Origin of the sequence: Herbaspirillum sp. C7C2 (genome assembly GCF_022627865.1) — a bacterium.
GTDB classification, from domain to species: Bacteria; Pseudomonadota; Gammaproteobacteria; order Burkholderiales; family Burkholderiaceae_D; genus Herbaspirillum; species Herbaspirillum frisingense.
This window is the reverse complement of the sequence record NZ_JABXGI010000010.1, coordinates 55071-143409: the sequence shown is the minus strand read 5'-3', so window position 1 is coordinate 143409 and position 88339 is coordinate 55071. Positions and strand designations below refer to the sequence as shown.

90 protein-coding genes (1 of these 90 running past the window's edge) are annotated in these 88339 nt (G+C 64.3%); 54 read left to right on the top strand and 36 right to left on the bottom strand.

Going from position 1 to position 88339, the window contains the following annotated elements; all coding sequences use genetic code 11:
- Positions 1 to 72: 72 nt before the first annotated feature.
- The 4 genes from HWE04_RS15105 to HWE04_RS15090 form a co-directional block, all read right to left on the bottom strand.
- Positions 73 to 1788 carry a chloride channel protein gene (locus tag HWE04_RS15105; protein WP_241812894.1) on the bottom strand — a complete coding sequence of 572 codons (1716 nt, stop codon included), beginning with the start codon at positions 1786 to 1788 and terminating at the stop codon, positions 73 to 75.
- A 255-nt stretch (positions 1789 to 2043) separates the two neighbouring features.
- Positions 2044 to 3762: an acid phosphatase gene (locus HWE04_RS15100; protein ID WP_241812893.1), complete on the bottom strand. Its 1719-nt coding sequence runs from the start codon at positions 3760 to 3762 to the stop codon at positions 2044 to 2046.
- Positions 3763 to 4199: 437 nt separating this feature from the next.
- Positions 4200 to 4916 (bottom strand): Pr6Pr family membrane protein, encoded by a 717-nt coding sequence (locus HWE04_RS15095; protein WP_241812892.1) that lies wholly within the window; start codon positions 4914 to 4916, stop codon positions 4200 to 4202.
- A gap of 291 nt (positions 4917 to 5207) precedes the next feature.
- Positions 5208 to 5519: a hypothetical protein gene (locus tag HWE04_RS15090; protein WP_241812891.1), complete on the bottom strand. Its 312-nt coding sequence runs from the start codon at positions 5517 to 5519 to the stop codon at positions 5208 to 5210.
- A 221-nt stretch (positions 5520 to 5740) separates the two neighbouring features.
- Here HWE04_RS15090 and HWE04_RS15085 point away from each other — a divergent pair, with 221 nt between their 5' ends.
- Positions 5741 to 6274: a bactofilin family protein gene (locus HWE04_RS15085; protein WP_182994438.1), complete on the top strand. Its 534-nt coding sequence runs from the start codon at positions 5741 to 5743 to the stop codon at positions 6272 to 6274.
- 332 nt (positions 6275 to 6606) lie between these two features.
- Positions 6607 to 7476 carry a formyltetrahydrofolate deformylase gene (gene purU, locus HWE04_RS15080; protein WP_077235047.1) on the top strand — a complete coding sequence of 290 codons (870 nt, stop codon included), beginning with the start codon at positions 6607 to 6609 and terminating at the stop codon, positions 7474 to 7476.
- 493 nt (positions 7477 to 7969) lie between these two features.
- Here purU and HWE04_RS15075 read toward each other — a convergent pair whose 3' ends face one another.
- The 6 genes from HWE04_RS15075 to HWE04_RS15050 all read right to left on the bottom strand — a co-directional run bounded on the left by HWE04_RS15075 (position 7970) and on the right by HWE04_RS15050 (position 15825).
- Positions 7970 to 9613, bottom strand: a complete 1644-nt coding sequence (locus HWE04_RS15075) for a fatty acid--CoA ligase (protein ID WP_241812889.1) — start codon at positions 9611 to 9613, stop codon at positions 7970 to 7972.
- Between the two features lie 151 nt (positions 9614 to 9764).
- Positions 9765 to 10055 carry a copper-binding protein gene (locus HWE04_RS15070; RefSeq protein WP_077235049.1) on the bottom strand — a complete coding sequence of 97 codons (291 nt, stop codon included), beginning with the start codon at positions 10053 to 10055 and terminating at the stop codon, positions 9765 to 9767.
- 62 nt (positions 10056 to 10117) lie between these two features.
- Positions 10118 to 11503 (bottom strand): multicopper oxidase family protein, encoded by a 1386-nt coding sequence (locus HWE04_RS15065; RefSeq protein WP_241812888.1) that lies wholly within the window; start codon positions 11501 to 11503, stop codon positions 10118 to 10120.
- The gene (locus HWE04_RS15060) at positions 11500 to 12894 is read right to left on the bottom strand and encodes a TolC family protein (RefSeq protein ID WP_241812886.1); all 1395 of its coding nucleotides are present in this window, start codon (positions 12892 to 12894) and stop codon (positions 11500 to 11502) included. The genes HWE04_RS15065 and HWE04_RS15060 overlap by 4 nt, the downstream gene beginning before the upstream one ends.
- Before the next feature lie 102 nt (positions 12895 to 12996).
- Positions 12997 to 13449, bottom strand: a complete 453-nt coding sequence (locus HWE04_RS15055; protein ID WP_241812885.1) for a hypothetical protein — start codon at positions 13447 to 13449, stop codon at positions 12997 to 12999.
- Positions 13450 to 13482: 33 nt separating this feature from the next.
- Complete coding sequence (locus HWE04_RS15050; protein WP_241812883.1) at positions 13483 to 15825, bottom strand: heavy metal translocating P-type ATPase; 2343 nt, start codon at positions 15823 to 15825, stop codon at positions 13483 to 13485.
- Between the two features lie 80 nt (positions 15826 to 15905).
- Between HWE04_RS15050 and cadR the strand changes: the two genes are divergently transcribed.
- On the top strand, positions 15906 to 16358 hold the full coding sequence (gene cadR, locus HWE04_RS15045) for a Cd(II)/Pb(II)-responsive transcriptional regulator (protein WP_077235054.1): 453 nt from the start codon (positions 15906 to 15908) through the stop codon (positions 16356 to 16358).
- A gap of 9 nt (positions 16359 to 16367) precedes the next feature.
- Here the strand turns inward: cadR and HWE04_RS15040 are convergent, their stop codons facing one another.
- The 4 genes from HWE04_RS15040 to HWE04_RS15025 form a co-directional block, all read right to left on the bottom strand.
- Positions 16368 to 17270, bottom strand: a complete 903-nt coding sequence (locus tag HWE04_RS15040) for an alpha/beta fold hydrolase (RefSeq protein ID WP_241812882.1) — start codon at positions 17268 to 17270, stop codon at positions 16368 to 16370.
- 138 nt (positions 17271 to 17408) lie between these two features.
- The gene (locus HWE04_RS15035) at positions 17409 to 18380 is read right to left on the bottom strand and encodes a Gfo/Idh/MocA family protein (RefSeq protein ID WP_241812880.1); all 972 of its coding nucleotides are present in this window, start codon (positions 18378 to 18380) and stop codon (positions 17409 to 17411) included.
- Complete coding sequence (cueR, locus tag HWE04_RS15030; protein ID WP_241812879.1) at positions 18377 to 18799, bottom strand: Cu(I)-responsive transcriptional regulator; 423 nt, start codon at positions 18797 to 18799, stop codon at positions 18377 to 18379. The genes HWE04_RS15035 and cueR overlap by 4 nt, the downstream gene beginning before the upstream one ends.
- Complete coding sequence (locus tag HWE04_RS15025; protein WP_241812878.1) at positions 18796 to 21069, bottom strand: heavy metal translocating P-type ATPase; 2274 nt, start codon at positions 21067 to 21069, stop codon at positions 18796 to 18798. Before HWE04_RS15025 ends, cueR begins: the two co-directional genes overlap by 4 nt.
- Before the next feature lie 164 nt (positions 21070 to 21233).
- On the opposite strand from HWE04_RS15025, the gene HWE04_RS15020 reads away from it, so the two are divergent.
- On the top strand, positions 21234 to 21440 hold the full coding sequence (locus HWE04_RS15020) for a heavy-metal-associated domain-containing protein (protein ID WP_241812877.1): 207 nt from the start codon (positions 21234 to 21236) through the stop codon (positions 21438 to 21440).
- Positions 21441 to 21471: 31 nt separating this feature from the next.
- Here the strand turns inward: HWE04_RS15020 and HWE04_RS15015 are convergent, their stop codons facing one another.
- The 3 genes from HWE04_RS15015 to HWE04_RS15005 are packed head-to-tail and all read right to left on the bottom strand — an operon-like array spanning position 21472 to position 24181.
- Positions 21472 to 22641, bottom strand: a complete 1170-nt coding sequence (locus HWE04_RS15015) for a vWA domain-containing protein (protein WP_241812876.1) — start codon at positions 22639 to 22641, stop codon at positions 21472 to 21474.
- A 12-nt stretch (positions 22642 to 22653) separates the two neighbouring features.
- On the bottom strand, positions 22654 to 23241 hold the full coding sequence (locus HWE04_RS15010; protein WP_102661470.1) for a GNAT family N-acetyltransferase: 588 nt from the start codon (positions 23239 to 23241) through the stop codon (positions 22654 to 22656).
- A 58-nt stretch (positions 23242 to 23299) separates the two neighbouring features.
- Positions 23300 to 24181, bottom strand: a complete 882-nt coding sequence (locus HWE04_RS15005) for an AAA family ATPase (RefSeq protein ID WP_182994448.1) — start codon at positions 24179 to 24181, stop codon at positions 23300 to 23302.
- 237 nt (positions 24182 to 24418) lie between these two features.
- Between HWE04_RS15005 and HWE04_RS15000 the strand changes: the two genes are divergently transcribed.
- The 5 genes from HWE04_RS15000 (at position 24419) to HWE04_RS14980 (ending at position 28714) form a co-directional block, all read left to right on the top strand.
- Entirely contained in the window at positions 24419 to 26656 is a 2238-nt protein-coding gene (locus tag HWE04_RS15000; RefSeq protein ID WP_241812875.1) for a site-specific recombinase, read from the top strand.
- Between the two features lie 366 nt (positions 26657 to 27022).
- Positions 27023 to 27343: a c-type cytochrome gene (locus tag HWE04_RS14995; protein ID WP_039877055.1), complete on the top strand. Its 321-nt coding sequence runs from the start codon at positions 27023 to 27025 to the stop codon at positions 27341 to 27343.
- A 14-nt stretch (positions 27344 to 27357) separates the two neighbouring features.
- On the top strand, positions 27358 to 27711 hold the full coding sequence (locus HWE04_RS14990) for a c-type cytochrome (protein WP_102661472.1): 354 nt from the start codon (positions 27358 to 27360) through the stop codon (positions 27709 to 27711).
- A gap of 81 nt (positions 27712 to 27792) precedes the next feature.
- Entirely contained in the window at positions 27793 to 28029 is a 237-nt protein-coding gene (locus HWE04_RS14985; protein WP_006465378.1) for a hypothetical protein, read from the top strand.
- Positions 28022 to 28714, top strand: a complete 693-nt coding sequence (locus tag HWE04_RS14980; protein ID WP_241812874.1) for a nucleotidyl transferase AbiEii/AbiGii toxin family protein — start codon at positions 28022 to 28024, stop codon at positions 28712 to 28714. The genes HWE04_RS14985 and HWE04_RS14980 overlap by 8 nt, the downstream gene beginning before the upstream one ends.
- 16 nt (positions 28715 to 28730) lie before the next feature.
- On the opposite strand, the gene HWE04_RS14975 is transcribed toward HWE04_RS14980, so the two are convergent.
- Positions 28731 to 29162: a DUF1841 family protein gene (locus HWE04_RS14975; protein ID WP_241812873.1), complete on the bottom strand. Its 432-nt coding sequence runs from the start codon at positions 29160 to 29162 to the stop codon at positions 28731 to 28733.
- A gap of 313 nt (positions 29163 to 29475) precedes the next feature.
- On the opposite strand from HWE04_RS14975, the gene HWE04_RS14970 reads away from it, so the two are divergent.
- The gene (locus HWE04_RS14970; protein ID WP_446719233.1) at positions 29476 to 30645 is read left to right on the top strand and encodes a branched-chain amino acid ABC transporter substrate-binding protein; all 1170 of its coding nucleotides are present in this window, start codon (positions 29476 to 29478) and stop codon (positions 30643 to 30645) included.
- Positions 30646 to 30692: 47 nt separating this feature from the next.
- Here the strand turns inward: HWE04_RS14970 and nth are convergent, their stop codons facing one another.
- From nth to HWE04_RS14940, 6 genes are all read right to left on the bottom strand, one after another.
- The gene (gene nth / locus HWE04_RS14965; RefSeq protein WP_006465382.1) at positions 30693 to 31343 is read right to left on the bottom strand and encodes an endonuclease III; all 651 of its coding nucleotides are present in this window, start codon (positions 31341 to 31343) and stop codon (positions 30693 to 30695) included.
- A complete protein-coding gene (gene rsxB, locus HWE04_RS14960) occupies positions 31340 to 32092 on the bottom strand; it encodes an electron transport complex subunit RsxB (protein WP_241812871.1) in 753 nt (250 codons plus the stop codon). The genes nth and rsxB overlap by 4 nt, the downstream gene beginning before the upstream one ends.
- Positions 32093 to 32267: 175 nt before the next feature.
- Positions 32268 to 33503, bottom strand: a complete 1236-nt coding sequence (locus tag HWE04_RS14955) for a polyhydroxyalkanoate depolymerase (RefSeq protein ID WP_006465384.1) — start codon at positions 33501 to 33503, stop codon at positions 32268 to 32270.
- 312 nt (positions 33504 to 33815) lie between these two features.
- Complete coding sequence (locus tag HWE04_RS14950; protein WP_006465385.1) at positions 33816 to 34889, bottom strand: NAD(P)/FAD-dependent oxidoreductase; 1074 nt, start codon at positions 34887 to 34889, stop codon at positions 33816 to 33818.
- Positions 34890 to 35192: 303 nt separating this feature from the next.
- Positions 35193 to 35516 carry a ferredoxin FdxA gene (gene fdxA, locus HWE04_RS14945; RefSeq protein WP_006465386.1) on the bottom strand — a complete coding sequence of 108 codons (324 nt, stop codon included), beginning with the start codon at positions 35514 to 35516 and terminating at the stop codon, positions 35193 to 35195.
- Positions 35517 to 35523: 7 nt separating this feature from the next.
- Positions 35524 to 35907 (bottom strand): hypothetical protein, encoded by a 384-nt coding sequence (locus HWE04_RS14940; protein WP_152486741.1) that lies wholly within the window; start codon positions 35905 to 35907, stop codon positions 35524 to 35526.
- Here HWE04_RS14940 and HWE04_RS14935 point away from each other — a divergent pair.
- The 4 genes from HWE04_RS14935 (at position 35891) to HWE04_RS14920 (ending at position 41121) form a co-directional block, all read left to right on the top strand.
- On the top strand, positions 35891 to 37144 hold the full coding sequence (locus HWE04_RS14935) for an ABC transporter substrate-binding protein (RefSeq protein ID WP_241812870.1): 1254 nt from the start codon (positions 35891 to 35893) through the stop codon (positions 37142 to 37144). The two genes, HWE04_RS14940 and HWE04_RS14935, sit on opposite strands and share 17 nt — an antisense overlap.
- A 185-nt stretch (positions 37145 to 37329) precedes the next feature.
- Entirely contained in the window at positions 37330 to 38505 is a 1176-nt protein-coding gene (gene pncB, locus HWE04_RS14930) for a nicotinate phosphoribosyltransferase (protein WP_006465388.1), read from the top strand.
- A 160-nt stretch (positions 38506 to 38665) separates the two neighbouring features.
- Complete coding sequence (locus HWE04_RS14925; protein WP_241812869.1) at positions 38666 to 40069, top strand: sodium:proton antiporter; 1404 nt, start codon at positions 38666 to 38668, stop codon at positions 40067 to 40069.
- A gap of 71 nt (positions 40070 to 40140) precedes the next feature.
- A complete protein-coding gene (locus HWE04_RS14920) occupies positions 40141 to 41121 on the top strand; it encodes a 2-hydroxyacid dehydrogenase (protein ID WP_241812868.1) in 981 nt (326 codons plus the stop codon).
- Between the two features lie 124 nt (positions 41122 to 41245).
- On the opposite strand, the gene HWE04_RS14915 is transcribed toward HWE04_RS14920, so the two are convergent.
- Both HWE04_RS14915 and HWE04_RS14910 read right to left on the bottom strand, forming a co-directional pair.
- Complete coding sequence (locus HWE04_RS14915; RefSeq protein WP_034340818.1) at positions 41246 to 41503, bottom strand: acyl-CoA-binding protein; 258 nt, start codon at positions 41501 to 41503, stop codon at positions 41246 to 41248.
- Positions 41504 to 41523: 20 nt separating this feature from the next.
- Positions 41524 to 41880: an FKBP-type peptidyl-prolyl cis-trans isomerase gene (locus HWE04_RS14910; RefSeq protein WP_102661480.1), complete on the bottom strand. Its 357-nt coding sequence runs from the start codon at positions 41878 to 41880 to the stop codon at positions 41524 to 41526.
- A 312-nt stretch (positions 41881 to 42192) separates the two neighbouring features.
- Between HWE04_RS14910 and HWE04_RS14905 the strand changes: the two genes are divergently transcribed.
- The 5 genes from HWE04_RS14905 to HWE04_RS14885 all read left to right on the top strand — a co-directional run bounded on the left by HWE04_RS14905 (position 42193) and on the right by HWE04_RS14885 (position 46920).
- Entirely contained in the window at positions 42193 to 43176 is a 984-nt protein-coding gene (locus HWE04_RS14905; RefSeq protein ID WP_077235080.1) for a YVTN family beta-propeller repeat protein, read from the top strand.
- Positions 43177 to 43198: 22 nt separating this feature from the next.
- Complete coding sequence (locus HWE04_RS14900) at positions 43199 to 44020, top strand: polysaccharide deacetylase family protein (RefSeq protein ID WP_241812867.1); 822 nt, start codon at positions 43199 to 43201, stop codon at positions 44018 to 44020.
- Positions 44021 to 44127: 107 nt separating this feature from the next.
- Complete coding sequence (locus tag HWE04_RS14895) at positions 44128 to 45114, top strand: sterol desaturase family protein (RefSeq protein WP_039877229.1); 987 nt, start codon at positions 44128 to 44130, stop codon at positions 45112 to 45114.
- Complete coding sequence (locus HWE04_RS14890; RefSeq protein WP_241812866.1) at positions 45114 to 45959, top strand: EI24 domain-containing protein; 846 nt, start codon at positions 45114 to 45116, stop codon at positions 45957 to 45959. Before HWE04_RS14895 ends, HWE04_RS14890 begins: the two co-directional genes overlap by 1 nt.
- 154 nt (positions 45960 to 46113) lie before the next feature.
- A complete protein-coding gene (locus HWE04_RS14885) occupies positions 46114 to 46920 on the top strand; it encodes a competence/damage-inducible protein A (protein WP_102661484.1) in 807 nt (268 codons plus the stop codon).
- An 88-nt stretch (positions 46921 to 47008) separates the two neighbouring features.
- On the opposite strand, the gene HWE04_RS14880 is transcribed toward HWE04_RS14885, so the two are convergent.
- Positions 47009 to 47572, bottom strand: a complete 564-nt coding sequence (locus HWE04_RS14880) for a phasin family protein (protein ID WP_234296028.1) — start codon at positions 47570 to 47572, stop codon at positions 47009 to 47011.
- 435 nt (positions 47573 to 48007) lie between these two features.
- On the opposite strand from HWE04_RS14880, the gene HWE04_RS14875 reads away from it, so the two are divergent.
- Both HWE04_RS14875 and HWE04_RS14870 read left to right on the top strand, forming a co-directional pair.
- The gene (locus HWE04_RS14875) at positions 48008 to 48856 is read left to right on the top strand and encodes a histone deacetylase family protein (protein ID WP_446719232.1); all 849 of its coding nucleotides are present in this window, start codon (positions 48008 to 48010) and stop codon (positions 48854 to 48856) included.
- Between the two features lie 59 nt (positions 48857 to 48915).
- The gene (locus HWE04_RS14870; protein WP_241812865.1) at positions 48916 to 49815 is read left to right on the top strand and encodes a DMT family transporter; all 900 of its coding nucleotides are present in this window, start codon (positions 48916 to 48918) and stop codon (positions 49813 to 49815) included.
- Between the two features lie 3 nt (positions 49816 to 49818).
- Here HWE04_RS14870 and HWE04_RS14865 read toward each other — a convergent pair whose 3' ends face one another.
- The gene (locus HWE04_RS14865) at positions 49819 to 50625 is read right to left on the bottom strand and encodes a helix-turn-helix transcriptional regulator (RefSeq protein WP_241812864.1); all 807 of its coding nucleotides are present in this window, start codon (positions 50623 to 50625) and stop codon (positions 49819 to 49821) included.
- A gap of 156 nt (positions 50626 to 50781) precedes the next feature.
- Between HWE04_RS14865 and HWE04_RS14860 the strand changes: the two genes are divergently transcribed.
- Together HWE04_RS14860 and pbpG are read left to right on the top strand one after the other, a co-directional pair.
- On the top strand, positions 50782 to 51543 hold the full coding sequence (locus HWE04_RS14860; protein WP_241812863.1) for a class I SAM-dependent methyltransferase: 762 nt from the start codon (positions 50782 to 50784) through the stop codon (positions 51541 to 51543).
- A 426-nt stretch (positions 51544 to 51969) separates the two neighbouring features.
- Complete coding sequence (gene pbpG, locus HWE04_RS14855) at positions 51970 to 53073, top strand: D-alanyl-D-alanine endopeptidase (RefSeq protein WP_241812862.1); 1104 nt, start codon at positions 51970 to 51972, stop codon at positions 53071 to 53073.
- 99 nt (positions 53074 to 53172) lie between these two features.
- Here the strand turns inward: pbpG and HWE04_RS14850 are convergent, their stop codons facing one another.
- On the bottom strand, positions 53173 to 53958 hold the full coding sequence (locus HWE04_RS14850) for an IclR family transcriptional regulator (protein ID WP_006464484.1): 786 nt from the start codon (positions 53956 to 53958) through the stop codon (positions 53173 to 53175).
- Positions 53959 to 54302: 344 nt separating this feature from the next.
- On the opposite strand from HWE04_RS14850, the gene HWE04_RS14845 reads away from it, so the two are divergent.
- From HWE04_RS14845 to HWE04_RS14785, 13 genes are all read left to right on the top strand, one after another.
- Positions 54303 to 55316, top strand: a complete 1014-nt coding sequence (locus HWE04_RS14845; protein WP_241812861.1) for a sulfate ABC transporter substrate-binding protein — start codon at positions 54303 to 54305, stop codon at positions 55314 to 55316.
- Positions 55317 to 55389: 73 nt separating this feature from the next.
- The gene (gene ssuE, locus HWE04_RS14840) at positions 55390 to 55986 is read left to right on the top strand and encodes an NADPH-dependent FMN reductase (RefSeq protein ID WP_241812860.1); all 597 of its coding nucleotides are present in this window, start codon (positions 55390 to 55392) and stop codon (positions 55984 to 55986) included.
- A 143-nt stretch (positions 55987 to 56129) separates the two neighbouring features.
- Positions 56130 to 57116 carry a sulfonate ABC transporter substrate-binding protein gene (locus HWE04_RS14835; protein ID WP_241812859.1) on the top strand — a complete coding sequence of 329 codons (987 nt, stop codon included), beginning with the start codon at positions 56130 to 56132 and terminating at the stop codon, positions 57114 to 57116.
- A gap of 34 nt (positions 57117 to 57150) precedes the next feature.
- Positions 57151 to 58317, top strand: a complete 1167-nt coding sequence (gene ssuD / locus HWE04_RS14830) for an FMNH2-dependent alkanesulfonate monooxygenase (RefSeq protein ID WP_241812858.1) — start codon at positions 57151 to 57153, stop codon at positions 58315 to 58317.
- 7 nt (positions 58318 to 58324) lie between these two features.
- Positions 58325 to 59188, top strand: a complete 864-nt coding sequence (gene ssuC / locus HWE04_RS14825) for an aliphatic sulfonate ABC transporter permease SsuC (RefSeq protein WP_241812857.1) — start codon at positions 58325 to 58327, stop codon at positions 59186 to 59188.
- Between the two features lie 20 nt (positions 59189 to 59208).
- The gene (locus HWE04_RS14820; RefSeq protein WP_241812856.1) at positions 59209 to 60060 is read left to right on the top strand and encodes an ATP-binding cassette domain-containing protein; all 852 of its coding nucleotides are present in this window, start codon (positions 59209 to 59211) and stop codon (positions 60058 to 60060) included.
- A 92-nt stretch (positions 60061 to 60152) separates the two neighbouring features.
- Positions 60153 to 60368 (top strand): TOBE domain-containing protein, encoded by a 216-nt coding sequence (locus HWE04_RS14815; protein ID WP_006464491.1) that lies wholly within the window; start codon positions 60153 to 60155, stop codon positions 60366 to 60368.
- 63 nt (positions 60369 to 60431) lie between these two features.
- Entirely contained in the window at positions 60432 to 61277 is an 846-nt protein-coding gene (locus HWE04_RS14810; RefSeq protein WP_006464492.1) for an EAL domain-containing protein, read from the top strand.
- A 40-nt stretch (positions 61278 to 61317) separates the two neighbouring features.
- Positions 61318 to 61896 carry an RBBP9/YdeN family alpha/beta hydrolase gene (locus tag HWE04_RS14805; protein WP_241812855.1) on the top strand — a complete coding sequence of 193 codons (579 nt, stop codon included), beginning with the start codon at positions 61318 to 61320 and terminating at the stop codon, positions 61894 to 61896.
- A gap of 159 nt (positions 61897 to 62055) precedes the next feature.
- A complete protein-coding gene (cysT, locus tag HWE04_RS14800; RefSeq protein ID WP_241812854.1) occupies positions 62056 to 62946 on the top strand; it encodes a sulfate ABC transporter permease subunit CysT in 891 nt (296 codons plus the stop codon).
- Position 62947: 1 nt separating this feature from the next.
- Positions 62948 to 63847: a sulfate ABC transporter permease subunit CysW gene (gene cysW / locus HWE04_RS14795; protein ID WP_006464495.1), complete on the top strand. Its 900-nt coding sequence runs from the start codon at positions 62948 to 62950 to the stop codon at positions 63845 to 63847.
- Between the two features lie 9 nt (positions 63848 to 63856).
- Positions 63857 to 64936: a sulfate/molybdate ABC transporter ATP-binding protein gene (locus HWE04_RS14790; RefSeq protein WP_006464496.1), complete on the top strand. Its 1080-nt coding sequence runs from the start codon at positions 63857 to 63859 to the stop codon at positions 64934 to 64936.
- A complete protein-coding gene (locus HWE04_RS14785; protein ID WP_077235104.1) occupies positions 64933 to 65862 on the top strand; it encodes a CysB family HTH-type transcriptional regulator in 930 nt (309 codons plus the stop codon). The genes HWE04_RS14790 and HWE04_RS14785 overlap by 4 nt, the downstream gene beginning before the upstream one ends.
- A 31-nt stretch (positions 65863 to 65893) precedes the next feature.
- On the opposite strand, the gene HWE04_RS14780 is transcribed toward HWE04_RS14785, so the two are convergent.
- The 3 genes from HWE04_RS14780 to HWE04_RS14770 form a co-directional block, all read right to left on the bottom strand.
- Positions 65894 to 66370, bottom strand: coding sequence for a GNAT family N-acetyltransferase (locus HWE04_RS14780; protein ID WP_241812853.1), 477 nt, complete (start codon positions 66368 to 66370; stop codon positions 65894 to 65896).
- Positions 66371 to 66520: 150 nt separating this feature from the next.
- Positions 66521 to 66715, bottom strand: coding sequence for a hypothetical protein (locus HWE04_RS14775; RefSeq protein WP_241812852.1), 195 nt, complete (start codon positions 66713 to 66715; stop codon positions 66521 to 66523).
- 148 nt (positions 66716 to 66863) lie between these two features.
- Positions 66864 to 67751, bottom strand: a complete 888-nt coding sequence (locus HWE04_RS14770) for a M15 family metallopeptidase (RefSeq protein WP_241812851.1) — start codon at positions 67749 to 67751, stop codon at positions 66864 to 66866.
- A gap of 207 nt (positions 67752 to 67958) precedes the next feature.
- Here HWE04_RS14770 and HWE04_RS14765 point away from each other — a divergent pair, with 207 nt between their 5' ends.
- Positions 67959 to 68240, top strand: a complete 282-nt coding sequence (locus HWE04_RS14765) for a hypothetical protein (protein ID WP_039876100.1) — start codon at positions 67959 to 67961, stop codon at positions 68238 to 68240.
- Between the two features lie 360 nt (positions 68241 to 68600).
- Here HWE04_RS14765 and HWE04_RS14760 read toward each other — a convergent pair whose 3' ends face one another.
- A complete protein-coding gene (locus HWE04_RS14760; protein WP_241812850.1) occupies positions 68601 to 69386 on the bottom strand; it encodes a phosphodiester glycosidase family protein in 786 nt (261 codons plus the stop codon).
- 413 nt (positions 69387 to 69799) lie between these two features.
- Between HWE04_RS14760 and HWE04_RS14755 the strand changes: the two genes are divergently transcribed.
- From HWE04_RS14755 to HWE04_RS14730, 6 genes are all read left to right on the top strand, one after another.
- Positions 69800 to 70921: a branched-chain amino acid ABC transporter substrate-binding protein gene (locus tag HWE04_RS14755; protein ID WP_077235111.1), complete on the top strand. Its 1122-nt coding sequence runs from the start codon at positions 69800 to 69802 to the stop codon at positions 70919 to 70921.
- Between the two features lie 103 nt (positions 70922 to 71024).
- Entirely contained in the window at positions 71025 to 71951 is a 927-nt protein-coding gene (gene livH / locus HWE04_RS14750; protein WP_006464506.1) for a high-affinity branched-chain amino acid ABC transporter permease LivH, read from the top strand.
- A 43-nt stretch (positions 71952 to 71994) separates the two neighbouring features.
- Positions 71995 to 73221, top strand: a complete 1227-nt coding sequence (locus HWE04_RS14745) for a high-affinity branched-chain amino acid ABC transporter permease LivM (protein WP_006464507.1) — start codon at positions 71995 to 71997, stop codon at positions 73219 to 73221.
- Positions 73218 to 73994 (top strand): high-affinity branched-chain amino acid ABC transporter ATP-binding protein LivG, encoded by a 777-nt coding sequence (gene livG, locus HWE04_RS14740; protein ID WP_241812849.1) that lies wholly within the window; start codon positions 73218 to 73220, stop codon positions 73992 to 73994. Before HWE04_RS14745 ends, livG begins: the two co-directional genes overlap by 4 nt.
- Positions 73994 to 74698 (top strand): ABC transporter ATP-binding protein, encoded by a 705-nt coding sequence (locus HWE04_RS14735; protein WP_241812900.1) that lies wholly within the window; start codon positions 73994 to 73996, stop codon positions 74696 to 74698. Before livG ends, HWE04_RS14735 begins: the two co-directional genes overlap by 1 nt.
- A gap of 227 nt (positions 74699 to 74925) precedes the next feature.
- Positions 74926 to 75765 carry an ABC transporter substrate-binding protein gene (locus HWE04_RS14730; RefSeq protein ID WP_241812848.1) on the top strand — a complete coding sequence of 280 codons (840 nt, stop codon included), beginning with the start codon at positions 74926 to 74928 and terminating at the stop codon, positions 75763 to 75765.
- A 40-nt stretch (positions 75766 to 75805) separates the two neighbouring features.
- Here HWE04_RS14730 and HWE04_RS14725 read toward each other — a convergent pair whose 3' ends face one another.
- Positions 75806 to 76627: an IclR family transcriptional regulator gene (locus HWE04_RS14725; RefSeq protein WP_077235114.1), complete on the bottom strand. Its 822-nt coding sequence runs from the start codon at positions 76625 to 76627 to the stop codon at positions 75806 to 75808.
- Between the two features lie 287 nt (positions 76628 to 76914).
- Between HWE04_RS14725 and HWE04_RS14720 the strand changes: the two genes are divergently transcribed.
- The 8 genes from HWE04_RS14720 to HWE04_RS14685 all read left to right on the top strand — a co-directional run bounded on the left by HWE04_RS14720 (position 76915) and on the right by HWE04_RS14685 (position 84452).
- Positions 76915 to 77718 (top strand): ABC transporter substrate-binding protein, encoded by an 804-nt coding sequence (locus tag HWE04_RS14720; protein ID WP_051110930.1) that lies wholly within the window; start codon positions 76915 to 76917, stop codon positions 77716 to 77718.
- 133 nt (positions 77719 to 77851) lie between these two features.
- Positions 77852 to 78550, top strand: coding sequence for an amino acid ABC transporter permease (locus HWE04_RS14715; protein WP_077235115.1), 699 nt, complete (start codon positions 77852 to 77854; stop codon positions 78548 to 78550).
- A 1-nt stretch (position 78551) separates the two neighbouring features.
- Entirely contained in the window at positions 78552 to 79265 is a 714-nt protein-coding gene (locus tag HWE04_RS14710) for an amino acid ABC transporter permease (RefSeq protein WP_006464514.1), read from the top strand.
- The gene (locus tag HWE04_RS14705) at positions 79265 to 79993 is read left to right on the top strand and encodes an amino acid ABC transporter ATP-binding protein (protein ID WP_006464515.1); all 729 of its coding nucleotides are present in this window, start codon (positions 79265 to 79267) and stop codon (positions 79991 to 79993) included. The genes HWE04_RS14710 and HWE04_RS14705 overlap by 1 nt, the downstream gene beginning before the upstream one ends.
- Positions 79994 to 80047: 54 nt before the next feature.
- Complete coding sequence (locus HWE04_RS14700) at positions 80048 to 81250, top strand: pyridoxal phosphate-dependent aminotransferase (RefSeq protein WP_241812847.1); 1203 nt, start codon at positions 80048 to 80050, stop codon at positions 81248 to 81250.
- 34 nt (positions 81251 to 81284) lie between these two features.
- Positions 81285 to 81983, top strand: a complete 699-nt coding sequence (locus HWE04_RS14695; protein WP_241812846.1) for an RraA family protein — start codon at positions 81285 to 81287, stop codon at positions 81981 to 81983.
- Positions 81976 to 83019, top strand: coding sequence for an amidohydrolase family protein (locus tag HWE04_RS14690; RefSeq protein ID WP_241812845.1), 1044 nt, complete (start codon positions 81976 to 81978; stop codon positions 83017 to 83019). The genes HWE04_RS14695 and HWE04_RS14690 overlap by 8 nt, the downstream gene beginning before the upstream one ends.
- A gap of 65 nt (positions 83020 to 83084) precedes the next feature.
- Positions 83085 to 84452, top strand: coding sequence for an MFS transporter (locus HWE04_RS14685; protein ID WP_234296050.1), 1368 nt, complete (start codon positions 83085 to 83087; stop codon positions 84450 to 84452).
- A gap of 44 nt (positions 84453 to 84496) precedes the next feature.
- On the opposite strand, the gene HWE04_RS14680 is transcribed toward HWE04_RS14685, so the two are convergent.
- Together HWE04_RS14680 and hppD are read right to left on the bottom strand one after the other, a co-directional pair.
- Positions 84497 to 84847, bottom strand: a complete 351-nt coding sequence (locus tag HWE04_RS14680) for a hypothetical protein (protein WP_241812844.1) — start codon at positions 84845 to 84847, stop codon at positions 84497 to 84499.
- Between the two features lie 185 nt (positions 84848 to 85032).
- On the bottom strand, positions 85033 to 86133 hold the full coding sequence (gene hppD / locus HWE04_RS14675; RefSeq protein ID WP_241812843.1) for a 4-hydroxyphenylpyruvate dioxygenase: 1101 nt from the start codon (positions 86131 to 86133) through the stop codon (positions 85033 to 85035).
- Between the two features lie 146 nt (positions 86134 to 86279).
- Between hppD and HWE04_RS14670 the strand changes: the two genes are divergently transcribed.
- The 3 genes from HWE04_RS14670 to HWE04_RS14660 form a co-directional block, all read left to right on the top strand.
- Positions 86280 to 86798, top strand: a complete 519-nt coding sequence (locus HWE04_RS14670; protein ID WP_006464522.1) for an Lrp/AsnC family transcriptional regulator — start codon at positions 86280 to 86282, stop codon at positions 86796 to 86798.
- 108 nt (positions 86799 to 86906) lie between these two features.
- Positions 86907 to 88088: a bifunctional DNA-binding transcriptional regulator/O6-methylguanine-DNA methyltransferase Ada gene (gene ada, locus HWE04_RS14665; RefSeq protein ID WP_241812842.1), complete on the top strand. Its 1182-nt coding sequence runs from the start codon at positions 86907 to 86909 to the stop codon at positions 88086 to 88088.
- An 85-nt stretch (positions 88089 to 88173) separates the two neighbouring features.
- Positions 88174 to 88339: the beginning of an alpha/beta hydrolase gene (locus HWE04_RS14660; protein WP_241812841.1), read on the top strand. It continues 746 nt past the right edge of the window; 166 of the gene's 912 nt are visible here — the first part of the coding sequence; the start codon lies at positions 88174 to 88176; its stop codon lies off the right edge, out of view.

The following is an 88339-nucleotide window of genomic DNA, read 5'->3' as shown; positions in this document are numbered from 1 at the left end:
CAGCCCTGACGCGCGCCTTGCCACCACGCCTTCTGGCGCCAACGCATCTCGCAGATTAAATGTGAACAGGCCCTAGTTGCCCAGCAGTTTTTCCCGCACCGATTCTTCCTCCGCATGGGCGGCGCTGGCGCGCGCCAGATCGGACAGGGAAAGCATCCCCACCAGTTGCCGGCGTTCCGGGCCGGCCACTACCGGCAGGCGCGCCACGCCCAGCCGCGCCATCATGCCGGCGGCAGTGCGGGCGCTCAGGTGCGGCAGCAGATAGCCGCGATCCGGTTCCAGCAGCAGGCCGCAGACCTGGGCCGGGTCGGCCGCCTCCAGCGTGCGCAGGGCCAGCATGCCCAGCAGTTGACGTCCATGGGTCACCGGATAGTAGCGATGTACGTGGGTGCCAGCACGGCATTGCGCCAGCGCGGCGCCGGCCGGCAGGCACGCATCCAGCGTCTGCGGGGCGGACATCAGGTCTTCCACATGCACGCGCTCCAGCGGATCGACGCCGTATTCGCGGTGCACGTGCAGGCCGCGGCGAGCAATCTTCTCGGTCATGATGGAGCGTTTCATCCACAGTACGTTGACCCCATAGGCGACGGCGGTGGTGGCGATCAAGGGCAGCAGGGCATTGCTGGCATGGGTCAGGCCGAAGGCGAAGACGATGGCGGTAAGGGGTGCACCCAGTACGCTGCCCAGCACACCGGCCATGCACACCAGCGGCCACAGTCCGGGGGAGCCGCCCGGCAGCCACGGGGCCAGCACCAGCCCCAGGCCGGCACCCATCATCAGCAGCGGCGCCAATACCCCGCCCGAGGTCCCCGAGCCCAGCGCCAGCAACCAGATCACCGCCTTGACCACCAGCAGCGCTACTGCCGCCGAGACCAGGATGTGCTGGTTCAGCAGGTCGGCGATGACGTCATAGCCCACGCCCAGCGCACGCGGCTGCAGCAGCCCGCCCAGGCCGACGGCGATGCCGCCCAGCGCCGGCCACCACATCCAGTGCAGCGGCAGGCGATGGAAACCGTCCTCGATGCGATACAGCGCCAGCGTCAGCAGCGCCGCCAGGCTGCCACTGGCCAGGCCGGCGGCCAGGCAGGAGAGCAGGGCCATCGGGGCCGGCGCGGCCACCTGCAGCGGGAACAGCACATCCGCCTCCAGCACCCAGGGCCGCAGGAAGCCGGCCACCGCGCAGGCCAGCGCCACCGGTAACAGACTGCGCGGGCGCAGTTCGAACAGCAGCAGCTCCACCGCCAGCAACACCGCCGCCAGCGGCGTGCCGAAGATTGCCGTCATGCCCGCGCAGGCGCCGCAGACCAGCAAGGTCTTGCGCTCGGCCGCCGTCAGGTGCAGCCGTTGCCCCAGCAGCGAACCGACCGAGCCGCCGGTCATGATGATCGGCCCTTCGGCGCCGAACGGACCGCCGCTGCCGATGACGATGCCCGAGGACAAGGGCTTGAGTACGGCCACCCTGGGGGACATACGGCTCTTGCCGAAGAGGATGGCCTCGATGGCTTCAGGGATGCCGTGGCCGCGGATCTTGTCACTACCATATCGGGCCATCAGGCCGACGATCAGGCCGCCCGCCACCGGCAGCAGCGCGGCGATCCAGCCCAGCGTATGCGAGGCCGGGGAACTGGCCGCAAAGGACAGGCGCTGGAAGTAGAACAGGTTGGTGAAGAGCGCAATGAGCTTCAGCAGCAGCCAGGCAGCGCCGGTGGAGAGGGCGCCGATCAGCAGTGCGATGGCGCACAGGTAGGGGAGCCGCCGGTCGGCGGTGTAGTCGCGTTTGTGTTTCATGCCGGAGTCAGGATGGGGCGCTGCCTGCCGGACTCACTGCGAGTGCAGGCCAGCCAGCGCAAAGGGATAGGCCTGCAATATATCACAATATGATATAAATGGTCGAAGCTCGGCATGGCGCTTGCCTCGGCTCTTTTTTATGTTGTGGCAGCCCCCTGAATCCTGCAAGAACCGCCAGAACGACAACGCCGCCGCAGGTGGACCCTGGGGCGGCGTTGACTTGCCGGCGATCAGCGAAAAAACAGTCGCGGCGGATCAGGCCTTGAACTGCAGGGCGTTGGTCAGGTCACCCATGGGCTGCTGGCCGCGCGTGATCATGGCGTCGTCGCGCTGCTTGATACCGTCCAGCTTTTCCAGGCCGAAGGTGCGGGTGATCAGGCGCAGGATGGAGGCAGTGTCGTAGATGGTGTGGTCCACCGTCCCCTTGCGGGCGAAGGGCGAGACCACCAGTGCCGGTACGCGGGTGCCCGGACCCCAGCGGTCGCCCTTGGGCGGGGCCACGTGATCCCACCAGCCGCCGTTCTCGTCGAAGGTGATCACCACCACCATGTTCTTCCACTGCGGGCTGGCCTGCAGGCTCTTGATGATGTGCGCGATGTGACGGTCGCCGGAGGCGATGTCGGCATAGCCGGCGTGCAGGTTGAGGTTGCCCTGGGGCTTGTAGAAGGTCACCGGTGGCAGACGGCCGGCTTCGACATCGGCCAGGAAGCGGTTGGTCCGCGATTCGTCGCCCAGGCCACCGTCACGCAGGCGCTTGTTGCGCTCGGCCGGATTGTCCGGGCCCAGGTTTTTGAAGTAGTTGAAGGGCTGGTGGTGGTACTGGAAATTGGGAATCTTGGGAATGCCCTTGGAGTCCTTGAACTCGTCCAGCGTGGCCTGCCAGGCGCCGGCATACCAGGCCCAGTCGATGCCCTTCTTGTTGAGTTTGTCGCCGATGTGCTCGTGCACCTGCGGCACCAGCACGCTGGGCTGGTTGGGTTCGGCATAGGCCGGGTTGTTGCGGTCGCGGCTCCAGGTCGGCCAATAGGGTGGGGCCATAGTGTTGACCGCGTAGCCGTCCGGGGTGAGCGCACTGGGGCCGAACTTGGGCGGGCCTTGCAGGGCGCTGGCCGGGCTGTTTTCGGCCGGTACCAGTTCCGGTGAGAGCGGATCGTTGTTGCGGGTCTTGGCCACCTGGGTGCGCGAGACCGAATTCATCACATCCGGATAGTAGGGCGGGGCGGCGCAGATCAGGTATTGGTGGTTCAGGAAGGAGCCGCCGAAGGCGCCCTGGAAGAAGTTGTCGCACAGCACGAACTCGCGTGCCACGTCCCACAGGCGCAGGTTGTAGCGGGTGTCGGCGTAATGCCCCATGGTCAGGCCACCGGAGTCGGCCCAGGCCACGAAACCGTCATTCTTGCCGCCGTTGATCTGCATCTGGTTCTGGTAGAACACGTGCCACAGGTCACGCGTGACCAGGCCCAGCGGCAGGGCTTCGCCTTGCGGTCCCTTGAGCGCGAAGGGCGCATTGGGCAGGTCGCTCTGGTATTGCTTGCCGGCCGGGTAGGTCACGCCTTCGATGCTCTGCTCCTGGATCACCACGCCGCTCCAGACCGGGGGCAATTGCTTGAGCAGGCTGCCGTCGCGGTCGCGTTGCTGGTAATCGGAGGCCTTGACCGAGGACAGCGGCTTTTCCAGGCCGGGGAAATCGGCGAAGAGATTGTTGAAGCTGCGGTTTTCGGCGTAGATGACCACGACGGTCTTGACGTTATCGCGCAGGGCGCGGTCCAGTGCCGCGGCATCGGCCGGATTGCCGCTGGGGTAGGGCACCGGGCCCGGACCCTGGCCCTCGGTGGCGCAGGCGGCCAGCGCGCTGCCGGCACCCAGCGCGGCCATGCCGCCCAGGAAGCGGCGGCGGCCGGGATGGGGGGAAGTCGTTAAGGAATCTTCGGACGCGGGCTGACTGCCGGCGATGTCGTCGTCGTGCTGGCTCATGGATGAGTTTCCTGTCGGATATTGTTGTGGGTTGGCGCGTTGCGGGGCGAGCTTAGCGCGACCGTATGACAAGGATGTGTCCTTTTGCCTGATCGAGCAAGTTTCACGCTAAAAATGTGAAGAAACCTGCACCAAGAGACAATGAAAAATTGCGTAAAGGAAAGGGTAGGATGCCGGGCGTACGACCGGATGCCTCTACAATCACACGATGTATCCGGCTGCGCTCCACGCGCAGCATGGCCCGGCAACCGGGCTGGACAGGGCGACGGGCCAGGGGATGGGCCGTGGCGCCCGGGTCGCTGCGGATCAGTTCGTCGAGGGGATCATTTTGCTCAAAGCTTTTCAATACCTGTTCATTGCCACCGGCTTCATCGTCTCCATGTTGTTCATGCTGCTGCTGGCCATCACTGCGCCCATCGTGTAGGTGATGGTTTGCACTATCGTCGATGCAGGACCGGTTTGCCGGATCGGTTCACGGCGATGAACAAGCCCATCAGTGCGATGAAGCTGGCCAGCAGCAGGCTGGCGTTGAGCAGCACGCGCGGATAGCCCAGGGCATTGACGTCGATGAAGGGGTAGGGATAGAAGCCCGACAAGGCCCCGCGCCATAGCGTGAGCAACAGGTAACCCAGCGGGTACACCAGCCACAGCAGGGACTTGCGCAGCGAGGTCCGGAACACCGGCACGAAGAAGATCCAGTAGGCAATGGCCAGCAGCGGCACCACCGTATGCAGGCTCTCATTGACCAGCGTACGAAAACCCGTCGGCGTCCATAGATGACGCAACAAGAGGTTGTACGCAATCCCCACGAAGGCCAGATAGGCCACCACCGCCGAGATCACCGAAGGCTGCCGGAAGAAGCGGCTCAGGGGTGTCTTCAGCGAAAACGCCAGCGAGGTAAAGCACAGCGCGCTCATCAGGATGGTGAGGTTGGTCAGGTACATGGTCAGCCGGTCCAGCCCATCGAGCACGCCGCCGCCGCGTGCCAGCAGGCGGCCGATGGTGATATCGGTCTGCGCCACGAAGGCGAACCAGCTGATGACGGCGATCAGTGTGGCCACCGCCCGTGCTGCGGCGGAGTCGCGCCGGGCCGGGAAAAGTTGGGCGCCAAAGGAATCCAGCGATTCCGGCGAGGGGATCTGTTCGTGGCTCATGGTGTGATCAGGGCAGCGGGACAGCTACGGCAGGGCAGGCGGATGCCTGGGCGCGCAGCGTGCACATCGTCAAAGGACATCATCATAAATCGGCTGACCCGGATGTGCTGGCGCGATGACATTCATTTTCATCGCTTACATCGGCTCACATCCAGGCGCTTTTTTCTCCGCGTTGTATCGCCTGCCTCTGCATCTCTTCTTTGCTCTTCTTGCGGCTGCGGATGGTGGATTTCTCCATCCGTGCCAGCCCCGTGGAGCGGGAAAGGTAGAGAATGCAGAGCATCTGAAAGACTAAGTTTTCGGGATGCGTATCTGCATCTGAAAGGCCCTTTTGGAAAAATGTGGATGGCCTTGGGAGTCGCGTCCAGAGCGGATTGCAGAAGGATTGGTGTCGCCTGCAGGCGACGCGGTGTTGAAGGTAACTGTTACATTTTTTTTAGTTACAAGGCGCTTCAAAATATAAATAATTTGCCCTGTATTCATTGCGGAGAAAGGCTTCTTCGCTGTTACAAAATTATCGTGAACTTTGCAAAAGGCATCCTGCCGAACCGCACAGGTTTCCTCCCGGACAATGCCCTGCGGCATCGCTTCCAGGTGGCGCATCCCGGTCCTCGACCGTGACGATCGCTGCGGGAGGGTTCGACCTGTGGGCGTGGCGTCCTGTCGCTGATCACCTGCCCGGATATCCGCCGAACCCCCGGATATCTGCAGCCGGTCACCCGGGGCAACGCTACGTTCGCGTGCGCACTTGCGCATGCTCTTCTTCGCGCGTCATGACGCGTGTCATTTTTTTTGCTTCAGGCACTACCATTTCAGGAGATCACATGCTTCGCTCGGAATCCCTCTTCGGCAAACGCGAAACCAGCTCGACCAACTCCCCGTTCAGCAGTGCGGGCAATAGCGTCTCTTCTTCTACAGGCGGCAATGTGACCAGCGTCAATAAACCCAATCAGTATCCCTCTTCCGTGTCCAGCACCACCGGCAGCGCGCCTGCGGCGACCGAGGAGACCGGCAGCAAGCTCACCGTCGGCCCCAATATCAAGGTCAAGGGCGAGATCGAGGACTGCGACACCCTGGTGGTGGAAGGCAAGGTGCAGGCCACCATCAATTGTCGCGTGGTGCAGATCGCCGAACGTGGCGCCTTCAAGGGCTCGGCCGAGATCGACCTGGCCGAGATCCGGGGCGAGTTCGACGGCGACCTGACGGTGCGCCAGAAGCTGGTCATCTATTCCAGCGGCAAGGTTACCGGCAAGATCCGCTACGGCAAGCTGGTCATCGAAGAGGGTGGCCAGTTGGCGGGCGATCTGCAGGTCGGTGGCGGGCACGAGCAGAAGGATCTGCTGCAGAAGACTGCCTGAGAGCCACTGCGGGTGGTGGCGGGTGCGGCGCACCGGCCGCCGTCCGGGGATGGGCTGGCGTAGTGGCGTGGGCGATGGGGTGGCCGGGTTTCTTTTTGGAAACCTGCTTGTCTGTGTCGCCATCTGGGGGCTTTGACGGTCAATTGCGCCGATTTCGGTGTCATTGGCTCGCCGTGTCGTGTGCACGGCGTTTCTCCATGGCGCGGGATTTGTCCGCGTCGCCCGGCCGTGCGACAATAGCGCCTTTCGTCCTTTTAGCCGGCCTGCCAGGCCGGTGGTGACGCCAACCCGGCGTTACCTGTGGGGACGCTGGCGCTTTTCAGTACATTCTCATGGCTCACCCGGAATACATCCTTACCTTGTCCTGCCTGGACCAGCGCGGCATCGTGCATCGCGTCTCGGGCTTCCTGGCCGATCACGGCTGTAACATCATCGATTCGGCGCAGTTTGGCGATGCGCAATCCCGGCTTTTCTTCATGCGCGTGCATTTCTCTTCGGAGGATGCGGCGGTGTCGGATGCGGCGCTGCGGGCCGATTTCGGCGTGCTGGGGGATGCGCTGCAGATGAACTGGCAGTTGCATGATGCGGGCAAGAAGCCGCGTGTGATGCTGATGGTGTCCAAGATCGGGCATTGTCTGAACGATCTGCTGTTCCGCTACAAGAGTGGCCTGCTGCCGGTGGAGATTCCGGCGATCGTGTCGAACCATACGGATTTCTATCAGCTGGCGGCGAGCTATAACATTCCTTTCCATCATCTGCCGTTGGCTACCGGTGCGCCGGCTGAGGTGAAGCGGGCGCAGGAGCAGCGGATCATGGAGATCGTGGATGCGAACCAGATCGATCTGGTGGTGCTGGCGCGTTATATGCAGATTCTCTCGCCTGAGATGTGCGAGGCTTTGCGTGGACGGGCGATCAATATCCACCATTCCTTCCTGCCGAGTTTCAAGGGGGCCAAGCCTTATTATCAGGCCCATGATCGGGGGGTGAAGCTGATTGGGGCGACTGCGCACTTTGTCACCGGTGATCTGGATGAAGGTCCGATCATCGAGCAAGGGGTGGAGCGGGTGGATCACTCCATGGGGCCGGATACGCTGACTGCCATCGGGCGCGATATCGAGTGTGTGGTGTTGGCGCGGGCTGTGAAGTGGTTTACCGAGCATCGGATTCTGCTCAATGGGCATAAGACCGTGATCTTCAACTGATCCTTGCTGTATTGAACTTGGACGCCGTCTGGCTTGGGCTGGGCGGCGTTTTTGTTTTGTGCTTCGGTTTGTGTTTTAGGTGGGTTGTGGAGTGGGCTAGGGTAGTCTGCACGGTGTGCTGTTCTGCGCACTGACTTAATTTTTTCTCTCTCCGGTCGCAGGGGAGCGCCGGGGGCGGCCCGGCAGCCGCTCACTTTCTTTGGCCCGCCAAAGAAAGTAAGCAAAGAAAACGGCCCCCAAGAGCCAGCCCTCCTGCGGAGGGTTCCCGCCACAGTGAAACAAAAAGTGGGAAAAATAGAGTCGCTTCGCTCCCACTATTTTTCTGATCCACTTTTTGTTTCACTGCGGCGGCTGGCTCCCAAGGGGGAAAGCGTGACCGGCTCGCCTTCGGCATCGCGGTGTGTTGCTCGCCTTCGGCTTCGCGCTGAACTCTCGCCTTCGGCCTCGCGTTCTTGGTCATCTTTGTGAAATCACTGCTCCCGCTTTCTTCTCTTCATTTTCCCGTTGCCGGATACTGCTCGCGCATGACGCGCTTGTTCAGCTTGCCTACGCTGGTGCGGGCCAGTTCGGTGACGAACTGGACGCGGTCAGGTACGCCGTAGCGGGAGATGGTGCCGGCTTCGGCAGCGGCCATGACGTGGCGGCGGATGTCTTCTTCATTCACGCCTGTGCTGTCTTTTTTCAATACCACCAGGGCGATCGGGCGCTCGCCCCATTTGCCGTCCTGGATGCCGATGACCGCGGTTTCGGCGACGGCAGGGTGGCGGGCGATGATGTCTTCGATCTGGAGTGACGATACCCATTCGCCTCCGGTCTTGATGACGTCCTTGATGCGGTCGGTGACCTGCAGGTAGCCTTCGGCGTCGATGTGGCCAATGTCCTGGGTGTGCAGCCAGCCACCGTGCCAGAGGTCTTCCGAGGCTTCGGGCTGGTGCAGGTAGCCCTGGGTCAGCCAGGGGGCGCGGACGATGACTTCTCCCGTGCTCTTGCCGTCGTGCGGGCAGTCGTTCATCTCGCCATCGACCGTGCGTAAGGCCACCAGGGGCAGCGGGCGGCCGGTCTTCAGGCGCAGGGCGGTTTCGCGGTCGCTGCCAAGGTCGGCAGTGGCGACCTGGGCCAGGGTCAGGACCGGGCAGGTCTCGGACATGCCGTAGCCGGTGAAGACGTCAAGGCCGCGCTCCAGCGCAGCCTTGGCCAGGGCGCCGGTCATGGCGGAGCCGCCGATGATCATCTTCCAGCCGGTGAGGTCGGTATGGCGGGCCTGTTCCGATGACAGGATCATCTGCAGGATGGTCGGTACGCAATGCGAGAAGGTGACCTTTTCTTCGCGGATCAGGCGGCAGATGGTGTCGGGGACGTAGCGGCCAGGGTAGACCTGCTTGACGCCGGCCATGGTCGCGACATAGGGCAGGCCCCATGCGTGGACGTGGAACATCGGGGTCAGTGGCATGTAGACGTCGTCGCGGTGCAGGCGGCCTTGCTGCGGGGCCAGTGCCAGGCCTGCGGTGGTGCCCAGGGTGTGCAGGACCAGTTGCCGGTGGCTGAAGTAGACGCCCTTGGGCAGGCCGGTGGTGCCGGTGGTGTAGAAGGTGGTGGCGCGGGCGTTTTCGTTGAAGTCGGGGAAGCTGTAGCTGGCCTCGGCCTGGGCCAGCAGTTCTTCATATTCGCCGGCAAAGCCGGGGCCGCGCGGGCAGGGGGTGTCGTCGTCGGTGAGCAGTACGCAGCGGGTCAGCGTGGTGAGTTCGCCGCGGATCTGCTTGAGCACCGGCATGAAGTCGGAATTGACCAGCAGCACGTCAGCCTGCGCATGGTTGAGGGTATAGGCGATCTGCTCCGGCGACAGGCGCACGTTGACCGTCTGCAGCACGCATCCCATCATCGGTACGGCGAAGAAGCATTCGAGATAGCGGTTGCTGTCCCAGTCCATCACGGCCACGGTGTTGCCGGCCTGGACGCCCATTTCCTTGAGCACATTGGCCAGCCGCTGTACCCGCTGGTAGAAGCCGGTATAGGTGAGGCGGCGCTGGCCGTAGATGATTTCCTGGTCGGGGGCGGTGGACAGGGCGCTGTGCAGCAATTGCTTGATCAGCAGTGGATAGCCATAGGCCGAGGGCGTTTGCTGGATCACTTGGGGCATGCCGGGTCTCCTCTGTTGTGTCGGCGCGATGGCCTGTTATGGAAAAAAACCGATGATAACGCCAACGCCGCAGGGGAATGGCCCTCGGGGCGACGAAATTTACATCCGGCATTGCGCCTTCAGTTCGTCGCCCCGCACCCGTCGGTGCCGATCAGTTCCGGCTCTCCAGCGAGGTGACGGTGAGCGCGCCATCGATGCGGTCGGCGGTGAAGCTGATCTTCTCGCCTTCATGGGCGCGTCCGATGATTTCCGGCGCGGCCTTGAAGACCATGGTCATGCCGGACATCTGCAGGTTGGGGATGTCGCCGTGGCGGATGGTGAGCTTGCCGGCAGCGGCATCGACCTTGCGGATTTCGCCGTCGACCTTGGGTGCCGTGCCCTGGGCATGGACGCCCAGCACGGGCAGCGAGAGAGCCAGGGTGAGGAGGAGGGTGCGTAACATGATGCTTCCTTTCTTGATGGTGTAAAGCTGAAGTTGTTGGGTGGGCTGGTTCAGTAGCTTGCTCAGTGGCCGTGGTGCCCGCCCGGCTTGACCACGTCCAGCGTGGCCGGCGCTGCCGGTTTGGTATGGCTGCCGACCGCGCGCCTGGCCTCGGGCATGTCTCCCTGCCATTCGCGGGCGACCGTGCCGCTGGGGGCGCGGTACCAGCCGGGGTCGCGGTAATCGTCGCGGGCCAGGTGGCGGCGTACCTTGACGGTGCTGAACATGCCGCCCATTTCGATGGGGCCGTAGGGGCCGGTCCCGGTCATCATCGGCAAGGTGTTGTCGGGCAGCGACATCTCCATGCCGTCCATCGAGCCTCCCTTGTCACCCATGGCCATGTAGTCGGGGATGAGCTTGCTGATCTTCTCGACCACCCGTGACTGGTCCACTCCGATCATGGTCGGGACGTCGTGACCCATGGCGTTCATGGTGTGGTGGGCCTTGTGACAGTGCAGCGCCCAGTCGCCTTCCTCGGTGGCATCGAACTCGATGGCGCGCATCTGGCCCACGGCGATGTCGGTGGTGACCTCGGGCCAGCGTGCCGCGGGCGGCACCCAGCCGCCGTCGGTGCCGGTGACGCTGAATTCGTGACCGTGCAGGTGCAGGGGGTGGTTGGTCATGGTCAGGTTGCCCACGCGGATGCGCACGCGATCGTTCTGCCGCACCACCAGCGGGTCGATGCCGGGGAAGGCGCGGCTGTTCCAGGTCCAGAGATTGAAGTCCAGCATGGTGCTGACCTTGGGGACAGCCGCACCGGGTGCGATGTCGTAGGCATTCATCAGGAACACGAAGTCGCGGTCCACCCGCATCTGGCCGGGGTCCCTGGGATGGGTGACCCAGAAGCCCATCATGCCCATGGCCATCTGCACCATCTCGTCGGCATGCGGGTGGTACATGAAGGTACCGGCGCGCCGGGCGGTGAATTCATAGACATAGGTCTTGCCCGGCGGGATGGCTGGCTGGGTCAGCCCGGACACACCATCCATGCCGTTGGGCAGGCGCTGGCCATGCCAGTGCACCGAGGTCGCCTCGGGCAGCTTGTTGGTGACGAAGATGCGCACCCGGTCGCCTTCCACCACTTCGATGGTGGGGCCGGGGCTCTGGCCGTTGTAGCCCCACAGATTGGCTTTCATGCCGGGGGCGATTTCACGCACTACCGGTTCGGCCACCAGGTGGAATTCCTTGACGCCGTTCTTCATGCGCCAGGGCAAGGTCCAGCCGTTGAGCGTGACCACCGGTTGATAGGGGCGGCCAGTGGCCGGTTGCAGTGGTGGCTGGGTGGCGGCGCTGGTCTGCAGCGCCGCCTCGGGCAGGCTGGCCGCGCCGACGCGGCTGACGGCGCCGGCCGTCACCGCCAGGGCGGCGCCGCGCAGGAAGTGGCGGCGGTCTTTGTCGCTCGGGTTCATGGTTCTGTTCCTTGGGTGGGGCGGCCGTTGAGGGCCAGTTGCAGGGCGGCGTCGGCGATCCAGAAATCGCGCTGGGCGTCGATGGCGGCGTTGACGGTGCTGGCCTGTTCGCGGGCATCGGCCAGCAGCGCGAAGACGCTCAGCAGCATGCCGTTGTAGCGCAGCAGGTTTTCTTCGGCGATGCGCTGGCGCAGCGGCAGCAACTGGTCGCGATAGCGTCGTGCCAGGGCGTAGGCATCCTGTCGTTGGCGCCAGGCCAGGCGCGCCTGGGCGCGGGCGTCCAGCACGGCACCGGCCAGCTTGTGGGCGCCTTGCAGGTAGATCGCCTCGGCCTTGGCGACGCGGGCCTGGCCCCAGTCGAAGAGCGGGATCTCGATGGAGATCTGGTAGCCGATTTCAGGCGGCTTGCCGCTTTCGGACGTGCGCAGCGCGCCCAGGTCGAGGACGTTGACCAGGCGCGTGGCGCGGGTCAGGCCCAGCGATCCTTGCAGGCCTTCCAGTTCGATGCGGGCGGCCTGTACGTCCAGGCGCTGTTGCAATGCCTGCTGCTCGACGTCTCCCAGGGCATCCAGTTGCGCGGGCAGGGCCGGCAGTTGCGCCGGCAGGGCGAAGTCGGGCGCCAGGCCTAGCAGGCGGGCCAGGGTTTCCTTGTCCTGCACGGCCAGGCGCTGGGCCTGTTCCAGGTTGGCTTGCGCCTGGCCGTAGAAGAACTGCTCGCGGGCGGCGTCCAGTTTGCTGATGTTGCCCAGGCGGGCCATCTGCGCGGCCAGTTCGTGCGCGGCGTCGGCGGCGTCGGCGACCTGCTGCTGGTAGGTCAGGCCCTGTTGCGCGGCCACGGCCTGGTAATAGGCCTGCCGGGTTTGTGCGGCCAGCGCCAGCACGCGTGCGGCCAGCGACAGGCGGACCTGTTCGAAGCGGCGCTGTTCGATGCGGGCGGTGGCCGGCATGGTCAGCAGGCGCATCAGGCCCAGCGACAGGCTGCGTTCGATCTTGATGTCGTCGCCGGCATGGGTGCGGGCAAAGGAAAAGCCGGGGTTGGGCAGGCGCCCGGCCTGGACCAGATCGGCTTCTGCCACGCCGAGTTCGGCGAAGGCGGCCTGCAGTTCGGGGTTGTTGATGAGGGCGATCTGTACCGCGTCATCGGCACTGGCCAGTCGGTTGGCCGCGGGGCCAGCGCTGCCATCGGCCTGCAAGAGCCGGGTGACACGGTCCTGGCTGGCCTGGCCTTGTTCGGGCGTGCGGTTCCAGGCAGGCGCCTGGCCCAGGCGCTCGGTGCTGGTCTGTGCCAGCCGGTTGAAGCCGGCGTCGGGCGAGAGCTGCGCGCAGCCGGCCAGCATGGCACAGGCGGCCACGGCGACTGCCCGCAAGGGGCGTGAAACATGGGGGATCATGAAATCCTCGTCTGATTATGATCGTCATCCGTCGTGCGGCATGCAGGATGCGACACGTAACGGGGCAGAGCTCACACGCACGCGGACGTGCGCGGGACGGGATCAGGCGAGGGCAGGGGGACGGTCGGGGTTTTCCGGCAGGTAGCCGACGAAGCCGGAAGCCGGCTGCACGAGATAGTCGTGCGAGGGAAGATCGGGCGCGGGAACGGTCGCCAGCGCCAGCGGCAGGATGGCGCCCACCGTGCAGGCGGCGCAGAAGCTGCAGGAGGCGTTGGCGTGCTGCGTGCCATGCGGGGAAGCCGGTGGAGGATCGCTATCGGCCAGGGTTTGCGCCATCGGGTGATGGTGAGCGTGATGCTGTGCAGCCTGGTCGGCAGGATCGGCAGGGGTGGCTTCGGCGGTCATGGCAGTAGCGCTGGCCTGACCGGCGTGGTGTTGACCATGATGTTGCGGCTGCATCGCCGGCGCGCAGGCCTGCAGCACGGCGGCGAAACCCTGGAGGGGAATCGCCAGCGCCAGTAGCCAGAGCAGGAGGATTTTTGCGCGCAGCGTCATGGGCGCCAGTATAGTCGCTGTGCCGGCCGTGGATCAACCGGCCGGTTTGCGCTGGCGCAAGCCGCGCACCAGCCGCAGGCCGTTGAAGACCACGATCAGGCTGGCGCCCATGTCGGCGAACACGGCCATCCACAGCGAGCTCATCCCCAGTAGCGCCAGCACCAGGAATACCGCCTTGATGCCCAGGGCGATGCTGATGTTCTGGACCAGTACGGCATGGGCCTTGCGCGAGAGGCCGATGAAGTCGGCGATCTTGCGCAGGTCGTCGTCCATCAGGGCGACATCGGCCGTCTCCAGGGCGGTGTCGGTACCGGCGGCGCCCATGGCAAAGCCGATATCGGCGCGCGCCAGGGCCGGGGCATCGTTGATGCCGTCGCCGACCATGCCCACGCTGCGCTCGCCATGGCGCTGGCGCAGCTGCTCGATGGCCTGCAGCTTGTCTTCCGGCAACTGGTCGCCACGGACATCGGTGATGCCGGTCTGCCCGGCAATTGCCTGGGCGGTGTGGCTGTTGTCCCCGGTCAGCATGACCACCTGCACACCCATGGCCTGCAGTGCACTCACCGCCTGGCGGCTGCTGGGGCGCACCGTGTCGGCCACCGCCATCAGCAGTTCCGGGCGGCCGTCGCGGCAGAGCAGGGTGGTGGTCTTGCCCTGCTTTTCGAAGCCTTGCAGGCGCGCCTCCAGTTCCGGGCTGCACTGGCCCAGTTCATGCACCAGGCGGTGGTTGCCCAGGTGCAGCAATTGCCCGTCGATGCGGCCTTGCACGCCGCGTCCGGCCAGGGCGGCGAAGTCCTGCACCTCCAGCGCCTGCCTATCCTCTTGCCTCTCCTCCTGCACGGCGATGGCACGCGAGACCGGGTGGTCCGAGCGTGCCGCCAGCGACACCGCCAGTTGCAGCAGGGCCTGCTGGTCGGCACCCGCCTGCAGCGAGACCACGTCGGTCAGGCGCGGCTTGCCGAAGGTCAGGGTACCGGTCTTGTCCACCGCCAGGGCGCGCAGGCGTCGGCCCTGTTCCAGGTAGACCCCGCCCTTGATCAGGATGCCGTGCCGGGCCGCCGAGGCCAGCCCGCTGACGATGGTCACTGGCGTGGAAATGACCAGCGCGCAAGGGCAGGCGATGACCAGCAGCACCAGCGCCTTGTACAGCCACGGCTGGAAGGGCGCACCGGCCAGCAAGGGCGGCAGCAGGGCCACCAGCACGGCCATCACCACCACGGCCGGGATGTAGTAGCGCGCGAAGTTGTCCACGAAGCGCTGGGTCGGGGCGCGCTGGCCCTGGGCCTGCTGCACGCTCCTGACGATGCGCGAGAGGGTGGAGTCGGCCTGGGCGGCGCTGACCCGCATCTCGAAGGCGCCCTGTTCATTGATGGTGCCGGCGAAGACCGGATCGCTGACCTGCTTGGCCACCGGGAGGCTCTCGCCGGTGATCGGCGCCTGGTTGATGCTGGTGCTGCCGCTGACCAGCAGGCCATCGAGCGGTACGCGCTCGCCCGGGGCCACGCGCACCATGGCGTCCACGGCCACGCTGGCGGCCGGCACGCTGTTCCAGCTGCCATCGGCGCTGCGCACGGTGGCCATGTCCGGGGTCATCGCCATCAGCCCGGCGATGGCGTTGCGGGCGCGGTCCAGTGACAGCGCCTCGATCATCTCGGCCAGGGTGAACAGCACGATCACCACCGCCGCTTCCGGCCACTGGCCGATCACGGCGGCGCCGATGACGGCCAGCGACATCAGGAAATTCATGTTCAGCGAGAAGTTGCGCAGGGCGATCCAGCCCTTCTTGAGCGTGCCCAGCCCGCCCAGCAGGATGGCCGCCAGCGCCAGCGCGATCACCGGCAGCGAGCGTTCGTCGCCGCTGGTCCAGGCCAGCACCTCGGCGCCCAGCGCGGCCACGCCGGCCAGACCCAGCAGCGCCCAGCGCCGGGCCGGGATGCGGTAGGCGGCCGCCTGGTCGGGCGCGTCGCCCCCGGCGTCGGCGTCCAGCGAATCGGACTTCACGGCCGGCAGCATGTCCAGCGCCTTGAGGGTCGCGACCAGCGGTTCGATGGAGGGCAACTGGTGTTGCACCGTCAGTTCACGCTGGATCAGGTTGAATTCCAGCGTACCTACACCCTTCATGTTGGAGAGGCGTTCACGGATCAGTTTTTCTTCAGTCGGGCAGTCCATCTTCTGAATGAAGAAGACGGCTTGCTCGGTCGCGCCGTCCAGCTTGCGCGGTGCCGCCACCGTTGCCGCACTGTCGCAGGCGTGGCTGGCGCAGCAGGCTTGCGGCTGGGCGTGCTGGTGCTGCCCATGATCATGATGGCGGTCATGGTCGTGGTCGTGATGATCGTGCTGGTGGTCATGCGCGTGCTTGTGATGGGTTCCGGTCATGCCTTGCTCCTTGTGCAGCCAACGGGTTTCAGGGGTATATTAAAAACCCTGAAGTAACTACAAGGTCAAGCGAGGATCGCATGGATACGCTCAAGATAGGCGAACTGGCCGCCCAGGCCGATTGCCCGGTGGAAACCATCCGTTATTACGAGAAAGAGGCCTTGCTGCCCGAGCCGACGCGTTCATCGTCGAACTATCGGCTCTACGGTGAGCGGCACGTCGAACGCCTGCAATTTATCCGCCATTGCCGTTCGCTGGACATGACGCTGGACGAGGTGCGCGAACTGCTGCGCCTGCGCGATGCGCCCGAGCAGAACTGCGGCGAGGTCAATGCCCTGCTGGACAAGCACATCGGCCACGTGGCACAGCGCATCGTGCAACTGCAGGCCCTGCAGGAGCAACTGCACCAGTTGCGCGCCCAGTGCGAAGTGGAACAGCCGGCGCGGGATTGCGGCATCCTGCAGGGGCTGGCCAGCCTGCCGGACGAGATGAAGCCCGCCAATCTGGGCAGCCACGGCGGTGGCTGCCACTGAGGCCGTGGATCAGGCCGGGCGTGCCAGCCAGGCCATGATTTCCTCGGTGACCTCGTCCGGTCGTTCGCGCTGCGGGAAGTGGCCGGCACCCGGGATCAGCACGCGCCGATAATCCTTGCCGAAGAACTTGTCCCGACCCTCGGAGGTAGCAGGGGCGTTGGCGCCATCTTCGGCGCCATGCAGCACCAGCGTGGGCACCATGATGCGCGGCGTGTCCTGCAGCCGGGCTTCCAGGGCGGCATAGGTCGGGTCACCCTCGGCGAAGCCCCAGCGATGACGGTAGGAGTGCAGGCAGATATCGACCCAGTCCGGATTGTCGAAGGAGGCGGCGGTATTGTTGAATTCGCTCTCCGCAAACTTCCACGACGGTGACCAGCTATGCCACATGAAGCGCGTGAAGGCCCGACGGTCCTCGCGCAGTTCGGCCGCGCCGCGTTCGGTGGCGAAATACCAGTGGTACCAGTAGTTACGCGATTGTTGCAGCGTCAGTTTCTGGTCCGGCCGGTTGGTCCCCCAGCCCACCGACAGGGCGATGCAGTGGCTGATGCGTTCGGGCGTCTGCGAGGCGGCGATATAGGCGGCGCGGGCGCCCCAGTCGTGGCCGATGAGCGCGTAACGCTGCAGGCCGAGGGCGTCGACGAAGGCCATCAGGTCACTGCCCAGCGCGGCCAGCTGGCCGCTCCTCGGGGTGCTGTCGGCGTGGAAGCGGGTCGGTCCGTAGCCGCGCAGGTAGGGGCGGATCACCTGGTAGCCGGCCGCACGCAGTGGACGCAGCAGGGCATCCCAGGTTCGCACGTCGTCCGGCCAGCCATGCAGCAAGACCACCGGCGGGGCGTCCGGCGGGCCGCTGACTTCGAAGCCGATGCGCAACTGGTCGGTGTCGACGAAACTCAGATGATTGGTCTGGGGCATGGCAAGCAGTCTCCCTCTTCTGTGTTCTGGTGAGTGATGGCTGAGTGATGGCTGAGTGATGGGTGGCATCCGAGCGCGATCATCCCCGCAGCCAGCGGCACCGTCGGTCCCCCCGTTGGCGACGCCGCAGACATTATGTCATTTTGGCCGCAGGATGGTTTCCATCATCCAGGCCGTATGGGCGGCGCTGTCGCCGCAGGAGGGATGGCGCGCACCGCCGTCCAGGTGAAGCTGCATGTTCCTGACGTGATGCAGCTGGATCGGGTCGGGGTTGGCGACCTCCAGGTGCAGCGTGGTATCGGCCGTGTGCAGTTGCAGGGCCACTTCCTCGAATACCGAAAAAACGATCTTGCCGGCGCTGCCCGTGATCTCCACCCGATCGGCGCGCTCGAAGCTGCCGAAATGCCAGCTGCCGCTGCCGGTCACGCCGCTGCGATAGCGCCAGCTTGCGGCCACCGCATCGCAGGCGCTGTATAGGCCCTGCTGGTTGCTGCTGCTGCCGGATACCTCCGCCACTTCGCCGAAGAAGTGCGAAAACAGGTTCAGCCCGTGACTGCCGAGGTCGTCGAAATAGCCCCCCGGGGCGATGCGGGCGTCGGTGCGCCAGCGGTAGCGTCGCTGCAGGTCGTCCGGCCCCGCTGGGCGCGCCAGTTGCCAGTGGATGTGGCGCGCAGTGCCGATGCGGCCTTCAGCCAGCCATTGGCGCACTTGTTCGAAGCGTGGCAGCGAGCGCCGGTAATAGGCCACGAACAAGGGCTGCTGTGCCCGTTCGAAGGCGGCCAGCATTTCCAGGCATTGCGCGTGGCTCGGGGCCATGGGCTTTTCCACACAGCAGGGTTTGCCGGCGGCGGCGACCTTGAGGGCGTAATGGCAGTGGCTGTCGGGCGGGGTGGCGATGTAGACGGCGTCGATGTCGGGGTCACCGATGAGCGCATCGGCGTCGTCGAACCAGCGCGCGACACCGTGGCGGTGCGCATAGTCGGCCGCCAGCGCGCCATCCCGTCGCATCACGCCGGCCAGCGCGAAGCCGGGCGTGCGCTGGTAGGCCGGGCCGCTCTTGCGTTCGGTCACGGCGCCGCAGCCGATGATGCCCCAGCGCAGCACCCTCATGCCGGTGAGCCCTGGCTGGCGCAGCAATCTCCCGGGCCGCCCAGTGCATCGAGGATGGGGCAGTCGGGACGGCTGTCGCCATGGCAATCCTGCGCCAGGCGTTCCAGCGTGGCCTTCATGGTCTGCAGTTCGCGGATGCGCTGGTCCAGTTCGCCGATGTGGGTCTGTGCCAGTTGCTTGACCTTGCGGCTGGAGCGCGACTGGTCCAGCCAGAGCCCGATCAGGTCGCTCACCTGGGCCATGGAAAACCCGAGCTGGCGTGCCTGCCGGATGAAGCGCAGCAGGTGCACGTCACGCTCGCCATAGACGCGGTAACCGGCATCGGTGCGCCCGGCACGCGGGATCAGCCCGGTCTCTTCATAGTGGCGGATCATCTTGGCCGAGACGCCCGAGGCGCTGGCGGCTTCTCCGATATTCATGGCTGGGTTCCCTCGTTGCTCAGGTTTTGCGGCACATCCTGTGGATGCGGCCGCCAGCGACGCAGTAGCAATGCATTGCTGACCACGCTGACGCTGGAAAAGGCCATCGCCGCGCCCGCCAGCATGGGGTTGAGCAGGCCGAAGGCCGCCAGCGGAATGCCGATCAGGTTGTAGATGAAGGCCCAGAACAGGTTCTGGCGGATCTTGCCGTAGGTGCGGCGGGAGATGTCGATGGCGTCCGCTGCGAGTCCCGGGTCGCCATGCATCAGCGTCACGCCGGCCGCCTGCATGGCCACGTCGGTCCCGGTGGACATGGCGATGCCGACGTCGGCGGCCGCCAGCGCGGGCGCATCGTTGATGCCGTCGCCGACCATCGCCACCACGTGCGCGCCATGCTCGCGCAGGGCCGTGACCGCTGCGGCCTTGTCGCCCGGCAGCACTTCGGCGCGCACATCCTGGATGCCCAGCACATCGGCCACCTGTTGCGCGGCGCCCCGGTTGTCGCCGCTCAGCATGGCGGTGCGTATGCCCAGCGCGTGCAGGGTGGCGATGGCCTGCCGGGCGCCGGGCTTGATCTGGTCGCCGAAGGCCAGCAGGCCCAGCACCGCCACGCCTTCCGCGTCGCGTTGCGCCAGCCAGGACAGGGTGCGTCCCTGTGCCTGCAACTGCGTTGCGCGCGCCTGCAAGGCCGGGGCCGATGCCTGCAGTTGATGCATCCAGCGGCTGCTGCCCAGATACAGCGTGTGACCCTCGACCTCGCCCTCGATACCCAGGCCGGCAACGCTGCGCACATCGTTGGCCTGCAGCGTCGCCAGGCCAGGTTCCGCCGCTGCAGCGTCCAGCACCGCGCGGGCCAGCGGATGTTCGCTGCGCGCCTGCAGGGCAGCGGCCAGGGCCAGCAGCCCTGCCTTGCCGGACGGGCCGGTGCCTTCTCCTTCCTCCAGTCCGGTCAGGCGCGGCCGGCCCAGGGTCAGGGTGCCGGTCTTGTCGAAGGCGATCACATCCACCCGGTGCGCGATTTCCAGTGCCTGCGCATCCTTGATGAGGATGCCGTGGCGCGCCGCCACGCCGGTACCGGCCATGATGGCGGTCGGTGTGGCCAGGCCCAGGGCGCAGGGGCAGGCGATCACCATCACCGCCACCGCGTTGAGCAGGGCCTGTTCCCAGTCACCCGCCGCCAGGCCCCAGCCGAGGAAGGTCAGCAGGGACAGCAGCAGCACGGCAGGCACGAAGACCGCGCTGACCTTGTCCACCAGGCGCTGGATCGGTGCCTTGGCGGCCTGGGCCTGCTCCACCATGCGCACGATGCGCGCCAGCACGGTCTCGGCACCGACGGCGGTGGTTTCGAACACCAGCACGCCTTCGGCATTGATGGCACCGGCCGACAGGGTGTCGCCGACCTCCTTGGCTTGCGGCCGGCTCTCGCCGGTGAGCATGGCTTCGTCCAGATGGCTGCGACCCTCGCGCACCACGCCGTCCACCGGCACCCGCTCACCGGCGCGCAGCACCACCAGGTCGCCCACCTTCACCTGGGCCAGCGGCACCTCGACATCCTGCCCGTGGCGGCGCACGCGGGCGCGGTCCGGGCGCAGCGCATTGAGGGCGGCGATGGCGTCGGCGGTCTGGCGCTTGGCGCGGCCTTCCAGCCATTTGCCCAGCAACACCAGGGTGATGACCACGGCCGAGCTTTCAAAGTAGAGATGCGGCATCGCCATGGCATGGCCATCCATGGCCGGCATGCGCAACCATTGCCAGAGCGACAGGCCATAGGCGGCGCTGGTCCCCAGCGCCACCAGCAGGTCCATATTGCCCGAGCGGGCGCGCAGCGCGCCCCAGCCGGCGTGGTAGAAGCGCCAGCCCAGCCAGAACTGCACGGGCGTGGCCAGCAGCCATTGCCACAGCGGCGGCAGGCTCCAGCTGCTGCCCAGCGGAGCCAGCAGCATGGGCAGCACCAGCGGCAGCGAGAGCGCGGCCGCCAGCGCCACCGGCCACCAGGAGGGCAGGGTACGGCCGGTGGGCGGGGTGCTAGCCTGTTCGGGCAGATGTTCGCGGGCCTGGTAGCCGGCTTTTTCGATGGCGGCGATCAGGGTGGCAGGCGGGACCGCGTCGGCCGTGGCGATGCTGGCGCGTTCGGTGGCCAGGTTGACGCTGACCTCGGTCACGCCGGGGATTTTCTTCAGGGCTTTCTCGACGCGCATCACGCACGAGGCGCAGCTCATGCCTTCGATATCGAGGCTGATCTCGGCCGTGGGAGTGGAGGAATCATTCATGGCGAACTCCGGGAGGATGAATCGGATACCTTCATCTTCATCCTTCCCATGATGGTAAGGTCAAGCCCGATTTTCGCACGGATGGTGAATTCTTGCGCTTGACCTTGCCACGGTAGGAAGGTTTAAGCTTCCCTCATTGCCATCACTTCATGAAAGGAAATGCCATGAGCACCCCCGTCACCTTTACCGTCAACGACATGACCTGCAACCACTGCGCCGGTGTCATCACCAAGGCCGTCAAGGACGTGGACGCCAATGCCCGGGTCGATATCACGGTGGCCGACAAGCGCGTGGTCATCGACAGCAGCCTGCCGGCGCAGTCCTTCGCCGAGGCGATCGAGGAAGCCGGTTATACGCCGGTAGCGGCCTGAGCCTTCATTCCCTTCATTCCCTTCATTGCCTTCATTTGCTGAGCAGTCGCATCGCCCGCTCCAGCCCATCCATGGTGAGCGGGAACATGCGCTCATTCATCAGCTGGCGGATCAGCGCGATCGACTGGCGGTATTGCCATAGCCCTTCCGGCTCGGGATTCAACCAGACGAAGTGCGGGAAGGCGGCCGTGAAACGCTGCAGCCAGTCGGCGCCGGCTTCGGCATTGTTGTATTCCACCGCGCCGCCCGGCTGCACGATCTCGTAGGGGCTCATGGTGGCATCGCCCACGAAGATGAGCTTGGTGTCCGGCGTGTACTTGCGCAGCACGTCCCAGGTCGGGAAACGTTCGGCGTGGCGCCGCCGGTTGTTCTTCCACAGGTAGTCATAGACGCAGTTGTGGAAGTAGAAGAACTCCATGTTCTTGAATTCGGTACGGGCGGCCGAGAACAGCTCTTCGGTACGGGCGATGTGGTCGTCCATGGAGCCGCCGACGTCGAACAGCATCAAGACCTTGATCTTGTTCTTGCGCTCGGGCTGCATGCGGATATCGAGATAGCCGGCATTGCTGGCGGTGGCGCGGATGGTGTCGTCCAGCGCCAGTTCTTCATCCAGCCCCTCGCGGGCAAAGCGGCGCAGGCGGCGCAGCGCCACCTTGATATTGCGCGTACCCAGTTCGCGCTCGCCGTCGTAATCCTGGTATTGGCGTTCTTCCCACACCTTCACCGCGCTGCGCTGGCCCCCCTTGCCACCGATGCGGATGCCTTCCGGGTTGAAACCGCCATGGCCGAAGGGGGAGACGCCACCGGTGCCGATCCACTTGCTGCCGCCTTCATGGCGTTCCTTCTGTTCTTCCAGCAATTGCTTCAGGCGATCCATCAGCTTGTCGTAGCCGAACTTCTCGATGGCGGCCTTCTGTTCCGGGGTCAGGTCGCGCTGCAGTTGCTTGACCAGCCATTCCAGCGGGATGTCGGGCCGCTTCTCGAAGATCGTTTCCACGCCCTTGAAGTACGTCCCGAAGGCGCGGTCGAACTTGTCGAAGTGGGCTTCGTCCTTGACCAGCGTCAGCCGCGCCAGATAGTAGAACTCGTCCAGGGAAGGATGGATCACCTGGCGGTCCATGGCTTCCAGCAGGGTCAGGAATTCCTTGATCGAGGCCGGCACCCCGGCCTGCTTCACGGTATAGAAGAAATCGATGAGCACGGGCAGGCGGGCTCAGCGCCCCAGCTTGAACTGCAGATGGCGGCGCACCGTCGGCCATTCCGATTCGATGATGGAAAACACCACCGTATCGCGATAGGACCCGTCGGGCATGCGCTGGTGATTGCGCAGGATGCCATCCTGCTTGGCGCCCAGGCGGGCAATGGCCGCGCGCGATTGCTGGTTCATCCAGTGGGTGCGGAACTCGACGGCGATGCAGTGCATGTCCTCGAAGGCATGGGTCAGCATCATCAGCTTGCACTCGGTATTGATGCCGGTGCGCTGGGCACTGGCGGCATACCAGGTCGAGCCGATCTCCACACGCCGGTGGGCGACGTCGGCGTTCATGTAGGTGGTCATGCCGCACAGGGCGCCGGTGTCGTTGCGGCGGATCACGAAGGGCAGCATGCTGCCTTGCTGCTGCAGATGCAGGCGTCTTTCGATTTCGGCGCGCATGGTCTCCGGCTTGGGGATGGCGGTGTACCAGAGCTTCCACAGCTTGCCGTCCGAGACCGCCGCGATGAGTGCATCGTGATGCTCGGGATGCAGTGGCTCGACGGTGGCGAACTGGCCCTTCAAGGTGATCGGCGAGAGAAATTGCATGACGGCTCCTGGGGCGGGTAGGGCGTGCTCAGCAGTGGTTCAGCGGTGGTTCAGCGCTTCAGCGATTGGTACGGGACATGAACACCAGCCTTTCGAACAGGTGCACATCCTGCTCGTTCTTGAGCAGGGCGCCGTGCAGCGGCGGCACCACGGCTTTATTGTCCGGGTTGTGCAGGGCCTCGGGCGGGATGTCCTCGGCCATGAGCAGCTTGAGCCAGTCGATCAGCTCCGAGGTCGACGGCTTCTTCTTGATGCCGGGCACGTCCCGCACCTGGTAGAAGGCTTCCAGCGCCTGCGCCAGCAGTTCACGTTTGATGTGCGGGAAGTGCACATCGACGATGCTCTGCATGGTCGCCTTGTCGGGGAACTTGATGTAGTGGAAGAAGCAGCGGCGCAGGAAGGCGTCCGGCAATTCCTTCTCGTTGTTGGAGGTGATCACCACCAGCGGCCGGTGCCGCGCCTTCACCAGCTCACGCGTCTCGTAGACGTAGAACTCCATGCGGTCGATTTCGCGCAGCAGGTCATTGGGGAATTCGATGTCGGCCTTGTCGATCTCGTCGATCAGCAACACCACCGGCTCTTCCGAGGTGAAGGCTTGCCACAGGACACCTTTGACGATGTAGTTGTGAATATCCTTTACGCGCTCGTCGCCCAGTTGCGAATCCCGCAGACGCGATACCGCGTCATATTCATACAGGCCCTGCTGGGCTTTCGTGGTCGATTTGATGTGCCACTGCAGCAGCGGCCGGCCGAGCGCGGCCGCCACTTCCTCGGCCAGCATGGTCTTGCCGGTGCCGGGCTCGCCCTTGATCAGCAGGGGCCGTTGCAGGGTGAGGGCGGCATTGACGGCCAGCTTGAGGTCGTCGGTGGCGACGTAGTGCTCGCTGCCGTTGAAGCGCGCGGATTGAGGCGCGGGGGAAGATGCGGAATGATCTGGCATGGATGCGGTCCTTGTCAGGTTGCTGGAGGCAAAGCGTAGGGTGTCTGCGTGTCTGTGTATCTGGCAAATGCGGCGGTGCAGCGGCAGTGCAAAGGCGGCGCCACCTGTTTCTTCGTGTTTCTCCGAGTATAAGGGAAAACCCATGCCATCCCGAGTGGGCTTGAATTTGGTGAAATCATTCATATATAGCTGGTCACGCATGCAACAAAATGGAAGCGCCCACGGCGCTCACTGCCCATGAAATTCCTGTTCTTCAAGATGCTGGTGGTGTGGAGACGAATGCGCCACGGCATGCAGGCGCGTTACATGGACCGGCAGGATGTCGGCCGCCAGCTGGAGGTGTTGATGCGACGCATCGATGCCGCTGCGAGCTGGCATGAACGCGCCAACTGGATGATCGACGTGGCCGAGTGGCTGCGCCATCGCCCGGCGGTATCGCTGCTGGACCGCCAGAGCTGGCACAAGGTGCGGCGTCAGCGGCTGGCGATCATGCTGGACTGGCTGGACCAGCACCGCGACGTGCGGCGCGAGGTCCAGAAGGCGCTGCAAAAGACCCTGCGCGAAGCCACCGGCCCCGAACTCTTTTCCACCACCGGCCTGCCGCACGAGCCCGGCTTCTTCGGCGAGCTCTCGGAGCGCCTGGCGCGCCTGGTGCTGCCGCGCCATCTGTCACCGACCGACCTGTCCTCGCTGTTTACGGCCATGTTCCCCGATCCGGAGGACGCCGCCTGGCTGGTGGAGCTGGACAATGAACTGCTGGTCCGCCTGTGGAAACTGATGGCCGACGACGGCATCTCGCACATGTACTGGCAACAGATCGAGGAGGCCATCACCTACCTCACCATGACGGTGGTGGCCGATGGCATCAGCCCGGCCTTCCGCCAGCGCCTGGAGCCCAAGATGCCGATGCGCGCCACGCCCTTCCTGGCGCTGCGGCGCGAGATGGAAACCTGGCTGCGGGCGCAGCCGGGCGATCTGGGCGCGCTGCGCAGCGTGCGCATGCTGGTGGCGGTGTGCCACGCCCAGACCGACCGCATCTATGCCCACCTGGATGAATACGGCGTCTCGGTCAGCCTGGTGTACCGGGTCGAGCGCATGCGCGCCCACCTGCAACGCATCGGGCGCCTGATCGACGTGCGCTCCGGCGTACCCGGTCCAGCCATCAGTCCGGCTGTGCCGGGTCTGGCGGCCAAGGCTGGCGCCGGCCGCATGCAGTTGCTGCTGTGCGACCTGATTTCCGCGCACCACCATCGAGATTCGGTACGCGGCCTGATGCGGCGCAGTTTCGCGCTGCTGGCACGCAAGATGGTGGAGCGTAATGCCGATCACCGCGAGCAGGCCATCGCCCGCGACGGTGCCGGCTATCGCAAGGTGATGCGGGCCGGTCTGATCGGCGGTGCCGTGATCGCCGGGACCGCCCTGGTCAAGACGAGCCTGTCGTCCCTGGGCGTGGGCCACTTCGTCGATGGCGCACTGGCTTCGCTGAACTACGCAGCCAGCTTCCTGCTGATCGCCGCTCTGGGCGGCGTGCTGGCCACGCGCCAGCCGGCCGTGACCGCACCGGCCCTGGCCTCGCGCATGGGGGAGCTGGACGGGCAGGGCATGCGCGACCTGATCGCGGAGTCGGGCCAGCTGTTGCGCTCGCAATCGGCCGGCATCTTCGGCAACCTGCTGGCGGTGGTGCCGGTCACGGCCGCGCTGTGCGCCCTGGGCTGGTTTGCGCTGGGTGGCAAGTCCATGCCGGTGGAGACGGCGCGCCAGACCCTGGCCAGCCTGTCACTGGTCGGCCCCACGCCGCTGTATGCCGCCCTGACCGGGATACTGCTGTGGCTGGCCAGCCTGGCCGCCGGCTTTGCCGACAACTGGTTCGCCCTGCGCCGGGTGCGCGAGGTGGTGTCCAACCATCGTCGCCTGGTGCATGGCCTGGGGGCCATGCGCGCCCAGCGCTGTGCCGCCTGGCTGGAGCGCAACGTGGCCACCATCGCCGGCAGCCTGGCGCTGGCCGTGCTGCTGGGCATGGCGCCGGTGGTGGCGGCCTTCTTCAGCCTGCCGCTGGATATTCGCCATGTCAGCCTGGCGGCCGGGGCGCTGACGGCCGCCGCCTTCAGCCTGGGCTGGGAATCCCTGATGACGCCGGCCTTCTGGCTGGCCGCCGGGGGTGTGGCCATCACCGCCCTGCTGTCGGTGGCGGTGGCCTTCGCCTGCGCCCTGGCGCTGGCCCTGCGCTCGCGTGACCTGCCGCGCCGTGCGCGCAACGTGGCCATGCGGGCAGTGTTGCGCCGTTTCGTCGTCCGGCCGTGGTATTTCATTCTCCCCGAGCGTTCACATGCCGCGCTGCAAGATGAAGCCGAAGACGAGCAGGATGACGATGACGACGAGGGAGACGATGCCGGTGCAGCCGATGGGAAGTGGCACCAGGCTTCACTTGTTCAATCAGATGATCTGCATCATCAGGCCAGTCGTCATGTCGCCTGAAGCTGACATCAGCCACATTCCATATCCCTGATATTGCAGCGCATATAACACCCCATCCGCCCGCCAGGCCGCAGCGGGCGGGCTGTTCCGCCTGATCGGCCGGTGCTGCGGGCAGGGATGACGCTGCCGGTTTTATTGGTTAGAATCAAAAGCGTTTTTTGCGCAAGGCAGGGGGAGTGGAGAGACAAGCTTGAGCCAAAACACCGGTTGAGCCATAGCAGAACAGCCAAACCTGCAAGACCAGCACAATCTAACAAGTACGATAAAGTTTGCCGCTGGTAGCAAAAGATGCGTTTCGTCGGGTGTCCGTTGCGCAGCCGTTACGTGCGGGACGGATGGCAAGTCCAATCATCTTAGCCAGCTCACATGAAAAAACACCTCGTGTTTCTTGCCCTGACCGGCATGCTCGGCAGTGCGTCTGCGGCGGACATCGTCGGCAATGCCAAGGCCGCTGAAAACAAAGTCTCCATGTGCATCGGTTGCCATGGCATCCCCGGCTACAAAGCCAGTTTCCCCGAGGTCTATCAGGTACCGATGCTGGGCGGCCAGTCTGCCAAGTACATCGAGAACGCGCTGCGGGCCTACCAGAAGGGAGAGCGCAAGCATCCCTCCATGATGGGCATTTCGGCCAGCCTGTCGGACCAGGACATTGCCGACCTGGCCGCCTACTATTCGCAGCAGAAGTGAAGGGGAGCCACGAGATGAACAACAAGCTGATCGCTCCGGCGCTGCTGGCGGCTGCCACGCTGCTGTCGCAGGCCGCCACCGCGGCCGATATCGCCAACGGCCGCGCGCTGATGGAAAAGTACAATTGCGCCTCCTGCCACGGCAAGGACTACACCTCACCCACCGACCCCGCCTATCCCAAGCTGGCCGGCCAGCACGAGGACTACATCAAGCACGCGCTGACTGCCTACCGGCGCGGCGACAGCGCCATGAACGGCCGCAACAACGCCATCATGTCGCCGCTGGCCAAGCCGCTGTCGGACCGGGATATCGCCGATATCGCGGCCTTCCTGCACAGCCTGCCGGGGACGCTGGTGTTGCGCAAATAACCGAGGCATCTTGGCGCACAGGCAGGCCGGGCCAGGCTGGTGCCCGGTCGATGGACCTGCTGGTTTGATAAGGAATAGTTCATGATGCATAATCGATTCATGAACTTCGCCGCCGAACTCGTCGTCATCGGGGACTTCCCCCAGCTCCGTCTGATCGCTTGGAATCGTGATCCTCGCGATGCGATCACCGGTGCGGAAGCGTTCGACCTTTACGAACGCAACTGGAGGTTCGTCGACCAGGACGCCATGCCCCCTGCGGAGCGGGCCATGCTGGATCGCCTGATCCACCAGTACGGTCACGGCGTCCTGCATGTTTAAGCGAGCGCATCATCGCCGCATCGCCGGTTTGCTCGCAGCGCTGGATGGTGATTTCCTGCTCAGCTGTGGGTGTTTCTTCGGTGGTGGAACGGCCATTGTCCTGGCGCTGGACGAATATCGCGAATCCCTGGATGTCGACTTTCTCTGCAGTTCTCAGGAAGGCTACCGCGCCTTGCGCAATACCATTACCAACGCTTCCCTGGGACAGATGGCGCGTACGCCGCTTGAGCTGATGCGCGAGGTGCGCGCTGATCGCTATGGCATCCGTACCTTCATCCGGATCGACGATGTGCCGGTGAAATTCGAAGTCGTCAGCGAGGGGCGCATCCATGTCGCGGGAGCAATGCATCCGCAATGGGGCATCCCCGTGCTGGCGCCGGAAGACATGTATGCCGAGAAGTTGCTCGCCAATGCCGACCGCTGGGGTGACAAGTCGGTCGCCAGCCGTGATGCCATTGATCTGGCCATGATGATCGCCCACTGGGGAGCGGTGCCGCAGAGCGCCTGGGACAAGGCCCGGCTGGCCTACGGCCAGAGCGTTGACGTGGCTTATGACAAGGCAGTCGGACTGGTCAGCGATCCGGCTTATCTGGCACTTTGCCTGCAGAAGATGCACATGGACCCGGAACTCAAGGAGCGCATTCCGGCCCTGCTGCGCAGTTCGTCGCCGGATTCACTTTCATGACCGTGGCTGCAGGGAATCACCCCTGGGCGCGCCGCTTGATATTCTCGATATAGGCGGCGCCGTCCGGGGGCAGGCCATTGCGCTGGGCGTTCCAGATCATCTCGCCCAGGGCTTCCATGATCTCGTGATGGGCCTCGTGCTCCGAGCCACGGCGCTGCGCCAGCAACTGGAAGGCGTTGCGGATGCCGGGCGGCTGGTCGATGGAGATCTGCTCCGTGATCGACAGGTGCATCGACAGGTGCAGGAAGGGATTGCTCTGGCCCTGCTCGACCGAGTAATCGGCGGCGATGGCAGCCTCGACGTCGCGCAGGCCGTCGTGATATTCCGGATGCTGCATGATCCAGTCGCGGGCGATGGCTTCCAGCGGCGTGAGGATTTCATGGCCCTGGTGCTTGCGATAGGCTTCGCAGAAGAAGCGGCGGACATCGTGCTGGGACGGCGTGAACATGGCGGTGCGCAATTCGGTGACAAAGCGCTATTTTACGCTGGTCTGCCGGGGCTTTCAGGCGGCCCCGGCAGAGCGGCCCCGCAGCGGCCGCAGATGAAGTACTATTCTTTCCACACAACAAGCATCTGAATAATCCATCCAAAGACCAACCTGGCCGCATCGCCGCGTGGCGATGACAGGGGGCGTGAGGCCGGGCAGAGAGAAGGGATAGTGCATGCGTTTTGTTGGAAGCCTGATGGGACCTCCCCGCCACGGGATGTCCTGGCTGCGGCGCGGGTCGGCTGTCTTGCTGACATGGGCCGCCGTGGCCGCGATGGCGGTGACTGCGGTGAATGCATTGAGCACGCCGGCCTGGGCAGCGCCTGCCAAGCGGGACGTGCCAGCGGTGACTGATGAGGCCGATAGCGCGGACGATACCCTGGCCATCGGTTTTGCCGGTCCGCTGAGCGGGGCCTCCATGGCCGTGGGCCGCAGCATGCAGAACGGTGCGCAACTGGCGGTAGACGAAGCCAACCAGCGCGGCCTGCGCATTGGCGGCAAATCCTATCGGCTCAAGCTGGTTTCCCAGGATGACCGGGCTGATCCCGGTACGGCGGAATACGTGGCCCGCTATCTGGTGGGGCAGCGTGTCATCGGCGTGGTCGGTCACTGGACCAGCGGTACCAGCCTGGTGGCCGCGCCCGTCTATCATGCGGCCGGCGTGATCCAGGTCACCCCTTCGGCGATGAGCCGCAAGCTGACTTCCCTGTCTTATCCGCGCATCTTCCGCACCATTCCCAACAATGAAAGCGTGGGGCGGCTGGCGGCCGATTATGCGATCGCCAGGCTGGGTGTCAAAACCGTGGTGACCATCGACGACCGTACCCCCTTCGGTCAGGGCCTGGCCGAGCAGTTTGCCCGCCAGGCAGAGGCGCAGGGCGCGAGGGTGCTGGGCCGCTATTCGGTCAGCGACAAGACCTCGGACTTCAATGCTCCATTGATGGAGGCGCGCAAGCAGGCGCCCGACCTGATCTTCTTCGGCGGTCTGGACTGGCAGGCCGGCATCCTGGCCAAATCCATCCGCCGGCTCAAGCTGGAGGCCCGATTGATGGCCTCTGCCGGCACCGTCGGCTTGCCCTTCCTGATGCGTGCCGGCGTCGATGCCAATGGCGCGCTGGTGCTGGAGCCGGGTCCGCCGCAGGACAAGATGCCGGGCTGGAAGGGCTTCCGCCAGCGCTATAGCCAGAGTTTCGATTCCAATATCGACCTCTACGCCGTGTTCGCCTATGAGGCGGCACAGGCCATCATCCAGGGCGTCCGCCAGGCCGGCAGCAGTGACCCGGAGCTGGTGGCCCGGGCCATGCATCGTCTGCGCTTCGAGGGTGTCAGCGGAACGGTAGCGTTCAATGAGGAGGGGGATCTGCTCAACCCCACCTTTACCATGTATGAAGTGAAGGATCAGCGCTGGGTGCCGGTGGAGCGCTTCAGCGGACTGCCGCGCTGAAGCGGCCGCGTCGGATCGGCCAGTCGCCAGTCCAGAGCTTCAGAGCCTCATACGCCCTTGGCCGGAAGTGGCGTCTTCTGCTTGAATTCACACAGGTCGGCGATGATGCAGTTCCAGCACTGGGGCTTGCGCGCAATGCAGGTATAGCGGCCGTGCAGGATCAGCCAGTGGTGCGCATCCTGGCGGAATTCCGGGGCGACGAACTTGATGAGCTTGCGTTCGACCTCGTCCACATCCTTGCCCGGGGCGAGGCCGGTGCGGTTGGAGACGCGGAAGATATGCGTATCCACCGCAATGGTGGGATGGCCGAAGGCCGTGTTCAGGACCACGTTGGCGGTCTTGCGGCCGACTCCCGGCAGGGCCTCCAGCGCCTCGCGCGATTCCGGCACCTCGCCGCCATGCTGTTCGATCAGAATGCGGCAGGTCTCGATGACGTTCTTGGCCTTGGTGCGATACAGGCCAATGGTCTGGATATAGGGCATGAGCTGGTCCACGCCCATCCTGAAGATCGCCTCGGGCGTATTGGCCACCGGATAGAGCTTGCGGGTGGCCTTGTTGACCGAGACGTCGGTGGCCTGGGCCGAAAGCAGCACGGCGATCAGCAGTTCGAACGGGGTGGTGTATTCCAGCTCGGTGGTCGGGGTGGGATTGGCCTGGCGCAGGCGTTCGAAGATCTCGCGGCGTTTGGTCGGGTTCATGCTGGCTCGCTGTCGGTCGGGTTGGTTGGCGGGGCTGGCGTGTCTTGACTGTCTTGACTGTCTTGACTGTCTTGCGCCGCCTGCAGCTTCTTTTGCCGCGCACGTTCCATCGCGGCCTGGATGATGGCCTTCTTGCGGGCCAGTTCGGCCTGCTCTTCGGGCGTGCCGGCGGCAGCGGCTTCCACTTCCTTCAATTTGGCGGCGGCCTTGGCGGCCAGGCGGGCATCGTTTTCCAGCTTGTCGCGACGCAGACGCGTCGTGCGCCAGTCGTGACGGGCACGGGCCTCGTCGGCCTGCTGCTGGCTCCAGGCCTGCCAGCCGGTGCGGCCGGGCGTGACCTCCACCATGCTGATGCAGTCCACCGGGCAAGGCGCCACGCACAGGTCGCACCCGGTGCACAGGGCATCGATCACGGTATGCATCTGCTTGGCCGCGCCGGCAATGGCATCCACCGGGCAGGCCTGGATGCACAGGGTGCAGCCGATACAGACCAGTTCATCGATCACGGCCAGGCGACGCGGTTGTTCGCTGCCATGGACGGGATTGAGCGGAATCACCGGCCGGCCCAGCAACTGCGCCAGTCGCGCCACCCCTTCGGCACCACCGGGCGGGCACTGGTTGTGCTCGGCACGGCCTGTGGCGATGGCTTCGGCATAGGGGCGGCAGGCGGGATAGCCGCACTTGGTGCACTGGGTCTGCGGCAGCAGGTCTTCGATACGGTCGGCCAGCGAGGTCGACGAAGTGGACAAAGCGGACGAGAGGGGGGCGGATGGCGGCACGTCGGTCGGGCAGTTCTGCAGAATAAGGGCGCTATTATCCGGCCAAACCGCGCCGAAGTCATGCCGCCAGCGCAAAGCAGAACGGCGCCGCGTTTTCACGGGCGCCGTTCCGAGGGGAGTGGCGGATCAGTCGTGCCAGCGCCGATCAGGCATTGGCGCGGATGAATTCGCCGATCTTGGGACAGACGATCTCGCGCCAGCGGCGGCCCGAGAAGATGCCGTAGTGGCCTGCCTTGGGCACGGTGAAGTGCTGCTTGCGGGCCTTGGGGATGCTGCTGCACAGTTCCTGCGCGGCCTGGGTCTGGCCGGAGCCGGAGATGTCATCCAGTTCGCCTTCGATGGTGAAGAGGGCGACCGACTTGATGTCCTGCGGGCGCACCGGCTTGCCTTCGATTTCCCAGGTGCCACGGGCCAGGTTGAAGTCCTGGAATACCACCTTGATGGTTTCCAGGTAGAACTCGGCCGGCATGTCCAGCACGGCGTTGTACTCGTCGTAGAACTTGCGGTGTTCCTCGGCCGAGGCATCGTCGCCATCGCGCAGGTGCATGTAGAAATCCCAGTGGCTCTGGGCATGGCGGCGCGGGTTCATGGCCACGAAGCCGGCGTGCTGCAGGAAGCCCGGGTAGACCTTGCGACCGAAGCCGGGATAGTTGGCCGGGACGCTGTAGATCACCGTGTTCTCGAACCAGGAGAAGGGCTTTTCGGTGGCCAGGTCGTTCACCGAGGTGGGCGACTTGCGGGCATCGATGGGGCCGCCCATCATGGTCATGCTCCTGGGCAGCTTGGGATCGTTGGCGCTGGCCATCAGCGCGATGGCGGCCAGCACCGGCACGGTCGGCTGGCAGACCGAGATCACGTGCACGTCCGGACCCAGGGTGCGGATGAAGTCCTGCACGTAGTAGACGTAGTCATGCAGGTGGAATTCGCCCTGTTCGACCGGCACCATGCGGGCATCGGTCCAGTCGGTGATGAAAACGTCATGTTCCTGCAGCAGGGCGCGCACGGTTTCGCGCAGCAGGGTGGAGTGGTGGCCGGACAGCGGCGCCACCACCAGCACGGTCGGCTGCTTGAGGGCGGCAATCTGGCGCGCGTTGAGATCCTTCTTGAAGTGGATCAGGCGGGCGAAGGGTTTTTCCTCCACCACTTCCTCGACGATGCCGGTGGGCTTGCCATCGACCGGCACTTCGCCGATGTTGAACTGCGGCTTTTCGTATTCCTTGGACAGGCGATACAGCAATTCATAGCCGGCGGCGATGCGTTGCGAGAAGGGGGTGTGGGCGAGCGGGGAAACCGGGTCCGAGAAGAGTTTGGCCGAGGTTTCGGCCCATTGCATCATCGGGTTCAGAAACGCGCGATTGAGTTCATGCAGTTGATAAAGCATAGCTGACCTTTATACAAGCACTGGCTGGCCTGCCTGCCAGGCGGATAGCCCGGACCAGGTGCGCAGCAAGCATGTGCCACAAACGTTTGGCGACGATCATCGGCTGACAAATTCATATTGTGATTAATTTGTCAACTTTTTCCTTGTTGCGACGCAGTAGCATAGCACGCTTTGCCTTACGCCCTGCTTGCTGGTCAGACCAGTGGCTTGCAGTCCACAAGTTCATGCAAAACTTTGCAGAAACAAAAAGCCCCCGTGCGGGACGGGGGCTTTGAGTGGCAGCGCGGCTGCCTTGGTGCGGGCAGTGCAGCCTCAGTCGAAGACCGGGCTTTCCACGCCCAGGATCTTGTGCAGCTTGGGCGAGGTGGTGGTGTACTGCATGTGGATCTTCTTTTCCGGGAAGATGTAGGGCGCAGCGCCGAAGGCGGCCAGCGCGGCTTCGTGGAAGCCAGACAGGATCAGCTTCTTCTTGCCCGGATAGGTGTTGATGTCACCCACGGCGAAGATGCCCGGGATGTTGGTCTCGAACTTCTCGGTATCGACCACCTTCAGTTGCTTGCGCTCGATATCCAGGCCCCACTCGGCGATCGGGCCCAGCTTGGGCGAGAGGCCGAAGAAGACCAGCAGCATGTCCAGCGGCAGGCGGCGGGTGACGCCGTCGGCACCGGTGACCTTGACCTCGGCCAGCTTGCCGTCCTTGATCTCGGTGCCGGTGACCTGGCCGATCACCAGCTGCATCTCGTACTGTTCGCACAGTTCCTTCATCTTGGCCACCGACGCCGGCGCGGCGCGGAATTCCTCGCGACGGTGCAGCAGGATCACCGATTCGGCCTTGCCCACGAAGTTCAGCGCCCAGTCCAGGGCAGAGTCGCCGCCGCCGCAGATGACGATGTTCTTGCCTTCGAACAGGGCCGGTTCCTTGACGCGGTAGAACACCTGCGAGCCTTCGAACTGCTCGATGCCCTCGACCTTCAGGGTACGCGGCTGGAACGAACCCACGCCAGCGGCGATGAAGATGGTCTTGGTGATGAAGCGGGTGCCGGTGGAGGTCTCGACGTCGAAACGACCATCTTCGCGCTTGTTGACCAGGGTCACTTCCTGGCCCAGGTGGAAGGTGGGCGAGAAGGGCTCGATCTGCTTCAACAGGTTGTCGGTCAGTTCCTGGCCGGTGCAGACCGGCACGGCCGGGATGTCATAGATGGGCTTGTCCGGGTAGAGCTCCACGCACTGGCCGCCGACGACGGGCAGCGAATCGATCACGTGCGCCTTGATTTCCAAGAGGCCGAGTTCGAACACCTGGAACAGGCCGACCGGGCCGGCGCCGATGATGACGGCATCGGCATCGATGACGCCGTTGACTGCCGCGCTCTGGACATTGTTTTCCATGATTTTCTTGATATTCCTGTTTCAGTAGATCAGTAGAGAGGCTTTTCGCACTTGCGCGTTGCGCGACTGGCTAACGGCGTGGGCCGCATGGCGGTGGATCGGCCAGGTAAGGACGGTGCATAAAGAGGGTGCTGCAGGCCTGCACCGCTTCGGCGACGCCAACCCATGAGGCTGGCAGGGGCTTTGCGGAGGGCCAAATACAAACGGCTGCGCATCTGGCTGGGGCGATGGTGCTGCCAGGCTGGATGCGCAACCGCAATTCTGGGCGGGTTCGGGCCCGACCGGCTTGATCTGCCGCAGCGATCAGCGCTGCAGGTATTGCAGCTTGTCGGTCTTGTCCTTCCATTCCTCGGCGTCCGGCAGCGGGGCCTTGGTCTTGGTGATGGAGGGCCAGCTGCGGGACAGGTCGGCGTTCAGGGCGATGTATGGCTGCTGGTCGGCCGGCACGTCTTCTTCCGCGTAGATCGCATTGACCGGGCATTCGGCCACGCACACGGCGCAGTCGATGCATTCGTCCGGGTCAATCGCGAGGAAATTGGGGCCTTCGCGGAAACAATCCACCGGGCAAACATCCACGCAATCCGTGTAGCGGCAACGGACGCAGGAATCGGTGACAACGTGGGTCATAACTGTCCTATCTGTAAAATTTCTTCAAACCGATGGCTAACTGCGCCGCAATTGATGGCAATATGGCACGGTTAAAATCATGTTGCGGCTGGTCAACCTGTTGTCGAGGTCCATTTTGTGCGCATCCTGCTGCATCCTCCGCCTTGTGGGCGCCCTTGGGATGCCGCTGCGCAACCCGCCGCAAAGCCTTGTATTTTAAGGTAATTCGATTTTTCCCACAAATGAGGCTTATACAGTTTACGTATAAGTAAATAAACAAGCTCGCCACCAGACCCGCCGCCGCCAAGGTCTTCCGGATGCCGCCTCCGCGCACGGAACAAGGCCGCCAGGCGTGCCGGTCGATGCCGCGCATCAACTGATAAGGAAGTCCCGGCGTGAACGCTGAAGACACCAGACCCTCTCCCCTCCGTCGTTCCCTGCTGCCGGCCGTGCTGGGCCTGCTGGCCGCGCTGGCCTTGCCGCTGGCACCGGTCGTCCCGGCCAAGGCCGCCGAAGCCATCCGCATCGGCGAGATCAATAGCCAGGGGCGCCAGTCACTTTCCGGGCAAGCCTACCGCAATGGGCTGGCGCTGGCCCTGGAGCAGATCAATGAAGCCGGTGGTGTGCATGGGCGGCCGTTGCAGCTGGTGGTGCGGGACGACGACGGCGACGCCGACCAGGCTGCCCGCAACGCCAGGGAGCTGGTCAGCAAGGAACGCGTCGAGGTGCTGACCGGCACCATGCTCTCCGACGTGGCCCTGGCGGTGGCGCGCGAAGCCGCCCGCGGCAAGACCGTGCTGGTGGTGGGCGATGCCCCGTCGGACGCCATCACCCTGGACAAGGGCAACCGTTTCACCTTCCGCGTGCGTCCCTCGACCTACATGCAGGCCGCCATTCTGGCCGAACAGGCCGCGCGCCTGCCCGGACGGCGCTGGGCGGTGGTGGCCCCCAACTATGAATACGGCCAGAGCGCCGTGGCCAGCTTCAAGATGCTGTTGAAGCAGGCCCGCCCGGATGTGGAATTCGTCAGCGACCAGTGGCCGGCGCTGGGCAAGATCAAGGCCGACGACGTGGCGCGGGCGATCCGCCAGTCGCGTCCGGACGGCATCTTCAACGCCACCTTCGGCGACGACCTGCAGAAGTTCGTGCAGGCCGGCAACCGCCTGCAACTCTTCAATGGCGTGCAGGTGGTGTCGCTGGCCTCGGCCGGTGCGCAAAGCCTGGACCCTTCGCAGAGCGAGGCGATCCGCGACTGGCTGGCCGTCGGCTACCCCTGGGACCAGATCAACACCCCCGAACATCAGCGCTTCCTGGAAGCCTATCTGAAGAAATTCAGCGAACGCCCGCAGCTGTCGTCCGTCCTGGGCTATTCCACGATGATGGCCATCGCCGCCGGCCTGAAGAAAAGTGAAGGAAATGACGGCGAGGCCCTGGTCGAGGCCCTGCGCGGCCTGCACTGGTCTTCGCCGCTGGGCGAACTCAGCTTCCGTGCACTGGACCAGCAAGCTTCCATGGGTGCCTTCATCGGGCTGGTGTCGCAAAAGGACGGTCGCAGCACCATGCGCGAGTGGCGCTACCTGGATGGCAGCGCCTATCTGCCGCCAGCTACCTACGTGCGCAGCCGCCGTCCGGGCTCGGCCACCCGATGATCGCCTGGCGGCACGCCCAAAGCCCCCTTGGAGCAGGGGGCTTTGCCATCGCCGATCTCGGTTAAGATAGCGCACGCGGCGCCCAAGGGGGCCGCCAAGGCATGGCGCGGGACCGCTCCGGGGCGACCCGCCATGCACGTGGACCATCAACATGGCAGCATGCGGGGCATCCGCATCCGGACTTCATGATCATCACTTCCTTACTCGACACCGACCTGTACAAATTCACGATGATGCAGGTGGTGCTGCATCACTTCCCCGGCGCCCAAGTCGAATATCGCTTCAAATGCCGCAACGAGCACATCGATCTGACCCCCTACGTCGAGGAGATCCGCGCCGAGATCGCCGCCCTGTGCCGCTTGCGCTTCAAGGAAGACGAACTGAACTACCTGCGCGGCCTGCGCTTCATCAAGAGTGACTTCGTCGACTTCCTCGACCTGTTCCACCTGAACGAAAAGTACATCACCGTCCAGCCCGACCCGGCCGGCAACGGCGAGATCGAGATCAGCGTCAAGGGCCCCTGGCTGCACACCATCATGTTCGAAGTGCCGGTGCTGGCCATCGTCAATGAAGTCTATTTCCGCGCCACCCAGCGCACACCCGACCTGGAAGAGGGCAGGGCGCGCCTGCGCCGGAAGATGTCGGTCATCACCGACGACGCCGAACTGGCCGGCTGCAAGATCGCTGACTACGGCACCCGCCGCCGCTTCTCGCGCAGCTGGCATGCCGAAGTCATCGACGAGATGAAGCAGCACATGGGCGAGCACTTCGCCGGCACCTCCAACGTGATGTACGCCATGCAGCACGACCTGACGCCCCTGGGCACCATGGCCCACGAATACTTGCAGGCCTGCCAGGCCCTCGGTCCGCGCCTGCGCGATTCGCAGACCTTCGCTTTTGAGATGTGGGCGCGTGAATATCGCGGAGACCTGGGTATTACGCTCTCCGACGTCTATGGCATGGACGCCTTCCTGCGCGACTATGACATGTACTTCTGCAAGCTCTTCGACGGTGCGCGCCACGACTCGGGCGACCCCTTCGAATGGGGCGAGCGCCTGATCCAGCATTACCGCGACAATCGCGTCGATCCCTCCAGCAAGGTGCTGGTGTTCTCCGACAGCCTGGACTTCGACAAGGTGCGCGCCCTGTACCTGCGCTTCAAGGACCGCGCCAAGGTCGCCTTCGGTGTGGGCACCAACCTGACCAACGACCTGGGCTATACGCCCCTGCAGGTGGTCATGAAGATGGTGCGCTGCAACGGCCAGCCGGTGGCGAAGCTCTCCGACACCCCGTCCAAGAACATGTGCGATGACCCGGCTTATGTGAACTATCTGCGCCAGGTGTTCCAGATCAAGGCCTGACCGGGTTTGCGCGGCGCAGAGCGGATTTGATCAATAGCTGAAAGTTTTTTCACTGGCCGGTTTTCGCGCGCCGGCGGCAAGTCGGCTGCTATAGTGTGGCTCCCCGTCGTCGGCTGTCATGGTGGCGGGTTTTTCTTCACTGCCATCTTGAGGACGACACTTGCCGCTCAACGCCATCCTCCTTGCCCTGTCGGGTTTGACGCTCCCTCTGTCGGCTCAGGCCGCCGATCTCGACGGCGCCGGCCTGTCGCTGGTCTGGGCCCTCCCATTTGCCGGCGTATTGCTTTCCATCGCCGTGCTGCCACTGCTGGCCCCGTCGCTATGGCATCACCATTTCGGCAAGATCGCCGGCGCCTGGGCGCTGGCTTTACTGCTGCCGCTGGCCGCCACGCACGGCCTGCACGCGGCCTTGGCCATCAGCGTGCATGCGCTGGTGGCGGAATATCTTCCCTTCATCATCCTGCTGACCGCCCTCTTCACGGTGGCCGGTGGCATCTGCGTGCGCGGCAACCTGCATGGCACGCCGGCCTTGAATACCGGGCTGCTGGCGCTGGGCACCCTGCTGGCCAGCATCATGGGCACCACTGGCGCGGCCATGCTGCTGATCCGCCCCCTGATCCGCGCCAACGACGACCGCAAGCACTCCGTGCATGTGGTGGTGTTCTTCATCTTCCTGGTGGCCAATGCCGGTGGTTCGCTCACGCCGCTGGGGGATCCGCCGCTGTTCCTGGGCTTTTTGAAGGGGGTGGACTTCTTCTGGACCGCACGCCACCTGCTGGCGCCGATGGCCTTCCTGTGCGGCGCGCTGCTGCTGATCTTCTACCTGCTGGACCGGCACTTCTACCTCAACCGCGAAGAGCGCCGTCCGCTCGACCCCACGCCAGACTCGTCGCTGCAGCTGGAAGGCAGTGTCAACTTCCTGCTGCTGGCAGTGGTGGTCGGGCTGGTGCTCATGAGCGGCCTGTGGAAGCCCGGCGTGGCCACCGAGTTGATGGGGGCGCCGCTGGAATGGCAGAACCTGCTGCGCGATGGCGCCTTGCTGCTGGTGATCCTGCTGTCGCTGTGGCTGACCCCCGGCAGCGCCCGTGCCGGCAATGAGTTCGGCTGGGGGCCGATGCTGGAGGTGGGCAAGCTCTTCGCCGCCATCTTCCTCACCATCGCCCCGGTCATCGCCATGCTGCGCGCGGGCGAGCAGGGCGCCTTTGCCACCGTGGTGCGCGCCGTGACCGGTCCCGACGGCCGGCCTGACGATGTGATGTATTTCTGGATGACCGGCCTGCTGTCTTCCTTCCTCGACAATGCACCGACCTATCTGGTCTTCTTCAACACCGCATCGGGCGATGCCCGGGAACTGATGGGGCCGCTGGCCTCGACCCTGGCGGCCATTTCTGCCGGTGCCGTCTTCATGGGGGCCAACAGCTATATCGGCAATGCACCCAACATGATGGTCAAGGCCATCGCCGAGGAGCGCGGTATCCGCATGCCCAGTTTCTTCGGCTACATGGCGTGGTCGGTGGGCATCCTGGTGCCGCTGTTCATCGTCATGAGCTTTCTGTTCTTCTAATCATCCGAATTCCTGAATTACTGTTCACCCAAGCGCATCCAACGAGACATTTCGAGACACTACGAGACCCCATGAAACCAAAGATCTTCGTCGCCCGCGCCGTCTTCCCTGAAGTATTGGCGCGCCTGGAGCAGCACTTCGAGGTCGAGTCCAACCAGGACGACCGCATCTACACTGCCGATGAACTGCAGGCCAAGGCCCAGGGCAAGGTCGGCCTCTTCACCACCCCCAGCGAACCGGTCACGGCGGCGCTGTTCGCCACCAATCCGCAACTCAAGGCGGTCTGCAACATGGCCGTGGGCTACAACAACATCGACGTGGCCGCCGCTACCCGCGCCGGCGTGATGGCCACCAACACGCCCGATGTGCTCAACGAGACCACCGCCGACTTCGGCTGGGCGCTGATGATGGCGGCGGCCCGTCGCATCACCGAATCGGAGCACTTCCTGCGCGCCGGCCAGTGGAAGAAGTGGAGTTACGACAGCTTCGTCGGCCCCGACATCCATGGCGCCACCCTGGGCATCATCGGCATGGGCCGCATCGGCCAGGCCATCGCCCGCCGCTCGCTGGGCTTCGACATGCAGGTGCTGTACCACAATCGCTCGCGCCTGGCGCCGGAGCAGGAGGCGCGTGCCAACCACGCGCGCTACGTCAGCAAGGAAGATCTGCTCCAGCAGGCCGACCACGTGGTGCTGGTGCTGCCCTATTCGAAAGACACCCACCACACCATCGGCGCCGCCGAGCTGGCGCTGATGAAGCCGACCGCCACCCTGACCAATATCGCCCGTGGCGGCATCGTCGATGATGCTGCCCTGATCGCCGCCCTGCGCGAAGGCCGCATCGCCGCGGCCGGCGTGGACGTGTTCGAAAACGAGCCGGCCTTCAAGCCGGAATTCCTTGACCTCAGCAATGTGGTGCTCACTCCCCACATCGCCAGCGCCTCCACCCCCACGCGCCTGGCCATGGCCAATTGCGCCGCCGGCAACCTGATTGCCGCCTTGTCCGGCCAGCGCCCGCCCAATCTGCTCAATCCGGACGTGGTCAAGGGCTGATCCAGCCACATTGCGACAAAACAAAAAGACAAAACAAAATGGGCGCACCCGATCAAGGGTGCGCCCATTTTTTTGCGCTTTCGCTTCCGGTATGCGGCAACAGCTAACGGCTGCCGCATCCGCATCAACCCTTCAGTTCATTGAAGATATCGATGTATTCCTGCTGCGCTTCGGCTTGCGGCTTGCCCTTGAGCGCGGCCCAGGCGTCGAACTTGGCGCGGGCCACGAAATCGGTCATGCCGGGGCGCTCACCCTGCACGTCGCCGTTGCTGCCCTGCTTGTAGAGGCCATACATCTTCAGCAGGGTCATGTTGTCGGGACGCTCGGGCAGGCTCTTGGATTCGGCCACGGCCGCTTCGAACTGTTCTTGCAGGGTGCTCATGTCTCTCTCCTCCAGCGGGCTCAGACGCCCAGCAGTTCGACTTCGAAGATCAGGGTGGCATTGGGCGGAATCACGCCGCCAGCGCCGCGTGCGCCATAACCCAGGCCGGCCGGGATGATCAGCTTGCGGGTGCCACCGACCTTCATGCCTTGCACGCCTTCGTCCCAGCCCTTGATCACATGGCCTGCGCCCAGCGGGAAGGCGAACGGGTCATTGCGGTCCTTGCTGGAATCGAACTTGCTGCCGGCGCTGCCGTCTGCATTCTGCAGCCAGCCGGTGTAATGCACGGTGACATGGCTGCCGGCCTTGGCTTCGTCGCCCGCGCCTACGGTGATTTCTTCATATTGCAGCCCGGAAGCTGTGGTGATCGTGGACATCTTGTTCCTTTCGGTGAGGGGATGGGGTGTGCGCGGCCTGGCTGTTCATGTTGGGTGGTGCGGAACTGATGGATAGTGCCCGCAGGCAATTTTCCCACTGTCCATGTCCACCTGCGCGTCGCCGCATGGCGACAGGCTTGCAGGCCGCTCCGGCAGCGGCATGCGACCGGAACGGCAGGCAGTGTAAACCAAAAATTGAAATTTTTTCATATTGCGTCAGTGGGCTGTCAGCGGGATGCCTCTGGCATGCGTTAAGAACCCAGGACGTGCTCCGTGCACGATGAGATCAGGCATTTTTGTGTAAAGTTCGTCATGTTGCGTCGATTCAGCCAACTTTTATCCCTTTCCCTCCGCGCAGCATGTGTGTCGGCCGTTCTCGCGGTGTCCGCCCATGCCAATGTGGTGGTGGTACTCAACTCCGGCGACGCCTCGGTGTCGCTGCTGGACCAGAGCGGTGAGAAGGAGCTCTCCACCTTCTCGGTCGGCAAGGAACCACACCACCTGATGGCCACCCCGGACAACAAGTCCCTCATCGTAGCCAGCGCCACCGGCAACCAACTGCTGTTCCTGGACCCCAAGACCGGTGCCGTGCAGCGCAAGATCCGCGACATCATCGACCCCTACCAGATCGGCTTTACCCCCGACCAGAAGTGGTTCGTGGCCACCGGCCTGCGCCTGGACCGGGTCGATGTCTACAGCTATGACGGCCAGGACCTGAAGCTGTCCAAGCGCATCCCGCTGGCCAAGACGCCCAGCCACATCGCCTTCGACAACGACAGCACCATCGCCTTCATCACCCAGCAGGGCAGCGACCAGATCAGCGCCATCGACCTGGCTACCCAGCAGGTCAAGTGGACCATGCCAGTGGGCAAGCTGCCGGCCGGCATCGTCATGACCCCGGACAACAAGTACCTGCTGGTGGGCATCATGGGTTCGGACTATGTCGAGGTGATCGACTGGCGTACCCAGAAGATGGTCAAGAAGATCAAGACCGGCGTCGGCGCCCACAACTTCCGTGGCCAGGGTGACAAGCGCTTCATCTATGTCTCCAACCGCGTGGCCAATACCATCAGCATCGTCGACATGACCACACTGGAAAACGTCGGCACCATCAAGGTCCCTGGCGGCCCGGACTGCATGGAAGTCACCGCCGACGGCAAGACCATGTGGGCCACGCTGCGCTGGAGCAAGAAAGTCGCGGTGATCGACCTGGCCAGCCGCACGGTGACCAAGGTGATCCCGGTGGGCCGTTCGCCGCACGGCATCTACCTGTACAACCGGGCGCCCGATATCTGATCCTGCCGATGACCGCTCCACGATGACGCTGTCCCTCTCGAACCAGACCCTGCGCGGCCTGTGCCTGTTCGCCATCCTGGCGGCCGGCCAGGCCGTTGCGCAATCCGCCGCACCCGAGGCCGCCGCCTGCAAGGGGCACATCTACCTCACCTTCGATACAGGCAGCCAGTCCCAGGCCGAACTGATCGAGCAGACCCTGCTGCGCCACCATATCAAGGCCACCTTCTTCCTTGCCAACGAGAAGACCATCCACGGAGACTACTCCCTGGATCCGGCCTGGGCACCGCTGTGGAAGCGGCTGGTGGCCGAGGGCCATGCCTTCGGCACCCATACCTTCGACCATGTCTACGTGGTTCGCGACCTGCCGGATGGCAAGGTCGAGGTGCGGCCGCAATTCGGCGCGCAGGCCAGCAAGAAGCTGCAATGGACCCCGGCCCAGTATTGCCAGGAGATGCAGCGCGTGGACCAGCGCTTCCAGCAGCTGACCGGGCACAAGCTCGACCCGCTGTGGCGCGCCCCCGGCGGGCGCCTCACGCACAACCTGCTCAAGGCCGGGCAGGCCTGCGGCTACGCCCATGTGGCCTGGGCGCCGGCCGGTTTTTCCGGTGATGAACTGCCCAGCGACAAATTCCCCAACGAGGTGTTGCTGAAAAAGGCGCTCGACGGCCTCAAGGATGGTGATATCTTCCTGGCCCATATGGGCATCTGGTCGCGCCAGGACCCCTGGGCGCCGGCCGTGCTGGAACCCTTGATCAGCGGGCTGGAGCAGAAGGGATACTGCTTTGCCACCCTGCGCGAACATCCGGCCTACCGCCACCTGTTTGGTGCCGGCAAGGAACACTGAACGCCGCTGCCAGTCGAACCGGCGCCGAGGGCAGGGGAGCCCGGCGCACCGTCGGCCCGCAGCCCGTTCACAGCGGCATACCGTCATACCGATTCAAGCTATCCATGATCATCCAGACCATTTCCGACCTCTTTGCCACCGTCCAGGGCTGGCTTTTCGAGACCCTGATACAGCCGCTGGTGTTCTTCACCGGCATGGGCGAATTCGTCGAGGAAGCCTTCACCGGCACCGAATTCGTCCTGGTGGGCCTGTGCGAGCTGGTGATCCTGTTCCTCATCCTGCGCCCGCTGGAGGCCGCCATCCCGGTCCATCCCATCACCGACCCGCGCGCGCGCTGGAATGATTTCATCTACACCGTCCTGCAGCGGCTGGGCATCATCCCCATCATCGCCTTCCTGCTGCTCGATCCGTCCCTGTCCTACCTGTCCGAGGCCTTGCACCTGGAAGGCTGGGGGACCTTCAACCTAGACCAGATCTGGCCCGGCGTGACCGACCGTGCCCTGGTCAGTTTCCTGCTCTACATGGTGGTGCTGGACCTGTGCGAATACGTCTACCACTGGGCGCAGCACAATGTGCGCTGGATGTGGGCCCTGCACAGCCTGCACCATAGCCAGCAGAACATGAACCTGTGGAGCGACGACCGCAACCACATGCTCGACAACCTGGTGCACGACATGATCTTCGGTCTCATCGCCGTGCTGATCGGCGTGGAGCCCTCGCAATACATCCTGCTGGTCTCGCTCTCGCGCATGCTGCAAAGCCTGCAGCATGCCAATGTGCGCATCCATTTCGGCCGCATCGGCGAATACCTGCTGGTCTCGCCGCGTTTTCACCGCACCCATCACGCCATCGGCCTGGGCCATGAAAGCCGGGGCCGCAATTCGCTGGGCGGCCATAACTTCGCCGTGCTGTTCCCGATCTGGGATGTGATCTTCCGTACCGCCCACTTCAGCCAGGGCTTCGCCATGACCGGCGTGCGCGACCAGCTGCCGGCACCGGCCGGCCGTGGTCGCGACTATGGGCGCGGCTTCTGGATGCAGCAATGGCTGGGCATCAAGCGCCTGGTTGAATTCACCCGCAGGAAGCCACGCTGATGCGAATTTTCCTGGCCTCCTTCGGTCGCGCCCTGCTGGCGCAGCTGCATATCCGCATGCTGTGGCTGACCGTGCTGCCTTTCCTGGTGTCCCTGGCGCTGTGGGCGGTCTGTCTGTGGCTGGGCCTGCAACCCATCATCGACTGGCTGCAGGCCTATTTCGTGACCAACAGCATGTTCGGGGAAATCGGCAGCATGCTGGCCTGGTTCGGCATGGCGACCCTGAAGACGGTGCTGGTGCCGCTCCTGGCGATGTGGACGCTACTGCCGCTGATGATCCTCACGGCACTGGTCTTCGTCGGCCTGTTCACGATTCCGGCCATTTCCCGTCACATCGGTGCGCGCCACTATCCCATGCTCTCCAAGCGCCATGGCGGCAGCGTCGCCGGCAGCCTGTGGACCTCGCTGTGGTGCTTTGCCGTCTTCACCATCCTGTGGCTGGCCACGATCTGGGCATTCCTGATCCCGCCGCTGGCCTTCGTGATCCATTCGCTGCTCTGGGGCTGGCTGACCTATCGCGTCATGGCCTACGACACCCTGGCCGACTACGCCAGTACCGAGGAGCGGCACGCCGTGCTGCGCCTGCATCGCTGGCCGCTGCTGGCGGTGGGTACCATTGCCGGCGCACTGGGTGCGGCGCCCACCCTGCTGTGGCTGGGTGGGGTGCTGTCGGTGGTCTTCCTGCCCGTGCTGGCCGGGGTGGCGATCTGGCTGTATGTGCTGGTGTTCGTCTTTACCGCGCTGTGGTTCCAGTTCTATTGCCTGGAAGCGCTGCTGCGCTACCGCAGCGGCCAGCCACCGGATGGCCCGGTAGACGGCGCGGTCATCGATGTGGCACCGCGTTGAAGTCTCGTTGAGCCGCGTTGAAGCCGCGTTGAAGCCTGATTGACGCCGGGTGCTGGTACCAGGTGGGCGGCGGGGCAGGGCGCGGCCCGCCACGGTGCTGCCGAATGGGGCATAATCGCCGCCATCTTTCTTCAACTTTCTGGCGGGTAGACGCATGGCATTCGGACTCATCATCATCGGCGACGAAATCCTCTCGGGACGCCGTATCGACAAGCATTTCCCCAAGGTCTTGGAACTGCTCGGCCAGCGCGGCCTGCAGTTGTCCTGGGCGGAATATCTGGGCGACGACCCCGACCGCATCACCGCCACCCTGAAGCGCACGCTGGCCACCCAGGACGTGGTGTTCTGCACCGGCGGCATCGGCGCCACCCCGGACGACCACACCCGCCAGTGCGCAGCGGCTGCGCTGGGCGTGCCGGTGGTGCTGCATCCCCAGGCCAAGGAAAAGATCCAGGAGCGCATCGCCGACATGGCCCGCGAATCCGGTGCCACACCCGACTTCGACGCACCCGAGAACCAGCACCGCCTGAAGATGGGCGAGTTCCCGCAGGGCGCCTCCATCATCCCCAATCCCTATAACAAGATTCCCGGCTTTTCCCTGCCCAATACCAGCGGCGAAGGCGCCCATTACTTCGCGCCAGGCTTCCCCGTGATGGCCTGGCCGATGTTCGAATGGGTGCTGGAAAACCACTACGCCGACCAGTTCCACCGCCATGCCTGGGCCGAACGTTCGATGCTGGTGTACGAGGCGATGGAATCGACCCTGACCCCGCTGATGGAAGCCATCGAGGCGCAATTCCCGCTGGTGAAGGTGTTCAGCCTGCCGCACGTGGGCGACCAGCAGACGCGCCGCCATATCGACCTGGGCGTCAAGGGTGACCCCACCCAGGTGGAACCGGCCTTCGAGAAGATGCAGGAAGGCCTGCGCGCCCTGCGTGCCGAGTTCCAGATCAGCGCCTGAAACGCGTAACGCCAGACGCAAAAAGGCCCCGGTCCAGCCGGGGCCTTTCAGCAATCGGCGCGAGCGCCGGATTGTTGATTACGTTTGATTACTTCTTGGCAGCGCGGGTCACCTTGGCGCCAGCCTGGGACATCTGGTCCACGGCGTTGCTGACATTGGCTTCCAGCACTTCAGCGGCCTGCTTGGCGTTCTTGGTGAACTGTTCGTAGCCGGCGCTCATGTTGCCGATGGCCGACTTGAACATCGAGATGGCCTGTTCCGAACCGGCCGGGGCGTTCTTGGCGACTTCGTCAATCATTGCCACCACCTTGCGGTTGACTTCGGCGATCTGCGCTTCGGCAGCCTTGGTCAGTTCCGACTGGGTGCTGGAGAAGATGCCGCTCAGGTGACGGCCGTAGGCGACCGACTTTTCCAGCGTGGGCTGGGCATGTGCGCTGGAGAGGGTGAAGAATTCCTGCGGGTCCTTGGCAGCGAACAGCTTCTGGGCCGCAGCCTGGCTTTCTTCGAGCGAGGACTTGGCGGCCTTCAGGTTCAGGTCCACCAGCTTTTCCATGCCTTCAAAGGTCTTGCTCGCCAGCTGGCTGAAGAGCGCGATCTGGGCTTCGGCATTGGCTTTGGCAGCAGCAGAAAATTGCTCGGTGTAGTTCGTCATGTTGAAACATCCTTCTCGGTGATAGGTTGATGAACAATGCTGCGACAGTGATTGCTTACGGACCAATCTGAAGGGAAAGGTGGATCTCCGCTGAAATTTCTTATTTGAATATGATGCATTGCACAAGGCGGATTCTAGTTTAATCGTGCATAAAGTCAAACGTTTCATCGCGTGAGAACTGCGAAAAGTGTTTCAAAATTGATCCACGTCTAATCAAGGACTTACGTGATTTTTGAAAAGGAATTCGATTCTTTTTCTACTTGCTGTCGAGCTAATGAAATTACGTTATCAATGCGCTGCGCGCAATCGTTTGCGCCGCATCGCAAAACGCTTATTGCAATGCGGAAACCCGTATCAACAGGAAGGAATTTTTTCTTGAAGGCCTTTTACAGCGACCATTTCGTGCTGCCCCTGCCACCGGGCCACCGCTTCCCCATGATCAAGTACCGCATGATCCGCGAAGGGGCGGCCAGCCTGCAGCCGGCCATCGATTTCCAGGAAGCTCAAGCCGCCAGCGATGGCGAGCTGGCGCTGGCGCACCATCCCGACTACATCGGTCGCGCCAGCCGTGGCGAACTGAACGCAGCCGAGCAGCGCGAGATCGGTTTCCCGTGGTCACCGCAGATGGTGGAGCGCTCGCGCCGCTCTTCCGGGGCCACCATCGCCGCCTGTCGCGCCGCCTTCGTGGACGGGGTGGCGGTCAACCTGGCCGGTGGCACCCACCATGCCTATGCCGACCACGGTGCCGGCTTCTGCGTCTTCAATGATGCCGCCATCGCCGCGCGCCTGATGCAGGCCGAACGCCGCGCCGCCCGGGTCGCCATCGTCGACCTGGACGTGCACCAGGGTAACGGCACCGCCTCCATCCTGGCGCGGGATGATTCGGTGTTCACCTTGTCCCTGCACGGAGAGAATAATTACCCCTTCGAAAAGGAACAGAGCGATCTCGACGTCGCCCTGCCCGATGGCATCGGTGACGCCGACTATCTGGCAGCCCTGCAGGGCGCCCTGACGACGCTGCAGCAGCGCTTCGCCCCGCAGTTGCTGATCTACCTGGCCGGCGCCGATCCGCACGAGGGCGACCGCCTGGGCAAGATGAAACTGAGCATGGCTGGCCTCGCGGCCCGTGACGAGACCGTGTTCGCCTATGCGCGCGAGCACAAAATTCCGGTTGCGGTTACGATGGCGGGCGGCTACGGCAGAGATATCGAACAAACCGTCGCCGTCCACCTGCAAACGATAAGACTCGCCGGCCTCCACGCTGCCCGCTGGAGCGCACGGTGAAATGACCCGGGCCTCTTCGCGCATGAGCATGTCGCATGCGGCCCGCCCACGGAAAAGAAATGATGCAATCCACCCCCGGCGCCAGCCGGTCGCGCCAGCTCCTGATGAGCCTGGTGCCCCTGTTGTTCGTATTGATCTGGAGCACCGGCTTCATCGTCGCCAAGTTCGGCCTGCCGTATGCGCCGCCGCTGACCTTCCTGCTGTTGCGCTTCACCGGCGTGCTGATCGTGCTGCTGCCGCTGGTGCTGCTGTTTCGCGCTCCCTGGCCGCACGGCCGCATCCGCCACGTGGCCGTGGCTGGCGTATTGCTGCAGGCCGGCTACCTGGCCGGCGTCTGGTGCGCCATCAAGATCGGCATGCCGGCTGGCCTGTCGGCCCTGATCGTCGGCCTGCAACCCATCCTGACCGCCTTCGCCGCGCCCTTGCTGGGTGAATCGGTGCGTGGCCGGCAATGGGTGGGACTGGCGCTGGGCCTGTGCGGGGTAGGGCTGGTGGTGGCCAACAAGATTTCGCTGATCGGCCTGTCCACTGCCAGCATCGGACTGTGCCTGTTTGCCTTGTTGTGCATCACGATCGGTACCTTGTACCAGAAGCGCTACTGCGCCCACTTTGACCTGCGCACCGGCACCGTGATCCAGTTCGCCGCCTCCATCGTGGTGGTGCTGCCCTTTGCCGTGGCCGTGGAAGGTCTGGACTGGTATCTGGGCAACGTCCACTGGACGCCGCAATTCATCGCGGCGCTGCTGTGGTCGGTGCTGGCCCTGTCGATCGGCGCCATCTTCCTGCTGTTTGCGCTGATCCGCCGCAGCGCCGCCACCAGCGTCACCAGCCTGCTCTATCTCACGCCACCGACCACGGCCGTGATGGCCTGGCTGATGTTCGGCGAAGCCTTCAGCCTGATCGGTGCACTGGGCATGCTGGTAGGTGTGATCGGCGTGGCCTTCGTGGTCCGCAAATGAGGATCAGACGGGCGCGGGCGCGTCCGGCATCAGCGTCACCAGTTTCAGGTCCGGCCGGTTGGCCACGCGGAAGTTGACCTGGCGATAGCGCAGTTCCCCCGATTGCGGATGCTGGAAGCGGCGCTCGCCGCCTTCGCGCTCCACCACATCCTGCAAGTGCCAGGCCCGCTTGAAGAGCGGACTGGCGGCTGACAACTCCTCCACCAGCGCCAGCAGATCCGGATCGTCCAGCAGGCTGGCACTGTCGGCCCGGAACTCCGCCACCAGCCGGCGCGCGCGCTGCTCCCAGTCGATCGTCAAGGCCTGCGCCGTCGCGCGGGCGAACATGAAGCGCAGCAGATTGGGCGCCGTCTCCCCTTGATCCAGCCACCCCACGAAGAGCTTGCGCGCCGCCGGGTTCCAGGCCACGGCATTCCAGTAGCGGTCCAGCAGATAGGCTGGCGCACGGAAGTTGCCGACCACGTCCAGGATTTCCGGCGCAATCACCGCCACCGCCTGTTGCTCCGGCAGCGCCGGGTCCTTCTTGCCGGCCAGTTCGAACAAGTAGGCCCGCTTGGCGCGCGGCAGGTGCAGCGCGTCGGCGATGCGCGCCAGCGCCTGCGGCGAGACCGAGTCGGTGCGCCCCTGTTCGATCCAGGTGTACCAGGTCACGCTGATGCCGCACAACTGCGCCACTTCTTCTCGTCGCAAGCCCGGCGTGCGACGCCGGCCATGGGCCAGGTGCGGCAGGCCGGCTTGCGAGGGGGCAGTCTGTTCGCGCTGGGATTTGAGGAAGGCCCCCAGGGCGCGGCGGGCAAGATCGGGTTCCATGCAGAAAGAGGAGGGTGGTGGTCGGGGTAATAGTATAAATGCTGAACTTGTAACAGGATAAGGATTCGCTAGACTGGCTGCTCATCCACGGGCAAATGCAACCCGCCTTTGCCTGCTTTGTATTCTTGTTCACTTATTTCGCCCAGGAGCCCCGCCATGCGCAGCCATCAGCAAGTCGTCACCGAACAGTTCGGCAGTACCGCCGCCGCCTATCTCACCAGCGCGGTACACGCCCAGGGGGCTGATCTGCAGGAACTGGCCGCCATCGCCGCCACCCTTCCCGGCGCCCGCGTGCTCGATCTGGGGTGCGGCGGCGGACACGCCAGCTTTGCCGTGGCGCCGGTGGTGGAAAAAGTGATTGCCTACGACATCGCCGCCGAAATGCTGGACGTGGTCGCCAGCGCCGCCCGCGAGCGTGGCCTGGACAACCTGGCCGTGCGCCAGGGCAGCGCCGACCGGCTGGAGTTTCCCGATGCTAGCTTCGACCTGGTCTGTACCCGCTTTTCGGTGCACCACTGGCGCAATCTGCCGCAGGCGCTCGCTGAGGTCTTCCGGGTACTCAAGCCGGGCGGACGCTTCATCGTCATCGATACCGCTGCACCGGCCGATGTGCTGGCCGATACCTACGTCCAGGCCATTGAGTTGCTGCGCGATACTTCACATGTCCGCAATATCAGCCTGAACTCCTGGCGCAAGCTGTTGCAGGCAGCCGGTTTTGCCATCGACAGCGACAAGACCTGGAAACTGCGCCTGGAATTCGACAGCTGGGTGGCCCGCATGCGGACCCCGCAAGACAACATCACGGCCATCCGCGCACTGTGGAAGGCAGCACCGGAAGAGGTAAAACAATATTTCGCGTTGGACCAGGCCTGTTCCTTCTCGATTGACGTCGCCATGCTGGACGCCCGCAAGCCCTGAGCTGCAGGTCTTTTGCCGTGCCGGCCGCAAGACGCATTGCGCCGTCAACGGCATCCCCCGACTACCCGTTAGTGTTGCATTCCAGATGCCGCCAAAGTGAATTAAAAAGCGCGAAAACGAGCATCTGGGGCCGGTATTGCCTTCTGTTATCGTTTTCAGGAACTGAACGGAAAGCTTAGACTGGTATCATGTCGCTTCGTTGGCGTGGATCTTGCTCAAAAATAAATCGAATAAAATCGAGCAAGATTGTCAGGAAATGTCAGAAAAATTGGCCGAAACAGGGGATGCTTCGGCCGGCCGCAAGATAGAAAGCCGTTTAAATAAATGCCCTAACGTCTTAATTCTCTTGCGAAAATTCTGCTTTTTGCTACACTGCCAACGTTTCTCTTGTGTACTATCAGGGTAAATTCGGGGGGAGATCCACCTATGTTCAAATCAGCGCTGGCCATTTTCACATCGCTACTTTTCATCCACGCTGGTTTGGCACCTGCCGCAGCCCAGACGGTCAACAACGCCGCCAAGAAGGCCCCGGCCAAGAAGGTGGTTGCCAAGCGACCCGCCACAGCCGTCAGTCGCACGGTCGCCAAGGGCTCGCTGAACAACCGCGAAAAGCTGGTGCGCAAGGTCAGCGTGGTCAAGGGCAAGCGCCACATCAGCTATCAGCGCGTCTCGGCCGCCCCCTCGGTGCCGGTGGTGCCACCGGTCATGACCGCCGGCGACCTGGCCGGCCTGAACCTCACGCCAGATCCCTTGGCCCTGCGCTCCAATGTGGCCCTGGTGATCGACCAGGCCAGCTCGCAGGTCCTGTTTGAAAAGAATTCCTCGGTGGCCCTGCCCATCGCCTCGGTCACCAAGCTGATGACCGCACTGGTGGTGGTGGAAGCGCGCCTGAACATGGAAGAGACCCTGACCGTCACCGATGACGACGTCGACCGCGAAAAGCACAGCAGCTCGCGCCTGCGCGTGGGTGCTACGCTGAGCCGCGACGACATGCTGCACATCGCCCTGATGAGTTCCGAGAACCGCGCCGCCTCGGCGCTGGGCCGCAATTACCCGGGCGGTCTGCCGGCCTTCGTGGCGGCCATGAATGCCAAGGCCCGCTCGCTGGGCATGACCGATACCCGCTATGTCGATTCGACCGGCCTGTCCAGCCAGAACGTGGCCAGCGCCCGCGACCTGGCCAAGCTGGTGGTGGCAGCCTACAACTACCCCATCATCCGCCAGTACTCCACCGATCCCAAGTACATGGTCGAACCCAGCGGCCATGCCATGCAGTACAACAGCTCCAACCGCCTGACCTCCAACAAGGAATGGGACATCGGCCTGCAAAAGACCGGCTTCATCAACGAAGCCGGCCATTGCCTGGTGATGTACACCCGCATCGAAGGTCGTCCCATCGTCATGGTGTTCCTGGATTCCAAGGGCCGCCTGTCGCATGTGGGCGATGCCGCCCGCATGCGCAAGTGGCTGGTGGAAGACCAGCCGAACAACCTGACCCGTGTGAAAATGGTCCGGGCCGACGAGGGTTGACCGCCGCAGTAAGCTTGCGGCAGCAACAAAAAAGCGAACCGGATGGTTCGCTTTTTTGTTGGTCGATCTGATTGAAGGTGAACAGGCCTAGCCCTCGCTTCAATCCCGGTCCCGGCGATATCCCAGCGCCGACGAAATCTGGTTGGCCGTGCTGACCAGGTCATCCACCCATTCTTCCTGCAGCCGGTCGGCCGGGGCCGAGATCGACAGGCCGGCCACCAGCTTGCCGCTGTCGTCGCAGATGCCGGCGGCCATGCAGCGCACGCCCAGTTCCAGCTCTTCGTTGTCGCGGGCATAGCCGAGGGCGCGCACCATGGACAGCTCGCGCTCCAGCTTGGTCAGATCGGTGATGGAATTCTTGTTATGCCCCGCCAGCCCGGTCCGGGTGGCATAGGCGCGCACGTTCTTGGGGTCGTCCACCGAGAGGAACAGCTTGCCGGTGGAGGTCAGGTGCAGCGGCGCACGGCCGCCGATGGCGCGCACCACCTGCATGCCGGAGCGTTCGGAAAAGGAACGGTCGATATAGACGATTTCATCGGCCTGCCGCACCGACAGGTTGATGGTCTGGTGAGTCTTGCGATGCAGGGCGCGCATGAAGTCCAGCGCCGCCTCGCGCACCGACAACCGGCTCTTGACGATATTGCCCAGCTCCAGCAGGCGCATGCCCAGGCGGTAGGTGCCCGGTTCCACGCGGTCCACGAAACGCTTGACCACCAGATCGTTGAGGATGCGGTGCGCGGTCGACGGGTGCAGGTCGGTCGCCGCCGACAATTCCTTCAGGCTCACCGGGTCCGGGTAATCGGCCAGCGCATCGAGCAGCGACACCATGCGCTCGATGACCTGGATGGAAATGTGTTCTGTCTCGCCTGCAGCTTCTTTTTTCATGGCGCAGCCTGGTGCGTTGCAATATGAGGGTTATACCACAATGTGAAAAGAACAAAAAGTTCGACCGTGCTTTTTTGACCTGCATCAATGGCGCATCAAGGCTGTCGGCTGCCTCCGGACACGCCGTGCGGCGGGGCAGGGCGCCCCTGCGGATTGCCGAACGCCCGTTTCCTCTTTCCTGGCTCTCCCTGACGTTTGGTTATAAAGACGGGCCGCCTTATTCCGGCGGCTTGCGCTTGCATATCTGTTTTCCGCATATCGAGAGAAGAAAGTATTCGTTCTTTTCAGGCAGCAGGCTCATTAACCTGTGTGCTCCAAAACAACTAACACATTCGGGAACGGACATGCTGAAGAACATCATCAAATCGGTCGTCGCCACCCTGGTGCTGGCGCAAGCCGCCCACGTCGCGCAGGCGGCCGATCTCTCGCTGCTCAACGTCTCTTACGACCCGACGCGAGAACTCTACGCCGACTATAACAAGGCCTTTTCCAGGTACTGGAAGGAAAAGGCCGGTGACAACGTCACCATCAAGGCTTCCCACGGTGGTTCCGGCAAGCAGGGCCGTTCCGTCATCGACGGCATCGATGCCGACGTGGTGACCCTGGCCCTGGCCTACGACATCGACGAAATCTCGGAAAAGGCCAAGCTGCTGCCGGCCGACTGGCAAAAGCGCCTGCCGCACAACAGCTCGCCCTATACCTCCACCATCGTGTTCCTGGTGCGCAAGGGCAATCCCAAGGGCATCAAGGACTGGGGTGACCTGATCAAGCCGGGCGTGTCCGTCATCACTCCCAACCCCAAGACCTCGGGCGGTGCGCGCTGGAACTACCTGGCCGCCTGGGCCTATGCCAAGCAGAAGGGCGGTAGCGACGACGCTGCCCGCGACTACATCGCCAAGCTCTTCAAGAACGTGCCGGTGCTGGATTCCGGTGCCCGTGGCGCCACCATCACCTTCGTCGAACGCGGCATCGGCGATGTCCTGCTGGCCTGGGAAAACGAGGCCCTGATCTCCCTGAAGGAATGGGGCCCGGACAAGTTCGACATCGTCGCGCCGTCGATCTCCATCCTGACCGAACCGCCGGTGGCCGTGGTGGACAAGGTGGTGGACCGTCGCGGTACCCGCAAGGTGGCCGAAGAATACCTCAAGCACCTGTATTCGGAGGAAGGCCAGGAAATCATCGCCAAGAACTACTACCGTCCCATCGATCCCAAGATCGCCGCCAAGTACGCAGCGCAGTTCCCCAAGCTGAACCTGGTGACCATCGACAAGGACTTCGGCGGCTGGCAAAAGGCCCAGAAGACCCACTTCGCCGATGGCGGTACCTTCGACCAGCTCTACGCACCCAACAAGAAGTGATCTGAAACCTGGCAGGGCGCCGGCCGCGCCGGCTTCCTGCCGCTTCCTCCCGCTCAACGCTCAAGCATAAGACATGACCATCCTGCTCCTGGCCGGCAGCCCTTCGGCGCCTTCCCGCTCCACCCGTCTGCTGCACCACGTCGGCGACAAGCTGGCCCAGCTCGGCCACCGCCATGCCCGTCTGGAGGTGCGCGACCTGCCGGGCCAGGCCATCCTGCGCGCCGACTGGAACAATGCGGAAATCAAGGCTGCCCTGTCCACAGTGGAGGAAGCTTCGGCCGTGGTGGTCGCCACCCCGGTCTACAAGGCGGCCTACAGCGGCATCCTCAAGGCCTTCCTCGACCTGCTGCCGCAGTTCGGCCTGACCAACAAGCTGGTGCTGCCGCTGGCCACCGGTGGCAGTCAGTCGCACATGCTGGCGCTGGACTACGCCTTGCGACCGGTGCTGTCCTCGCTCAATCCCAAGCATGTCCTGCCCAGCATCTACGCCACCGAGGCCCAGGTGACCTGGAGCGAAGAGCAGGGTCTGGTGCTGGATACGCCCATTGCCACCCGCGTCGATGAAGGCGTGGCACAGTTGTCGGCCAGCCTGTTGGCCCTGCACAAGGCAGCGCCGGAAGAGTTCCGCGAAATACCGTTCTCGCAATTGCAGTACAGCGTCTCCTACTGATGCATGCCGACGCAAACTGACATCCCGTATTGAAACCGGCCGGAGTGATCCGGCCTGTCTTGAACGTCTGAACCTTGAACGTCTGAAAGATCATCGGCCGGTGCAGCCGAAGGCCCTCTGCACGCCCAAATCTGGAGAAAAACGTGTCCGCCAACAAGAAGATTGTCCATTCCTCCCGTCGTCGCACGCTGGTCGGCCTGTCGGCCCTGGCGCTGGCGCTGGCGACCGCAACCCTCGCCCTGGGCGCCGCCGCGGTGCAGGCCCAGGAAGCCAAGGTTCTGCGCATCGGCTACCAGAAGGCGGCCAATACCCTGGTCTTGCTCAAGGCCCACGGCACGCTGGAAAAGCGCCTGCAGCCGCTGGGCGTGGAAGTGAAATGGGCCGAGTTCGCGGCCGGTCCGCAATTGCTGGAAGCGCTCAATGTGGGCTCGGTCGATTTCGGCTACGTCGGTGAAGCCCCGCCGGTGTTTGCCCAGGCCGCCGGCGCCGACTTCGTCTATACCGCCTACGAAATCCCGACCCCGGATGCCGAAGGCCTGCTGGTGCAAAAGAATTCACCGATCAAGAGCGTGGCTGAACTGAAGGGTAAGAAGATCGCCTTCAACAAGGGGTCCGACGTGCACTGGCTGGTGGTGGCCCTGCTCAAGAAGGCCGGCCTGCAATACAGCGACATCCAGCCGGTCTACCTGGCGCCGGCCGATGCCCGCGCCGCCTTCGAACGCGGTGCCGTGGATGCCTGGGCGATCTGGGACCCGTTCCAGGCGGCCGCCGAAAAGCAGGTCGGTGCGCGGCGCCTGGCCAGCGGCGTGGGCGCGGTCAGCCATCACCAGTTCTTCCTGAGCGCGCGTCCTTTCGCGGCGAAGAACCCGCAGGTGCAGAAGGTCCTGCTGGAAGAGATCACCCGTGAAGGTGAATGGGTGCGTACCCATACCGCCGACGCTGCCGCCCAGCTGGCGCCCATCCAGGGCCTGGATGCCGACATCATCGAAACCGGCTTGAAGCGCTACGCCCACGTCTACAAGCCGGTCGATGCCCAGGTGCTGGCCGAGCAGCAGAAGATCGCCGATGCCTTCTATGAATTGAAGCTGATCCCCAAACAACTCAAGGTCAGCGATGCCGTCCTCAAATGATGTCCACCCGGTTGCCGCAGCACAGGAGTCAAACATGAACGTTTTCTGGTTTATCCCCACCCATGGCGACAGCCGCTACCTCGGTACCACCGAAGGCGCGCGCCCGGTCAGTCATGACTACATGAAGCAGGTCGCCGTGGCCGCCGACACGCTGGGCTACGACGGCGTGCTGCTGCCCACCGGCCGTTCCTGCGAAGACGCCTGGGTGGCCGCCGCCAGCCTGATCGATGCCACCCGCCGCCTGAAATTCCTGGTGGCGGTGCGCCCCGGCCTGACCGCGCCGACGTTGTCGGTACGCATGGCCGCCACCTTCGACCGTCTCTCCAATGGCCGCCTGCTGATCAACGTGGTCACTGGCGGCGACCCGGTAGAGCAGGAGAGCGATGGCATCTTCGGCAGCCATGCCGAGCGTTACGAGATTTCCGACGAGTTCCTCAAGATCTGGCGCGACGTGCTGGCCAAGACCCATACCGGCGAAGAGACCCATTTCGAGGGCAAGCACCTGCGCGTCAAGGGCGCCAAGGCGCTCTATCCGCCCCTGCAGAAACCCTATCCGCCGCTGTACTTCGGCGGTTCCTCGGACGAGGCCATCGACCTGGCCGCCGAGCAGGTGGACGTCTACCTGACCTGGGGCGAACCACCGGCTGCGGTGGCCGAGAAGATCGCCCGCGTGCGCGAACGCGCCGCCCGCGCCGGTCGCACCCTGCGTTTCGGCATCCGCCTGCACGTGATCGTGCGCGAGACCAATGAAGCCGCCTGGCGCGCCGCCGATGAACTGATCAGCCGCCTGGACGACGAGACCATCGCCAAGGCCCAGGCCAATTTCGCCCGCATGGATTCGGAAGGGCAGCGTCGCATGGCGGCCCTGCACGGCGGTCGACGCGACAAGCTGGAAGTGAGCCCCAACCTGTGGGCTGGGGTCGGCCTGGTGCGCGGCGGTGCCGGTACCGCGCTGGTGGGCGATGGCCCCACGGTTGCCGAACGGCTCAAGGAATATGCAGCGCTGGGCATCGATACCTTCATCCTCTCGGGCTACCCGCACCTGGAAGAATCGTATCGCTTCGCCGAGCTGGTCTTCCCGCTGTTGCCACGTCCGCAGCGCGAGACCCTGCCGGGATTCAACCTGACCGGCCCCTTCGGCGAGATCGTCGGCAACACCGAGCTTCCCAAGGCCGCGCCGGTGCGCGTGTCGGCCAGCTGAGGCAGGCATGACGAGCACATCCAATCCGCTGAACAGCGCTACCACCGGCGCCGCCCGCACCAGCACCAGCGCACCCGCCGGCAAGGCCGCCCGTGCGGCTGGCCGCTCGCCGCGCAAGGCGCGTGGCGCCTGGGTGGGCTGGCTGTTGCCGGTGCTGCTGCTGGCGTGGTGGCAACTGGCCTCGCAGGCCGGCTGGCTGTCCAGCCGCATCCTGCCGGAACCGTTTGCGGTCCTGACGGCGGCCTGGAAACTGTCGGCCTCCGGTGAGCTGTGGCGCCACCTGGCCGTCTCCAGTGGTCGCGCGGCCTCGGGCTTTGCGGTCGGTGCCGGGCTGGGCCTGGTGCTGGGCCTGCTTTCCGGCAGCCTGCGCTCGGCCGAACTGCTGCTCGATACCACCCTGCAGATGGTGCGCAATATTCCGGCTCTGGCCTTGATCCCGCTGGTCATCCTGTGGTTCGGCATCGACGAGACGGCCAAGCTGTTCCTGGTCTCGGTGGGCGTGTTCTTCCCGGTCTATCTCAATACCTTCCACGGCATCCGCTCGGTGGACCAGGGCCTGATCGAGATGGCCAGGAGCTATGGCCTGTCGGGCTGGCCGCTGTATCGCGACGTGATCCTGCCGGGCGCCTTGCCATCCATCCTGGTCGGGCTGCGCTTCGCGCTGGGCCTGGTGTGGGTGCTGCTGATCGTGGCCGAGACCATCTCCGCCCAGGCCGGCATCGGCTACATGACCATGAATGCCCGCGAATTCCTGCAGACCGATGTGGTGCTGGTCGGCATCCTGCTCTATGCCTTGCTGGGCAAGCTGGCCGATACCGCTGCCCGTGCGCTGGAGCGCTTCTGGCTGCGCTGGCATCCGGGTTACCAATGAATTCGCATCAGGAGAACCGTATGCGTCACGACCAACAGGAAAACCAGGCACTGGGTCGCGCTGCCGGTCGCGGCGTGGGCTTGAAGCTGCGCGCCGTGTCCAAGGCCTTCAGCGGTCGCACCGTGTTGCACGACATCGATCTGGACATCGCCCCCGGAGAATTCGTCGCCATCGTCGGTCGCAGTGGTTGCGGCAAGAGCACGCTGCTGCGCCTGGTGGCGCAACTGGATGCAGCCAGCGGCGGTGAGGTGGTCTATGAACACGATGCCGGCGGCGAACCCGAAGTGCGCATCATGTTCCAGGATGCGCGCCTGCTGCCCTGGAAGCGGGTGCAGGCCAATGTGGCGCTGGGGCTGCCCAAGCAGCACGCGCCGCTTGCCCTGCACGCCCTGCAGCAGGTCGGCCTGGATCAGCGCGCCGGTGAATGGCCGGCGGTGCTCTCGGGTGGCCAGCGGCAACGCGTGGCCCTGGCCCGGGCGCTGGTGCACGACCCGCAATTGCTGTTGCTGGACGAGCCGTTGGGTGCGCTGGACGCCCTGACCCGCATCGAGATGCAGGCCCTGATCGAATCGCTATGGCGCGAGCGCGGCTTCACCGCCTTGCTGGTGACCCACGACGTACAGGAAGCGGTCGCCCTGGCCGACCGCGTGCTGCTCATCGAAGACGGCCGGGTGACGCTGGATCAGCGCATCACGCTGGCCCGCCCGCGCTCACGCGGACAGGCGCAGTTTGCCGCGCTGGAAGAAGCCATCCTGGCGCGCGTTCTGCGTCATCCTGGCAGCGACGCCAATGCCATCGACGATGGTGCCACCGCAGAACTGGAGCCTGCTTTTGTCCCACGCGGCGTGCAGCAGGTGCAGTGGGCGGTCTGAGGCCGCACATGATTTGACCGTTTCAGAGAGTCCTACCATTTCAACCCATGCGGCGCGGCAGGTGCCGACGCCGTTTCATCAAGGAGCAGAGCATGACCATTCAAGCGATCAACGTACGTAACCAGTTCAAGGGCAAGGTCAAGGCCATCATCGAAGGTTCGGTGGTGTCCGAGGTGGATGTCGAGACCCCGGCCGGTATCGTCACTTCCGTCATCACCACCCGTTCGGTCAAGGACCTGGGCCTGACCATCGGCAGCGAAGTCGTGGCGCTGGTCAAGGCCACCGAAGTGTCGATCGCCAAGCTGTGATCTTTTCCGGCCGCCCATCGGTCAGTCTCGCCCGGGCGGCATATTTTTCCAGGAGCAGGCCCGATGGCATATCAGGCTTTGGATGCTTACCTGGCGCGTCTGCAAGCCACCCAGTCGACCTCGTCCAAGGTCTGGCTGGATGAGCAGGGACGTGCCGCAGGGCGTTTCTTCAATACATCGCTGACCTCGGCCTTCCAGCCGGTGCGCAGCTTCGAACAGGGCAGCATCGTCGCATGTGAAGCCTTTGCCCGCAGTCATTCGGCGGTCGATGACGGACTCCATCTCTGGAAGCTGCTCGACCAGGCCGCCAGCGACGACGAATCGGTCGAGCTGGACCGCCTGTGCCGCATGCTGCACGCCATCAACTATTACCGTCAGGTCGGGCAGGGCGGTCTGGGCGATACCGACGCCCCCGAGCTGCATCTGTCGGTGCATGCGCGCCTGCTGGCCGCCGTCAACAACAATCATGGCGTGGCCTACCGCCGCATCCTGGCGGCGCTGGAGTTGCCGCACGAGCGCATCGTGCTGCAACTGCCGGTGGTCACGCCCAACCAGCGCTGGCTGCTCAACTATGTGCTGGACAATTACCGCCGCAATGGCTTCCGCCTCGGGGTCTCGGCCAATAGCCCGCTGGAGGCGCTGGGCCTGCTGGACAAGATCAAGCCGGACCTGATCAAGGTCGATGCCCGCGAACTGCCCGATCCCGACAGCGTGGCCTTGCTCTTGCTGCGGGCGGCGGAGCAGGGCGTACGCATCTTCTTCAAGCGCGTCGAGAACCGCGAGGTCTTCGACAAGCTGAGCCAGTTCGGCCAGGCTCTGGCCCAGCCCATCCACGCCCAGGGTTATCTGTGGGACACCCCCGGTGCGAGACTGCCGGACCAGATATCGGGCATCCGGGATGCGGCTTGAGGCATACTCGGTCTTCCCTATCCTCAACAGCGAGGCCTGCATGAGTCTGTCGTCCCACGTTTCCCCGGCCCCGGCGCGGATGTCCGATTTCCGCGTACTGGTGGCGCCGGGTTTGTCCGATAGCGGCCCCGAGCACTGGCAATCGCGCTGGCAACGCCTCTATCCGGCCTTCGAACGGGTGCAGCAAGACGACTGGGAAACCCCCGACCTGCCGGCCTGGTCGCAGCGCCTGGGCGAAGTGCTGGCGCGCGATGGTCGGCCCACGGTGATCGTGGCGCACAGCTTCGGTTGCCTGACCACCGTGCAGCGCACCGCGGCCCTGCTGGCCGAAGGGGGCTCGGCCCATCCCATCGTGGCAGCCCTGCTGGTGGCACCGGCCGATCCGGCCAAATTCAGCGTGAGCTCGGCGGTACGCCACCGGCTGCCGTATCCGGCCCTGGTGGTCGGCAGCGACAACGACCCCTGGATGAGCGCCGACCGCGCCCGCCACTGGGCCGAGGCCTGGGGCGCACAGTTCCGCTCCATCGGCCCCCGCGGGCATATCAATTCCGAGTCCGGCCTGGGCGACTGGACACAGGGCCAGCAATGGTTGCTGGAGTTGCTGGAGCAGATTCCGTGAGGCGTATTCGGTCTGCAGGGCCGCGCACATAAAGACGGTTTTCGGTGGCTTCTTATGCGCTTTTCTTCTAAAGGCATGCAAAAAACTTCGTTCTCTTTATAACCTGCGAATGCGATTATCGGTCACCTATAGTCGCATTTGTAATAAAAAGAGAACGACATGTCCGCAACCCCTGTTTCCCTGGCCACCCCCCGGGCCGCGCCAGTGGCCGCTTCCGGCGGGACCGGCCGGCGCGTATTGCCCGGTTTCCGATTGTCGCTGGGCTTCACCATCTTCTATCTGGCGCTGATCGTCCTGATCCCGCTGTCGGCCTTGTTCCTGAAGACCTTCACGCTGACCTGGGGCGGTTTCATCGATGCCGTGACCTCGCCACGGGTGATGGCGTCCTATCGCCTCAGCTTCGGGGCCTCCCTGATCGGTGCTTTCCTGAACGTGATCTTCGGCGGCATCGTCGCCTGGGTGCTGGTGCGCTACCGCTTCCCGGGCAAGCGCATCATCGATGCCCTGGTCGACCTGCCATTTGCCCTGCCCACGGCCGTGGCCGGCATCGCCCTGACCACCCTGTATTCGCAGAACGGCTGGCTGGGCAAGCTGCTCGCCCCGCTGGGCATCAAGGTCGCCTTCACGCCGCTGGGTGTGCTGGTGGCGTTGACCTTCATCGGCCTGCCGTTCGTGGTGCGCACCGTGCAACCGGTGCTGGAAGAGGCCGAGCGCGAGCTCGAAGAGGCCGCCGCCAGCCTGGGTGCCAACCGCTGGCAGACCTTCACCCGTGTGGTCTTTCCGACCATCCTGCCGGCGCTGCTGACCGGGTTTGCGCTGGCCTTCGCGCGCGCCTCCGGCGAATACGGCTCGGTGGTCTTCATCGCCGGCAACATGCCGATGGTCTCCGAGATCACCCCATTGTTCATCGTCACCAAGCTGGAGCAGTACGACTATGCCGGCGCCACCGCCATCGCCATGGTGATGCTGCTGGTGTCCTTCGTCTTGCTGTTGACCATCAACCTGTTGCAAGCCTGGACCCGCAAGCGCGGCCAGGCGGAGAGGACCTGAGATGAGTGGCGCGCCTGTTTCCCTCGCCTCCCAGAACATCGCCCGCGGCGAGCCGCCGATCACCCCCGGAGCCACCCTGGAACCGTTCTGGGTGCGAGCCCTGTTGATCGGCATCGCCCTGGTGTTCCTGACGCTGTTCCTGTTCGTGCCGCTGGTGGCGGTGTTCTATGAAGCCTTGCGCAAGGGCTGGGATGTCTATGTGGCCTCCATCACCGAGGCCGACGCCTGGTCGGCCATCAAGCTGACCGTGATCACGGCGGCCATCGCCGTGCCGCTGAACCTGGTGTTCGGCGTGGCGGCGGCGTGGGCCATCGCCAAGTTCGAGTTCCGTGGCAAGAACGTGCTGCTGACCCTGATCGACCTGCCGTTCTCGGTCTCGCCCGTGATCTCCGGCCTGATCTACGTGCTGCTGTTCGGCCTGCAAGGCTACCTCGGCCCCTGGCTGCGTGAACATGACATCAAGATCCTCTTCGCCGTGCCGGGCATCGTGCTGGCCACCATCTTCGTGACCTTCCCGTTCGTGGCGCGCGAGCTGATCCCGCTGATGCAGTCGCAGGGTAGCGAGGAAGAGGAGGCCGCGCTGGTGCTGGGCGCCTCCGGCTGGCGCACCTTCTGGCACGTGACCCTGCCCAATATCAAGTGGGGCCTGCTGTATGGCGTGATCCTCTGCAACGCCCGTGCCATGGGCGAGTTCGGCGCGGTATCGGTGGTTTCCGGCCACATCCGGGGCGAGACCAACACCATCCCGCTGCAGGTCGAAATCCTCTACAACGAATTCAACATCACCGGCGCCTTCGCCGTGGCCTCGCTGCTGGCTTTCCTGGCCCTGGTCACACTGGCCATCAAGAGTGTCATCGAGTGGCGGCTGCACCAGCAGCACAGCGCCAGCGAGCAAGTCTAAGGAGTTCTCATGAGCATCGAAGTCCATCACATCCAAAAGCGTTTCGGCAGCTTCACCGCACTCAACGACGTCTCGCTCAACTTCCCGGCCGGCGAACTGACCGCGCTGCTGGGGCCCTCGGGCTGCGGCAAGACCACGCTGTTGCGCATCATCGCCGGTCTGGAATCGCCTGACTCCGGCCAGGTGCTGCTGGATGGCGAAGACGCCTCGGCACGCCATGTGCGCGAGCGCCAGGTCGGGTTCGTGTTCCAGCACTACGCCCTGTTCAAGCACATGACCGTGTTCGAGAACATCGCCTTCGGCCTGCGCGTGAAACCGCGCGCCCAGCGCCCCTCGGAAGCGGCCATCCGCGAGAAGGTCAAGAGCCTGCTGGAACTGGTGCAACTGGACTGGCTGGCCGACCGCTATCCACCGCAACTCTCGGGCGGGCAGCGCCAGCGCATCGCTCTGGCGCGTGCACTGGCCGTGGAGCCGCGCGTGCTGTTGCTGGACGAACCCTTCGGCGCACTCGATGCCAAGGTGCGCAAGGAACTGCGCCGCTGGCTGCGACGCCTGCATGATGAATTGCACGTCACCAGCATCTTCGTCACCCACGACCAGGAAGAAGCGCTCGAAGTGGCCGACCAGGTGGTGCTGATGAACAAGGGACAGGTGGAACAGATCGGCACGCCCGAAGCGGTCTACAACCATCCGGCCTCGCCCTTCGTCTACGGCTTCCTGGGCAATGTGAACCTGTTCCATGGCCGCCTGCACGAGGGCGTGCTGGATGCTGCTGGCGCCCGTTTCGAGGCGCCCGGCCATGACGATACCCGCGATGCTTCCGGCGTCGGTTACGTGCGGCCGCACGATCTGGATGTGGAACGCTACGCGCCCGGTGCCCAGGGCATCGTGGTGCAACTGCGCCGCGCCCATGCCATAGGCCCGCTGGCCCAGCTGGAACTGGAACGCGACGACAACGCCGAGCTCATCGAAGCCGTCATCCCCAACGAACGCTTTGCGCAGCTGGGACTGAAGAATGGCGACACCCTGGTGGTGCGCCCGCGCCGCCTGCAGGTGTTTGCCCAGCAGGAGGGAGGGACGGCACGATGAACTTCCAGCAACTGCGCTCCATCCGCGAAGCCGCCCGTTGCGGCTTCAACCTGACCGAAGTGGCCAATGTGCTGTTCACCTCGCAACCTGGCGTGAGTCGCCAGATTCGCGAGCTGGAAGAAGAACTGGGCGTGGAAATCTTCGAACGCAACGGCAAGCGCCTGACCGGCCTGACCGAGCCCGGCAAGGGCATCCTGGGCATCGTCGAACGGCTGCTGCTGGAAGCCGAGAACCTGCGCCGCGCCAGCAAGGAATACGCCGGCGAGCAGAGCGGCACGCTCTCCATCGCCACCACCCACACCCAGGCCCGCTACGTGCTGCCGCGCATCGTGCAGGCCTTCCGCGACGCCTTTCCACAGGTGCGCATCGCGCTCCAGCAGAGCGCGCCGGAACACATCGCCGAATGGGTCATCTCCGGCAAGGCCGACATCGGCATCGCCACCGAAGGCCTGTCGCAGTTCAAGGAACTGGTGTCCTTCCCCTGTTATACCTGGAGCCACGTGATCGTGGTGCCGAAGGGCCACCCGCTGCTGGGTCTGGAACAGGTGACCCTGGAAGACCTGGGGACCTGGCCGCTGATCACCTATGACGTCGGCTTTACCGGCCGTGGCCATATCGACGAAGCCTTCCGCCAGGCCGGCATCGAGCCCGACATCGTGCTCACCGCCATGGATTCGGACGTGATCCAGCAATACGTGTCGCTGGGCATGGGCGTGGGCCTGGTGGCCTCGATGGCGGTCGACCAGGGCAAGCACCAGGACATGGTCGCCATCAATGCGGCGCACCTGTTCAAGGCCAACATCGCCCGACTGGCGGTGCGCCGAGGCGCCTACCTGCGCGGTTATGCGCTGGACTTCATCCAGCAGTTCGCCCCCGAGCTCAAGCGCGCCGACATCGTCGCGGCGCTCAATGAGGCCAGTATCTGAGGTCAATACCCAGGGTTGAACGCAGACGCGCCTACAGGTTCTTGCGATAGACGATGAAGCCGGAGTCGATGGCCAGCGTGTCATAGAGCCGGCGCGCCGCCGCATTGCCGTGGTGGGTATGCCAGTAGACGCGTTCGGCGCCATCGGCAGCCGCACGGCGGTAGAGCTCTTCGATCAGTGCGCGCCCCACGCCGCGCCCGCGGGCGGCTTCGGTGGTGAACAGATCCTGCAGATAGCAGGTCGGACCGATCAGGATGGTATTGCGGTGGTACAGGTAGTGCGCCAGGCCCAGCAGCCGGCCGTCGGCTTCGGCCACCAGCGCATGGACCGGCTCGCCAGCATCGTGGATGCGCGCCCAGGTGGCCTGGGTGATCGTCAGGGGCAGGGCAGTAGCGCCGCTGCGACCGTAGAAGGCATTGTAGTCATCCCACAGGATCTTCCATTGCGGGTAGTCGTCATGGCGTGCGCCGCGAATCTGCAGCGCGCTCTCAGGGGCTTGCTCGGGCATCGGGTCTCCAGGGCGCCGGTCGGGCGCGTGAAGCCGCAGTATAGCCTTGCGCGGACAAATCAAAAGGCCGGAGGACGTAGCTACAGCCCTACGTCCTCCGGCCTTTTTCATGGGCGGTTCGCCCGGGGTGATGCGTGAATCTCGATCGTGTCAGACCGTGCGGGTCGGCGTCGTGGTGAAGGTGTCGGTGCTGCCGGGCTGGGTGCTGGCAGCCTGCGCCACCTGGGCGGACTGACCGGCCGCATTGAGGATGTCGTTGAAATTGACGGCCGGCTTCTTCGGCGTTTGCTGCGTGTTGGCTGGCGTATTGCTGTGGTAGATGGAAGAAATGGAATTGATCGACATGCGTGCACTCCTGATTAAGGCTGTCCCCCCGGGCGAGCGCCCAGACCGATGTTGCCGGGGCAGTATAGGTGCGTGATGGCGTGCTGCTACGCCGGTTTACCCAAACTTGCGCATCTTTACCTGTACCGGCTGGCGGCGTCGGATCGCGTCATTTGCGCAGGCGTGCCGCGCACTGGTCGCGCAGGGTGGTGTCTTCCGCCGTGTCGTCGTCGCCATCGCTGGTGGCGGCGGCCTGTGCACCCGGTGCGCCCGGTGCGCCCGGTACGCCCGGATGCGCGCACCGGCGGTAGGCCGCCACATAACGCTCGAACTCGGCCCGCGCCTGCGCCCTGGGCAGGCTGGCCAGGCGGACGATGAAGCCACGGCTGCCGATCTCGAAGTGCTGGTAGTCGATGGGTTGCTTCCACTGGCCACCCCAGACCAGGAAGCCGTGATCGTAGAACACGCTCACCACCTCCTCGGCCATGCCGGCTTGCGCGGGCGTGCGCTGCAGGTAGCTGCTGCCCTTGGGCGGGAGCACTTCCTGCGCGCTGCTGCCCGCTTGGCTGACATAGGGGTTCTGCAGGGGATTGATATCGATGGCGGCGCCGTAGGCATGCTTGGACCAGCCACCGCCGCCGGTCATGGGCCGACCGTTGAAGGCGGAACTGTTATTGGCGGCCATGGAGCGCTGGTCATCGCCATCGAATTCTTCCAGTGCGCGCGCACCGGCCAGCGGGAAGGAGCGCAACAGCAGTTCGCCGAACAGCGACTCCACCTGCGGCGCCACCGCATCCAGCACCACCACCGCGCCCTGGCGGGTGGCACCGTCGAAATCGGTGTAGTCGAAGCTGACCCGGGACAGGCGCGCACAGGGAACCGGATTGGCCGCCGTGATGACCTTGCGCGCTTTCATGTCGGCACACTGCGCCGGCGAGACAGGTGCGATGTCGGCATGGGCCGCAGACATCATGGACAAGCCGGCGAGCAGGGCGGCGATCAGGGAAGCCCCGCGGCCAGGGGAGGGCGGCAGGAGGAGGGCGGGCAAGGTCGTCATAGGCGGCGATGATACGGGTTTTCAGGCAAAAAAGTGTTGCCTTTTGATTCACATTGCCTGCGATGACTGACATCAAGATGCGCCATTTTCTGACAGCCTGCGGCAGCCGGAGCGGGAATAATCCATATCCAGACACAGTCGAACTTCGGCAAAGAAGCATCTGGCCGAATGTCGGCACAACCCATCAACAACCTTTGGAGGCAAAACATGCAGATTCGCCACACCCTCTTGGCTGCCGCCGTCTTTACTGCCGTGCTCGCCGGCTGCAACAAGCGCGACGAAGCGCCCGCCACGCCGGCCGCTACCCCGCCGGCCGCATCGGAACCGGCTCCGGCCACCACCACCCCGACCACTCCGGCACCGGCTGACTCCGGCTCGACCGCCACTCCGGCGACCCCGACTCCGACCACGCCGTCGGATTCCTCGGCCACCAGCCCGAGCACGCCGCCCGCGACCACGGGCGACACCGCCGGTGGCGAGAAGAAGTAAGCACAGCATTCAAGCGCCAGCCTTCGCATAACAAGAGCCAGACAAGAACGGCAACAGCCGCACCATCATCCCGCAGTGGGAACAGCACTGCATGCGCCGCGTCAGGCAACTGACGCGGCGCTTTCTTTTGAGGTACGGCAGTGAGAGGCTAGTGAAAGGGGCGCGAGGGGCAGGACCGGACGGGCAGGGCGAGGTGGACCCATGGGGCAGGCCGTTCTGCCTCCTGGGGAAGGAGGCAAAATCTTTCCGAACTTTTTTTTGCGGCCCGCAGTCGTACAGGTGGTTGAACTGTTCCTTCAACCTCCCTCTTGATAGGGAACTTGCCCGCAGTTTATTGGCTGCGGGCTTTTTTTTCGCCGCTCACTTTGGGCTGTGCGGCTTCACCACCGCGATCATGGCGCCGAAAGCCGGTCCCATATTGGCTTCCAGCGTGGGATACATGCGCGAGATGCTGCCGTCCAGATAAAGGGCGTCGCTACACTTCAGTTCGTCGCGCAAAAAACTGGCGAAGTCATGGAAGCTGATCGGATTGCGCGCAATGGCCAGCGTGACCACCCCGGCTGCGTCCAGGCAGGCGGCATTGCGCACCACCGTATTGGCCGAATCGGGATCGAAGCGCGGGTTGATCTTGCCATCCACGATCAGCAGCGGCCCCGACTGCGTGGCATAGCGTGCCACCGAATTCCACAGCCCCAGCTCGGCCTCGTAGTCCGAGGTCTCCACGATATAGGCCTGGTGCTCGCTGAGGACAAACACCCCATTGGGCTGCAGGTAGAAGTTGCCATAGGCGTTCTTGCGCGTATTGAGGCGGCGCAGCTGCGTGCCGGCCTCGACGTACAGACCCAGCGGCTGCAGCTGCTTGTCGTAGATGCCGGCATTGGTGGCGCACACCATGTCCAGCCCCTGGCTGCGCAGATGGGCGTCCAGCCGCAGGAAATTGCCCAGCGGTGCGCCATTGGCATCCTTCCAGTACATGCGGATGGTGTCGCTGCGCGGATCGGCGCGACAGGTGCTGATGAAGACCTGGTGATACTGGTACTGCCTGATCTCGGCAGCGCCGGCCAGCGCCGGACAAAGCAGGGGAGCCGCCAGGATGACCAGCGCCAGGCGGCGCAACAGGGGGGAGCGGAGGAGGAAATGAAGCATCGAAACCGGGTCTTGTTCTGCGGGAATACGCGGGGCGAGGCCGTATTGTAATTGTGGGCAGCCCGGCCTGCCACCGGTTTCCCGGAATCGGCTGCAAATCGGCCACCAGCATGGCTTTGCGTGCATCGCACCGAAATGGATCATGCTGCAGTGCGAGCCTGCACCAAATTTAGGAAAATGAAGAAAAGCAGCATGAAATGTGCGAGAAATCGAATTTAGCAGGGTAAAAATGACGGACTATGGCCAATTCTCAAAAAAAAGTTGCCCTTCATGACGAGGGTGTTACACTCTGCCCCCATGCTTCGGCCGGCCCCCGGAATTATCAGGGCCAGAGAACCGGAGCCCTACGCGCGCCGGCCTGCTGGCCAGGTAACGGCGCCTCTTGAATCCGTTCCATCCTGGAGGAAACGTCAATGAAATCTGCAAGCCGTCTGACCAAGATCGCCCTGGCCGCCGCCACCTTTGCCGCCTTTGCCGGCGTGGCGCATGCCGAGACCGTCAAGATCGCCATCGCCGGTCCCCTGACCGGTGCCGTGGCCCAGTACGGCGACATGGTCAAGGCCGGTGCCCTGACCGCGATCGAACAGATCAACGCCGCCGGTGGCGCCAATGGCAACAAGTTCGAAGCCGTGATGATGGACGACGCCTGCGAACCCAAGCAAGCCGTGGCCGTGGCCAACAAGATCGTCAGCCAGGGCATCAAGTACGTGATCGGTCACGTCTGCTCCGGCTCCACCATCCCGGCTTCCGACATCTATGAAAACGAAGGCGTGGTGATGATCACCCCCTCGGCCACTGCTCCCCAGCTGACCGAAGCCAAGCCGCACAAGTTCATCTTCCGCACCATCGGTCGCGATGACCAGCAGGGTCCGGCTGCCGCCCGCTACGTGATCGAAAAGCTCAAGCCCAAGAAGGTCGCCGTGCTGCACGACAAGCAGTCCTACGGCCAGGGTGTGGCTTCCTCGGTCAAGGGCGCACTGGACGCCGCCAAGGTGCCGGTGGTGCTGTTCGAAGGCATCAATGCCGGTGACAGCGACTACTCCGCCATCGTCACCAAGCTCAAGTCGCAGGGCGTGGACTTCGTCTACTTCGGCGGCTACCACCCGGAAATGGGCCTGATCATGCGCCAGGCGCGTGAGCAGGGCGTCAAGGCCGTGTTCATGGGCCCCGAAGGCGTGGGCAACAAGGACATCACCGCGATTGCCGGCCCGGCTTCCGAAGGCATGCTGGTGACCCTGCCGGCCGACTTCGCCGCCGACCCGGCCAATGCCGCCCTGGTCAAGGCCTTTGCCGCCGCCAAGCGCGACGCCAACGGTCCGTTCCAGATGCCGGCCTATTCCGGCGTGAAGATCATTGCCGACGCCATCACCGGCGCCAAGTCCACCGATCCGGAAAAGGTCGCGGCCTACATCCACGCCAACAGCTTCAAGACCCCCATCGGCAACGTCGAATACGACAAGAAGGGCGACTTGAAGTCCTTCAAGTTCGTGGTCTTCACCTGGCACAAGGACGCCACCAAGACCGAAGCCAAGTGATTCCCCGCGAATCGTTGGCATGACCGTCTGACCTGACGTCAAACAGCGAAATGCCCCACCGCGAAATTCTCGGATGGGGCATTTCCACTTCTGGACCCTCCACATGAATGAATTGCTCCCACAACTGACCCAGCAGCTCGTCAACGGGCTTTCGCTGGGCGCGATCTATGCCTTGATCGCCATCGGCTACACCATGGTCTACGGCATCATCGGCATGATCAACTTCGCCCATGGCGAGATCTACATGATCGCCTCCTACGTCGGCCTGGTGACGCTCACCGCCATCGGCGTGCAGTCCGGCTACCCCTTGCCGCTGCTGCTGGGTGGCGCGCTGATCGTGTCGGTGCTGGTCACGGGCCTGTATGGCTGGACCGTCGAGCGCGTGGCCTATCGCCCGCTGCGCGGCGGCCCGCGCCTGGTACCGCTGATCTCGGCCATCGGCATGTCCATCTTCCTGCAGAACTATGTACAGATCGGCCAGGGCGCGCGCGACATGTCGGTGCCGGTGCTGATCTCGGGCGCGCTGGAATTCCAGATGGGCAGCGACTTCACCGTTACCGTGCCGTATTCGCGCATGGTCATCGTCGGTGTCACGCTGCTGCTGATGGTGGCGCTCACACTATTCATCGCGCGTTCGCGCATGGGCCGCGCCTGCCGCGCCTGCGCCGAGGACATGGGCATGGCCAACCTGCTGGGTATCGACACTAACAAGGTCATTTCCTTCACCTTTGTATTGGGTGCGATGCTGGCAGCGGTCGGTGGTGTACTCATCGCGCTGACCATCGGCAAGCTCAATCCCTACATCGGCTTCATCGCCGGCATCAAGGCCTTCACGGCGGCGGTGCTGGGTGGTATCGGCAGCATTCCCGGCGCCATGCTGGGCGGCGTCCTGCTGGGCCTGGCCGAGACCTTTGCCGCCGGCTACCTGCCGTCGGAATACAAGGACGTGGTGTCCTTCGGCCTGCTGGTACTGATCCTGCTGTTCCGTCCCACGGGCCTGTTGGGCAAGCCCGATATCGAAAAGGTCTGAGCGCAGCGCGCCTGACGGACAACGAATTATTCAAGGAGGCGTGATGCCTGAGACTTTCAAGAATGCCGTGGCGGCGGCGCTGGTGACCGCCGTACTGACCATCCCGCTGCTGGGCATGCAATTGCAGCTGGAAGGTTACCGGGTGGTGCTCAATACCCACTGGACCCCGGTGCTGGTGGCGGTGATTGCCGTGTTCCTGTTCCAGCTGGTCAAGCCGGCGCTGTCGCGCTCGGCCGCTGGCGTGAAGCTGCCGGCCCTGCCGCGCATGCAGCCGCGCCAGCAGCGCGCCGCCGTGATCATCCTGCTGATGGCGGCGCTGGTGTGGCCCTTCTTCGGTTCGCGTGGCTACGTGGACGTGATGACCCTGGCGCTGATCTACGTGGTGCTGGGCCTGGGCCTGAACATCGTGGTCGGCTTCGCCGGCCTGCTGGACCTGGGCTATGTCGGCTTCTACGCCGTGGGGGCCTATACCTATGCACTGCTGAACCAGTATGTCGGCCTCTCGTTCTGGGAGTGCCTGCCGCTGTCGGCGGCGGCTGCGGCGCTGTTCGGCTTCCTGCTGGGTTTCCCGGTGCTGCGCCTGCGCGGTGACTACCTGGCCATCGTCACGCTGGGCTTCGGCGAGATCATCCGCCTGCTGCTCAACAACATGACCAGCCTGACCGGCGGCCCGGATGGCGTGTCCGGCATCCCCAAGCCCACCGTGTTCGGCCTGGCGATGGCGCGCAACCCCCTGACCGAGGGCGGTACCACCTTCCACCAGGTGTTCGGTCTGTCGTACCAGGGTGGGCACATGGTGATCTTTCTGTACTTCCTGGCCTTGCTGATGGTGTTGTTCACCTACCTGGTCACCAGCCGCCTGCTGCGCATGCCCATGGGCCGCGCCTGGGAAGCCCTGCGCGAAGACGAGATCGCCTGCCGCTCGCTGGGCATCAACCCGACCAAGGTCAAGCTCTCGGCCTTCACGCTGGGCGCCGCCTTCGCCGGCCTGGCCGGTTCCTTCTTCGCCGCCCGCCAGGGTCTGGTGACACCGGAATCCTTCACCTTCATCGAGTCCGCCCTGATCCTGGCCATCGTCGTACTGGGTGGCATGGGCTCGCAGCTGGGCGTGATCCTGGCCGCCATCCTGCTGACCGTGCTGCCGGAAGTGGCGCGCAGCTTTGCCGAATACCGCATGCTCATCTTCGGTCTGGTGATGGTGCTGATGATGATGTGGCGTCCGCAAGGACTGCTGCCTGCCACCCGTCCGCATGTGGAGCTGCCGCAATGAACCAACCTGTGAACACCATGCTGGAAGTGGCCAATCTGTCGATGCGCTTCGGCGGCCTGCTGGCGGTCGATGGCGTCTCGCTGTCGGTCAAGGAAGGTGAAGTCTTCGCCATCATCGGCCCCAACGGCGCCGGCAAGACCACCGTCTTCAACTGCATCAGCGGCTTCTACCAGCCGACCTCGGGCGAGATCGCGCTCGATGGCGTCTCCATCGCCCGCCGTCCCAGCCACCAGGTGGCACAGCAGGGACTGGTGCGCACCTTCCAGAACATCCGTCTCTTCAAGTCCATGACCGTGGTGGAAAACCTGCTGGTGGCGCAACACCAGCAGGTCAATACCAACCTGCTGGCAGGCCTCTTGAAGACCCCCGGCTACCGTCGTTCCGAGCAGGAGGCGCTGCAACGCGCCGCCTACTGGCTGGACCATCTGGGCCTGACGGCGCTGGCCAACCGCGAGGCCGGCACGCTCTCCTACGGCCTGCAGCGCCGGGTGGAGATCGCCCGCTGCATGATCACCCGGCCGCGCCTGCTGTTGCTGGACGAACCCGCCGCCGGCCTGAACCCGCAGGAAAAGCAGGAGCTCTCGCAACTGATCGACCGCCTGCGTCGCGAACACGGCGTGGCCGTGCTGCTGATCGAACACGACATGAGCCTCATCATGGGCATCTCCGACCGCATCCTCGTCATGGAGCACGGCAAGCCCATCGTCACCGGCACCCCGGACGAGGTGCGCAGCGACGAGCGTGTGATCAAGGCCTACCTGGGAGAAGAATGATGCTGCAGTTTGACAAGGTGCATACCCACTACGGCGCCATCGAGGCGCTGCACGGCGTGTCGCTGAATGTGGAAAAGGGCGAGATCGTCACCCTGATCGGCGCCAACGGGGCCGGCAAGACCACGCTCTTGATGACGCTGTGCGGACGTCCGCGTGCCTCCAGCGGCCGCGTGATCTTCGAGGGGCAGGACATCACCGCATTGCCGACCCACGAGATCATGCGTCGCGGCCTGGCGATCTCGCCGGAAGGGCGGCGCGTCTTCCCCAGTCTGACCGTGCTGGAAAACCTCAAGATGGGCGCCTTCTTCGCCAGCAACGAGGCCATCGAACAAGGCACCGAGTATGTCTTCGGCCTGTTCCCGCGCCTGAAGGAACGCGCGGCCCAGCGCGCCGGCACCATGTCCGGCGGCGAGCAGCAGATGCTGGCCATCGGCCGTGCGCTGATGAGCAAGCCGCGCCTGCTGCTGCTGGACGAGCCCACGCTGGGCCTGGCACCGCTGGTGATCGCGCAGATCTTCGAGATCATCCGCACCATCCGCGAAAGCGGCGTGACGGTGTTCCTGGTCGAGCAGAACGCCAACAAGGCACTGGGCGTGGCCGATCGCGGCTATGTGCTGGAGAACGGTCACGTGGTCATGTCCGACACCGGTGCCAACCTGCTGGCCAACAGCGACGTGCGCAAGGCGTATCTGGGACACGGCTGAGCCCCTTGCGTCGCTTGCAGATGACGGCCCGGTCGCTCTCAGACCGGGCCGTTTTTTTTCGCACTACGAGAGCGGCCAGCCGGGCTGACATGTCATACCAGACGACCAGCTGTCCCTGGCAGTGTGCAGATACAGATGGTTTTTTGGACAGGTGTGCATGCCGCCGTCTGCTGTAAGTGACATTTGGGATTGTTTCAGGCTATTCTCGATATTCAATGAGGAAAAGCATGAAAATGATTTCGCAGCATATGAAGAAACTGGGCATGGGCAGCTTGCTGTTGGCCAGTGCCTGGCTTTTTCCGGCTGCGGCGCATGCCGACCGGCTGGCCGACATCCAGGCACGCGGCATCCTGGTCTGTGCCACGCTGGCCAATAACGAACCCCTAGGCTATCCCGATCCGCAGACCCGGCAGGTGGTCGGCTTCGATGTTGACATGTGTGCCGCGGTGGCGCGCAAGCTGGGCGTGCAGATGCAACAGAAGAGCGTGACCGTGGAAGCCCGCCTGCCGGCGCTGATCCATGGCGAAGCCGACCTGGTCTCGGCGGCGCTGGGTTACACCCGCGAACGGGCACACCAGATCGATTTCACCGCCTCCCATTACCAGAACCCGATCAAGCTGATCGTGCAATCCGACTCCGGCCTGAACCTGGTATCGGACCTGGCCGACAAGCGCATCAGCGCCAATCGCAGCTCCACCCCGGAACAGGCCGCGCGCCGCGTACTGCCCAAGGCCACGGTGCTGGGCTTTGTCGATACTCCGCAGGCCTTCCTGGCGCTGGCGCAGGGCAAGGTGGACGCACTGGCCATCTCCATGCCGTCGGGCGTGCGCTTCGTCAACGAATCCACGGGACGCTTTCGCTTCGTGGAAGGGGCGCTGGCCTGGGAGCCCACCGCGCTGGGTGTCAAGAAGGGTGAGCGCCGACTGCTGGCCGCCATCAATCAGGGTCTGATGGAGATGGAGAAGGAGGGCGAGATCGATGCCCTCTGGAGCCGCTGGTTCGGGCCCAAGACCAAGTTCAACATCCCCCGGGACAAGAAGCTCACGCCCATTGCCAGCCTGCGTTAGGGCCGATGAAAAAAAACGATGCCGCGGCATCGTTTTTTTTTCATCCGTCGCCGACCGTGGCCTGTGTGGATTGGACTGCCTGTGCCGCCAGTGCTGCCTGTGCCGCAGCTTCATCGAAGATGTCCGCACTCGGCGCCTGATAGACCTGGGGCGACGCGCCCAGTCGTGTCGACAATTCCTGCGCCATCTGCAGCAGGGTAGCGCGCATGGCGCCGCTGGCGGCCGGATCGAAGCGTAAGGTCAGGCCGAAGATGGTCAGTGACCCCACCAGCGCGTTGCCAGGCCCGAACACCGGGGCCGACATCGATGACGACAGCGGATTGTTGATCCCCACCGAAATGCAGACATAGCGCCCACCCGAGCGCGCCGCATTGCCCGGCACCGAGAAGAAACGCAGTACCTGCGCACTGGAGGTCTGGTCGATCGGGAACAGGCTGCCCGCCTTGACGGTGGCCTTCACCGAGGCCGGGGTCTCGGCCGCATACAGGCACAGCCGCTGCTCCTGCTGGCGAATGTAGAAGGCGGTGCTTTCGCCGGTCTCGCGCACCAGCTTCTCCAGCGTGGGCATGATGAAGTCGGCATAGTCGAACCGGGCCTCGAAGGCCTTGCCCAGCTGGTAGGCGCGCGGCCCCAGCTGGTAGGAATTGTCAGCACGTTGCACGACATAACCCGCCTTGATGAAGGACATCATGTAGCGGTGGATCACGCTCTTGAACAGTCCCGTCCGGGCTTCCAGCTCGGTCAGGCCGAACGGCTCGGGGGCATCGATGAAGGCGCTCAGGATGGCCAGGCTGCGTTCGGCGCCGAGCACGGTGCGGTCGGGTGCCGCATCCTTTTTGTCGGGCTCACTCTCTTTTTTCATAAATCGACGTCGAATTTCGGAATGGGGCGAGGTTATCACCTTTTTCGATTGGCGCGGCGCACCAAAAAATCGCCGCCAGCGGCCTTCTCTGCACCGCCGGCGGGAATCTGCATGCCCATTTCAGGGATTTTTGCACCGCCGCGATGCATGTCCTAAGTATCTGAAATATAAGGACAAATTGTGCTTGTTTAAAAATCATAATGCAATTATGATTTATTTCATCGATGTTCGTTGTTCAACCTGGGAAAGGATAGAAAATGACTTTGGGGCGCTTCAACAAGACCTGTATGGCAATCGCGGCTGCGGCCGTTTCGCTGGTGTTTTCCACGGCCGCGCACGCTGACCGGCTTGCCGATATCAAGGCACGCGGCACCCTGGTGTGCGCCACCCTGACCAGCAGCGAACCCCTGGGCTTTCCCGATCCGGCCACGCGCCAGATCGTCGGCTTCGACGTCGACATGTGCAATGCGGTCGCCAAGCAGCTGGGCGTGAAGCTGGAACACAAGGGGGTTTCGGTGGAGGCGCGCATCCCGGAACTGACGCTGGGCCGGGTCGACCTGGTGGTGGCTGCGCTGGGCTATACCAAGGAGCGCGCCCAGCAGATCGATTTCACCGCCGCGCACTACCAGACTCCGATCAAGCTGATCGCCCACAGCAACGGCGGCTTCAACAAGGTCGAGGACCTGGCCGAAAAGCGCATCAGCGCCAACAAGGGCTCCACCCCTGAGCTGTATGCCCGCCGCGTCCTGCCCAAGGCCACCATCCTGACCTTCCAGGACACCCCGGCCGCCTTCCTGGCGCTGGCCCAGAACAAGGTGCAGGGGCTGGCGCTGTCGCAGCCTTCGGGCATCCGCTTCGTCAACGAATCCGAGGGCAAGTACAAGTTCCTCAATGGCGAACTGGCCTGGGAACCGACCGCCATGGGCGTGAAGAAGGATGAGCCGGCCCTGTTGGCCGCCGTCAACGACGCCCTCGAAAAACTGGAAAAGAGTGGCGAGACCGACGCCCTCTGGAACAAGTGGTTCGGCCCCAATACCAAGTTCAACATCCCGCGCGAGAAGAAGCTCACGCCGATCTCTGCCTTCCAGTAAGCCCTTCACTCAAGCCTTCGTTCCCGCTGCAACAAGGATCACGCGCACCGGCCCGGCCGGTGCGTGCGGGACCGGCTTACCCTTCGCCTGGCGATTTTCCTGCGCCAGGCTGTTCTAGCAAGGAAGCGCTCACATGCTCAATCTTGATTTCGGCGCGGTGTTGCATGGCCAGTACCTGCACTGGCTCATCGGCGGCGCCTTCACCACGCTGTGGCTGTTCGCGGCGGCCTGGGTCTGCGCCTTTATGCTGGCGGTGCTGCTGGTGGGCCTGCGCACCCTGGCGCTGCCGCCGCTGGAGTGGCTCATCGCCGGCTACGTCAACTACCACCGCAACGTGCCGGGACTGGTACAGATCTTCGTCTGGTATTTCGGCATTCCCGAACTGCTGCCCGCCTGGATCACCGACTTCATCAACAACCACAACGGCGAATTCATCTTTGCCCTGATCGCGCTGTCCCTCAACAGTGCCGCCTATATGTCGGAAGACCTGCGCAGCGGCATGCGCTCGGTGGCGGCCACCCAGATGGAAGCGGCGCGCGCGCTGGGGCTGTCGTATCTGCAATCGATGCGCGACGTGCTGCTGCCGCAGGCCATCCGCATCTCGGTGCCGCCACTGGTGAACCAGTCGCTGTCGCTGTTCAAGTCCACCAGCCTGGCCATGGCCATCGGCGTGGCCGAGATGACCTACTCCAGTCGCCAGATCGAAAACGAAACCTATCGCACCTTCGAAACCTTCGCTCTGGCCTCGGCCTTCTACCTGCTGATGTCGTGGTCGATCATGGCCATCGGTGGCTGGTACAACGGCCGCCATCTGAAAGTGAAGGGGCGCTGACATGCACACCATCCTCGATATCTTCGACATCCTCCGCACCTACGGCCTGCAGCTGCTGATCGGCGAATTTCCGCATGGTCCGCTGGGTGGCCTGGCCCTGACACTGATCCTGGCGGTGACCGGCCTGGTCTGCGCCTTCCCGCTGGCGGTGCTGTTCGGCATCGCCCGTACCAGCACTGTGCGCTGGGTGGCCTGGCCGGCCGGTGCCATCGTGCACACCCTGCGCGGGCTGCCGGTGCTGATGCTGATCTTCTGGGCCTACTTCATCGTGCCGCTGTTGACCGGCAAGTCCATCTCCGGCACCACCACGGTGATCTGTGCGCTGGTGGCCTATGAGACCGCCTTCCTGGGCGAGGTCATCAAGGCCGGCATCCAGGCCATTCCGCAAGGGCAGGTCGAGGCCTCGCGCTCGCTGGGCATGAGCTACTTCACCACGCTGCGCGAGGTGGTGCTGCCGCAGGCGCTGTTCAACATGATCCCCAGCATCCTCAACCAGCTGATCTCGCTGATCAAGAACACCTCGCTGGCCTACATCATCAGCGTCAACGAACTCACCTATGCGGCCTACCAGGTCAATGCGCAACTGCTGACCAAGCCCTTCCAGGTGTACTTCCTGCTGGCCATGACCTATTTCGTGCTGTGCTACCTGCTCAGTTCGCTGGTGGGGCTGGCCGAGCGCCGTATCAAGCTAAAACGTCAATTCAGGAGTCTCTGATGATCCGATTCAACAATGTGAACAAGTGGTACGGCGACTACCACGCCCTGCGCGGCGTCAACGAGGAAATCAAGCGCGGTGAAGTGGTGATCGTCTGTGGCCCCTCGGGCTCGGGCAAGTCGACCCTGATTCGTACCATCAACCGGCTCGAACCCATCAACGACGGTCACATCTACGTGGACGGCCAGGACGTGCACGGCAACGGGGTCGATATCAACCGCCTGCGCAGCCGCATCGGCTTCGTGTTCCAGTCCTTCAACCTGTTCCCGCACATGAGTGTGGAGCGCAACGTCATGCTGGCCACCATGCGGGTCTTGAAACTGTCCGAGAAAGCCGCCCGCGACAGCGCCATGGCCCTGCTGGAAAAGGTCGGCCTGGCCGGCAAGGCGCAGTCCTATCCCGGCCAGCTCTCGGGCGGCCAGCAGCAGCGTGTGGCGATTGCCCGCGCCCTGGCCATGAAGCCGCCGGTGATGCTGTTCGACGAACCGACCTCGGCACTGGACCCGGAGATGGTGGGCGAGGTGCTGCAGGTGATGAAGCAGCTGGCCGCCGAGGGCATGACCATGGTGTGCGTCACCCACGAGATGGGCTTTGCCCGCGAAGTGGCGGACCGCCTCATCTTCATGGCCGATGGCCAGGTACTGGAGCGCGCCACCCCGCAGGACTTCTTCGAGCGACCGCAGCATGAACGCGCCCGCAAGTTCGTGGCCGACATCCGCCACGCCTGATCGCACCATCCCCAAGATTTCCCGGAGATCCGGGATCAACAAGACGAGACCACCATGGCATTCATTTCCGATTCACTCTCCCGCATCAAGACTTCGGCCACCATCGCCGTCACCCAGAAGGCGCGCGAACTGGCCGCCCAGGGCCGCAACGTGATCGCCCTCAGTTCGGGCCAGCCCGACTTCGACACCCCCGACAACATCAAGCAGGCCGCCTACGCCGCCATCGCCCGTGGCGAGACCCGCTATACGGCGGTGGCCGGCATCACCGAGCTGCGCGAAGCCGTGGTCGCCAAGTTCAAGCGCGAGAACCAGCTCGACTACAGCGTGGCCCAGACCATCGTCTCCAACGGCGGCAAGCAGGTCATCGCCAATGCCCTGATGGCCACTATCAACGTCGGTGACGAAGTGATCGTGCCGGCCCCTTACTGGGTCTCCTATCCGGAACTGGTGGCCCTGTGCGGCGGCCACGTGGTGTACGCCAAGACCACCCGCGAAGCCGGCTACAAGCTGCGCCCCGAAGCGCTGGAGGCCGCCATCACCCCGCGCACCAAGTGGCTGATGTTCAACTCGCCCTGCAATCCCAGCGGTGCGGCCTACACCCGTGCCGAGATCTGCGCGCTGGCCGAGGTGCTCAAGCGCCATCCGCAGGTCTGGATCCTCTCCGACGACATCTACGAACACCTGACCTACGGCGACTTCGAATTCACCACCCCGGCCCAGATCGCGCCCGAACTCTACGAGCGCACCCTGACCATGAACGGCGTCTCCAAGGCCTATGCCATGACCGGCTGGCGCATCGGCTACGCGGCCGGTCCGCTGGCACTGATCAAGGCCATGGAAAAGATCCAGGGTCAGCTGACCTCGGGCGCCAGCTCGGTCTCGCAATGGGCCGCGCTGGAAGCCCTGACCGGCCCGCAGGATTACATCCACGAAAGCCGCAAGGTATTCCAGGGCCGTCGCGACCTGGTGGTGTCGCTGCTGAACCAGGCCGAGGGTCTGGATTGCCCGGTGCCGGAAGGCGCTTTCTATGTCTTCCCCTCCTGCGAGCGTGTGATCGGCAAGCGCACCGAAGACGGCCAGGTCATCGGTAATGACGAGGATTTCGTCTCGGCCCTGTTGCAGGCCGAGGGTGTGGCGCTGGTGCATGGCAGTGCCTTCGGCCAGGGGCCGAACTTCCGTCTGTCCTATGCCGATTCCACCGAGCGCCTGCGCGAGGCTTGCGTGCGCGTCCAGCGCTTCTGCGCCAGCTTGCGCTGAATCTTTCACTTTTCATTCTTGCAGGGAGAACACCATGTCAGCAGGATTCCGCATTCTTGAGCGCGTGCGCAAGGTCAGCGCGCAAGACGTCAAGAACTTCGCCGCCATCCCGGTGGCCAACATCAGCGATTCGATGGCACGCATGACCGCTGCCGGTGCGCGCCTGCGGCCACTGCATCGCGGCGGCAAGCTGGCCGGCGCCGCCATCACGGTGAAGTCGCGCCCGGGTGACAACCTGATGGTGCACAAGGCCCTGGACCTGGCCGAGCCGGGCGACATCGTGGTGGTCGATGCCGGGGGCGACCTGTCCAACGCCATCATCGGCGAGCTGATGGTGGCGCATGCCATCCAGCGCGGCCTGGGCGGCATCGTCATCTACGGCGCGGTGCGCGACCTGGACGCCATCCAGGGCGGCAGCTTCCCGGTGTTCGCTGCCGGTGTCACGCATCGCGGCCCCTACAAGGATGGCCCCGGCGAGATCAATGTTCCCATCGCCATCGACGGCATGGTGATTGCCCCGGGCGACCTGGTGGTGGGCGACTACGACGGCCTGCTGTGCGTGGGCTATGACGACATCGCCGCCGTCTACGCTGCCGCCAAGGCCAAGAATGATGCCGAGGTGGCGCAGATGGCGGACATCCAGGCCGGCACCAGCGACCGTGGCTGGATCGATGCGAGCCTGAAGCGGCTGGGCTGCCAACAGATCGGCCAGCCGGTGTCGCGCCATGGCTGATGCCGCCGCCTCGCCGCACCTGCAGGTACGCCCCGACTGGCTGGCCCTGACGCAGGAAGCGGTGCTGGAGCCGGAGCTGCCCATCATCGACGCCCACCACCATCTGTGGGACCGCGCCGGCAACCGTTACCTGTTCGAGCAGTGGATGGCCGACCTGTCCAGCGGCCATCGCATCACCGAGACGGTGTTCGTGCAATGCCGTTCGATGTACCGGCAGGAGGGGCCGCAGGCCATGCAGCCGGTGGGCGAGGTGGAGTTCGTCAATGGCGTGGCGGCGCAATCGGCCAGCGGCCTTTACGGCTCGGTGCGCGCCTGCGCGGCCATCGTCGGCTTTGCCGACCTGATGCTGGGTGCCGACGTACAGGCTGTGGTCGAAGCCCTGCAGCAGGCCGGCAACGGCCGCCTGCGCGGCATCCGCAATACCACGGCCTGGCATGCCGATCCATCGATTCGCAGCAACCCGCAGCCGCCACCACCCGGCCTGCTGGCGCAGGACAGGTTCCGCACCGGTGCACGCCTGCTGGCGCGCTACGACCTGTCGCTGGACGTCTGGGCCTATCACACCCAGCTGGATGAAGTGCTGGCGCTGGCCCAGGCCTGCCCGGACACGCGCTTGGTCCTGGATCACTGCGGCGGCCCGCTCGGCGCCGGCCCCTACGCCGGCCAGCGTGAGGCAGCACGACGCGAGTGGGAGCGCGGCATGCGCGCCATCGCGGCCCTGCCCAATGTCTGGCTCAAGCTGGGTGGTCTGGGCATGCCCGTGGGTGGCTGGGATTTCCATCGTCAGGCCGCACCGCCGGATTCGATCCAGCTGGCGCAGGCCTGGCGACCGTATATCGACACCTGCATCGACCTCTTCGGTTCGCAGCGCTGCATGTTCGAGAGCAATTTCCCGGTGGACAAGGGCATGTTCGGTTATGTCAGCCTGTGGAATGCCTTCAAGCGGCTGACCGTGGACTTGTCCGCGCCCGAGCGCACAGCGCTCTTCAGTGGTACCGCCCGGGAGGTCTACCGCATGCAGGAGGCAGGGCGGTGATAGCATAACGCCCTCGTTCGGACGCCCCGGCGTCCCCGGATCATCTCAAGCCTTGAAAGCAGACAGTGCACGTACAGACCCGCAGCGGCGCCCCGCATGACGCCGACGGCCTGCCGCCCCGGCAGCGCTTCCTCGCCATCGCCACCGTGGTGCTGGGCATCACCATCGCGGTCCTGGACGGTTCCATCGCCAACCTGGCGCTGCCGTCGATGGCCGCCGATCTCAAGGCCAGCGATGCCGATGCCATCTGGGTCATCAACAGCTACCAGATCGCCATGGCGGTGTGCCTGCTGCCGCTGGCTTCGCTGGGCGAGGTGGTGGGCTACCGGCGCGTCTATCTGGGCGGGCTGTTCCTCTTCACGCTGGCTTCGCTGGCCTGCGCCGCCAGCAATGACATGCTGCAGCTGAGCCTGGCGCGGGTGCTGCAGGGGCTGGGCGCGGCCGGCATCCTGTCGGTCAATACGGCGCTGATCCGCTTCATCTACCCGGCGCGCCTGCTGGGCCGTGCCATCGGCTACAACGCCCTGGTGGCCGGCACCGGCAATGCCCTGGGGCCGACCGTGGCCGGCTTCATCCTGCACCTGGCATCCTGGCACTGGCTGTTCCTGATCAATATCCCGCTCGGGCTGGCCGCGCTCGTGGTGGGCAACAAGGCGCTGCCCACCAATCCGCTGGCCCCGCGCCGCTTCGACCGGCAGAGCGCGCTCCTGTGCATGTGCTTCATCGGCTTGCTGCTCTATACCATCGATGCGGTCGGCCATCTGCAGGGTGTCTGGGTGGTGGCCGGCTGCGCCGTGCTGACCGGGCTGAGCCTGTTCCTGTTGCTCAAGCTGCAGTCGTCCAGCGCGCCCATGCTGCCGCTGGACCTGCTGCGCATTCCCTTGTTTGCATTGTCCATCGGCACCTCCTTCTGTTCCTTCGCGGCGCAGATGGCGGTGTTCGTGATGCTGCCCTTCATGTTGCAGAACTACCTGGGCATCAGCGCCGCGCGCGCCGGGCTGTTGCTGACGGCCTGGCCGATTGCCGTGGCCCTGACCGGGGTGGTGGCGGGCAAGCTGTCGGATCGCATCGCGGCGGGTTTGCTGGGCGGGATAGGGCTCGGGGTGATGTGCCTGGGCCTGCTGTCGCTGCTGACGATCGACCATGGCACGCCGGACGGCCTGATGGCGCTGCAGTTTGCGATATGCGGGTTTGGCTTCGGGCTGTTCCAGTCGCCCAACAACCGCACCATGATCAGCGCCGCCCCGCGTGAGCGTACCGGTGGCGCCAGCGGCATGCTGGGCACGGCGCGCCTGACCGGGCAGACCGTGGGCGCCTCGGTGGTGGCCATGCTGCTGGGGTGGTCGGATGCACCGTATGCGCTGGTGCTGTGCTGCGCCGCCGGGCTGGCGGCGCTGGCGTGTGCGGTCAGCCTGACACGGCTGCGCTATTGAAGGGAACGCAAGGAGCGGAAGAGAACGGCGAGGGCAGGGCTGGCTCAGGCGACTGCGGCCAGGGCCTCGCTCTGGGCGTGGTGGTGGGCCGCATGGGCGGCCACCGACAGGGCCATGCTGAGGTAATTCTCGCCGCGCCTGCGCTGACGGGACTGTTGCTGCTCCAGCGCAAACAGTTGCTGGTAGAGGGTGCGGATCTGCTGCTGCAGCAACTGGCGCTGCTGCTTGCCGTCGCGATTGGCCGGGAAGCGTGCCAGCGACTGCGCCTGCTGTTGCAGGATCAGGATGCGGTGACTGAGCTGCTCGATCAGTTCGGCGGGGTCATGGTCCAGCGTGTCTGCACGGGGGGCCTGGGTGGCTTCGGCAGTTTTTTCTTGTTCATACGCGATGTTCATGCGAACTCCAGCCCCGGTCGAGGCGCCAGTCTTGCAGGTTCAGGCAAGATTGCCTTTGGGTAGAGTTACGGCAGCTTCCTGCAAAGCTTGAGTCGGGCCATGTAAAAAAAGGAAAAGGCGCAGGCCCGGGAAGGGCGCTGCGCCTTGCATGCAGGGCAGGGCCGGCATCGCTGCCGGCAGGTCCGTCAGATGACGCCGCGGCGCATCTGGTCCAGTTCGATGGATTCGAACAAGGCCTTGAAATTGCCCTCGCCGAAGCCGTCGTTGCCCTTGCGCTGGATGATTTCATAGAACACCGGGCCGATCAGGTTCTGGGTGAAGATCTGCAACAGCAGCCCCTGGCCGGCGGTGGGGGCGCCATCGATCAGGATCTTCAGTTCGCGCAGGGCGGCCAGGTCTTCGCCATGGCCGGGGATGCGGCGTTCCACCAGGTCGTAGTAGGTGGCGATGGTGTCCTGCAGAGGCACCCCGCGGGCATACAGGGCGCGCACGGTCTGGTAGATGTCGTCGGTGCCCAGGGCGATGTGCTGGATGCCCTCGCCGTTGTACTGCTTGATGAATTCCTCGATCTGCGACTTGTCGTCCGCGCTCTCGTTGATGGGAATGCGGATCTTGCCGCACGGGCTGGTCATGGCACGCGAGCGCAGGCCGGTGACCTTGCCCTCGATATCGAAATACTTGATCTCGCGGAAGTTGAATAGCCGCGTATAGAACGACGACCAGGTATCCATGGCGCCGCGCATGACGTTATGGGTCAGGTGGTCGATATAGGTCAGGCCCACGCCCTTGGGATTGCGCTCCACGCCGGGCAAGAACTGGAAATCCACGTCATAGATGGAGCCGTTGTCGCCATAGCGGTCCACCAGATACAGCAGCGAGCCGCCGATGCCGCGGATGGCCGGGATGTTCAGCTCCATCGGGCCCAGACGGGCTTCCACGCCTTCGGCACCCAGTTCCAGCGCGCGCTTGTAGACGAAGGCCGCATCCTTGACGCGGAAGGCCATGGCATTCACCGAGGCGCCGTGCACCTGGGCGAAGGCGGCGGCATTGCTGTCCGGCTCACCGTTGAGGATGAAGTTGATCTGGCCCTGGCGATACAGGGTCACGTTCTTGGAACGGTGACGCGCCACGGCGGTAAAGCCCATCAGTTCCAGCACGCCGGCAATGGCGGCCGGGTCGGCGGCGGTGTATTCGACGAACTCGAAACCGTCGGTCCCCATGGGGTTGTCGAACAGGTCCGTGCTGGCGGCGGCAAGTTGGCTGATCTGGCTGTCTGCGTGGCCCATCTGTGTCTCCTCGGATTGGAAAGGCCGGCAAGCCCGGCCCATGCGAGGAGTTTATTGCGTCGCCACTGCAATTTGTGATTGTTTTTTGCGCAAATTAGGGGTTAATATGCACAAATAAATCTTAAATAAGAAAATTGGAGAGATAAATGAGCATCATCAATGTGGATCGCTACGATCTGGCCTTGCTGACCGAGTTGCAGCGTGACGGACATATTACCAACAGTGCACTGGGACTGAAAGTTCACTTGTCCACCTCCCAGATCAGTCGTCGCGTGCAGCGACTGGAAGAAGCCCACGTCATCGAACGCTACACCGCCGTGCTGGACCCGGCAGTGGTCGGCCTGGGCGTGACGGCCTTCACCACCGTGACCCTGGATCGCCAGGGCGAAACCCGGGGCGAATTGTTCGAAAAAGCCGTGGAAACGATGCCAGAGGTCACCGAATGCTTCTCCGTCACGGGGGAGGGCGATTATATCCTGCGCATTGTCGCCCCCGACCTGGCGGCGTTTTCCGAATTCATGATGAGCCGGCTGCTGCGCCTGCCTGGCGTGACCAACGTCAAATCCAACATCACCCTCAAGAAGGTCAAGCAGTCCCACGAACTGCCGCTGGAACACGTCATGCAGCCGGTGAAGTCGCGCCAGCGCATTCGCTTCTCCCAATGAGGGCGTGAACGCAAAGGGTGGGCCGCCTGCGAATTCAAAAGCAAGCGCCCGAGTGCGACGCCACCAGGGGCGCCTAGAATCATCCTGACCCGATAGCAGGAGCACCCCATGCCGAGCACGACCTCCCCGATGATTTCCAGGCCCCCAACGTCCCCCGCGCCCTCCACGGAGGCGGTCCCCGCATCCGCCGACCCGTCACTGACCGACCCGTCCCTCGCCGACCAGCAACGCTGGCTGGCCGTGCAGCGCCGCGACCCGGCGTTCGACGGCCTGTTCTGGTATTCGGTCAAGAGCACCGGCGTCTATTGCAAGCCCTCCTGCGGCGCGCGCACGCCCTTGCGCAAGAACGTGGCCTTTCACGCCAGTGGCGTGGCTGCCGAAGCGGCTGGTTTTCGCCCCTGCAAGCGCTGTCGGCCCGACCTGCCACCGCTGCAGGAACGCCAGGCCCAGGCCATTGCCCAGGCCTGCCGCCTGATCGAAGCCGCCGAGCAGGCGCCCGCCACCGAGGACCTGGCCCAGGCCGTGGGCTTGAGCCGCTACCACTTCCATCGGCTCTTCAAGGCCCACACCGGGTTGACCCCCAAGGCCTATGGCGACGCCAGGCGGGCACAGCGCCTGCGTCAGCAACTGGCATCACGCGCCAGTGTCACCGAGGCCTTCTACGAAGCCGGCTTCAATTCCAGCGGTGGCTTCTACGCCCACCGCCATGCCGACCTGGGCATGAAGCCGACGGCCTACCGCCACGGCGGCCGTGGCGAAAAAATCCGTTTCGCGGTGGCGCAATGCTGGCTGGGCGCCTTGCTGGTGGCGGCCACGGAGCAGGGCATCTGCGCCGTCACCCTGGGCGAGGATGCCGAGGTCCTGGTGCAGCAATTGCAGGACCGTTTTGCCCAGGCCGAACTGGCGCCGGGCGATGCCGCCTTCGAGCAGACGCTGGTGCAGGTGCTGGCCGCGCTGGATGACCCGCAACGTGGCGCCACGCTGCCACTGGACGTGCGTGGCACGGCCTTCCAGCAGCGCGTGTGGCAGGCCCTGCGCGAGATACCGCCGGGGGTGACCCTTAGCTACGCCGAACTGGCCGCCCGCATCGGCCAGCCGGCGGCGGTGAGGGCGGTGGCCAGCGCCTGCGCGCACAACGAGATTGCCTTGCTGATTCCCTGCCATCGCATCGTGCGCCAGGATGGATCACCGTCCGGCTACCGCTGGGGCATCGAGCGCAAGGCGGCCTTGCTGGCGCGCGAGGCAGTGGCGCAACCGCCGCAACCGCCGCAACCGCAGTCGCAGCCGTAGCCAGCCACCGCCAACCGCAAGCCCGCCTGAAGGCGCGGGCAGAGGCGGCTACAATGGCTGTTACTTCATATTGCAGGAGTCGTGCATGCATGTTCTTGGCAAGGCCGGCCTCGCCCTCACCGGCGCGGTGCTGGTCCTGGGTGGCCTGATCGCCTGTTCGCCGCTGTCGGCCATCAACGCGGTTACCCCGAGCTCCAGCTACATCAAGACCGAAGGCGTGGCCTACGCCGACAGCGACCATCCTCGCCAGA

What these genes read in the sequence shown, in the direction of transcription:
- HWE04_RS14810 (WP_006464492.1), top strand. Translation starts at nt 60,432, where the DNA reads ATGGCATATCAGGCTTTGGATGCTTACCTGGCGCGTCTGCAAGCCACC.
- HWE04_RS15035 (WP_241812880.1), bottom strand. Translation starts at nt 18,380, where the DNA reads ATGAGGGTGCTGCGCTGGGGCATCATCGGCTGCGGCGCCGTGACCGAA.
- HWE04_RS14875 (WP_446719232.1), top strand. Translation starts at nt 48,008, where the DNA reads ATGATCAAGTACCGCATGATCCGCGAAGGGGCGGCCAGCCTGCAGCCG.
- HWE04_RS15105 (WP_241812894.1), bottom strand. Translation starts at nt 1,788, where the DNA reads ATGAAACACAAACGCGACTACACCGCCGACCGGCGGCTCCCCTACCTG.
- cadR (WP_077235054.1), top strand. Translation starts at nt 15,906, where the DNA reads ATGGATACGCTCAAGATAGGCGAACTGGCCGCCCAGGCCGATTGCCCG.
- HWE04_RS15085 (WP_182994438.1), top strand. Translation starts at nt 5,741, where the DNA reads ATGCTTCGCTCGGAATCCCTCTTCGGCAAACGCGAAACCAGCTCGACC.
- HWE04_RS14845 (WP_241812861.1), top strand. Translation starts at nt 54,303, where the DNA reads ATGCTGAAGAACATCATCAAATCGGTCGTCGCCACCCTGGTGCTGGCG.
- ssuD (WP_241812858.1), top strand. Translation starts at nt 57,151, where the DNA reads ATGAACGTTTTCTGGTTTATCCCCACCCATGGCGACAGCCGCTACCTC.
- HWE04_RS15005 (WP_182994448.1), bottom strand. Translation starts at nt 24,181, where the DNA reads ATGCCAGATCATTCCGCATCTTCCCCCGCGCCTCAATCCGCGCGCTTC.
- cysT (WP_241812854.1), top strand. Translation starts at nt 62,056, where the DNA reads ATGTCCGCAACCCCTGTTTCCCTGGCCACCCCCCGGGCCGCGCCAGTG.
- cysW (WP_006464495.1), top strand. Translation starts at nt 62,948, where the DNA reads ATGAGTGGCGCGCCTGTTTCCCTCGCCTCCCAGAACATCGCCCGCGGC.
- pncB (WP_006465388.1), top strand. Translation starts at nt 37,330, where the DNA reads ATGATCATCACTTCCTTACTCGACACCGACCTGTACAAATTCACGATG.
- ada (WP_241812842.1), top strand. Translation starts at nt 86,907, where the DNA reads ATGCCGAGCACGACCTCCCCGATGATTTCCAGGCCCCCAACGTCCCCC.
- ssuC (WP_241812857.1), top strand. Translation starts at nt 58,325, where the DNA reads ATGACGAGCACATCCAATCCGCTGAACAGCGCTACCACCGGCGCCGCC.
- purU (WP_077235047.1), top strand. Translation starts at nt 6,607, where the DNA reads ATGGCTCACCCGGAATACATCCTTACCTTGTCCTGCCTGGACCAGCGC.
- HWE04_RS14920 (WP_241812868.1), top strand. Translation starts at nt 40,141, where the DNA reads ATGAAACCAAAGATCTTCGTCGCCCGCGCCGTCTTCCCTGAAGTATTG.
- HWE04_RS14970 (WP_446719233.1), top strand. Translation starts at nt 29,476, where the DNA reads ATGGCGGTGACTGCGGTGAATGCATTGAGCACGCCGGCCTGGGCAGCG.
- HWE04_RS14980 (WP_241812874.1), top strand. Translation starts at nt 28,022, where the DNA reads ATGTTTAAGCGAGCGCATCATCGCCGCATCGCCGGTTTGCTCGCAGCG.
- cueR (WP_241812879.1), bottom strand. Translation starts at nt 18,799, where the DNA reads ATGAATATCGGAGAAGCCGCCAGCGCCTCGGGCGTCTCGGCCAAGATG.
- HWE04_RS14680 (WP_241812844.1), bottom strand. Translation starts at nt 84,847, where the DNA reads ATGAACATCGCGTATGAACAAGAAAAAACTGCCGAAGCCACCCAGGCC.
- HWE04_RS14730 (WP_241812848.1), top strand. Translation starts at nt 74,926, where the DNA reads ATGAAAATGATTTCGCAGCATATGAAGAAACTGGGCATGGGCAGCTTG.
- HWE04_RS14820 (WP_241812856.1), top strand. Translation starts at nt 59,209, where the DNA reads ATGCGTCACGACCAACAGGAAAACCAGGCACTGGGTCGCGCTGCCGGT.
- HWE04_RS15010 (WP_102661470.1), bottom strand. Translation starts at nt 23,241, where the DNA reads ATGCAATTTCTCTCGCCGATCACCTTGAAGGGCCAGTTCGCCACCGTC.
- HWE04_RS14815 (WP_006464491.1), top strand. Translation starts at nt 60,153, where the DNA reads ATGACCATTCAAGCGATCAACGTACGTAACCAGTTCAAGGGCAAGGTC.
- HWE04_RS14785 (WP_077235104.1), top strand. Translation starts at nt 64,933, where the DNA reads ATGAACTTCCAGCAACTGCGCTCCATCCGCGAAGCCGCCCGTTGCGGC.
- HWE04_RS14770 (WP_241812851.1), bottom strand. Translation starts at nt 67,751, where the DNA reads ATGACGACCTTGCCCGCCCTCCTCCTGCCGCCCTCCCCTGGCCGCGGG.
- nth (WP_006465382.1), bottom strand. Translation starts at nt 31,343, where the DNA reads ATGAACCCGACCAAACGCCGCGAGATCTTCGAACGCCTGCGCCAGGCC.
- HWE04_RS14975 (WP_241812873.1), bottom strand. Translation starts at nt 29,162, where the DNA reads ATGTTCACGCCGTCCCAGCACGATGTCCGCCGCTTCTTCTGCGAAGCC.
- HWE04_RS14905 (WP_077235080.1), top strand. Translation starts at nt 42,193, where the DNA reads ATGTTGCGTCGATTCAGCCAACTTTTATCCCTTTCCCTCCGCGCAGCA.
- HWE04_RS14725 (WP_077235114.1), bottom strand. Translation starts at nt 76,627, where the DNA reads ATGAAAAAAGAGAGTGAGCCCGACAAAAAGGATGCGGCACCCGACCGC.
- HWE04_RS14720 (WP_051110930.1), top strand. Translation starts at nt 76,915, where the DNA reads ATGGCAATCGCGGCTGCGGCCGTTTCGCTGGTGTTTTCCACGGCCGCG.
- HWE04_RS15065 (WP_241812888.1), bottom strand. Translation starts at nt 11,503, where the DNA reads ATGAACCCGAGCGACAAAGACCGCCGCCACTTCCTGCGCGGCGCCGCC.
- HWE04_RS15075 (WP_241812889.1), bottom strand. Translation starts at nt 9,613, where the DNA reads ATGCCCCAAGTGATCCAGCAAACGCCCTCGGCCTATGGCTATCCACTG.
- HWE04_RS14850 (WP_006464484.1), bottom strand. Translation starts at nt 53,958, where the DNA reads ATGAAAAAAGAAGCTGCAGGCGAGACAGAACACATTTCCATCCAGGTC.
- HWE04_RS14805 (WP_241812855.1), top strand. Translation starts at nt 61,318, where the DNA reads ATGAGTCTGTCGTCCCACGTTTCCCCGGCCCCGGCGCGGATGTCCGAT.
- HWE04_RS15090 (WP_241812891.1), bottom strand. Translation starts at nt 5,519, where the DNA reads ATGCGCCACCTGGAAGCGATGCCGCAGGGCATTGTCCGGGAGGAAACC.
- HWE04_RS14880 (WP_234296028.1), bottom strand. Translation starts at nt 47,572, where the DNA reads ATGACGAACTACACCGAGCAATTTTCTGCTGCTGCCAAAGCCAATGCC.
- livH (WP_006464506.1), top strand. Translation starts at nt 71,025, where the DNA reads ATGAATGAATTGCTCCCACAACTGACCCAGCAGCTCGTCAACGGGCTT.
- HWE04_RS14670 (WP_006464522.1), top strand. Translation starts at nt 86,280, where the DNA reads ATGAGCATCATCAATGTGGATCGCTACGATCTGGCCTTGCTGACCGAG.
- livG (WP_241812849.1), top strand. Translation starts at nt 73,218, where the DNA reads ATGAACCAACCTGTGAACACCATGCTGGAAGTGGCCAATCTGTCGATG.
- HWE04_RS14870 (WP_241812865.1), top strand. Translation starts at nt 48,916, where the DNA reads ATGATGCAATCCACCCCCGGCGCCAGCCGGTCGCGCCAGCTCCTGATG.
- HWE04_RS14885 (WP_102661484.1), top strand. Translation starts at nt 46,114, where the DNA reads ATGGCATTCGGACTCATCATCATCGGCGACGAAATCCTCTCGGGACGC.
- HWE04_RS14890 (WP_241812866.1), top strand. Translation starts at nt 45,114, where the DNA reads ATGCGAATTTTCCTGGCCTCCTTCGGTCGCGCCCTGCTGGCGCAGCTG.
- HWE04_RS14865 (WP_241812864.1), bottom strand. Translation starts at nt 50,625, where the DNA reads ATGGAACCCGATCTTGCCCGCCGCGCCCTGGGGGCCTTCCTCAAATCC.
- HWE04_RS14695 (WP_241812846.1), top strand. Translation starts at nt 81,285, where the DNA reads ATGTCAGCAGGATTCCGCATTCTTGAGCGCGTGCGCAAGGTCAGCGCG.
- HWE04_RS15025 (WP_241812878.1), bottom strand. Translation starts at nt 21,069, where the DNA reads ATGAATGATTCCTCCACTCCCACGGCCGAGATCAGCCTCGATATCGAA.
- HWE04_RS15020 (WP_241812877.1), top strand. Translation starts at nt 21,234, where the DNA reads ATGAGCACCCCCGTCACCTTTACCGTCAACGACATGACCTGCAACCAC.
- HWE04_RS15070 (WP_077235049.1), bottom strand. Translation starts at nt 10,055, where the DNA reads ATGTTACGCACCCTCCTCCTCACCCTGGCTCTCTCGCTGCCCGTGCTG.
- HWE04_RS15095 (WP_241812892.1), bottom strand. Translation starts at nt 4,916, where the DNA reads ATGAGCCACGAACAGATCCCCTCGCCGGAATCGCTGGATTCCTTTGGC.
- HWE04_RS14705 (WP_006464515.1), top strand. Translation starts at nt 79,265, where the DNA reads ATGATCCGATTCAACAATGTGAACAAGTGGTACGGCGACTACCACGCC.
- HWE04_RS14860 (WP_241812863.1), top strand. Translation starts at nt 50,782, where the DNA reads ATGCGCAGCCATCAGCAAGTCGTCACCGAACAGTTCGGCAGTACCGCC.
- HWE04_RS14955 (WP_006465384.1), bottom strand. Translation starts at nt 33,503, where the DNA reads ATGCTTTATCAACTGCATGAACTCAATCGCGCGTTTCTGAACCCGATG.
- ssuE (WP_241812860.1), top strand. Translation starts at nt 55,390, where the DNA reads ATGACCATCCTGCTCCTGGCCGGCAGCCCTTCGGCGCCTTCCCGCTCC.
- HWE04_RS15055 (WP_241812885.1), bottom strand. Translation starts at nt 13,449, where the DNA reads ATGACGCTGCGCGCAAAAATCCTCCTGCTCTGGCTACTGGCGCTGGCG.
- HWE04_RS14990 (WP_102661472.1), top strand. Translation starts at nt 27,358, where the DNA reads ATGAACAACAAGCTGATCGCTCCGGCGCTGCTGGCGGCTGCCACGCTG.
- HWE04_RS15060 (WP_241812886.1), bottom strand. Translation starts at nt 12,894, where the DNA reads ATGATCCCCCATGTTTCACGCCCCTTGCGGGCAGTCGCCGTGGCCGCC.
- fdxA (WP_006465386.1), bottom strand. Translation starts at nt 35,516, where the DNA reads ATGACCCACGTTGTCACCGATTCCTGCGTCCGTTGCCGCTACACGGAT.
- pbpG (WP_241812862.1), top strand. Translation starts at nt 51,970, where the DNA reads ATGTTCAAATCAGCGCTGGCCATTTTCACATCGCTACTTTTCATCCAC.
- HWE04_RS14985 (WP_006465378.1), top strand. Translation starts at nt 27,793, where the DNA reads ATGATGCATAATCGATTCATGAACTTCGCCGCCGAACTCGTCGTCATC.
- hppD (WP_241812843.1), bottom strand. Translation starts at nt 86,133, where the DNA reads ATGGGCCACGCAGACAGCCAGATCAGCCAACTTGCCGCCGCCAGCACG.
- HWE04_RS14755 (WP_077235111.1), top strand. Translation starts at nt 69,800, where the DNA reads ATGAAATCTGCAAGCCGTCTGACCAAGATCGCCCTGGCCGCCGCCACC.
- HWE04_RS14690 (WP_241812845.1), top strand. Translation starts at nt 81,976, where the DNA reads ATGGCTGATGCCGCCGCCTCGCCGCACCTGCAGGTACGCCCCGACTGG.
- HWE04_RS14790 (WP_006464496.1), top strand. Translation starts at nt 63,857, where the DNA reads ATGAGCATCGAAGTCCATCACATCCAAAAGCGTTTCGGCAGCTTCACC.
- HWE04_RS14710 (WP_006464514.1), top strand. Translation starts at nt 78,552, where the DNA reads ATGCACACCATCCTCGATATCTTCGACATCCTCCGCACCTACGGCCTG.
- HWE04_RS14745 (WP_006464507.1), top strand. Translation starts at nt 71,995, where the DNA reads ATGCCTGAGACTTTCAAGAATGCCGTGGCGGCGGCGCTGGTGACCGCC.
- HWE04_RS14765 (WP_039876100.1), top strand. Translation starts at nt 67,959, where the DNA reads ATGCAGATTCGCCACACCCTCTTGGCTGCCGCCGTCTTTACTGCCGTG.
- HWE04_RS14910 (WP_102661480.1), bottom strand. Translation starts at nt 41,880, where the DNA reads ATGTCCACGATCACCACAGCTTCCGGGCTGCAATATGAAGAAATCACC.
- HWE04_RS15050 (WP_241812883.1), bottom strand. Translation starts at nt 15,825, where the DNA reads ATGACCGGAACCCATCACAAGCACGCGCATGACCACCAGCACGATCAT.
- HWE04_RS15040 (WP_241812882.1), bottom strand. Translation starts at nt 17,270, where the DNA reads ATGCCCCAGACCAATCATCTGAGTTTCGTCGACACCGACCAGTTGCGC.
- HWE04_RS14900 (WP_241812867.1), top strand. Translation starts at nt 43,199, where the DNA reads ATGACGCTGTCCCTCTCGAACCAGACCCTGCGCGGCCTGTGCCTGTTC.
- HWE04_RS15000 (WP_241812875.1), top strand. Translation starts at nt 24,419, where the DNA reads ATGAAATTCCTGTTCTTCAAGATGCTGGTGGTGTGGAGACGAATGCGC.
- HWE04_RS14780 (WP_241812853.1), bottom strand. Translation starts at nt 66,370, where the DNA reads ATGCCCGAGCAAGCCCCTGAGAGCGCGCTGCAGATTCGCGGCGCACGC.
- HWE04_RS14775 (WP_241812852.1), bottom strand. Translation starts at nt 66,715, where the DNA reads ATGTCGATCAATTCCATTTCTTCCATCTACCACAGCAATACGCCAGCC.
- HWE04_RS14700 (WP_241812847.1), top strand. Translation starts at nt 80,048, where the DNA reads ATGGCATTCATTTCCGATTCACTCTCCCGCATCAAGACTTCGGCCACC.
- HWE04_RS15100 (WP_241812893.1), bottom strand. Translation starts at nt 3,762, where the DNA reads ATGAGCCAGCACGACGACGACATCGCCGGCAGTCAGCCCGCGTCCGAA.
- HWE04_RS14915 (WP_034340818.1), bottom strand. Translation starts at nt 41,503, where the DNA reads ATGAGCACCCTGCAAGAACAGTTCGAAGCGGCCGTGGCCGAATCCAAG.
- HWE04_RS14715 (WP_077235115.1), top strand. Translation starts at nt 77,852, where the DNA reads ATGCTCAATCTTGATTTCGGCGCGGTGTTGCATGGCCAGTACCTGCAC.
- HWE04_RS14760 (WP_241812850.1), bottom strand. Translation starts at nt 69,386, where the DNA reads ATGCTTCATTTCCTCCTCCGCTCCCCCCTGTTGCGCCGCCTGGCGCTG.
- HWE04_RS14735 (WP_241812900.1), top strand. Translation starts at nt 73,994, where the DNA reads ATGCTGCAGTTTGACAAGGTGCATACCCACTACGGCGCCATCGAGGCG.
- HWE04_RS14995 (WP_039877055.1), top strand. Translation starts at nt 27,023, where the DNA reads ATGAAAAAACACCTCGTGTTTCTTGCCCTGACCGGCATGCTCGGCAGT.
- HWE04_RS14950 (WP_006465385.1), bottom strand. Translation starts at nt 34,889, where the DNA reads ATGGAAAACAATGTCCAGAGCGCGGCAGTCAACGGCGTCATCGATGCC.